101 protein-coding genes (1 of these 101 running past the window's edge) are annotated in these 115,343 nt (G+C 70.4%); 58 read left to right on the forward strand and 43 right to left on the reverse strand.

The window, feature by feature from the left end; genetic code table 11:
* Positions 1–36: 36 nt before the first annotated feature.
* Complete coding sequence (locus tag ACFQ7C_RS09515; protein WP_378899608.1) at positions 37–444, reverse strand: hypothetical protein; 408 nt, start codon at positions 442–444, stop codon at positions 37–39.
* Between the two features lie 200 nt (positions 445–644).
* On the opposite strand from ACFQ7C_RS09515, the gene ACFQ7C_RS09520 reads away from it, so the two are divergent.
* Positions 645–2,003, forward strand: coding sequence for a hypothetical protein (locus tag ACFQ7C_RS09520; protein WP_378899612.1), 1,359 nt, complete (start codon positions 645–647; stop codon positions 2,001–2,003).
* A 24-nt stretch (positions 2,004–2,027) separates the two neighbouring features.
* Here the strand turns inward: ACFQ7C_RS09520 and ACFQ7C_RS09525 are convergent, their stop codons facing one another.
* The 6 genes from ACFQ7C_RS09525 to mtrA form a co-directional block, all read right to left on the reverse strand.
* Positions 2,028–3,239 (reverse strand): amidohydrolase family protein, encoded by a 1,212-nt coding sequence (locus tag ACFQ7C_RS09525; protein ID WP_378899615.1) that lies wholly within the window; start codon positions 3,237–3,239, stop codon positions 2,028–2,030.
* A gap of 68 nt (positions 3,240–3,307) precedes the next feature.
* Positions 3,308–3,967: a ribosome hibernation-promoting factor, HPF/YfiA family gene (hpf, locus tag ACFQ7C_RS09530; protein ID WP_378899618.1), complete on the reverse strand. Its 660-nt coding sequence runs from the start codon at positions 3,965–3,967 to the stop codon at positions 3,308–3,310.
* Positions 3,968–4,055: 88 nt separating this feature from the next.
* Complete coding sequence (locus ACFQ7C_RS09535) at positions 4,056–4,751, reverse strand: ComF family protein (RefSeq protein WP_378899621.1); 696 nt, start codon at positions 4,749–4,751, stop codon at positions 4,056–4,058.
* Between the two features lie 105 nt (positions 4,752–4,856).
* Complete coding sequence (locus ACFQ7C_RS09540) at positions 4,857–6,566, reverse strand: GerMN domain-containing protein (protein ID WP_378899624.1); 1,710 nt, start codon at positions 6,564–6,566, stop codon at positions 4,857–4,859.
* The gene (gene mtrB / locus ACFQ7C_RS09545; RefSeq protein WP_378899627.1) at positions 6,563–8,257 is read right to left on the reverse strand and encodes an MtrAB system histidine kinase MtrB; all 1,695 of its coding nucleotides are present in this window, start codon (positions 8,255–8,257) and stop codon (positions 6,563–6,565) included. Before mtrB ends, ACFQ7C_RS09540 begins: the two co-directional genes overlap by 4 nt.
* Before the next feature lie 6 nt (positions 8,258–8,263).
* Positions 8,264–8,944: an MtrAB system response regulator MtrA gene (gene mtrA, locus ACFQ7C_RS09550; RefSeq protein ID WP_203580557.1), complete on the reverse strand. Its 681-nt coding sequence runs from the start codon at positions 8,942–8,944 to the stop codon at positions 8,264–8,266.
* A 242-nt stretch (positions 8,945–9,186) separates the two neighbouring features.
* On the opposite strand from mtrA, the gene ACFQ7C_RS09555 reads away from it, so the two are divergent.
* The 6 genes from ACFQ7C_RS09555 (at position 9,187) to aqpZ (ending at position 15,732) form a co-directional block, all read left to right on the forward strand.
* Entirely contained in the window at positions 9,187–10,599 is a 1,413-nt protein-coding gene (locus ACFQ7C_RS09555) for a glycerophosphoryl diester phosphodiesterase membrane domain-containing protein (RefSeq protein WP_378899632.1), read from the forward strand.
* Entirely contained in the window at positions 10,590–11,276 is a 687-nt protein-coding gene (locus ACFQ7C_RS09560) for a DUF4129 domain-containing protein (RefSeq protein ID WP_378899635.1), read from the forward strand. Before ACFQ7C_RS09555 ends, ACFQ7C_RS09560 begins: the two co-directional genes overlap by 10 nt.
* Complete coding sequence (locus ACFQ7C_RS09565; RefSeq protein ID WP_378899638.1) at positions 11,273–12,460, forward strand: DUF4350 domain-containing protein; 1,188 nt, start codon at positions 11,273–11,275, stop codon at positions 12,458–12,460. The genes ACFQ7C_RS09560 and ACFQ7C_RS09565 overlap by 4 nt, the downstream gene beginning before the upstream one ends.
* The gene (locus ACFQ7C_RS09570; RefSeq protein ID WP_378899641.1) at positions 12,457–13,473 is read left to right on the forward strand and encodes an AAA family ATPase; all 1,017 of its coding nucleotides are present in this window, start codon (positions 12,457–12,459) and stop codon (positions 13,471–13,473) included. The genes ACFQ7C_RS09565 and ACFQ7C_RS09570 overlap by 4 nt, the downstream gene beginning before the upstream one ends.
* A 5-nt stretch (positions 13,474–13,478) precedes the next feature.
* On the forward strand, positions 13,479–14,780 hold the full coding sequence (locus ACFQ7C_RS09575) for a DUF58 domain-containing protein (protein ID WP_378899644.1): 1,302 nt from the start codon (positions 13,479–13,481) through the stop codon (positions 14,778–14,780).
* A gap of 163 nt (positions 14,781–14,943) precedes the next feature.
* A complete protein-coding gene (gene aqpZ, locus ACFQ7C_RS09580) occupies positions 14,944–15,732 on the forward strand; it encodes an aquaporin Z (RefSeq protein WP_378899647.1) in 789 nt (262 codons plus the stop codon).
* A gap of 71 nt (positions 15,733–15,803) precedes the next feature.
* On the opposite strand, the gene katG is transcribed toward aqpZ, so the two are convergent.
* The 3 genes from katG to ACFQ7C_RS09595 form a co-directional block, all read right to left on the reverse strand.
* Positions 15,804–18,113, reverse strand: coding sequence for a catalase/peroxidase HPI (katG, locus tag ACFQ7C_RS09585; protein ID WP_378899650.1), 2,310 nt, complete (start codon positions 18,111–18,113; stop codon positions 15,804–15,806).
* Positions 18,114–18,153: 40 nt separating this feature from the next.
* Complete coding sequence (locus ACFQ7C_RS09590) at positions 18,154–18,639, reverse strand: Fur family transcriptional regulator (protein ID WP_378899653.1); 486 nt, start codon at positions 18,637–18,639, stop codon at positions 18,154–18,156.
* A gap of 63 nt (positions 18,640–18,702) precedes the next feature.
* Positions 18,703–19,698, reverse strand: coding sequence for a stage II sporulation protein M (locus ACFQ7C_RS09595; RefSeq protein WP_378899656.1), 996 nt, complete (start codon positions 19,696–19,698; stop codon positions 18,703–18,705).
* Between the two features lie 16 nt (positions 19,699–19,714).
* On the opposite strand from ACFQ7C_RS09595, the gene ACFQ7C_RS09600 reads away from it, so the two are divergent.
* Positions 19,715–20,560 carry an RDD family protein gene (locus ACFQ7C_RS09600; protein ID WP_378899659.1) on the forward strand — a complete coding sequence of 282 codons (846 nt, stop codon included), beginning with the start codon at positions 19,715–19,717 and terminating at the stop codon, positions 20,558–20,560.
* A 174-nt stretch (positions 20,561–20,734) separates the two neighbouring features.
* Here the strand turns inward: ACFQ7C_RS09600 and ahcY are convergent, their stop codons facing one another.
* Positions 20,735–22,234, reverse strand: a complete 1,500-nt coding sequence (ahcY, locus tag ACFQ7C_RS09605) for an adenosylhomocysteinase (RefSeq protein WP_378899662.1) — start codon at positions 22,232–22,234, stop codon at positions 20,735–20,737.
* A gap of 46 nt (positions 22,235–22,280) precedes the next feature.
* Positions 22,281–22,487, reverse strand: coding sequence for a DUF3499 family protein (locus ACFQ7C_RS09610; protein ID WP_045301176.1), 207 nt, complete (start codon positions 22,485–22,487; stop codon positions 22,281–22,283).
* Positions 22,488–22,640: 153 nt separating this feature from the next.
* On the opposite strand from ACFQ7C_RS09610, the gene ACFQ7C_RS09615 reads away from it, so the two are divergent.
* Complete coding sequence (locus ACFQ7C_RS09615; protein WP_378899665.1) at positions 22,641–23,081, forward strand: metallopeptidase family protein; 441 nt, start codon at positions 22,641–22,643, stop codon at positions 23,079–23,081.
* Positions 23,082–23,096: 15 nt separating this feature from the next.
* On the opposite strand, the gene ACFQ7C_RS09620 is transcribed toward ACFQ7C_RS09615, so the two are convergent.
* The 4 genes from ACFQ7C_RS09620 to manA all read right to left on the reverse strand — a co-directional run bounded on the left by ACFQ7C_RS09620 (position 23,097) and on the right by manA (position 29,123).
* A complete protein-coding gene (locus tag ACFQ7C_RS09620) occupies positions 23,097–24,503 on the reverse strand; it encodes a DUF5719 family protein (RefSeq protein ID WP_378899667.1) in 1,407 nt (468 codons plus the stop codon).
* Positions 24,500–27,376, reverse strand: a complete 2,877-nt coding sequence (locus ACFQ7C_RS09625) for a glycosyltransferase (RefSeq protein ID WP_378899670.1) — start codon at positions 27,374–27,376, stop codon at positions 24,500–24,502. The genes ACFQ7C_RS09620 and ACFQ7C_RS09625 overlap by 4 nt, the downstream gene beginning before the upstream one ends.
* 86 nt (positions 27,377–27,462) lie before the next feature.
* Positions 27,463–27,789: a WhiB family transcriptional regulator gene (locus ACFQ7C_RS09630; RefSeq protein WP_163616798.1), complete on the reverse strand. Its 327-nt coding sequence runs from the start codon at positions 27,787–27,789 to the stop codon at positions 27,463–27,465.
* A gap of 185 nt (positions 27,790–27,974) precedes the next feature.
* Positions 27,975–29,123 carry a mannose-6-phosphate isomerase, class I gene (gene manA / locus ACFQ7C_RS09635; RefSeq protein ID WP_378899674.1) on the reverse strand — a complete coding sequence of 383 codons (1,149 nt, stop codon included), beginning with the start codon at positions 29,121–29,123 and terminating at the stop codon, positions 27,975–27,977.
* 107 nt (positions 29,124–29,230) lie between these two features.
* Between manA and ACFQ7C_RS09640 the strand changes: the two genes are divergently transcribed.
* Together ACFQ7C_RS09640 and ACFQ7C_RS09645 are read left to right on the forward strand one after the other, a co-directional pair.
* On the forward strand, positions 29,231–30,727 hold the full coding sequence (locus ACFQ7C_RS09640) for an O-antigen ligase family protein (RefSeq protein ID WP_378899677.1): 1,497 nt from the start codon (positions 29,231–29,233) through the stop codon (positions 30,725–30,727).
* The gene (locus ACFQ7C_RS09645) at positions 30,724–32,067 is read left to right on the forward strand and encodes an O-antigen ligase family protein (protein WP_378899680.1); all 1,344 of its coding nucleotides are present in this window, start codon (positions 30,724–30,726) and stop codon (positions 32,065–32,067) included. The genes ACFQ7C_RS09640 and ACFQ7C_RS09645 overlap by 4 nt, the downstream gene beginning before the upstream one ends.
* Positions 32,068–32,136: 69 nt before the next feature.
* On the opposite strand, the gene ACFQ7C_RS09650 is transcribed toward ACFQ7C_RS09645, so the two are convergent.
* Both ACFQ7C_RS09650 and ACFQ7C_RS09655 read right to left on the reverse strand, forming a co-directional pair.
* Positions 32,137–32,883 carry an ABC transporter ATP-binding protein gene (locus ACFQ7C_RS09650; RefSeq protein WP_378899683.1) on the reverse strand — a complete coding sequence of 249 codons (747 nt, stop codon included), beginning with the start codon at positions 32,881–32,883 and terminating at the stop codon, positions 32,137–32,139.
* Complete coding sequence (locus ACFQ7C_RS09655) at positions 32,883–33,689, reverse strand: ABC transporter permease (RefSeq protein WP_378899686.1); 807 nt, start codon at positions 33,687–33,689, stop codon at positions 32,883–32,885. The genes ACFQ7C_RS09650 and ACFQ7C_RS09655 overlap by 1 nt, the downstream gene beginning before the upstream one ends.
* Positions 33,690–33,872: 183 nt before the next feature.
* Here ACFQ7C_RS09655 and ACFQ7C_RS09660 point away from each other — a divergent pair, with 183 nt between their 5' ends.
* The 4 genes from ACFQ7C_RS09660 (at position 33,873) to ACFQ7C_RS09675 (ending at position 40,676) form a co-directional block, all read left to right on the forward strand.
* A complete protein-coding gene (locus ACFQ7C_RS09660; RefSeq protein WP_378899689.1) occupies positions 33,873–34,853 on the forward strand; it encodes a glycosyltransferase in 981 nt (326 codons plus the stop codon).
* Position 34,854: 1 nt separating this feature from the next.
* The gene (locus tag ACFQ7C_RS09665) at positions 34,855–36,492 is read left to right on the forward strand and encodes an ArnT family glycosyltransferase (RefSeq protein WP_378899692.1); all 1,638 of its coding nucleotides are present in this window, start codon (positions 34,855–34,857) and stop codon (positions 36,490–36,492) included.
* 95 nt (positions 36,493–36,587) lie between these two features.
* A complete protein-coding gene (locus ACFQ7C_RS09670; RefSeq protein WP_378899694.1) occupies positions 36,588–38,468 on the forward strand; it encodes a hypothetical protein in 1,881 nt (626 codons plus the stop codon).
* A gap of 168 nt (positions 38,469–38,636) precedes the next feature.
* Entirely contained in the window at positions 38,637–40,676 is a 2,040-nt protein-coding gene (locus ACFQ7C_RS09675; protein ID WP_378899696.1) for an acyltransferase family protein, read from the forward strand.
* A 102-nt stretch (positions 40,677–40,778) separates the two neighbouring features.
* Here the strand turns inward: ACFQ7C_RS09675 and glf are convergent, their stop codons facing one another.
* Positions 40,779–41,930 (reverse strand): UDP-galactopyranose mutase, encoded by a 1,152-nt coding sequence (gene glf / locus ACFQ7C_RS09680; RefSeq protein ID WP_378899698.1) that lies wholly within the window; start codon positions 41,928–41,930, stop codon positions 40,779–40,781.
* Between the two features lie 60 nt (positions 41,931–41,990).
* The gene (locus tag ACFQ7C_RS09685) at positions 41,991–44,237 is read right to left on the reverse strand and encodes a hypothetical protein (RefSeq protein WP_378899700.1); all 2,247 of its coding nucleotides are present in this window, start codon (positions 44,235–44,237) and stop codon (positions 41,991–41,993) included.
* A gap of 108 nt (positions 44,238–44,345) precedes the next feature.
* Between ACFQ7C_RS09685 and ACFQ7C_RS09690 the strand changes: the two genes are divergently transcribed.
* The 10 genes from ACFQ7C_RS09690 to rfbB are packed head-to-tail and all read left to right on the forward strand — an operon-like array spanning position 44,346 to position 52,725.
* Positions 44,346–45,221: an NAD-dependent epimerase/dehydratase family protein gene (locus tag ACFQ7C_RS09690; protein WP_378899702.1), complete on the forward strand. Its 876-nt coding sequence runs from the start codon at positions 44,346–44,348 to the stop codon at positions 45,219–45,221.
* Positions 45,218–45,961 carry an NDP-hexose 2,3-dehydratase family protein gene (locus ACFQ7C_RS09695; RefSeq protein ID WP_378899704.1) on the forward strand — a complete coding sequence of 248 codons (744 nt, stop codon included), beginning with the start codon at positions 45,218–45,220 and terminating at the stop codon, positions 45,959–45,961. Before ACFQ7C_RS09690 ends, ACFQ7C_RS09695 begins: the two co-directional genes overlap by 4 nt.
* A gap of 53 nt (positions 45,962–46,014) precedes the next feature.
* Positions 46,015–46,968, forward strand: coding sequence for a Gfo/Idh/MocA family protein (locus ACFQ7C_RS09700; protein WP_378899706.1), 954 nt, complete (start codon positions 46,015–46,017; stop codon positions 46,966–46,968).
* Positions 46,965–47,411 carry a GtrA family protein gene (locus ACFQ7C_RS09705; RefSeq protein ID WP_378899708.1) on the forward strand — a complete coding sequence of 149 codons (447 nt, stop codon included), beginning with the start codon at positions 46,965–46,967 and terminating at the stop codon, positions 47,409–47,411. Before ACFQ7C_RS09700 ends, ACFQ7C_RS09705 begins: the two co-directional genes overlap by 4 nt.
* Positions 47,408–48,244 (forward strand): glycosyltransferase family 2 protein, encoded by an 837-nt coding sequence (locus ACFQ7C_RS09710; RefSeq protein ID WP_378899710.1) that lies wholly within the window; start codon positions 47,408–47,410, stop codon positions 48,242–48,244. The genes ACFQ7C_RS09705 and ACFQ7C_RS09710 overlap by 4 nt, the downstream gene beginning before the upstream one ends.
* Entirely contained in the window at positions 48,241–49,272 is a 1,032-nt protein-coding gene (locus ACFQ7C_RS09715; protein WP_378899713.1) for a glycosyltransferase, read from the forward strand. The genes ACFQ7C_RS09710 and ACFQ7C_RS09715 overlap by 4 nt, the downstream gene beginning before the upstream one ends.
* The gene (locus ACFQ7C_RS09720) at positions 49,262–50,185 is read left to right on the forward strand and encodes an NAD-dependent epimerase/dehydratase family protein (protein WP_378899716.1); all 924 of its coding nucleotides are present in this window, start codon (positions 49,262–49,264) and stop codon (positions 50,183–50,185) included. The genes ACFQ7C_RS09715 and ACFQ7C_RS09720 overlap by 11 nt, the downstream gene beginning before the upstream one ends.
* A 43-nt stretch (positions 50,186–50,228) precedes the next feature.
* Complete coding sequence (locus ACFQ7C_RS09725; RefSeq protein WP_378899719.1) at positions 50,229–50,816, forward strand: dTDP-4-dehydrorhamnose 3,5-epimerase family protein; 588 nt, start codon at positions 50,229–50,231, stop codon at positions 50,814–50,816.
* Between the two features lie 38 nt (positions 50,817–50,854).
* The gene (gene rfbA, locus ACFQ7C_RS09730) at positions 50,855–51,724 is read left to right on the forward strand and encodes a glucose-1-phosphate thymidylyltransferase RfbA (protein WP_378899722.1); all 870 of its coding nucleotides are present in this window, start codon (positions 50,855–50,857) and stop codon (positions 51,722–51,724) included.
* 2 nt (positions 51,725–51,726) lie between these two features.
* Complete coding sequence (gene rfbB, locus ACFQ7C_RS09735) at positions 51,727–52,725, forward strand: dTDP-glucose 4,6-dehydratase (RefSeq protein ID WP_378899725.1); 999 nt, start codon at positions 51,727–51,729, stop codon at positions 52,723–52,725.
* Between the two features lie 57 nt (positions 52,726–52,782).
* Here rfbB and ACFQ7C_RS09740 read toward each other — a convergent pair whose 3' ends face one another.
* Positions 52,783–53,682, reverse strand: a complete 900-nt coding sequence (locus ACFQ7C_RS09740; protein WP_378899728.1) for a glycosyltransferase family 2 protein — start codon at positions 53,680–53,682, stop codon at positions 52,783–52,785.
* Positions 53,676–55,238, reverse strand: coding sequence for a glycosyltransferase (locus ACFQ7C_RS09745; protein WP_378899731.1), 1,563 nt, complete (start codon positions 55,236–55,238; stop codon positions 53,676–53,678). The genes ACFQ7C_RS09740 and ACFQ7C_RS09745 overlap by 7 nt, the downstream gene beginning before the upstream one ends.
* A 300-nt stretch (positions 55,239–55,538) precedes the next feature.
* Here ACFQ7C_RS09745 and ACFQ7C_RS09750 point away from each other — a divergent pair, with 300 nt between their 5' ends.
* The 4 genes from ACFQ7C_RS09750 to ACFQ7C_RS09765 are packed head-to-tail and all read left to right on the forward strand — an operon-like array spanning position 55,539 to position 59,028.
* On the forward strand, positions 55,539–56,405 hold the full coding sequence (locus tag ACFQ7C_RS09750; RefSeq protein WP_378899734.1) for an ABC transporter permease: 867 nt from the start codon (positions 55,539–55,541) through the stop codon (positions 56,403–56,405).
* Positions 56,389–57,135, forward strand: a complete 747-nt coding sequence (locus tag ACFQ7C_RS09755; protein WP_378899737.1) for an ABC transporter ATP-binding protein — start codon at positions 56,389–56,391, stop codon at positions 57,133–57,135. Before ACFQ7C_RS09750 ends, ACFQ7C_RS09755 begins: the two co-directional genes overlap by 17 nt.
* A complete protein-coding gene (locus tag ACFQ7C_RS09760; protein ID WP_378899740.1) occupies positions 57,128–58,138 on the forward strand; it encodes a glycosyltransferase family 2 protein in 1,011 nt (336 codons plus the stop codon). Before ACFQ7C_RS09755 ends, ACFQ7C_RS09760 begins: the two co-directional genes overlap by 8 nt.
* A complete protein-coding gene (locus ACFQ7C_RS09765) occupies positions 58,084–59,028 on the forward strand; it encodes a hypothetical protein (protein ID WP_378899744.1) in 945 nt (314 codons plus the stop codon). Before ACFQ7C_RS09760 ends, ACFQ7C_RS09765 begins: the two co-directional genes overlap by 55 nt.
* A 37-nt stretch (positions 59,029–59,065) precedes the next feature.
* Here the strand turns inward: ACFQ7C_RS09765 and ACFQ7C_RS09770 are convergent, their stop codons facing one another.
* The 5 genes from ACFQ7C_RS09770 to ACFQ7C_RS09790 all read right to left on the reverse strand — a co-directional run bounded on the left by ACFQ7C_RS09770 (position 59,066) and on the right by ACFQ7C_RS09790 (position 65,520).
* A complete protein-coding gene (locus tag ACFQ7C_RS09770; protein WP_378899747.1) occupies positions 59,066–61,093 on the reverse strand; it encodes a cell wall-binding repeat-containing protein in 2,028 nt (675 codons plus the stop codon).
* A 108-nt stretch (positions 61,094–61,201) separates the two neighbouring features.
* Positions 61,202–62,329 carry a glycosyltransferase gene (locus tag ACFQ7C_RS09775; RefSeq protein WP_378899750.1) on the reverse strand — a complete coding sequence of 376 codons (1,128 nt, stop codon included), beginning with the start codon at positions 62,327–62,329 and terminating at the stop codon, positions 61,202–61,204.
* A 2-nt stretch (positions 62,330–62,331) separates the two neighbouring features.
* A complete protein-coding gene (locus tag ACFQ7C_RS09780) occupies positions 62,332–63,813 on the reverse strand; it encodes an LCP family protein (RefSeq protein ID WP_378899753.1) in 1,482 nt (493 codons plus the stop codon).
* Positions 63,810–64,277, reverse strand: a complete 468-nt coding sequence (gene purE / locus ACFQ7C_RS09785) for a 5-(carboxyamino)imidazole ribonucleotide mutase (RefSeq protein WP_378900222.1) — start codon at positions 64,275–64,277, stop codon at positions 63,810–63,812. The genes ACFQ7C_RS09780 and purE overlap by 4 nt, the downstream gene beginning before the upstream one ends.
* 106 nt (positions 64,278–64,383) lie before the next feature.
* Positions 64,384–65,520, reverse strand: a complete 1,137-nt coding sequence (locus ACFQ7C_RS09790; protein ID WP_378899756.1) for a 5-(carboxyamino)imidazole ribonucleotide synthase — start codon at positions 65,518–65,520, stop codon at positions 64,384–64,386.
* 232 nt (positions 65,521–65,752) lie between these two features.
* On the opposite strand from ACFQ7C_RS09790, the gene ACFQ7C_RS09795 reads away from it, so the two are divergent.
* Positions 65,753–66,286, forward strand: a complete 534-nt coding sequence (locus ACFQ7C_RS09795; RefSeq protein ID WP_378899759.1) for an RNA polymerase sigma factor — start codon at positions 65,753–65,755, stop codon at positions 66,284–66,286.
* A gap of 1 nt (position 66,287) precedes the next feature.
* Positions 66,288–67,361: a hypothetical protein gene (locus ACFQ7C_RS09800; protein WP_378899762.1), complete on the forward strand. Its 1,074-nt coding sequence runs from the start codon at positions 66,288–66,290 to the stop codon at positions 67,359–67,361.
* Positions 67,362–67,386: 25 nt separating this feature from the next.
* Here the strand turns inward: ACFQ7C_RS09800 and ACFQ7C_RS09805 are convergent, their stop codons facing one another.
* Both ACFQ7C_RS09805 and ACFQ7C_RS09810 read right to left on the reverse strand, forming a co-directional pair.
* A complete protein-coding gene (locus ACFQ7C_RS09805) occupies positions 67,387–67,971 on the reverse strand; it encodes a PH domain-containing protein (RefSeq protein ID WP_378899765.1) in 585 nt (194 codons plus the stop codon).
* A gap of 75 nt (positions 67,972–68,046) precedes the next feature.
* The gene (locus ACFQ7C_RS09810; RefSeq protein ID WP_378899768.1) at positions 68,047–68,856 is read right to left on the reverse strand and encodes a biotin--[acetyl-CoA-carboxylase] ligase; all 810 of its coding nucleotides are present in this window, start codon (positions 68,854–68,856) and stop codon (positions 68,047–68,049) included.
* A gap of 170 nt (positions 68,857–69,026) precedes the next feature.
* Between ACFQ7C_RS09810 and ACFQ7C_RS09815 the strand changes: the two genes are divergently transcribed.
* Both ACFQ7C_RS09815 and ACFQ7C_RS09820 read left to right on the forward strand, forming a co-directional pair.
* Complete coding sequence (locus tag ACFQ7C_RS09815; protein WP_378899771.1) at positions 69,027–70,634, forward strand: acyl-CoA carboxylase subunit beta; 1,608 nt, start codon at positions 69,027–69,029, stop codon at positions 70,632–70,634.
* Positions 70,631–70,879 (forward strand): acyl-CoA carboxylase subunit epsilon, encoded by a 249-nt coding sequence (locus ACFQ7C_RS09820; RefSeq protein WP_378899774.1) that lies wholly within the window; start codon positions 70,631–70,633, stop codon positions 70,877–70,879. The genes ACFQ7C_RS09815 and ACFQ7C_RS09820 overlap by 4 nt, the downstream gene beginning before the upstream one ends.
* Positions 70,880–71,232: 353 nt before the next feature.
* Here the strand turns inward: ACFQ7C_RS09820 and ACFQ7C_RS09825 are convergent, their stop codons facing one another.
* The 4 genes from ACFQ7C_RS09825 to ACFQ7C_RS09840 are packed head-to-tail and all read right to left on the reverse strand — an operon-like array spanning position 71,233 to position 75,625.
* Positions 71,233–72,345, reverse strand: coding sequence for a hypothetical protein (locus ACFQ7C_RS09825; protein WP_378899777.1), 1,113 nt, complete (start codon positions 72,343–72,345; stop codon positions 71,233–71,235).
* Positions 72,342–73,592, reverse strand: coding sequence for a sensor histidine kinase (locus ACFQ7C_RS09830; protein ID WP_378899780.1), 1,251 nt, complete (start codon positions 73,590–73,592; stop codon positions 72,342–72,344). The genes ACFQ7C_RS09825 and ACFQ7C_RS09830 overlap by 4 nt, the downstream gene beginning before the upstream one ends.
* Entirely contained in the window at positions 73,582–74,259 is a 678-nt protein-coding gene (locus tag ACFQ7C_RS09835; RefSeq protein ID WP_378899783.1) for a response regulator transcription factor, read from the reverse strand. Before ACFQ7C_RS09835 ends, ACFQ7C_RS09830 begins: the two co-directional genes overlap by 11 nt.
* A 22-nt stretch (positions 74,260–74,281) precedes the next feature.
* The gene (locus ACFQ7C_RS09840) at positions 74,282–75,625 is read right to left on the reverse strand and encodes a class I SAM-dependent RNA methyltransferase (protein ID WP_378899786.1); all 1,344 of its coding nucleotides are present in this window, start codon (positions 75,623–75,625) and stop codon (positions 74,282–74,284) included.
* Positions 75,626–75,660: 35 nt separating this feature from the next.
* On the opposite strand from ACFQ7C_RS09840, the gene ACFQ7C_RS09845 reads away from it, so the two are divergent.
* From ACFQ7C_RS09845 to ACFQ7C_RS09855, 3 genes are all read left to right on the forward strand, one after another.
* The gene (locus tag ACFQ7C_RS09845) at positions 75,661–76,344 is read left to right on the forward strand and encodes a Maf family protein (protein WP_378899789.1); all 684 of its coding nucleotides are present in this window, start codon (positions 75,661–75,663) and stop codon (positions 76,342–76,344) included.
* Positions 76,345–76,495: 151 nt separating this feature from the next.
* Positions 76,496–78,262: an acetyl/propionyl/methylcrotonyl-CoA carboxylase subunit alpha gene (locus tag ACFQ7C_RS09850; RefSeq protein ID WP_378899792.1), complete on the forward strand. Its 1,767-nt coding sequence runs from the start codon at positions 76,496–76,498 to the stop codon at positions 78,260–78,262.
* Positions 78,263–78,304: 42 nt separating this feature from the next.
* Complete coding sequence (locus ACFQ7C_RS09855; RefSeq protein ID WP_378899796.1) at positions 78,305–78,604, forward strand: hypothetical protein; 300 nt, start codon at positions 78,305–78,307, stop codon at positions 78,602–78,604.
* Between the two features lie 418 nt (positions 78,605–79,022).
* Here the strand turns inward: ACFQ7C_RS09855 and ACFQ7C_RS09860 are convergent, their stop codons facing one another.
* Positions 79,023–80,480: an NAD(P)H-quinone dehydrogenase gene (locus ACFQ7C_RS09860; protein WP_378899799.1), complete on the reverse strand. Its 1,458-nt coding sequence runs from the start codon at positions 80,478–80,480 to the stop codon at positions 79,023–79,025.
* A gap of 102 nt (positions 80,481–80,582) precedes the next feature.
* On the opposite strand from ACFQ7C_RS09860, the gene ACFQ7C_RS09865 reads away from it, so the two are divergent.
* The 4 genes from ACFQ7C_RS09865 (at position 80,583) to ACFQ7C_RS09880 (ending at position 85,538) form a co-directional block, all read left to right on the forward strand.
* On the forward strand, positions 80,583–81,416 hold the full coding sequence (locus ACFQ7C_RS09865; RefSeq protein WP_378899801.1) for a purine-nucleoside phosphorylase: 834 nt from the start codon (positions 80,583–80,585) through the stop codon (positions 81,414–81,416).
* Between the two features lie 257 nt (positions 81,417–81,673).
* Positions 81,674–83,563, forward strand: coding sequence for a phospho-sugar mutase (locus ACFQ7C_RS09870; RefSeq protein WP_378900225.1), 1,890 nt, complete (start codon positions 81,674–81,676; stop codon positions 83,561–83,563).
* A 62-nt stretch (positions 83,564–83,625) separates the two neighbouring features.
* The gene (locus tag ACFQ7C_RS09875) at positions 83,626–84,210 is read left to right on the forward strand and encodes a GNAT family N-acetyltransferase (protein ID WP_378899804.1); all 585 of its coding nucleotides are present in this window, start codon (positions 83,626–83,628) and stop codon (positions 84,208–84,210) included.
* Positions 84,211–84,587: 377 nt separating this feature from the next.
* Positions 84,588–85,538 carry a hypothetical protein gene (locus ACFQ7C_RS09880; protein WP_378899807.1) on the forward strand — a complete coding sequence of 317 codons (951 nt, stop codon included), beginning with the start codon at positions 84,588–84,590 and terminating at the stop codon, positions 85,536–85,538.
* A 123-nt stretch (positions 85,539–85,661) separates the two neighbouring features.
* On the opposite strand, the gene ACFQ7C_RS09885 is transcribed toward ACFQ7C_RS09880, so the two are convergent.
* Positions 85,662–87,602: a BglG family transcription antiterminator gene (locus ACFQ7C_RS09885; RefSeq protein WP_378899810.1), complete on the reverse strand. Its 1,941-nt coding sequence runs from the start codon at positions 87,600–87,602 to the stop codon at positions 85,662–85,664.
* 130 nt (positions 87,603–87,732) lie between these two features.
* Between ACFQ7C_RS09885 and ACFQ7C_RS09890 the strand changes: the two genes are divergently transcribed.
* The 11 genes from ACFQ7C_RS09890 (at position 87,733) to ACFQ7C_RS09940 (ending at position 98,525) form a co-directional block, all read left to right on the forward strand.
* The gene (locus ACFQ7C_RS09890; RefSeq protein ID WP_378899813.1) at positions 87,733–88,137 is read left to right on the forward strand and encodes a PTS sugar transporter subunit IIB; all 405 of its coding nucleotides are present in this window, start codon (positions 87,733–87,735) and stop codon (positions 88,135–88,137) included.
* Between the two features lie 51 nt (positions 88,138–88,188).
* Positions 88,189–88,467, forward strand: coding sequence for an HPr family phosphocarrier protein (locus ACFQ7C_RS09895; RefSeq protein ID WP_378899816.1), 279 nt, complete (start codon positions 88,189–88,191; stop codon positions 88,465–88,467).
* A 2-nt stretch (positions 88,468–88,469) separates the two neighbouring features.
* Positions 88,470–90,125 (forward strand): phosphoenolpyruvate--protein phosphotransferase, encoded by a 1,656-nt coding sequence (gene ptsP, locus ACFQ7C_RS09900; RefSeq protein WP_378899819.1) that lies wholly within the window; start codon positions 88,470–88,472, stop codon positions 90,123–90,125.
* A 43-nt stretch (positions 90,126–90,168) separates the two neighbouring features.
* Positions 90,169–91,755 carry a PTS mannitol transporter subunit IICB gene (locus ACFQ7C_RS09905; RefSeq protein ID WP_378899822.1) on the forward strand — a complete coding sequence of 529 codons (1,587 nt, stop codon included), beginning with the start codon at positions 90,169–90,171 and terminating at the stop codon, positions 91,753–91,755.
* Between the two features lie 166 nt (positions 91,756–91,921).
* The gene (locus ACFQ7C_RS09910; RefSeq protein WP_378899825.1) at positions 91,922–92,359 is read left to right on the forward strand and encodes a PTS sugar transporter subunit IIA; all 438 of its coding nucleotides are present in this window, start codon (positions 91,922–91,924) and stop codon (positions 92,357–92,359) included.
* Entirely contained in the window at positions 92,359–93,522 is a 1,164-nt protein-coding gene (locus ACFQ7C_RS09915) for a mannitol-1-phosphate 5-dehydrogenase (RefSeq protein WP_378899828.1), read from the forward strand. Before ACFQ7C_RS09910 ends, ACFQ7C_RS09915 begins: the two co-directional genes overlap by 1 nt.
* A 25-nt stretch (positions 93,523–93,547) precedes the next feature.
* Entirely contained in the window at positions 93,548–94,366 is an 819-nt protein-coding gene (locus tag ACFQ7C_RS09920) for an alpha/beta hydrolase (protein WP_378899831.1), read from the forward strand.
* Between the two features lie 4 nt (positions 94,367–94,370).
* Positions 94,371–95,099 (forward strand): TSUP family transporter, encoded by a 729-nt coding sequence (locus tag ACFQ7C_RS09925; protein ID WP_378899834.1) that lies wholly within the window; start codon positions 94,371–94,373, stop codon positions 95,097–95,099.
* Between the two features lie 113 nt (positions 95,100–95,212).
* A complete protein-coding gene (locus tag ACFQ7C_RS09930) occupies positions 95,213–96,568 on the forward strand; it encodes a flavin-containing monooxygenase (protein ID WP_378899837.1) in 1,356 nt (451 codons plus the stop codon).
* A complete protein-coding gene (locus ACFQ7C_RS09935; protein WP_378899840.1) occupies positions 96,565–97,572 on the forward strand; it encodes a bile acid:sodium symporter family protein in 1,008 nt (335 codons plus the stop codon). Before ACFQ7C_RS09930 ends, ACFQ7C_RS09935 begins: the two co-directional genes overlap by 4 nt.
* On the forward strand, positions 97,569–98,525 hold the full coding sequence (locus ACFQ7C_RS09940) for an SDR family oxidoreductase (protein ID WP_378899843.1): 957 nt from the start codon (positions 97,569–97,571) through the stop codon (positions 98,523–98,525). The genes ACFQ7C_RS09935 and ACFQ7C_RS09940 overlap by 4 nt, the downstream gene beginning before the upstream one ends.
* Positions 98,526–98,670: 145 nt before the next feature.
* Here the strand turns inward: ACFQ7C_RS09940 and ACFQ7C_RS09945 are convergent, their stop codons facing one another.
* From ACFQ7C_RS09945 to ACFQ7C_RS09980, 8 genes are all read right to left on the reverse strand, one after another.
* Positions 98,671–99,786, reverse strand: coding sequence for an adenosine deaminase (locus ACFQ7C_RS09945; RefSeq protein ID WP_378899846.1), 1,116 nt, complete (start codon positions 99,784–99,786; stop codon positions 98,671–98,673).
* Positions 99,787–99,880: 94 nt separating this feature from the next.
* A complete protein-coding gene (locus ACFQ7C_RS09950) occupies positions 99,881–101,191 on the reverse strand; it encodes a thymidine phosphorylase (RefSeq protein WP_378899849.1) in 1,311 nt (436 codons plus the stop codon).
* The gene (locus ACFQ7C_RS09955) at positions 101,188–101,589 is read right to left on the reverse strand and encodes a cytidine deaminase (protein WP_378899852.1); all 402 of its coding nucleotides are present in this window, start codon (positions 101,587–101,589) and stop codon (positions 101,188–101,190) included. Before ACFQ7C_RS09955 ends, ACFQ7C_RS09950 begins: the two co-directional genes overlap by 4 nt.
* Positions 101,590–101,699: 110 nt before the next feature.
* Positions 101,700–102,980: an ABC transporter permease gene (locus ACFQ7C_RS09960; RefSeq protein WP_378899855.1), complete on the reverse strand. Its 1,281-nt coding sequence runs from the start codon at positions 102,978–102,980 to the stop codon at positions 101,700–101,702.
* Positions 102,977–104,344 carry an ABC transporter permease gene (locus ACFQ7C_RS09965; RefSeq protein ID WP_378899858.1) on the reverse strand — a complete coding sequence of 456 codons (1,368 nt, stop codon included), beginning with the start codon at positions 104,342–104,344 and terminating at the stop codon, positions 102,977–102,979. The genes ACFQ7C_RS09960 and ACFQ7C_RS09965 overlap by 4 nt, the downstream gene beginning before the upstream one ends.
* Positions 104,341–105,855 (reverse strand): ABC transporter ATP-binding protein, encoded by a 1,515-nt coding sequence (locus tag ACFQ7C_RS09970; protein ID WP_378899861.1) that lies wholly within the window; start codon positions 105,853–105,855, stop codon positions 104,341–104,343. Before ACFQ7C_RS09970 ends, ACFQ7C_RS09965 begins: the two co-directional genes overlap by 4 nt.
* A gap of 112 nt (positions 105,856–105,967) precedes the next feature.
* Complete coding sequence (locus ACFQ7C_RS09975) at positions 105,968–107,113, reverse strand: BMP family protein (RefSeq protein WP_378899864.1); 1,146 nt, start codon at positions 107,111–107,113, stop codon at positions 105,968–105,970.
* Between the two features lie 195 nt (positions 107,114–107,308).
* The gene (locus tag ACFQ7C_RS09980) at positions 107,309–108,424 is read right to left on the reverse strand and encodes a mannose-1-phosphate guanylyltransferase (protein WP_378899866.1); all 1,116 of its coding nucleotides are present in this window, start codon (positions 108,422–108,424) and stop codon (positions 107,309–107,311) included.
* Between the two features lie 239 nt (positions 108,425–108,663).
* Here ACFQ7C_RS09980 and sdhC point away from each other — a divergent pair, with 239 nt between their 5' ends.
* The 7 genes from sdhC to trpS all read left to right on the forward strand — a co-directional run.
* Positions 108,664–109,095, forward strand: a complete 432-nt coding sequence (gene sdhC, locus ACFQ7C_RS09985) for a succinate dehydrogenase, cytochrome b556 subunit (RefSeq protein WP_378899869.1) — start codon at positions 108,664–108,666, stop codon at positions 109,093–109,095.
* The gene (locus ACFQ7C_RS09990; RefSeq protein WP_378899872.1) at positions 109,095–109,544 is read left to right on the forward strand and encodes a succinate dehydrogenase hydrophobic membrane anchor subunit; all 450 of its coding nucleotides are present in this window, start codon (positions 109,095–109,097) and stop codon (positions 109,542–109,544) included. Before sdhC ends, ACFQ7C_RS09990 begins: the two co-directional genes overlap by 1 nt.
* 43 nt (positions 109,545–109,587) lie before the next feature.
* Positions 109,588–111,411 (forward strand): succinate dehydrogenase flavoprotein subunit, encoded by a 1,824-nt coding sequence (gene sdhA / locus ACFQ7C_RS09995; RefSeq protein WP_378899875.1) that lies wholly within the window; start codon positions 109,588–109,590, stop codon positions 111,409–111,411.
* Positions 111,411–112,211, forward strand: a complete 801-nt coding sequence (locus tag ACFQ7C_RS10000) for a succinate dehydrogenase iron-sulfur subunit (RefSeq protein ID WP_378899878.1) — start codon at positions 111,411–111,413, stop codon at positions 112,209–112,211. Before sdhA ends, ACFQ7C_RS10000 begins: the two co-directional genes overlap by 1 nt.
* A gap of 139 nt (positions 112,212–112,350) precedes the next feature.
* Entirely contained in the window at positions 112,351–113,691 is a 1,341-nt protein-coding gene (locus ACFQ7C_RS10005) for a YihY/virulence factor BrkB family protein (RefSeq protein WP_378899881.1), read from the forward strand.
* Positions 113,692–113,732: 41 nt separating this feature from the next.
* Entirely contained in the window at positions 113,733–114,599 is an 867-nt protein-coding gene (locus tag ACFQ7C_RS10010) for an exodeoxyribonuclease III (protein ID WP_378899884.1), read from the forward strand.
* A 30-nt stretch (positions 114,600–114,629) separates the two neighbouring features.
* On the forward strand, positions 114,630–115,343 hold the 5' portion of the coding sequence (trpS, locus tag ACFQ7C_RS10015) for a tryptophan--tRNA ligase (protein WP_378899887.1). It continues 294 nt past the right edge of the window; the window shows 714 of its 1,008 coding nt (coding positions 1–714); its start codon is at positions 114,630–114,632; its stop codon lies off the right edge, out of view.

Raw genomic sequence — 115,343 nt, forward strand, 5'->3', positions numbered from 1 at the left:
GGGGCGATCGTCGCCCCGCCCCGCCGTCTGCAGGCGTCAGATGTCGCCGCGGACCGTCAAGAAGATGGTGATCAGGTCCTCCTCGAAGGTGTGGAAGTAGTGGTCGATGCCCTTCCCGTCCGACGAGTGCGACTCCGGCGCATTGCCCTTCGGCAAGGTGTCCCGGGCGAACGTCGTCAGCGTCGTCGGGATGCCCTGCGCCGCGGCCATGGCCACGGCCTCCTGGACCTGCGCCTCCGTGAGCGCTGCGCCGCCGAAGAACTCGTGCGCGCTGCGGAACAGGTCGGCGATCTCGAGCGTGACCCAGTTCTTCGAGTGCGACGCCCCTGCGTTGCCCTGCTCGGACCGGTTCGGCATGTAGCACTCATGCGCGGACGCGACGCCCGCTCCGGCCAGGACGAGAGTCACGCTCAGCGCCGAGGCCGCGACGATCTTTCGGATCATGGTGTTTCCGTTTCTTCCCCGGGGCGCACGGTCGCGCCCCACCCGATTGCGAGAGTAGGACCGGCGCCGTCGTGATACCACCCCCCGCGTGATCGCAGGAGCCGCGCCGCGGCCGACGGACGACCACGCTCTGCGCGAACAATGCCCGCTGACGGCCGCTCGCCTCAGCCCGCTCCCAGCGGCCCCCGTAGGATCGATCCATGGCCGGATTCTGGGGCAGACGCAAGCGCGAGCAGGAAGAACTGAACACGCAGGACGCCGATCTGGCGCGCCGCGCCCAGCAGGCGCTGGTCGCCGCCGACGAGCGGATCCGCCTCACCACCGACGAACTGGCGTTCGCCGACGCCGAGCTGGGCCCCGGACCCACGAAGGAGCTCCGCGAGGCGCTGGAGTCGGTCCGCACGCACCTGCAGGAGGCGTTCCACCTGCACCAGCTCAACCACGACGAGATCCCCGACACCCCCGAAGAGCTGCGCACGCGCAACGCGCGCATCGTGCAGCTGTGCGAGTGGGCCGAAGACCTCCTCGACGACCGCACCGAGGCGCTCGCGGCTCCGATCGAGCGCGCGCGTCGCGCTCCCGAGATCATCGCCCGGGTGCGGGCGGATGCGGCGCGCCTGCGCCTGCGGCTGCCCGACGCGCGTTCGACCGTCGACCGCCTGGCGGTCCGCTACTCGTCGCACGCCCTCGCGCAGATCGACGCGAACCCGGCCGAGGCGGAGCAGCTGCTCGGCTTCGCCGAGCACAGCGCAGGAGTCGCCGAGCGGCGCCGTGAGGCGGGCCAGCGCGAGCAGGCCAACATGGCGCTCGAAGCGTCCACCGAGTCCGTGCGCCGCGCCGAGACGCTGATCGACGCGGTCGAGACCTTCGAGGTCGAGGCGCTGCGCGCCGAGTCCACGCTGGCCGCGATCATCGAGGACTCCCGCGGCGACCTCGTCGTCGCGCTCAAGGAACCGCACTCCCCCGCGGTGCAGACCGCGATCGAGGAGCTGCAGGCGGCGCTGGCCGCGCTGCCCGCCGCCGGGGTGAACACCGACCCCTTCGAGCAGCTCTCGCGGCTGCGCGAGGCGAACGCGGGGCTGGACGCCGCGATCGCGGCGGCGCGCGAGCGGGCCGCCCGTCCGATCCCGCCCCTCGAGCACGTGCGCCACGCCATCGACGACGCCGACCGTCAGCTCGCCGTGTCGCGCGACGTCATCGCCGGGCACCGCGGCTGGATCGGCGCCGATGCCCGCACGCGGTTCGCCGAGGCCGAACGCGTGCGCCTCGACCTCGACCGCTACCTCGGGTCGTCGGCCGCCGCAGTGACAGCGATCGACGAGGACCACCGCGAGCAGGCGTTCGCGATGGCCCGCCGCGCCGCGTTCCTCGCGAGCGAGGCTCTGCAGCTCGCGCAGCGCGACATCGACGCCGCGCGTCCGCAGCCCGACCAGTGGGGCGGGCCCGGATACGGTCAGCAGGGCTGGGGCGGCGGTCGCCGCGGCGGCGGGTCGGACCTCATGGGCGGCATCCTCGGCGGCCTCGTCATCGGCAGCATCCTCGACGGCTTCATCGACTGACGTTCGCCGCCCCGGGAACGGGGCTCAGAGGGCGAGAACCTGCAGGCCGTCGGCGACGACACGGCCGTCGTGGAGCACGGTGCGGTCGACGCCCCGGTCCATGACGGCGCTCGTCGGCGTCTCCCCGTCGACGAGCACGAGGTCGGCGCGATCTCCCACGGCGATGCCCGGCCGGTCGCCCACCCCCGCGACGCGCCGAGACGTGTGGCTCATGATCGACGCGCCGCCCATGGTGGCGACGGCGAGGGCGAGCTCGATGTGGTCATCGCGGCGGAAGCCGTTGACGAACGCGAGCTGCCACGTGCGATCGAGCATGTCGCAGTTGCCGTACGGGCTCCAGTAGTCGCGCTGGCCGTCTTCGCCGAGGCCCACGCGCACGCCCGCCTCGACGAGGTCCACGAGCCTCAGGTGCCCGGTGGTCGAAGGCGCGACCGTCGCCATCGCGATGTCCAGCTCGGCGAACTCGTCGATGAGGCGACGGCTCACGGCCTCCGACACCGAGCCGAGGTCGTACGCGTGCGACATCGTGACCTTGCCCTGCATGCCCAGCGCGCGGGTGCGCTCCAGCACGAGCTCGGTGCTGAACACACCGAGGGCGCCGGGCTCGTGCAGGTGGATGTCGATCTCGACCTGGTACTTCTCCGCGAGCGCGAACACGATGTCGAGGTGCTTGACCGGGTCCCGGTCGAGCTGGCTCGGGTCGATGCCGCCCATGACGTCGGCCCCCTGCTTCAGCGACTCCTCGAGGAACTCGACGGTGCCCGGCTCGCGCAGGATGCCGGCCTGCGGGAACGTCATGATCTGCACGTCGGCGTGCCCCCGGAACCTCTCCTTCGCCGCGAGCACCGAGTCGAACTTCTCGAGCTTGCAGTCGACGTCGACCTGCGCATAGGTGCGGACGCGCGTCGTGCCCTTCGCGATCATCTGCTCGAGGGTGCCGGCGACGATCTCGGCGTGCGGCACGTCGGTGTCGCGCCAGTTGTCCCGGTCGTTGAGCATCATGCCCCAGACGCCCGGCGCGCCTGTGTGCGGCCGGAACGCCAGCCCGATCCGCGAGGAGTCGAGGTGGACGTGCACATCGCTGAACGACGGCAGCAGGAGTCGGCCACGGCCGTCGACGTCATCCGCGGCCGCCGGTGCGGAGGCGTCGTGGGGCCGGATCGCTGCGATGCGGTCGCCCTCGACGACGATGTCGGCGGCGTCGGCGCCCCACGGGCGCGCGTTGCGGATGATCACGTGAGGAGGCCTCTCGACGGACGAAGGGTGCGGCCGGTCGGCCGCACCCTCCATTGTCCGTCAGCTCGTCAGGACGCGAGCTCCTCCGGCTGCGCCTGCGTGGTCAGCGAGATCACACCGTAGTCCCAGCCCTTGCGGCGGTAGACGACACTCGGGTGATCGGTGCGCGCGTCGATGAAGAGGAAGAAGTCGTGGCCGACCAGCTCCATGCGGTCGACGGCCTCCTCCACCGACATCCATTCGGGGTGGAACTCCTTCGTGCGGATGACGACGGGCGTGTAGCCCTCTTCCTCCTCGTTGCCCGTGATGATCGGGATCTCACCGGTCGCGACGGCGCGGAGCACGTCGACAGACGCCGGCTGCAGATCGATCCCCTGGAGTGCGCCGCTGCCCTTCTCGAACTTGGCGCCACGGGGGTGGTTGCGCGCGTCGACGCGCTTGTCCTTCGCACGGCGCAGCTGTTCGCACAGCTTGTCGACCGCGAGGTCCAGTGCGGTGAACTTGTCGCCGTCGGTCGCTTCGGCCCGGATGACGGGGCCCTTGCCGTTGACGGTGAGTTCGACGGTCTCGTCCTCCACGCGACCGTTGTGATATGCGCGGTGTGTGACCTTGACCTCCACGCGTTGAGCACGCGGAGCGAGGTTCTCGATGCGGGCGGCCTTCTCCTCGACGACACCGCGGAAGCGATCTGTGATCCCCACTCCCACGCCGACGATGCTGGTTTCCATCCCTGACCTCCTTGTTCCGGTCCACCCGGCCAAGGGCGGACCTTCAGTCGCCTTGTCACACCCACGCTAGCCGGGCGTCCGGACTCTGTCACCTGTGAGTTTCGAATGCATCGAGCAGCCGTTCACCGGCCGTGGAACGCCTGCGCGGGGTGGCTGCGGCCGTCACCGCGGCCACCACATCGGCACCTGCGGCGCGCAGCGCGCGGACCGCCTCGGCGATGCTGGCGCCGGTCGTCACGACGTCGTCCACGACCACGACGCGCCGCCCCACAGCATCCGCAGCCACCAGGCTGTGTGCGACGTTCCGCGCCCGCGCGTCCCGGTCGAGACCCCGCTGGTCGGACGTGCGGCGGGCGTAGCGCAGCAGCCGCACCGGGCGTCCGCCGCTGCGGCGCACGAGGAGCTCCGGCACGCGGTAGCCGCGCCGGCGATGCGCCTGGCGCGACGTGGGCATCGGCACCAGCACGGCATCCGCGGCGCCGGCGCGCGCGAGCGCCTCCGCGATCGCCGGGCCGAGCGCGACGGCGAGCGACGTGCGCCCCTCCTCCTTGATCACCCGCAGCACCCGTGCGGCGACCCCGTCGAACGCGAGGCCGCTCCACACCGCGACGGCGCCACCCGGCGCCTCGACGAGCTGCCGCGTGGGGTCGGGCGTCAGCGCCAGCGCGCATCGCTCGCACAGCGCCACGTCGGGCTCGTCGCATCCGGCGCAGGAGACAGGCAGGATCAGCGCCAGCGCGTCCGCGCAGGCCTCCCGCACCACGCGGGCGAAATCCGGCATCATCGCGCCAGCATCACGGGAATGCGGGGCATGCGGGCGCCGGCCATGGTGATCGGTGCAAGATCCGCGGTGCTGCGCCGGTGGGGAGGAGCCGCAGCCGGAGCAGCCCTACTGCGGCGCGCCCTGCTGGGTCGCGAGGACGCCGATGCCGGTGGCCGTCGGCTGCCACCCCGTCCCCCGCTTGACGTAGAGCGTGCCGTCCGCGGCCCGGAGGCGAAGGCTCGACACCCCCGACCCGCCCGCGATGGACGCCATCCCCGCGGCCGCGGTCGACGTGCTCGTCAAGCCGCCCACCACCTGCTCGATGACGTTGGAGTCGGCATCGCCGCTGGTGAGCACGCCGATGCTCAGATCGTCGATCCACGTCACGCCGATGCGTGTGACGCCGACGACCGCGCCGGGAACGACTGCCAGCTGGAAGGGTGTTCCGAGCCGCACCGGCGCATCGGTGTCAGGGTCGCGCACGACCCCCGCCACCGACACCACGGTCCGCCCGCCGGCGCTGTAGACGGCGGCGATGCGCGTGCCGTCGCGCGAGAGGGCCATGCCGGCGATCGCGGTGGCCTCGCTCCACGCGTCGGCGACCGCGACGACGTCGCCGTTCGGCAGGAACGCCTGGAGGGCCGTCGGCTCCCCGCGCGGAACGCTCCAGACGATGCCGAAGTCGTCGATCGTGGGGTCGACCAGCCCCTCGCGCAGATCGAGCGGCTCGGTTGCCGCGTCCGCGGCGCTCAACCGCACCACCTCGCCCGAGGCGAGTCTCGCCGCTGCGGAATCGCGCTCCGCCCCCACCTGGACGCTGACGGGCGACGCCGCCTCGACCGCGGGCGAGAGGCCCGGGATCTTGTCGATCTCATCGCCCGTGAGGAAGCCGAAGCCGTCCTCGGTGAGCACGAGCGGCGTGGGGGGGACGCGCGTGGAGCGCACCGCGACCGGCTCCGCGTCGAGCGGCGTGGAGTCCACGGTCATCACGACCTCGGAGACTCCTGCCGTCCGGAGGCTCTCCTCGAGCTGCGTGAGCATGCGGTCGTGCGCGTCGCTGCTCGCAGCGAGCATTCCCTCCGACAGGGCGACCTCGGCCACCCCGTCCTCGTCCATCGGGACGGACGGCACCGCGGTGACGCCGTCGGGGAACGCCGACTCCACGGAGTCCGCGAGCCATTCGCTCACCGGGAGGTTCACGAGGGCCGTCGTGATGCTGACGCGCGCCGTCGCGACGGCGAACCACCGCACATCGGGCACGAGGAACCGGCCCGACGGATCGAAGTACATCAGCGGGTAGCGGTGGAACACGGTCGGGAACTGGGCGTCGTCGAGCCAGATGCCGTCGGGGGCCGCCGTGATGCGCCACTCGCCGTCGGCCTGCATCTCGAGCGTGAAGGACTGCTGCCCGGGGGCGAGCTCCGCCTTCTGGTACGCGCCCTTGTCGTCGACGGTCGCGACCACGTCGAAGGCGAAGTCCACGACGCCCTCGTCCACCTCGACGTAGTCCCGCTCCGCACGCTCGTCGACGGTGACCCCCGTCTCCGGCTTCCAGACCGCCCGGAACTCCGGTGCGAGGAACTCCCGGGCCACGTCCCAGCGCCCGGCGACACCCGGACCGGACCCGGCGTCGATGAAGCCCTCGACGATCTGCTGGGGCGTCGCACCCGGCTGCGGCCGGTTCGGGATGAAGGCCACGTTCTGCGAGCCGTTGCCGGTGTTGCCGTTCTCGAGCCCGTACTCGGGCGGCCCGCTCGTGGGGAAGCCCGCGCAGCCGGTCACGACGACCGCGCACAGCGCGAGGAGAAGGGCCAGGATGCTGCGTGCCCGCCTCATGCGGATCCTCCCCGGGTCCCGTCGGTGCGCGGCAGGTCGATCGGCGCGGTCAGGCCGAGATCGTCGAGCGACGCGACCGCGTCGTCGCCCGGGTCCACCGGGACCGGCGACACTCCCGCGAGCAGTGCGTCCTGGCGCGGAAGCGTGAGCACGAAGTTCGTGCCGCGCCCGGGTTCGGACCACACCGCGAGCTCGCCGCCGTGGAGCTTCGCGTCCCCCAGTGCGATCGACAGGCCGAGGCCGGTGCCGCCGATGGTGCGCTTGCGGGAGGGGTCCGCACGCCAGAAGCGGTCGAAGACGTGCTGTACGTCCTCCGGGTGCATGCCCATGCCGAAGTCGCGCACGCCGATGGCGACCGCCTGCTGGTTGCTGTCGACCGTGACCACGATCGGGCGCCCCTCGCCGTGCTCGATGGCGTTCCCGAGCAGATTGCGCACGACCCGGCGCACGCGCCGCGGGTCCATGTCGACCGGGGAATATCCTCCCGGCGCCACGAGCCGCACATCGGTGCCGTGCTGCTCGGCGAGCTGCTGCATCGACCCGATGACGTCTTCGGCGAGGTGCGCCAGGCTCGTCGGCTCGAGCTCGAGCTGAACGGAGCCCGCGTCGTAGCGGCTGATCTCGAGCAGGTCCGTGAGCAGCGTCTCGAACCGCTGCACCTGCGCGTTCAGCAGTTCGGCCGCCCGCGCGGTCGCCGGATCGAACTCCTCCCGCTGATCGTTGATCATGTCGGCGGCCAGGCGGATCGTCGTCATCGGCGTGCGCAGCTCGTGCGACACGTCCGACACGAACCGCTGCTGCACGAGCGAGAGGTCCGCGAGCTCCTTGATCTGCGACTCCATGCTGTCGGCCATCGCGTTGAACGAGCGACCCAGGGTCGCCAGCTCGTCCTCGCCGCGCACCTCGAGGCGCACGTCGAGGCGTCCCGCCGCGAGCTTCGCGCTGGTGTCTGCGGCCTCGCTGATCGGGGTGGTCACGGATCGCAGGACGAACCACGCGATGCCGCTGATGAGCAGGACCAGTCCGATCCCGACCACCCACAGCGTGCGCTGGACGAAGGTCAGCGTCTCGGGCGCGTTCGCGAGGTCGTAGGCGAGATACAGCTCGTACGAGGCGACGCCCTCGATGGCGAGCTGCTGCCCGACGATGATGCCCGGGACCGTCGTGTCGGTGCCCTCGGGGAGCGCGACGGGCTGCCAGATCTGCTGATCGGGGTTGGTCCGCACGAGCGCCTGCATCGGCGGTGTCACCAGCTCGTCGATCACGCCCTCGGCCGTGCTGAAGTCCTGCGGCGCGTTGGGCACCAGCGGGCCGATGCGGTACGCCGCGACCATGACCGACGACGACTGGTCGCGCAGCGCGGTGAAGGCGAGCGTCATGACATTCTGCATCTGGAAGGAGTCGCTCTGCACGGCGGCATCGAGCGTCCGCTGCGCCGCCGCACGCGCCTGCTCGGCGTCGAGGAGCACCTGGTCCTTGCGCGAGGCGAACAGGTCGTTCTGGATCGCGAGCGCCATCCAGACGCACGCCACGACGACGGCGAGCGCGGTGAGGCCGATCGTGACGAGGATCGTGCGGAAGCGCAGCGAGCGTCGCCACAGCCCCGCGATGTTGCCCGGCCAGGCCCGCCAGAGGCGCCACCAGGGAATGCGGGCACGCGCCGGCGTCACGGCCGTGATCGGCGCGGTCATGGCTGCCTAGACGACGGCGCCGGCGCGGTAACCGACGCCGCGCACCGTGGTCACGATCTTCGGGTTGTCGGGATCCTTCTCGACCTTCGCCCGCAGCCGCTGCACGTGCACGTTCACCAGGCGCGTGTCGGCCTTGTAGTGGTAGCCCCACACCTGCTCGAGCAGCATCTCGCGCGAGAACACCTGCTGCGGCTTGGATGCCAGGGCGACGAGCAGCTCGAATTCGAGGGGCGTCAGCGCGATCGGTCCGTCGCCGCGACGGACCTCGTGCGCGGCGACGTCGACGGTGAGGTCGCCGATGCGCAGCGAGTCGTTCGCGGGCTGGCTGGCCGGACGCAGCCGCGTGCGGATGCGGGCGACGAGCTCCTTGGGGTTGAAGGGCTTCACGATGTAGTCGTCGGCGCCCGACTCGAGGCCCTTCACCACATCGGCCGTGTCGGTGCGGGCCGTGAGCATGATGATCGGGATGCCGGACTCGGCGCGGATGCGGGTGCAGATCTCGATGCCGTCCATGCCGGGCAGCATGAGGTCGAGGAGGATCAGATCGGGCCGCTCGGTGCGCCAGGCGTCGACGGCCTGGGCGCCGTCGGCGCAGAAGACCGTCTCGAATCCCTCCGTGCGCAGCACGATGCCGATCATCTCGGCAAGGGCGGTGTCATCATCGACCACCAGGATGCGTGAAGTCATCGGGCGCGTTCGTTCCTTCTGTCCGAGCGCAGAGGACGACGTGCGCGTTCCCCATGCGCTTCCCACAGAGTAGTCGACCAGGGCTGTGCACCGGCCGAAGCTCGCCCGAACGGACACCGAGAACCGGGTCGGACCCACGGCTGCAGCATCCGACTGATGTGGAACGATAGGGGCGAGCGCCGTCCGAGTGCGCGGCCGATGCGTCGGCCGCCTGCGGCGCGCCGCCGACCGAGAGGGGAATCGTGTCCGCTTACCCGGCATGGACGCCGGCATCACGCCCCGGGATCATCCCGCTGCACCCGCTGTCGTTCGGCACGATCCTGGGCCGCTCCTTCGCGGCCCTGCGCCAGAACCCGCGTGTCCTGCTGGGCTTCGCCCTGGTCGTGCAGACGCTCGCGTACATCGTGGTGCTGGCGGGCATCCTCGCCATCGGCTGGGCCTCCTTCTCGCGACTGGACACGCTGCGACCGGGGACGGAGGAGTACGACACGGTCATGGCGGGCTCGATCGCGCTCACCGCCGTCGCCGGCATCGTGCTGTCCCTCGCCGCAGGCGCCCTCAGCGTGATCGTGCAGGGCATCGTCGTCGTCGAGGTCACGCACGCCGCCGTGGCCGAGAAGCTGACGCTCGGCGCCCTGTGGCGTCAGGTCAAGCCGATCGCGTGGCGCCTCATCGGCTACTCCTTCCTGGTGATCCTCGCCGTGGTCGCGCTCGTCGCCGTCGTGACGCTGGCGATCGTCGGCATCGCGATGGCGGCCCCGGCGGCGGCCATCGCGCTGACGATCGTGGTCATCCTCGCGTCGATCCCGCTGTACTGGTGGCTGATGATCAAGCTGCTGCTGGTGCCGGCGGCCATCATCGTCGAGCAGGCGACGATCCTCGAGGCGCTGTCGCGCTCGTGGACCCTGACGCGGCGGCGCTTCTGGCCGGCCCTCGGCATCATCATCGTGATCAGCGTGATCTTCGCCGCCGTCGCGCAGGTCGTGAGCCTTCCCATGAGCTTCCTGTCGATGGGCCTGACGACGATCATCGCGCCGACCGGCGACCCCGAGCCGACGGCCATCATCGGCTTCATCGCGGCGACTCTGCTCACCCAGGTGCTCACGCTCCTGCTGCAGTCGGTCGCCGTCGTCGTCCAGTCCACCGCGACCGCGCTGATCTACATCGACTGCCGCATGCGTCGCGAAGGGCTCGACCTCGACCTGCTCGCGTACGTAGAGCGACGCGACGCCGGCGCCACCGGCCTCGCCGACCCCTACCGCGAGCACATCGGGCGCGAGATCGCGCCGCGGGGGGTTCCCGGCGCGTACCCCGTCCCGGGTCCCGCGCCGTACCCGCCCGGATACGGGGTGCCCGGGTATCCGCCGGCGCCCGCGGGCGCGGTGTTCTCCACGACGCCGCCGCGGCCGGGGTACGGATCGCCGACAGGCTATGCGCCGCAGCCGGGGTACGCATCGCCACCCGCGTCCGGTGTCGCCGCCCCGCACGGATACGCCGTGCCGCCTGCCTCCGCACCGCCCGCGCAGCCCGCGACGCCGACCCCTCCGGCGGCTGCTCGCGCCGCGGCGCCGTCCACCGAGGAGCCGTCGCCCACGACCTGGGCCGCCCCCGGTGCCGCGCCCGACGGCACCGACCGCGAGTCGCCGTGGGTCTGACCCCCCCTGCGCTCAGCGCGCTCGCGCGTGCCACCGACGCCGTCCCGCCGCTGACGCCGGACGGCGACGAAGCGCGCAGATGGGCCGAGCAGGAACTCTCCGACCCCGCCTACGACATCGCCGAGCCCACCCCGTTCGACCGCATCGCGCGCGCGATCGGCGACTTCATCGCCTCGCTGCTCGACCCGGAACTCTCCGGCGGCTGGGGCTCGACGTTCGCGCTCGTCGCCGCGATCGTGGTCGCGGTCGTCATCGTCGCCGCGTTCCTCCTGTGGGGCGTGCCCCGGGTGACCCGCCGCGCCGCGCCGCGGACGCCGCTGCTGTTCGGCGAGGCCGAGCACCGCTCCGCCGCACAACTGCGCGCGGCCGCGGCGGAACGCGCCCGCGCATCGGACTGGGACGCCGCCATCGTGCTGCGCTTCCGCGCCCTCGCCCGCGGGTGCCTCGAACGAGGCGTCGTCGATCCGCCGCCCGGCGCGACGGTGCACGCCTTCGCGCGCGCCGCGGGCGCCGCCTTCCCCTCGCTCGGAGGCCGGCTCGGAGCCGCCGCCACTGCGTTCGACGACGTGCGCTATCTGCGTCGGCCGGGCACGGTCGAGCTGTACCGGCTCGTCGAGTCGGCCGACGACGCCGTCGCCGCGGCCCGCCCGGTCGTCCGCGAGGAGGTCCCCGCGTGAGCACGGCGACAGACGCCCCGCCCGAGAGGTCGATGACGGATGCTGCGCCCCGGCGCGGCCGTCGGATCGCGGCGTGGGTCTCGATCGGCCTCGCCCTCCTCGTGATCGGCGGGATCGGCGGCGCGATGTCGGCCGCATACCAGTGGGCGCAGCGCGACGCGCTCGACCCCGACTCGGCCGGCCCCGCCGGAACCCGCGCCATCGCCGAGATCCTGCGCGACCACGGCGTCGAGGTGCGGGTCGAGCGCGACCGCGCGTCGGCGGCCGAGGCTCTCGGCACCGGACGCGCGACCCTCGTGCTGCCCGATGCGCCGGCGCTGTCGGACGACGCCCTCGCGGAGCTCGCCGACGCGGCGACGGACGTCGTGCTCGTCGAACCGCGCGCCCGCACGCTCGATCTCCTGCTGCCGGGCTCCGCACCCGCCGGCGTCGCACCCGACGAGGCGATCGATCCCGGCTGCGAGGTCGAGGACGCACTCCGCGCCGGCGCCGTCGCTCCGGGCGCCGTCTACGCCGGCGACGACGGCTGCTATCCGGCCTCGGACGGGTTCGGGCTGGTCGTCGGGTCCGTCGACGGCGGCCGCGTCGCCGCGATCGACGCCCGCCCCCTCTTCACCAACGAGCACCTCGCCGAGAACGGCAACGCCGCGCTCGCGGTGAACCTCATGGGGCGGCATCCGCTCGTCGTCTGGTACGTGCCGAGCCCCGCAGACACCGACCTCGCCGACACGAACCCTTCGCTCGGCGACCTCACACCGCCCTGGGTGAGCGCCGTCATCGTGCTCCTGCTGATCGCCGGCATCGCGGCGGGCGTGTGGCGCGGCCGCCGTTTCGGCCCCCTCGTCGCGGAGCGCCTGCCGGTGACGGTGCGCGCGTCCGAGACGACCGAGGGTCGCGCGCGCCTCTACGCCCGCGCCGGCGATCCGCTCCACGCCGCGGATCGGCTCCGCATCGGGGCCCTGCGCCGCATCGCCGCGCTGCTCGGACTCGCTCCGAACGACGCCGCCCCCGAGGTCGCCGACGCCGCCGCCGGCCGCACCGGCCTCGACCGCCGCGCCGTCCGCGGCATCCTCATCGACGACATCCCCCGCAGCGACGCCGACCTCGTCGCGCTGACCACCCGCTTGAGAGACCTCGAGGACGCCGTCCGCACGGCCGTCCGACCCGAAAGGAGCCCCCGATGACGGACACGCCCGCTCCCGCGAGCACCGCGGCGCCCGCTGCGGCGGACCGCCCGCCACTCGACGACGCCGCACTGCGCGAGGCGATGAACCGCGTGCGCCTCGAAGTGGGCAAGGCGGTCGTCGGTCAGGACGGCACCGTGACGGGCCTGCTCATCGCCCTGCTGTCACGCGGCCACGTGCTGCTCGAGGGCGTTCCCGGCGTCGCGAAGACCCTCCTCGTCCGGGCGTTCTCGACGGCGCTCGGCCTGGACACCAAGCGCATCCAGTTCACCCCGGACCTCATGCCCGGCGACGTCTCGGGCTCCCTCGTCTACGACGCGAAGACGGGCGAGTTCGAGTTCCGCGAGGGCCCCGTCTTCACGAACGTCGTGCTCGCCGACGAGATCAACCGCACGCCGCCCAAGACGCAGGCGGCGCTGCTCGAGGCGATGGAGGAGCGCCAGGTATCGACCGACGGCGTGACCCGGCCGCTCCCCGATCCCTTCCTCGTGGCGGCGACGCAGAACCCCGTCGAGCACGAGGGCACGTACACGCTCCCCGAGGCGCAGCTGGACCGGTTCCTCCTCAAGCTCATCGTCGAGGTGCCGGCACGCGATGCCGAGCTGGCGGTGCTCCGCCGCCACGCGAGCGGCTTCGACCCGCGCGACCTCGAGGGCGCGGGGCTGCGCCGGGCCGCCAGTGCCGATGAGATCCGCGCGGCGCAGCGGGCGGCAGCATCCGTCACCGTCTCCGACGACGTGCTCGGCTATGTCGTGGATCTGGCGCAGGCCACGCGCCGGAGCCCGTCGGTGCAGCTCGGGGTGAGCCCGCGTGCGGCGACCGCGCTGCTTGCGGCGTCGAAGGCGTGGGCGTGGCTCGGCGGCTACCCCGCGATCACACCCGACCATGTGCAGACCATGCTGCTGCCGACGTGGCGTCACCGCATCCGGCTGCGTCCCGATGCCGAGCTCGAGGGCGTGTCGGTCGACGCCGTGCTCGGGTCGGTGCTGCAGCAGACGCGCGTTCCCATCTGACGCCGATGTACGTCACCGGTCGCCTGCCGCTGCTCCTCGCCGTCGGAGCGCTGCCCGTCGTGCTGCTGTCGACGGCGGGTGTCGACGCGTGGCTCACGGCCGCGGGGTGGGTGCTGCTGTGCCTGATCGCGACGCTCGGCGACGCGGCAGCGGCTCCCGACCCACGGCGGATCACGGTGACGCGGCGCCTTCCGTCACGCGTGCTGCTCGGGCAGCCCGTCGTCGCCGAGGTCCTGCTGCGCAACGGCGGCGAGCGCACGCTGCGCGGCCGTGTCCGCGACGCGTGGCAGCCGACGGCGGGGGCTCCCGCCGAGCGCCCGGCGATCGTCATCCCGCCCGGCGAGGCGCGGACGATCGGCGTCCCGCTCCTCCCCCGCCGTCGCGGCGAGCTGCGCTCGAGGTTCGTCGTGGTGCGCTCGGACGGACCGCTGCGCCTGGCCGGACGCCAGGCGCGCATCGACGCGCCGGGCGCGCTGCGCGTGCTGCCGCCCTTCACCGCCCGGCGCCACCTGCCCTCGCGGCTCGCCCGGCTGCGCGAGCTCGATGGCAACACGAGCGTGCAGGTGCGCGGACAGGGCACCGAGTTCGACTCGCTGCGCGAGTACGTGCGCGGTGACGACGTGCGCTCGATCGACTGGCGCGCGACGGCGCGGTCGAGCACGACGATGCTGCGCACGTGGCGTCCCGAGCGCGACCGCCACGTCGTGATCGTGATCGACACCGGCCGTACGGCCGCCGCGCGCGTCGGCGACGGCGTGCGGCTGGATGCCGCGATGGAGGCGGCGCTGCTGCTCGCGGCGCTCGCGACCCGGGCGGGCGACCACGTGCACCTGCTGATGTTCGATCGCACCATCCGGGCCCGCGTCACCCGCGTGGACGGACCGGGCCTGCTGTCCGCACTCGTCGACGCGATGGCGCCCGTCGAGCCGCAGCTGATCGACACCGACTGGGACGGCGCCTTCGCGCAGGTGCGCGCGCTCACGTCCCGCCCCTCGCTCGTGGTGCTGCTGACGGCGCAGGACGCCGCCGAGGCGGCGCGCGGCTTCCTCGGGTCGCTCCCGGCCCTCGCCCGCGGCGCCCACGTTCTGGTCGGCGCCGTCACGGACGAACAGGACCCGCTGCCCGAGCGCCCCGACGCCGCGGACGCGTACCGCGCCGCCGCCATCGCGCAGAGCGCACACGACGCCGCGGTCGTCGCGGCGGCCATCGGCCGCGCCGGCGGAGAGGCGATCGCCGCGACGCCGGAGGATCTGCCGCCCCGGATCGCCGACCGCTACCTGGCGCTGAAGGCCGCGGGCCGTCTCTGAGACGCCGGGGCGCAGCATCCGGAACCGCGAACGGCCGGGGACGAATGCCTGAACGTCCGGGGAAACTTGACGAGATCAGGCGTTATGGAGGGACACTCCGCGCGCGGTTCCTGGGAAACCGCTGAACATGCCGCTAGCCTCGCGACGAGGAAAGGAGTCCGCCATGTCGGATACCACCATCCCGCCCACCACGGTGAACAGGCTCGTCGCGGAGGCACTGGGAACGTTTCTGCTCGTCTTCGGCGGTGTCGGCGCAGCCCTGTTCGCGGCCAATTTCCCCGCCGACTCCGACAGCAACCCGCTGGGCATCGCGTTCGTCGGCGTCTCGCTGGCATTCGGTCTGACCGTCGTCGCCGGCGCGTACGCCTGGGGTCCGATCTCGGGCGGCCACTTCAATCCCGCGATCACACTCGGTCTCGCGGCAGCCGGCCGGTTCGAGTGGAAGAACACGATCGGCTACATCATCGCGCAGGTCATCGGCGGCGCGCTCGGCACGACGCTCATCGTGCTGATCGGCATCTTCAACCCCGACAACTGGCTCGCCAACGCCCAGGACGGCGGCTTCGCCTCGAACGGCTACGACGACCTCTCCCCGGGCGGCTTCGGCCTCGGCGCCGCCATCATCGCCGAGGTGCTGCTCACGGCGATCTTCGTGCTCATCATTCTCGGCGTCACGCACTCGACGCGCGGCACGGCGGCGCTCGCCCCGCTCGCGATCGGCCTCACGCTGACACTCATCCACCTGATCTCGATCCCGATCGACAACACGTCGGTGAACCCCGCACGCTCCATCGCCGCGGCGATCTACGGCGGCCCCGGCCCGCTGTCGCAGCTGTGGGTGTTCATCGTGTTCCCGATCGTCGGCGGCCTCCTCGCCGGCGTCCTGCATCGCGCGCTCTTCGAGCCCAAGGGCACGCTGCCCCCCGTGCAGGCCGAGGCGCGGGTCAAGTAGCCACCGCACGCATCACGAGGAGCGGCCCGCCCCCACTCGGGGACGGGCCGCTCCGCTGCGTGTCGCAGGTGTCAGACGAGGTCGAAGCGGTCGAGCTCGGTGACCTTGCCCCACGCCTTCACGAAGTCGCGCACGAACTTCTCGTTCGCGTCGTCCGAGGCGTACACCTCGGCCACGGCGCGCAGCTCGGAGTTCGACGAGAACAGCAGATCGACGCGCGTGCCGATGCCGACGGGCTCGCCGGAGCCGTCCTTGGCGCCCGAGAACGCGTGCGCGCCCGGGTCGAGCGGCTTCCAGGTGGTGCCGAGGTCGAGCAGGTTCACGAAGAAGTCGTTCGTGAGCACGCCCTTGCGGTCGGTGAACACGCCGTAGTCCGAACCGTCCCAGTTCGCACCGAGCACGCGCAGGCCGCCGACCAGCACCGTCAGCTCCGGCGCGCTCAGTGTGAGCAGGTTCGCACGGTCGATCAGGTGGTGCTCCTCGGGCATGAACGCCTGCGGGCCGTAGTAGTTGCGGAATCCGTCCGTGGTCGGCTCGAGGAACGCGAACGACGTGACGTCGGTCTGCTCCTGCGTCGCGTCGGTGCGGCCCGGGTGGAACACCACCTCGGCCTCGACGCCGGCGTCCTTCGCCGCCTTCTCGACCGCGGCGTTGCCCGCGAGCACGATGAGATCGGCCAGCGACACCTTCTTGCCGGAGGTTTGGCCGTGGTTGAACGAGGCCTGGATCTCCTCGAGCTTCGCGAGCACCGTGGCGAGCTGGGCGGGCTTGTTGACCTCCCAGTCCTTCTGCGGGGCGAGGCGGATGCGGGCGCCGTTGACGCCGCCGCGCTTGTCGCTGCCGCGGAACGAGGATGCCGCCGCCCATGTGGTCTCGACGAGCTCCGACACGCTCAGGCCGCTGTCGAGGATCTGCGCCTTCAGCGCCGCGGCATCGGCGGCGTCGATGAGGTCGTGGTCGACGGCGGGCACACGGTCCTGCCAGAGCAGCTCCTCGGCCGGCACCTCGGCGCCCAGGTAGCGCTCGATCGGGCCCATGTCGCGGTGCGTCAGCTTGAACCACGCGCGCGCGAACGCGTCGGCGAAGGCCTCGGGGTCGTCCTTGAACTTCCGCGAGATCGCGTCGTACGCCGGGTCGGTCCGCAGAGCGAGGTCGCTCGTGAGCATGCGCGGCTCGCGACGGCCGTTCGAGTGGGCCAGCGGCACCATGTCGGCGCCGCCGCCGTTGATCGGACGCCACTGGTGTCCGCCGCCCGGGCTGCGCATGAGCTCCCACTCGTAGGCGTAGAGGATGTGGAAGAACTCGTTGTCCCAGCGGGTCGGGTGGTAGGTCCAGGTCACCTCGAGGCCCGACGTGATCGTGTCGTCGCCGTGGCCCGTCCCGTGGTTGTTCTTCCAGCCCAGGCCCTGCTGCTCGAGGCCGGCGGCCTCCGGGTTGTGCTCGATGTTGGTGTCGGGTGCGGCGCCGTGGGTCTTGCCGAACGTGTGGCCACCGGCGATCAGCGCGACGGTCTCCTCGTCGTCCATCGCCATGCGACCGAACGTCTCGCGGATGTCGCGCGCGGACTTCAGCGGGTCGGGCTCGCCGTTGGGGCCTTCGGGGTTGACGTAGATGAGGCCCATCTGCACGGCCGCGAGCGGCTTCTCGAGCTCACGATCGCCCGAATAGCGCTCGTCGTCCAGCCACGTGGTCTCGGGACCCCAGTACACGTCGGCGTCCGGCTCCCACACGTCCGCGCGACCGCCGGCGTAGCCGAACGTCTGGAAGCCCATCGACTCCAGCGCCACGTTTCCGGCGAGGATCATGAGGTCGGCCCACGACAGCGACTGGCCGTACTTCTTCTTGACCGGCCACAGCAGGCGACGGGCCTTGTCGAGGTTGACGTTGTCGGGCCAGCTGTTCAGCGGCGCGAAGCGCTGCTGGCCGGCGCCGCCGCCGCCGCGGCCGTCGGTCACGCGGTACGTGCCCGCGCTGTGCCACGCCATGCGGATCATGAGCGGGCCGTAGTTGCCGAAGTCGGCGGGCCACCAGTCCTGCGACGTGGTGAGCGTCTCGGCGATGTCGGCCTTGACCGCGGCGAGGTCGAGCGACTCGAAGGCCGCCTTGTAGTCGAAGTCCTCACCCAGCGGGTTGGCGATCGCAGGGTTCTTGGCGAGGATCTTGAGGTTCAGCTGGTTCGGCCACCACACGCTGTTGGCGTTTCCGGTGGTCGGGTGAGGCTGACCGCCGTGGATGACCGGGCAGCCCTCGGATTCGTTCGGGCGCGGGCGGGTCTCGCCGTCCTCGCGCTCGTCGACCGGCGTGTCGATCGGGGTGACCGCCTGATCGGCGTCGGTCGGGTTCTCACCGATCTCCGGGATCGTGTCGTTGGTGTCGGTCATGGCTTCCTTCCAATCGGATGGGCTGGGGAATCGGACAGGATCAGGATGCGGCGGCCTCGGCCCGCACGCCGTGCCCGGCGTCGGCGGCCGTCGCGCACGCGGGGCAGATGCCCCAGAAGGTCACCTCGGCCACCTGCACGGTGTAGCCGTGCGGGTCGGACGGCGTCAGGCAGGGTGCCGCGCCGACGACGCAGTCGACGTCTTCGACGGCGCCGCATTGCGAGCAGATGAGGTGGTGGTGGTTGTCGTCGACGCGGAGTTCGAACAGGCCGGGGCGGCCCGCGGGCTCGATGCGGCGGGCGAGTCCTGCGTCGACGAAGTCGCCGAGCGCGTTGTACACGGATTGCAGGCTCGTGGCGGGGAGGGTCTGAGCCACGACCCCGAACAGCTCCTCGGCGCTCGCGTGCGGGCGCTCGACGAGCGCCTCGACGACGGCCCGCCGCGAATCCGTGACCCGCAGACCCGCGGCACGCAGTCGCGCGGCGGTGTCGACGGCGCGCGCGTCGACGGTGGGGTGCGGGGTCACACCCCGAGCCTAGCGTTGTTTTGAGTTACTCAAAACAGTGGTATGCAGCATCCGTCCCGCGGATCAGCCTGCGACGAGCGTGGGCGTGCCCGCTTCGTACTCGGTGAGATCGCCGCTCTCCCCCAGCCGATGGGCGCGGCGCCCCACCACGAGCATGTAGACGAGGAACAGCGCGAGCGCCGCCGCGCCGATGCCGATCTTGACCGGCCACGGCCACGGCTGCGCTGTCACGAAGCCCTCGATCACCCCCGAGACGCCGAGCGCGATCACGAGGCCGATCGCGATCGTCGCGAGGGAGCGGCCCGCCGCCGCGAGCGCCTCGCCGCGCGAGCGGGGTCCGGGGGCGACCCACGCCCAGAAGATCTGCAGGCCCGCAGCGCCCGCCACGAAGATGCAGGTGAGCTCGAGCAGGCCGTGCGGAAGGATGTACAGCACGAAGACGTCGCCGCGGTCGAACGCCGCCATCACCGCCGCCGCGGTGCCCACGCCGACGGCGTTCTGCACGAGGACCATGATCGGCCAGACGCCCGTGATGCCGAACAGCACGCACTGCGCCGCGATCCAGGCGTTGTTCGTCCAGACCGTGCCCGCGAACACGGCCGCCGGGTTCTCGCTGTAGTAGTCGGTGAACTCGTTCTCGGCGTACTGCTCGAGCTGCGCGCGGCTCCCGAGGCTCGCGATCAGCGCGGGGTCGCCCGACACCCACAGCGCGACGACGACCAGCACGATGACGAAGCCGATCGCGATCGCGAGCGTCGTCCACCGCACGCGGTAGAGCGCGGCCGGCAGCTGCAGCGCGAAGAAGCGCGGGATCTGGCGCATCACGTTCTCGGGCGCCCCGGTGAGCCGGAGCCGTGCGCGGCCCAGCATGGTCGAGATGTGGTCCCCCTGGATGCTGCGACCCGCGGACGTCTTCGCGTCGGCGAGGTCCGCGGAGGCCGCGCGGTACCGGGTGACGAGCTCGTCGACCTCGGCGCCGGAGAGCCGCCGCGTGCGGCTGAGCTGGTCGAGCCGCGCCCATTCCTCGCGCCGAGCGGCGGTCAGCGCGTCGAGGTCCATGCGCTTTACTGTAGCCATGCCCGCCGACCAGCCCGCGATCGTCGACATCCACCAGGACGAGGTGCTCACGGGCGAGGCCGTCGCGCTGGACGTGCAGCCGCTCGGCTACTTCCTCCGCGCGCTCGGCGTGCTCATCGACATGCTGCTCGGCGTCATCGTGTTCCTGCTGCTGGTGTGGGGCATCAGCTGGCTCGTGGGGATCGGCGCCGTGGACGAGGCGATCATGCCGATCCTGACGATCGTGCTGCTCGTGCTCGTCATGGTCGTGATCCCGACCGTCGTCGAGACCACCACGCACGGGCGCAGCCTCGGCAAGCTCGCCGTGGGCGGGCGCATCGTGCGCACCGACGGCGGCGCGGCGGGTTTCCGCCACGCGTTCATCCGCGCCCTCGTCGGCGTCTTCGAACTGTGGTTCACGGTGGGCGCCGTCGCCGCGCTCGTCGGCGCGTTCACGCCGCGGTCGCAGCGTCTCGGCGACCTGCTCGCCGGCACCTACTCCGAGCGCACGCGCACCCCGCGCCTGCCCGACCCGCAGCTGGGGATCCCCCCGGTGCTCGCGGAGTGGGCCGCTGTCGCGGACGTCGCCCGACTGCCTGAGCGCCTCTCGCGGCGCCTGGCCCAGTTCGCCCGATCGGCGGCGAGCATGGAGCCCACCGCACGGGCACGGGTCGCAGCATCCCTCGCCCGCGAAGCCGCCGAGCACGTCTCTCCCGTGCCGTCCGTCGACCCCGAGACGTTCCTCATCGGGGTCGTCGCCGTGCGCCGCGAGCGCGAGCTGCGCGCTCTGCGGCTCGAGACCGCGCGCGCCGACGCGCTGGCGGGACCGGTGTCCGCCCCGCCGCGCGGCTTCCCCGAGCGCTGAACCCGAGCCAACGGCGTCACCAAGCCCGCACCCCTGGCGGCGAGAGTACACCTGGTGGCCGAAAGGTAGGGAAGTTCCCTATCTCTCGGCCACCAGTTGTACTCTCGCCGTTGAAGCGCAGGCCCCAGGCCACGGACCACGGGCCACGGGCCACGGGCCACGGGCCACGGCGCCTCAGTAGCGGTAGTGGTCCAGCTTGTACGGGCCCTCGACCGGCACGCCGATGTATGCCGCCTGCTCGGGGGTCAGCTCGGTGAGCTGCACGCCGAGCGCGTCGAGGTGCAGGCGCGCGACCTTCTCGTCGAGGTGCTTCGGGAGCACGTAGACCGCTGTCGGGTACTCGTCGCGCTTCGTGAAGAGCTCGAGCTGCGCGAGCACCTGATTCGTGAACGACGCGCTCATGACGAACGACGGATGCCCCGTCGCATTGCCGAGATTCAGCAGCCGGCCCTCGCTCAGCACGAGCACGCTGCGCCCGTTCGGCAGGCGCCACTCGTGCACCTGGGGCTTGATCTCGATCTTCTCGACGCCCCCGAGCGACTCGAGTCCGGCCATGTCGATCTCGTTGTCGAAGTGGCCGACGTTGCCGACGATCGCGAGGTGCTTGAGCTTCAGCAGATCGTCGACGGTGACGACGTCCTTGTTGCCGGTGCCCGTGATGACGATGTCGACCTCGTCGGCGACATCGTCCAGGCGCGCGACCTGGTAGCCGTCCATCGCGGCCTGCAGCGCGCAGATGGGGTCGACCTCGCTCACGATGACGCGCGCGCCCTGGCCGCGCAGGGCCTCGGCGGCGCCCTTGCCGACGTCGCCGTAGCCGCACACGAACGCGACCTTGCCGCCCATCAGCACGTCGGTGGCGCGGTTGATGCCGTCGGGCAGCGAGTGGCGGATGCCGTACTTGTTGTCGAACTTCGACTTCGTCACCGAGTCGTTCACGTTGATCGCGGGGAACAGCAGATCGCCGGATGCTGCGAGCTCGTAGAGGCGGTGAACGCCCGTGGTGGTCTCCTCCGTGACACCGAGGAGGTCCCCCGCCATGCGCGTGAAGCGCTGCGGGTCGCGCGCGAGGCTGGCGCGGAGCGTGTCGAGGACGATGCGGTACTCGGCGGAGTCGTCGGCCGCGGCATCCGGAACCGTCCCGGCCTTCTCGAACTCGACGCCCTTGTGCACGAGGAGGGTGGCGTCGCCACCGTCGTCGAGGATCATGTTCGGGCCGTCGAAGCCCTCCGCGGTCCAGTCGAAGATGCGGTCGGCCAGGCGCCAGTACTCCTCGAGGGTCTCGCCCTTCCACGCGAAGACCGGGACGCCTGCCGGCGCGTCGACGGTGCCCGTCGGACCCACGACGACGGCCGCGGCCGCCTCGTCCTGCGTCGAGAAGATGTTGCAGCTCGCCCAGCGCACCTGCGCGCCGAGCGCGACGAGGGTCTCGATGAGCACCGCGGTCTGCACCGTCATGTGGAGCGACCCCGCGATGCGGGCCCCCTTGAGCGGCTGCGAGGCGCCGAACTCGTCGCGCAGCGCCATGAGTCCCGGCATCTCGTTCTCGGCGAGGCGCAGCTGATGGCGTCCGGCTTCCGCCAGCGAGAGGTCGGCGACCTCGTACTCGAGGCCCTCGGTGGGCTCGGTGACCGCGGGGGTGGCAGGCGTGGCGACGGGCGTGTGGGTCGGCATCCGCCCATTCTCCCACGCCCGCCGCGGGCCCCGGAAAGGCGCCGTGTCAGGCGCGGAGGGTCTCGTGCCTGACGACGACCCAGCCCTTGGGCACCGACAGCCGGTCGGTGTGGATCGCGCAGAGGTCGTGGGCGTGCGGGTCGCCCGCGGCGCCGAGCGGACCGAGGGCCGCCATCTGGTCGCCGTAGTCGTAGGTGAGCGTCGACACCGCCTCACGGGCGCATCCGACCTTGGAGCAGACTCTCTCGCGCATCGGGTCGACGCTATCGCGCGCAGGCGACACCGGGACGCATGCCGCGCCGCACTTCCACCCGAAGCCGGCGGGTCTTCGCCTGTCACGAGGTGCTGCCCGCAGCGGCGCTTCGTGGCAGGCGAACGGGATCGGAACGAGACCTAGGATGGGGGCATGGCGTGGCGTCGGAGCAGGACCAGCGAGCGCGCGCCGCGGCGCACGTCCCGTCACGGACGCCACGGCCGTGAGGGGCGCAGCTCCGTCGTGCGCCCGCCGCTCCCCCCGCTCGACACGCGGGTCGACCGCTTCGACCTGTCGGTGGGGACCGCCGCCGAGTTCCTGCGGTCGGCGTGGCCGGAGCTGCGCGACGTGCGCTTCGAGGTCGCCGACATGCCCGCCGCGACCGACGACGACGGCATCCCCCGCTGGACCGTCCTGCCCGACGCGGGCCGCATCATCCTGTACCGCCTGCCGATCGAGCGCCTCAGCCACCTGCACCGCGACGACGAGCTGCACCGGCGCATGCTCGTCGAGGGCGCCGTCTTCCGCGCGGCCGCGGAGTATCTCGACCGCGACCCGTGGGACCTCGGCCCTGAGCGCTTCCGGTACTTCTGACCAGGCTCGGCCCCGTCAGGGGTAGACGACGATCTCCGGGGTCGCCACGTCTGCCGGCCACACCGGCACGCCGGCGAGCGCCCCGTCGCCCGCGAACGAGAGCCCGGCGCGCACCGGCGCCTCCGGATCGAGCATGTAGAGCGATCGCGCGGCCAGGCGCACCGCGATCGATCCGTTCGCAGGGACAGTGAGGTCGAACGGCGAGCCGCCGTCGACCGGAGTGACGGCGACGACCGCCGGCTGGTCCGACGGGTTCACGATCGACAGCGACGGCGTCGGCCCGCCCGGTGTCGCGAACAGCGACGGCACCGTCACCTCGGGCGCCGGCGTGTACCACGCGAAGTCGTCGCCCGCGCCGACTCCCGTCGTCTGCCACACCGCCGCGACCACCGGCGCCTCCGCATCGAGGCTGACCGTGTAGGCGCCGGGAGCCAGCCCGTTGAGCGCGAGCTCGAGCGGCTTTCCGGCTTCGAGCGACACCTCCTGCGGGTCGCCGACGGGCTCGCTCCGGCCGGCCGCGGTCACGGTGACCCGGGCTGCGGCGGGGAGCACGGGTGACAGCATCCGCAGCACGGTCGTCTCCTCCGATGCCCCATCGTCGCCGGACGGACGCGCGACGGTGATGCCCGTGATCACCTGCTTGTTCTCCGTGTGGGCGATCGGGCCGACCTGATCGACCCCGGCCGGGGTCAGGGTTCGGGTCATGCTCGCCTGCAGCGACGCGTGGATCGGCGCGCCGACGGCCGACACCCGCACGACAGGGGTCTCCTCGCCGAGCGCGAGGCCGGCGAGCGGCACCACGCGCTGCGTGCCGGGCGCGATCACGAGGTCGACGCCGCCGGGGGGCGCCTGAGGCCCGTCCACCCCGTAGACCGTGAGCTGCACGGTCGCCGGAACCGAACCCGGGTTCGCGAGCAGCACCAGATCTGCGGCGCCCGTCGCCGCGGACCCGCCGACCAGCCAGGACTCGAGCAGCGGCTGACGGCACGCGGAGGCCGCGAATCCGGCGAGGTCGTCGGCGTTCGCGACCGCCGCGCCGGCGGCGGCGATGTCGACCGCCTGGCCGTCGCGGGGAGGGGCCGTGTACGCGAGGGGTCCCGGTCCGACGTCCGTGGTCTGCAGCTGCTGCTCCGCGGCGCCCCCGCCGTCGGCCGTGCCGCCGATGACCGACTGCGGTGCGGCGAGGGTCACGGTGGACGCCGCGGTGGGATTGCGCCCGATCGACAGCAGTCCGCCGTCGCAGGCGATGACGGATGCTGCCGGCGCCGGCGTCGCGAGCACGCTCAGCGGCTCTCGCACGAGGGTCGGCCAGGGCACCGAGACGGCCGTGACGACCGCGACGACCGCCAGCACCGACACGGCCGTGCCGATCAGCAGACGGGCGCTCGTCGTCGCCCAGCGGAACACGCGTCGATCGCTCATCGGCCCTCCTGCCAGTGCGGTCCCACGACACGCGGCGTGCGCCGCGCCTCCCGGATCGAGGTGGCCGTCGGCACGGCGAGCAGCAGCGCGATCCCGAAGATCGCGATCTGCCCGAAGGCGACCCACCGGCCGAGGACGGAGACGGATGCCGCCTCCTCCGGTCGCGGCGCGATGTCGTCGACGACGCGCCACAGTTCGCCCTTGGCGGTGTCGCCCACCACGACGAGCGTGTCGCGCTGGCCGAGCGCGGTCATCGCCGACAGACGTGTCGTGCGCGCAGCATCCGTCTCGGGCGGAGTGGCCGGTGCCAGCAGGATGAATCCGATCCCGCGGGCCGCGAGCTGCGCCACGACGTCCTCCGACGACGGAGTGACGAGGTCGGCGGCGAACACGGCGAGCTCTTCGTCCTGCGCCGTCGGCACGGTGCGCGTCGACAGCAGCGTGCTCTGGCCGCCGATCGTCTCGCTCGCGCCCCACACGACCTGCGCCGCCACCCCGCCATCGGCCTGCGGCGTGAGCACGATCGTCCCGACGTCCGGGTCCTCCCGCCCCTCGGCCGCGACGAAGGCGGGAAGCGTGCTCGCGGGTCCGTTCGCGATGGTGGCGGCGCCGCGCGTGAAGGCGGTCAGCGAGGGCACGGCGAGCACGACGGCGGCCGCGAACACGAGGATCGCCGCGACCCCGCGCACGAGGGCGACGCGTGGTGCGAGACCGGCGTCGAGGGCGACGAGGGCGCCTCCGATGCCGCCGAGCCATGCGAGGCTCAGCCCGGCGCCCGGCCACAGCGGCACGGTGGCCGACTGGGCGAAGGCGACCGAGATCCCGACGACGGCGAACGCCGTCCCGAGGCCGAGCGCGGTGATCGCGAGCAGCGCGATGCCCGCCGCCCAGCGCTGGGTGAGGGGCGCGGCGAGGGCGAGGAGCGCGAGCGGCACGCTGAGCAGCGGCACCCACCACGTCGGCCCATCGGGAAGGATCGTCGTCCACCCGGCGAGATCGGGCGTCGGAATGCCGGCGGTCAGGAGCGCACGGCCGGCCGCATCGGGCGCGACCTGGGGGCCTGCCCACGGCACGCCCGGATCGGCGAGGAGGCCCCACACCTGCGCGTTCGCCACCGCGTTCCAGACGAGCGGGAGCGCGAGGGCGACGGACGGGATGAGCGTCCAGATCAGGCGGGCGATGCCGCGACCGGCGCGCAGGATCACCGCGAGCAGCACGGCGCCCGCCCACACGACCGCCATCGCAGGAGCGAGGGAGGGTGCACTCGCCACCACGACGGCGAGCAGGATCGAGGCAGCGCCGGCGCCCGCCCACGAGCGGTGGGCGACGGACCCGGCGTAGAACAGCCACGGCAGCACCAGGTGCACGATCACGCCCGTGGGTCGCCCCTGGGTGAGGGCGACGAGGAGCGTGGGCGACAGCGCCCAGACCGCCCCGCCGAGCAGTCGCAGGCTCGCGCGCTCGGTCACCCGCGTCGCGGCGAACCAGCCTCCGAGCGCCGCGAACGGAAGCGCCAGCACCCAGAGCAGGACCAGGCCGCGGGACGGCGCCCAGGCCCAGAGGGAGCCGAGCACGGCCACGACGGCCGCGAACGGATCGGCGGGGCCGATCGTGTCGAGCCCGAGGGCGCGCTGACCGTACGCGGCGTCGTCCCACAGCTGTCCGACGGTGGTCGCCAGCGGCTGAAGCGCTCCCCCGCCGAGCACGGGCCAGGCCAGCAGCGCCGGGAACGCGGCGACCGAGACGACGAGCGCGGCGAGCACGAGCCACGCGCCGCCGCCGGCGAAGAACCTCAGATCGCTGCGCCGGTGGCCGCCGATCGTCACCTCGGGGTCGTCGTCGAGCCGCTCCCGCAGTTCGCTCCGGCTCGTGCGCAACGGCGCCACCTGCGCCCACGACGCCGTCCGTGCGCGGGCGAGCCGGCGACGGGCCCGCAGGACGGGCATGATGCGCACGAGCGCGACGGCGGCCGCCGCCCACTCCGCGGAGATGCGTCCGGGCTGCTTGCGGGCCAGGTCCACGATCGAACGCCACAGCGCGAGCGGGAGGATGGTGAGCCAGTGCAGCGGCGCCACGACCACCGGGGCGTAGACGAGGCGGCGATGCAGCTGCGCCACCCGTTCCGCGTAGACGGCGCGACGCCGTCGCTGCGGAGTGAGCGGCGTGGGCAGTCCGGCGACGCCGTCCCCTGCCGTCGCGACCAGCGCGGCGGGAACCAGCGAGATGCGGCCGCCCGCCAGCCGGGCACGCACACCGAGATCGAGGCCCTCGTCGGCACCGGACAGTGCGCGATCGAGGCCGCCGAGTCGCTCCCAGGCATCGGCACGGACGAGGATGCCGCGGACGTCGGCGCCGAGCACGTCCTCGCGGGCGTCGTGCTGGCCCTGATCGAGCTCGTCGTCGGCGAGGCCGACGGTGCGGCCGAACCGCGTCATCCCGACGCCGAGCGACACGATCTCGGAGCGGTCGTCCCAGCGCACGAGCTTGGGTGCGACGAAGGCCACGGACGGCGAGAGCTCGAGCGCGCCGGCGAGGCGCGCCAGGGCGTCGGGCTCGGGCGCGGTGTCCTGCGCGAGCAGCCACACCGCGTCGCCGTCGATGCGCGGCGTGACGAGGTCCGTCGCCGCCGCGAAGCCGGTGGACGCCGGCGCCTTCACGACGGACTCGGCGGCCGCGGCATCCGCGACCTCGAACAGGTGATCGTCACCCCCGCACACCACGATGGTGAGCACGTCGACGGGTCGGGACTGCTCGGCGAGTGCCGCGAGCGTGCGTCGCAGATGGAACGCCGCCGGGGTACGACCATCGGGGCGAACCACCACGATGGCATGGACGCGGTTCGAGCTGACGGTGTTCGACGTGTCGCTGCGCATGTCCTGGTCAGCCTAGGTCGCGCTCGCGGGTCGCTCCCGGCGCACGCGCCGGGTCGGCCGGATCGAGCCGGCCGACCGGCGTGCGTTCAGCCTGCTCGACGCTTCAGCTTGCGACGCTCGCGCTCGCTGAGACCGCCCCAGATCCCGAACCGCTCGTCGTTCTGCAGCGCATACTCGAGGCATTCGCCTCGCACGTCGCACGACGTGCAGATGCGCTTCGCATCACGCGTGGAGCCGCCCTTCTCAGGGAAGAACGCCTCCGGATCGGTCTGCGCACACAGTGCGTCGGTCTGCCATGCGAGCGGATTGTCTTCTTCCGCATCGATGTTGCGGCGTACCCCCGGAACCCCCAGTTGAACCGGATCGACGAACCAGTCGTCGGGAACGCCGGAACGGTATTGAGAAACCGTCATGTCGTTCTCACCCCCCGTGATCCTGCTCCACGCTGGTGCGTGTTGTACGGCTAATTACACCCGTGTAGTTCGACGAGGTCAAGTCGCAGATAGTAAATGCTCAACCGCCTCTTGAACCTTCACGACGCGCCGTCGGCGTGTCGCTCTGTGATAACGGTCCGATGAGAAAGCGATGAGGCGATGCGTCAGCGTCCCGGGAGGGCGATGAACAGCTCCCCCGAGCCCGTCACCCGGAGTCCGCCCTCGTCGGGGGTGACCAGCACGGCCCCGCCTGGCTGGAGCGCCGCGCGCTCGCCGGTGGCGCGCCCCGACAGCTCCGGCGACCCCGCGGTGGCGACGGCGATCGCCGGGCCCTCCAGCGCCACCTCGACCCCCTCCGCAGTGGGCTCGACGGCGAGCAGGGCGAAGTCGGCGACGGGGACGTCGTAGTGGCGGATGCTGCCGCCCACGGTCCGCGCACGGATCACGGGCGGCATGCCCGGCGCGGGGTCGAGCACGCTCACGAGCTCCGCCGCATCGACGTGCTTGGGCGTCAGACCCCCGCGCAGCACGTTGTCGCTCGCGGCCATCAGCTCGACGCCGAGGCCTTCGAGGTAGGCGTGCAGCACTCCGGCGGGCACGAAGAGCCCCTCGCCGCGGCGCAGCGTCACGAGGTTCATGAGCAGCGCCACGACGATTCCGGGATCGCCCGGGAACGCGGCATCCAGCGTGCGCGCCAGCGCGAGCTCGGCGGCGAACTCGTCGGACTCGGCCGAGACGGCGGCGGCGATCACGTCGCGAGCGGCGTCGGCGCCGTCGGACAGCAGCCAGCCGATGACGGCCGAGAGCGCAGCATCCGGTCCCGCGAGGCGCTCGGCGAGCGCCGCCGCACCCGGTCCGAGCGCCGCCACCAGGCGACGCGTCGTCTCGAGGTCGCGCAGGCCCGCGACCGCGCGGAACGTGTCGCTCAGCGCCACGATGAGCTCGGGCTTGTGGTTCGCATCGCGGTAGGTGCGGTCGGCGGCGTCACGCGGGATCCCCGCGGCCTCCTCGCGCGCGAACCCCGCCTCGGCCTGCGCCTTCGACGGGTGCGCCTGGATGGAGAGAGCGGATGCCGCGGCCAGCAGCTTGAGCAGGTAGGGCAGCGGCTCGTCGATGCCCGCGGCCGGCCCCTCTTCGGCGATCCATCGGTCCAGCGTTCGGCCGTCGGCCGTCTCGGCCGGGTCGCCGGGATGGTCGCCGAACCAGACCTCCGCTTCGGGACGGCCCGACGCGGGGCGGCCCTCGAGATCGGCGAGCAGGGAGGTCGAGCCCCAGGCGTAGTCGCGGGGCTGGTTCGAGAGCGGGATCAGCACGCGAACAGCCTACGACGGGGTCCGGTGCGCCCCGCTCCGCCGACGCGCTTCCCACCGGTCGTCGCGGGATCGAAGCGCGTCGAAACGGCCGGGGTACCCTGAGTGCGATGGCCGTCCACTCGAAGCACCCGGCGTCGGCGCCGCCGGAACCGCCGGTCCGCGAGAAGACCGGCCACCTCATGCTGCGCGGCTGGTGCATCTTCGTCATCTTCATGTCGCTGTCGGGCACCGCGTGGGTGAACGCCTTCGGCGAGCCGACGACGGCCGTCATCACCATAGCGGGCGGCGTGCTGTCCGCGGTGCTGTGGATCGTGCTGCGTCCGCCGGTGCAGTGGCGACGCCTGCCCTGGTTCGTCGTCGCCTACGTCGCCTGGGCGACGGTGTCGCTCGCGTGGTCGGCGTGGCCCGCGACGACCGCCCTCACCCTGCTGCTGCTGTGGATCACCACGCTGCAGGCGCTCTTCATCGGGAGCGTGCTCACGTGGCGCGAGCTCGTGCGCGCGGCGGCGTCGGCGCTCAAGTGGGTCATGGCGCTCTCGTTCCTCTTCGAGCTGTGGGTGTGGGTGTTCGTCCGCGCGCCGCTCATGCCGGGGTTCGTCGTGGAGAAGGCCGAAGACCCGATCCAGTACTGGTCGCGCAACAACCTCTTCGAGTGGGACAAGCGCATCCAGGGGATCATGGGCAACGCCAATCTCCTCGCACCCGTGGCGCTGCTGGCGATCATCGTGTTCAGCATCCGGCTCGCCTCCGGCGCTCCCCGGCGGACGTTCCTGTGGATCTGGATCGGACTGTCGGCCTTCCTGTTCGTGCGCGCCGGATCGGCCACCGCCTACCTCACCGCCGCCGCCGTGGTCGTCGTGCTCGTCACGGTGCTGCTCATGCGCACCGCCACCAAGCCCGGCGAGCGCAGCAAGTACTACGTGGGATACGTCGTCGTCGGCGTGGGCGGGCTGCTGGCCCTGTGGCTGCTGCGCGACACGATCTTCACCGCGCTCGGACGCAACTCCGACCTCACGGGGCGCGAGGGGATCTGGGAGCAGGTGCTCGCGCGCGCCGCGGAGCGCCGCTGGACCGGCTGGGGCTTCGCGACGCCATGGGTGACGGGCGACGATGCATTCGACATCCGGATCATCGATCACGGACAGCTCGTCATGCAGGCCCACAACATGTGGGTGGACGTCGCCATGCAGCTCGGCATCATCGGCGTCGTCCTCCTCGCCCTCCTCTATCTCGCCTTCGTGTGGCGCGCGTGGTTCTTCGCGATCGACCGGCCGCGGTGGGACCTCCGCGCCGACCGGCCGTACTCGCCGCTGACCCTCCTGCCCACACTCGTGGGCGCGATCCTGCTGGTGCAGGGGCTCGCCGAGTCGAGTCCCCTCCTCCTGTGGGGCTGGCTCTTCCTCGTGATGCTCGGGGCCAAGATCAAGCAGTCGCCGCACGTCGGCGTCGGTCCGGCCGAGCAGACCGTCGCGATCGAGCGGGGCGAGGCCGTCGCGCGCGACCATCCCGCCGGGCGGGAGCCGGGTGGCGGCGGGACGACCGCGAGCGGCGCGGTCACCGGCGGCTCCACCGCACCGAATCGGCCGGCAGGGCACGGCGCGTGACCGACACGCCGCGTGCCGCGTCCTCCGGGTGGCTGGGCACGCTGCTGGCCTCGGCATCATTCGCCCGCGCCTTCACGCTCGTCGTCTTCGCCACCGTCTTCTCGGCCCACGCGATCGAGCGGACCGCCGGCCGCGTCACCTACGTCACGATCGTCGCGGGGCTCTGCGTTCTGGGTGTCGCGGTGATGGTCGCCCGCCGGCGCGAGCTCTCACTGCTGCGGCTCGTGCCGACGACCGTCGTCGTGTTCGTCGCGTGGGCGCTCGCCAGCATCTTCTGGAGCGAGGACCCCGCGACGTCCTTCTGGAGCTGGGTGTCGATGGCGGCGCTCGCGTTCCTCGCGGTGGTCATCGGGCATGTCCGCGACACCCTGCAGACGGTGCGTGCACTCGGCGACGTGCTGCGCGTGCTCCTCGCCGTGTCGCTCGCACTGGAGGTCCTCTCGGGCATCCTGCTCGACATCCCCTTCACGTTCCTCGGCATCCAGGGCAGGATCGCCGAGCTCGGCCCGGTGCAGGGCATCTTCGGCACGCGCAACCTGCTCGGCTTCGTCGCGGTGATGGCGCTCATCACCTTCCTCATCGAGTACCGCACGCAGTCGGTGCGCCCGGGAGTCTCGGTGGTGTCCGTCGTGCTGGCGGGCGGCCTGGCCGCTCTGAGCGACTCCCCCACCGTGGTCGTCCTCGCCCTCGGCGTCGGGCTCGCCGTCGGGGCGCTCGCCCTGGTGCGCCACGCCCGCCCCGAGCGCCGCGCGGGCCTGCAGCTCGCGCTCGGCGCGCTCGTCGTCATCGGCGTGTTCGTGGGCTACACGGCGCGGCATCCGATCATCGCGCTGCTCGGCGCCGGCACCGACTTCTCGATGCGCGTCGAGCTGTGGAACTACATGGTCGACCTCCTCCGCCAGAACCCGGTGCAGGGCTTCGGGTGGTTCGGCGTCTGGGATCAGGGGCAGTACCCGTTCAACGCCATCAACTACTGGCTCCGCACGGACCACGCCACCGGCCTCAACGCGTACTTCGACGTCGCCCTGCAGCTCGGCTGGGTCGGGTTGGTGCTGTTCCTCGCGCTGGGCGCGCTGGCGCTGGGGCGGTCCTGGCTGGTGGCCGGCGAGCGCCGCTCGGTCGTCTACGCGTGGACTCCGCTCATCCTGGTGACGCTGCTGATCGACTCGATGTTCGAGAGCTTCACCCTGACGGGCCTCGGCTGGCTCATGCTCGTCCTGTGCGCGGTGCGCGCGGGCCAGTCGCGCTCCTGGCGCGAGAAGCTCGACAGCGGGACGGATGCTGCGGGCCCGGGCGCCGCGGGCGACTCGGGGCTTCCGCACGCCCAGGGCGACGGCTGAGCGCCTCCGCGCATCCGCCGTCCACGACGCTCGGAGCGCCGCACTCGCCGCCCACCCGCGGCTGCCGCCTCACCCGACGGGGTAATCCGCGTTGTAACGGTCGAGCACCTCGCCGATCGGAGCGTCCAAGGCCAGACGATGCCTGTCGAGGTAGAGCCCGCGCGAGCAGAAGCGGCGCAGATCACGCTCGCTGTGCGACACGAAGAAGAGCGTGCGGCCGTCGGCGAGGAGCTCATCGATGCGCGTGTAGCACTTCTCGCGGAAGGCCTTGTCGCCGACGGCGAGCACCTCGTCGACCAGCAGGATCGGCTCTTCGAGCTGTGACACGACCGAGAACGCCAGGCGCACCTTCATTCCGTTGCTGAGGTGCTTGTAGGGGGTGTCGATGAAGTCCTCGAGTTCCGCGAAGTCGATGATCCCGTCGAATCGGCGCGCCACCTCGGCCTTCGACATGCCGTGCAGTCCCGCGGTGAGGCGCACGTTCTCCCGAACGGTCAGGTCGCCGACGAACCCGCCCGTGATCTCGATGAGCGGCGCCACTCCGCCGTTGACCGCCACGGACCCTTCGTCTGCGAGAAGCACCCCTGCGACGAGTTTCAGCAGGGTCGACTTGCCCTGACCGTTGCGGCCGACGACGCCGATCGACTCACCCGGCTTCACGTCGAAGCTGACGTCGCGCAGCGCCCAGAATTCACCGGGCTTCGACCGCCGGGTGGAGTCCGAGAACAGGTCCTTGATGCTGCGACGGCCCCGTCTGTTGCGCCGGAAGCGCACGCCGAGGTCCTGGACCTCGATGGCGAGATCGGATGCCGTCATCACAGCTCCTTCAGCACGGGGCGCTCGAGCCGCCGGAACACGGATATCCCGAGGGCGAGGAAGAGGAAGGACATCACCGCGCCCGTTCCGATGACCCACGGGTCCCATTCCTCCGCGAAGAAGCCGACGCGGTACAGCGCGAAGATCCCCGACAGCGGGTTGAAGGCGGCGAGCGTCTCGAATGCGCCGGGGAGATCCTCGACGCCGTAGATCACCGGCGATGCGTAGAACAGCGCCCGCAGGATGAGTTTCGTCGTGCGCTCCAGGTCGGTCCAGAGCACGCAGAGCGGGGCGACGAGAAGCCCCAGCCCGACCAGCAGCACCGTCTGCAGCGCGATCGCCACCGGGACCCACAGGAGACCCCACCCGAGTTCGGCAGGGTGCTCCGAGTACTGCGAGATCACGACGAACAGCGCAAGGACGGGGAGCGAACACAGGAACTCGACGCCCTTGCTGAGAACGATCCGGTTGACCCAGATGGATCTCGGGATCGCAGTGGAGCGCACCAGGCGGGCGTCCTTGCTGAACGCGCGGGTGAAGTCGGACACGGACGAGTTGAACCACACCCAGGGCAGAAGTGCGGTGATCAGAAACACGATGTACGGCTCGTGACCCACTGTGCGTTGGAACACCTGCGTGAAGACGAACCAATAGATGGCGCTCATGACGAGCGGGTCGAGGATCGACCACAGGTAGCCGAGCGCGCTCGTGGCGTAGCGCACTTTGAGGTCGCGCGCCGACAGCAGCCACAGCGAGTGGAGATAGCGCCGAGGCGATCCGGGGGCGCCGACGGCGGCTGTGGTCACATGCTCAAGTCTATGGCCGACCGCTTGCGGACCGCGGACCCGCGGAGGTGCGATCCCACGGTGGGGGTGGAGCGGACCCCAGGCTCCCATTCGGCTGAAGGGCGTCGACACTCTGACCAGGTAGAATCTGCACTCGGCCGACGCTTTCTCGGCCCGTTGCTTCGCGCTCGGAGAACCTCCCCTGTGACTTCTGTGCCCACCCCCTCGTTCGACCCGGCCTCGGCGACCATCGCCGTCGTGACATTCAACCGGTCGGGTCTGCTTTCGCGGCTGCTGACGAGCCTGTCGGCGATGGACCCCAAGCCCGGCCACGTCGTGGTGATCGACAACGCCTCGACCGACGACACCACGGACGTGGTCGAGTCGTTCCGCGAGGGGCTCGAGCCCGCCACCCTCGTCTACCACCGCATGGAGACGAACACGGGCGGCTCGGGCGGGTTCAGCGAAGGCATGCGTGTCGCGTACGAGCTCGGCTCGGAGTGGATCTGGCTCATGGACGACGACGTCGAGGTTCTCCCCGACGGCCTCGCGAAGATGGGCAAGTGGGCTCCGCGCTTCAAGAGCATCCAGGGGCGCCGGTACGACTACGACGGCAGCGCCTTCTACTGGCAGTACCGCATCGCGGAGCCCCTCGGCATCCCCATCCCCTTCGCTCCCGCCGAGTTCGACGAGTCCGGCTACAAGCCGATGAACTCGGGATGCTTCGAGGGCATGTTCATCCACCGCGACATCGTCCAGCAGATCGGTCTTCCTGACCCGCGCTTCTTCATCTACTGGGACGACCAGATGTACGGCTGGCTCGCGTCGCGCAAGACCCGGTCGGTGATCGTCGACGAGTTCGTTCTGCGGCGCACCCGCGAGATCAAGCAGTGGGACATGGGCATCCGTCACATGAACGCGTCGAGCAACGCGTACCGCTACTACATCATGCGCAACCGCGCATACATCAAGAAGTACTACCGCTCGCTCGACGTCTACAATCCCTTCCTGTTCGGTCTGGGCACGAGCTTGACGTTCGGCAAGGAGCTCATTCGCCTCGTGTTCGTGGAACGCACCTTCCGCGGGACGTCGAATCTCTTCCGCGGCCTGCGCGACGGACGCAAGATCGACAAGGATGCCTCGTGGCAGCCGATGCCGCCGCTTCAGAGCTCGAGGGTCGCCTGAGGTGACCCTCGAGCGCACCGACTCTGCGAGCACCCTTGCGGAGGGACCGGCGCGTCGTCGGCCTGACAGGCTGATCATCCCCCTCCTCGTCGCCATCGTCGTCGTGGGCGGAACGGTGCGCTTCGCAGGCGTGACCTGGGGTCTGCCGCTGCTGCTGCATCCCGACGAGTGGGTGGTCGTCGGCGGCGCGATCGACCTCGCTGAGCGCAACTCGTTCGCGCCCGCCTACTTCTTCCGGCCCGACCATCTCGAGATCCAGCTGAGCTATCTCGCGTTCCAGGCATGGTCGCACCTGGTCATGGGCATGCCGGCCGAGGCCGCGTACGCCATCTCGCCGGCACCCTTCTACGCGATCTCGCGGGCCCTGACGGCAGCCTTCGGAACCGCGATGATCCCGCTCGCATACCTGATCGGGAGGGATCACTCGAGGTGGGCCGGCCTGTTCGCGGCGTTCGGAATCGCGTTCTTCCCGCCCTTCGTCGAGCATTCGCGCTACGCGACTCCGGACATTCCGCTCGCATTCACCGTTCTCGTCGTCCTCTACGCCTGCATCGCGTACACGCGGACGAGCAGCTGGTGGTGGCTCGCGCTGGCCTGCCTCGGCGTCGCGGCGGGCATCACCGTGAAGTATCCCGCCATCGTCGGCACGGCCGCAATCGCAGCCGTCGTGATCGTCGATGCGCTGCGGCACCGGGCGCCACTGCGCATCGTCAGCCGTGGAGGCGCCGCGATCGGAATGGTCGTCGGCATGACCTTCCTCCTCTCGCCCACGCTGTTCACCAACGCCTCCGAAGTCGCCCGGCAGTTCTCCGTCCAGAACGCCGGGACGCACCTGGGCGCAGGCGGTCTCGGCTTCTTCGGCAATGCGGCGTTCTATGTGACGACCTTCGTCGAGTCCGGAGGCGTGCTGGTGGCCGTGTTCGCCGGCGTCGGAGTCGTGGCGCTCCTTCTGCGCGATTGGGGGACCCTCGTCCCGTACATGATCGGACTCGTGTACTGGATCGCGCTGTCGAGCCTCAGCCTGCATTGGGATCGGTGGGGGCTTCCCGTCTACGCCGTGACCATCGTCCTCGGCGGCATCGGCGTGCACACGCTCTGGAGCATGTGCGCCGGTCTGCGCCGTCAGCGGGTGCCGGCACGGGCGGCGGTGGCCGTCATCGCATCCCTCTCGGGAGTCACGCTCTTGGCGGGCACGGCGGCGCAGGTGGCATACGCTGCCGCGCCCGACACGCGCTCCACCGCGGCCGGCGAGCTCCAGGCGCTCGGCGCGACGCCCGCCAACACCGCCTTCGACGGCTACACACCGTTCCATCCGCAGGGGCCGGGCTCCATCGCATCCGGCCTCACCCTCACGGAGGGGCAGCCCGCTGCCTCGGACGGATCCGGCGACGTCCGCTACGTTCTCACGTCGTCGCTGATGTCCGACCGGTACCTCGCCGAACCGGAGCGGCAGCCGCAGTTCGACCTCTACAGCGCAGTCGCCGAGCTGCCCGTCGTCGAGGTGTGGGGCTCCCTCGGCCTGCCCCCGCGCTCCCCCGTCGAGCTGACGCAGATCGTCGCCGCCGGCGACTACGTGCACCGACTCCTCCGGGGGGCGACCGTCGGGCCGGAACTCACGCTGTACCGCCTGCCGAACTGAGGGAGCCGCACCGGACGACAGAGCGAGTCCGGGCGGCGACCGCAACCGGCTCCGACGCGGCGGGAGGCGACGACCCCGCCGATTATCATTGTGCGATGCCTCCCCACCATCCCGCCGACGGCGACACGGCGGCCAAGCCCCCACGCATTCCCGTTTCGAGATACGTGCTCGTCGCGGCCATCGCCGCCGTGGTCTTCGTCGTCACGCAGCTGGCCGGCCAGCTGATCGCGGTGCACAATCCGCTGACGCGTATGCGGACGTTCCTGTGGCACGACCAGCTCGGCTACCTGGCGATCGCGGCGAACGTCCGCGATGGCGACCTCAGCAGCCCCGAGCCGCTGACCGAGACAGGCATCAGCCACTATCCGAGGTTGTATTACTCGCTCGTGGGGGCGGTGTCGCGGCTCACCGGGCTCGACGTCTACATGACGTGGAACATCATGGGCATCCTCTTCCAGGTCACCGCCGTCATCGTCCTCGCGTGCGTGATGATCACCCTCAGCCGTCGGTGGTGGCTCGGGCTGCTGTCGCCGCTGCTTTTCCTCACGGGCGTCTTCGCGTACCTCCAGACGGGCGGCTGGTACATCGTCCTCCAGGCCCATGCCGTGCTGTGGGGCCCCTACGGGGCGCTGTTCTCGAAGAACGGTGAGAGCGCCGGGTTGTCCGTCGGCATCATCGCCGTGTCGCTGCTCATGTGGACGTGGTGCCGGCCGCGGACGCGCGTCGTGCGATGGAGCGTCACCATCATCGTGGGCGCCGCCATCGGCATGCTCTCGGCATTCCAGACGTATTCGTTCCTCATCACCGCGTTCGTCGTGGTGTTCGGGACGTCCGCGACCGCGATCGCGCGATCCCGCAGGGTGTACGTCCACCTCGCGGTCAGCGGAGCGCTCCTGGTGGCCACGGCGCTTGCCGGCCCTTTCGTCGCCGCACAGGCCGGCCAGCTGCCCACGCTGGTGTTCGGTCTCCTTCCCGCGGTCCCGGGCTTGGTGCTCGCCGCGATCCAGACACGCGGCCTCGTCGTCGCAGCCGGTGTCGCGGCACTGGCGACGGCCCTGCCGCAGGTGCTCTTCACCGTCACGGGTGTTCTCGACGGCGATCCGTTCCTGTTGTACCGAGTCGCATCCAACCACGCGCTCGGCGTCGTCTCCTGGCAGGCGCTCGTCGGTGCACTGCCGGTGCTCGTGCCACTCCTGGGAGTGGGCGCGATCGGCGTGATGCGTCGTGAAGCGGCGCTGATCGGACCGGCGCTCGGCAGCGCCGTGGCGTTCGTGTTCCTCGCCGTCAACGACCTGTGGGGCGCCAACGCCGAGCCGTACCGATTCTGGATCAACGGTCTGACGCTCGGCGGCGTGATAGCCGCCCTGTGCTGGTCGTGGGCGGTACGTCGAGAGGACACCCCGTCGCCGGACGCTCCCCCCGCCGAGAAACGCTACGTCGGCGGCTCCCGCGCCACGCACCGGGTGGCTCTCGCCGTGCTGAGCGCGACCACGGTCCTGTACCTCCTCGCGTTTCCCGACTGGATCAGCTACATCACCGACGACACCGCGCAGGCAAGCTGGAGCTCGCGGACCGAGCGCGAGCAGGCGACCTCGGCGCTCGCCTCGCAGGCCGCCTCGACCGAAGATTCGCTGATCCTCCCCGATCTGTGCGTGGACCCGCGGACCACGAAGGTGAGCAGCGGTGCGCCCATGGCGTATTACCACCTCGGTATGGCATGGCCGGCCGAGAAGCAGGCGATCGATGCTTCCCACGAGGGCCGGGCCACCGGATCCCTGGACTTCGATGCGATGGCGGACGCGGACATCGGCTGGATCATGACGGACTCGACGTGCTCGTACGACTGGGGCGCGGAGTACAGCGACCAGCTGGATCTCGTCGCGGAGCGCGAGTACACGCTCACCCCCGAGGAAGCCCGACTTCTCGGCCGCCCGGCGAGCGGCGCGATCCGTCTGTGGCGTGTTCTCGACGACTGACCGGCGTGTCGCCGGGCTGGCCCGTTTCAGGGTGGCGCCGGGCATTCACGCAGGTCGGCGTCGGTACGCTAGCAGCGCGTCACTTCGTCAGGACGCCCCCGCCCTTCCTGGAACACGATGACAGCATCTCTTGTAACGGCCGCCGCCGAGCGCCGAGCAACCCCTGCGGTGACGGCCGTCCGACCCGAGATCCAGGCGTTGCGTGCGCTCGCGGTGCTGGGGGTCCTCGTCTTCCACCTCTGGCCTCTTCGCCTTCCCGGCGGCTACGTCGGCGTCGACGTCTTCTTCGTCGTGTCCGGCTTCCTCATCACCGACCACCTTCTTCGCGAACAGGCGCGCACAGGCAGGATCTCGCTGCCGAAATTCTGGGCGCGACGCGCGAGGCGGCTCCTTCCGGCTTCGCTTCTCGTTCTCGTCGTCACGACGCTCGCCGTGTGGCTCTGGGTGCCCGACACCCGCTGGTCGCAGTTCGGCGCCGAGATCATCGCATCCGCGTTCTATGTCGAGAACTGGGCGCTCGCCGCACAGTCCGTGGACTACATGGCGCTGTCGAACGTCAAGTCACCCGTCCAGCACTTCTGGAGCCTCGGCGTCGAGGAGCAGTTCTACCTCGTGTGGCCGTTCCTCGTCCTCGCCGGCGTGGCGATCGCCGCCCTGCGGCGGGCGCGCGCGGAGGTCCTGATCGCCGGGGTGATCGGCCTCGCGACGGTCGCGAGCCTCGTGTTCTCCATCTCGTCGACGGCCGTCGAGCCGTCGATCGCCTACTTCTCGACCTTCACCCGGGCATGGGAGTTCGGTCTCGGGGCCCTGCTCGCTCTCCTCCTGCGTCGTGTCGCGGTCCCTCTCCGCACCCTCCCGGCGGCCCTCGCGTCCTGGGTGGGGTTCGCGATGATCGCCGTGTCGATGCTCCTGTACACGGCCTCCACTCCGTTTCCCTCCTTCACCGCTCTCCTCCCCGCGGTCGGCACCGCCCTGGTGATCGCGGCCGGATCGCCGAAGTCCGTGATCGCGCCGACGGGACTGTTCTCGATCCGCCCGGTGCAGTTCGTGGGCGACGTCTCGTATGGCGCCTACCTGTGGCACTGGCCGCTCGTGGTGCTCCTCCCCTATGCCCTCGGCGCGCCCATCGGCACGTTCGCCGCGGCCGCCATCCTCATCGCGTCGATCGTGCTCGGGTGGCTCTCGAAGAGGTTCATCGAAGACCCGGTCCGCGCACACGCGCTCGTCGCGCACACCAGGGCCCGGTGGACATTCCTCGCCACACTGATCGCGATGCTGATGGTCGCTGCGTGCGCCCTGCCGCTGGCGCTCCACCGGATCACGCCGCCCACGCCGACATCGACCCAGGAGTCGGTGTGCTACGGCGCCGAGGCGATGCCGGACTCCTCCTGCGGCCCGGTCGAAGACGTTCCTCTCGTCGCGTCCCTCTCCTCCTTCGCCATCGACCTGCCTCCCGACGACATCCGGGCATGCGAGCGGTCCACCGCCTCCGACGACTTCGCGCGGTGCGATTTCGGAGACCGCGCCGCGGCGGGTCCCCATGTCGCGCTGATCGGGGACTCCCACGCCACACGCTTCGTCGAGCCGCTTCGCTCGGCGGTCGCCGCGGCGGACGGCGTGCTGAGCACCTACCTCGTCTCGGGATGCGCCGTGATGTCGCGCGAACTGACCGGGAGCGCCTGGGGATTCGACCCCGCTTACGCGGAGCAGTGCCTCGACAAATCGGTGCGCATGCACGATGCCGTCGCTGCCGACCCCGACATCGACGTGGTCGTGCTCATGAACCGCACGAGGCTCTACGTCAGTGACGACCCGTCCGTCCACCCGCTCACCCAAGCCCAGGTGGAGGAGAGCATCCGGCGACTGCAGGACGCGGGAAAGCTCGTCGTGGTGCTCAAAGACCCTCCCGAGATGAGCGCGGTACCGCCGCAGCAGGGCGAGAGCGCCGTGGACTGCCTCACGCGTTCAGCGACTCCTTCGCAGTGCAGCCTTCCGCGCACAGCGGCCGTCTTCGACGACCCGATGGCAGCGGCGGCGCTCGCGACCGGAGCGACGCTGATCGATCTCGACGACGCCTTCTGCGACGCCGAGCGCTGCATGTCGCGGATCGGCGGCGTGGTCGTGTACACCGACGACAACCACGTGACGCGCTCGTTCGCGCGGAGCCTCACCGAGCTGCTGGACAGCAGGCTCGCGCCGGTCCTCTGACGGCAGTGACCCGCGGCTCGACGCCGCGTTTCCGCGGGCGTCAGAGGACGCAGCCGGCAACGAGGGCCGGCGGGGCGGCGCCCCGCGCTCGCGCCGGAGGATTCACGCCGTGGCAGCGGCCGCGAACTGGTTGCTCCACATCGAGAGTGCCGACCCGATGGCCATGTGCATGTCGAGGTACTGATAGGTGCCGAGTCGTCCGCCGAAGTACACGTCCTTCTCGCCCTTCGCCAGCTCGCGGTAGGCGACCAGGCCCGCGCGGTCCTCTGGCGTGTTGACCGGGTAGTACGGCTCGTCGTCGCGTGTCGCGAAACGCGAGAACTCGCGCATGACGACGGTCTTGTCGTCGGGGTAGCGATCCGCGCGCTCCGGGTGGAAGTGCTTGAACTCGTGGATGCGGGTGTAGGGCACATCCGCATCCGCGTAGTTCATGACCGAGGTCCCCTGGAAGTCACCGACCTCCAGCACTTCTTCTTCGAAGTCGAGCGTCCGCCACGAGAGCGCGCCTTCGGTGTAGTCGAAGTACCGATCCACCGGTCCGGTGTAGACGACCGGCAGCTGGCCGACGGTCGCCGCCTTGTTCAGCGGCTGAGACTCGTCGAAGAAGTCCGTGTCGAGCTTCACATCGATGTTGGCGTGATCGGCCATGCGCTCGAGCCACGCGGTGTAACCGTCGGTGGGCAGACCCTCCCACGTGTCGTTGAAGTAGCGGTTGTCGTAGTTGTACCGGACCGGCAGCCGGCTGATAACCTCCGCCGGGAGATCCTTCGGGTCGGTCTGCCACTGCTTCGCGGTGTAGTCCCGGATGAATGCCTCGTACAGGGGCCGCCCGATGAGTGCGATGCCCCTCTCTTCGAGGTTCGCGGCATCCTTCGCATCGAACTCGCCTGCGAGCTCATGCACGAGGGCGCGAGCCTCGCCCGGCGTGTAGGCGGCCGAGAAGAACTGGTTGATGGTGCCGAGGTTGATCGGCAGCGGGAAGACGACGCCCTTGTGGTTCGTGTACACGCGGTGCACGTAGTCGGTGAAGGTCGTGAACCGGTTCACGTACTCCCACACGCCCGGGTTGGAGGTGTGGAAGAGGTGAGCGCCATAGCGGTGCACCTCGATCCCCGTCGTCGGCTCGTCCTCGCTGTACGCATTCCCGCCGATGTGGTGCCGGCGATCGATGACGGTGACTTTGCGACCGGATGCCGCTGCCCGCTCGGCGATCGTGAGACCGAAGAAGCCGGAGCCGACGATGAGGAGATCCATGGATGAGCGGTGCTTTCTGGGGTTCGGGACGGCGCGAGGGCGCGCTGCATCCCGTCGATTCTAGTCGCGCGCGCCGGTCGGCTCCGTGCCCGTCACCGGCACCGCCTCAGCGTCCGGCCGGCGGCGGGCGCTGAGGAAGGACGCTGCGCACAGCACCACCGCGAGCACCGCGGCCAGCAGCGCACTGGCCAGCTCGATCCCCCACCCCGGCGGCCGGAAGGTGACCGTGATTTCGTGACCCCGGTCCTCAGCGCTGACGTCGAGCGTGAGGAGGAAGCCACGCTCGGGATCCGCGATGACACCCGACGAGGCGCTGTAGCCGGGCCACGCCATGCGGCTGAAGACCACACTGCCACCCGTCGAGGTCACGTCCTCAACCCGCAGCCGCAGCTCGGTGTCGGTCTCCGAGACGATCTCGGCGCGAACTCCCGCCGAGACTCGCGCGATCCCGCCGGCGGGCTCGACCGGCTCGTCCCGGACGACCCGCCACGTGTGCTCACCGGTCTGCAGCGTCCAGCCTTCCGGCACGAACGGAGCTGTCTCCAGGTCGACACCGGGGATGCCGATGACGGTGTTCAGGCGCAGATCGTCGGCGAGCGCGACCGGCTGCGCCGGGGTCGTCTCGAAGAGCCGTTCGTATGCCTGCGGGCAGGTGCTGCCCCTGATGTCGATGCACAGCTCTTCGGCGAAGGCGCGGAATGGAAGAACCGTGTAGACACCCACGACGTCCTTCTCGGTCAGGTACCACAGATTCGCGAGCAGCGACTCGTCGTACGCCTCGGGGTCCTGCTGCAGCGAGTAGACATCGCCCACCGTCATGACCCCCGGCGTGAGGTCCGTGCCGACGGCCTGCATCTGGCTGACGGATGAGGGCACGCGGAACTCCCCCAGCGGGCTGTTGCCGTACTTGACCAGCTGCGGGACCATGAGCGCCACCGACGCGGTGAGTGCGATGAGCGGAACGCCCCATCCCGTCCGGGGGTCCGCACCGCGCCGCACGGCCGCGTCCATGATCGCGAACGCCCCGATCTGCAGCACGGCGGCGCCAACCACCCACGCCCACGCGGCGGGCTGCGCCGCCCACGCAAACCATGCACAGCCGGCGATGACGAGGACGACCCCGACGCGCTGCGCGCGTGAGGCCCGCCGGGGCCAGCCCTTCGTCGCGGCGACCGCGATGAGCAGGACCACGGCGAGAACGAGATAAGGCATCATGCGCGCCGGGTAGCGGAGCGGCCCGAGGACGCTCGGTCCGATCACCAACGCGCCGGTGGCGATGAGGACGCCGAAGACCGGGAGAAGGGTGCGCCAGTTCCGCCACAGCGCCGCAGCCGCGATGAGCGCGATCGGAACCAGCCAGCTCGTGTACTGCAGAGGCACCGGTGCCATGTCGCCCCAGTACCCGCGGACGGTGCTCACAGCGGTCACGATCGGCGAGGTGGCGAGGTCGCTCAGGTCCATGTTGAGGAACTGGTCGTTCTCGATGCCCGATGCGGACCGCACCGTGACAGGCGCCGTCAGTATCCCCGGCAGATAGACGAACACCGTCAGCAGTCCTGCGTAGACGCCCAGCCAGACGGGCCGGAGGATCGCGCGCGCTCCGCCCGAGACCGCAGACTCGATGATGACGAAGACGAACAGGATCACCAGCTCGATCACGCCGAACACGTAGCCCACCGTGATGAGCAGGTAGGCGCTGATCACGAATGCGAGAGGGTTGCGCCCTCCGATCACCGAGCGCCTCAGCGTCCACCATGTGACGGCGAACAGCGCGACGCTCTGCAGCCCCGTCACCCACGAAGGCGCATCGAGGTACATCGTCTGTCCGCCGGCCGTCGCGCCGAAGGCGGCGACCGCCGCCCAGCCGGGCGATGCTCCGTAGTCACGGGCGAGCAGGAAGACACCCACGCACAGGAGCACGAGGAACCCCACCTTGACGAGCGTCGCGTAGACCGTCGCGCCGCCGAATGCGTGGGCTCCGATCGCGACGACCCACGCGAGCGGGCTCCACACGCCCCACTGGCCCTCGGCCAACAGATTGCCGCCCTGCCACGCTCCGGGGTCGAGGATCGTCCACGTGCCCGACAGAAGCCTCGTGCCCAGCTCGTACCACTGACCGTACGCGCCGAGCTGCGTGTCGTCCCAGAAGAAGTAGCGGGGTGTGCGAAGGATGCGAAGCGCGGCGTGCAGCAGCGTCGCAAGGATCGCGAGCCCCAGCCACACCCACGGCCGGGTCAGCCAGGCCCGCACTCCTCCGGGGGTCACCGACTCGGGCTGAGGGAGGACATCGCCTGGCTCTCGCGTCATCAGGTGTGGCACCCATCGAGCGTACTCGTACGCCCCTGCGGCGCCGACCTGACATCCAGCATCTCCCGAGTAGGCTGTTGCGGGCGCATCGGCGCCGAGGAGGACGGCATGAGTGCCAAAGTCGTGGTCACGGGCGCAGGCGGATACATCGGCCGGCACGTCGTGCAGGAGTTGCTCGAGCGGGGCGACGAGGTCGTCGCGATCGCCCGGTCCGGTGATGAGTGGCTGCGCACCGTGCTTCCCGCCGATCAGATCATCGAGCGGTCCGCGTTCGATCTCACCGAGGACGATTGGGCCCGGATCGAGGGCGCCGACGCCCTGATCCACCTCGCCTGGCGCGACGGCTTCGTGCTGCGGTCGCGCGCGCACGGCCAGGACCTCTCGGCGCATTACGACTTCCTCATGACGGCCGCCGACCGAGGAGTGCGCCGGATCGCCCCCCTCGGGACCATGCACGAGATCGGGTACTGGGAAGGTCCGGTGGACGCCGAGACCCCCTCGCGCGCCACCACGCCCTACGGAATCGCCAAGACCGCGCTGCGGCAGCTCCTCGGCGCCTCGCTCTCGGACGGCGCGACCGACCTCGTCTGGCTCCGCTGCTACTACATCGTCGGCGACGATGTCCGCAGCAACTCGATCTTCAACAAGATCCTCGCCGCAGACGCGCGCGGCGATGCCGAGTTCCCCTTCACCACCGGGAAGAACCTGTACGACTTCATCGATGTGGACGAGCTCGCGGTGCAGATCCGGGCCGCGGCACTGGACCAGCAGGTGACGGGGACGGTCGAATGCTGCAGTGGCACGCCGCAGTCGCTCGCCGACGCGGTCGAGGCGTTCATCGCCCGGCACGGCCTGTCGATCACGCTCGCGTACGGCGCCTTCCCGGATCGGCCCTTCGACTCGCCCGGAGTCTGGGGCGACGCCGGCCGCATCACCGAAGTCCTCCACAGGCAATCACACATGGCACGAGAGAACAGCGAATGAATCCTGCAGATGACCTGAAGGCCGCGGCGGCCTCCATCGACGACGAAGCGGCGCGAGCGAAGCTCGAGGAGTACATCGATCTCGTCCTCTCCGACGTCAACTCGTTCCATACGCTCGACGATCTGAGGACGTGGATCGACGACATCCGTGCCCGCTCCCCGATCCGGCTGGATCGCAAGAACATCCCCGACCTGCGCGACTGGCGCGTCGATCCGGAGAGCGGCGAGATCTACCACGTCTCAGGCGAGTTCTTCCGGATCGTCGGCGTCAGCATCACGAATTCCGCGCGCGAGGTCAGCGGATGGGACCAGCCGTTCATCTACCAGCGGGAGGCAGGAATCCTCGGGATCGTGCGCACGCGGTTCGACGGCGTCTGGCACTACCTCCTCCACGCGAAGGCGGAGCCCGGGAACACCCTCTTGTATCAGATCTCCCCCACGCTCCAGGCGACGTACTCGAACCTGAAGACGGCGCACGGCGGGCGCGTTCCGCGCTTCAGCGAGTTCTTCCTCGAAGAGGGCGCCGCGCCGCGCACCGTCGTCTATCGTCAGTGGCTCGCCGAGGACGGCGGACGCTTCTACCTCAAATCCAACCTCAACATGCTCGTCGAGGTCCGGGCCGAAGACCTTCCGGAATTCCCGGATGAGTACCGCTGGTTCACGCTGTCGCAGATCAAGGCGCTCCTCAAGGAGGACAATTACATCAACCCGCACGTCCGGGGGATCCTGTGCCACCTCTGAGGATCGGCGTTCTCGGCGCGTCCAAGATCGCCGATCGCTCGACGGTCCCGGCGATGCTCGGCACCCCCGGTGTCGAGGTGGCGGGAGTCGCCGCCCGCGCGCGAGACCGCGCCGTGGAGTTCGCGGCACGCCACGACATCCCGGTGTTCGACGGCTATCGCGCGATCATCGACGACCCATCGATCGACGCGGTCTACATCCCCCTGCCGGTGGGTCTTCACGCCCAGTGGGCGCTCGCGGCGCTCGAGGCCGGGAAGCACGTGCTGTGCGAGAAGTCGCTGGCCGCAAGCTACGGCGAGTGCGCTGCGATCCTCGACGCCGCAGCGGCATCGGACCTCGTCGTGGTCGAGAACTTCATGTGCGAGCGCCACCCGCAGAACGAGTTCGTACGCGACGGCATCGCGGACGGGTTGATCGGGACGGTGCACCACATCAGCCTGTCGTTCGGGTTCCCTCCCTTCCCCCCCGATGATCTCCGCAACTCGGTCGAGCTCGGCGGCGGAGCGCTCAATGACGCGGGCGCGTACTGTCTCGACATGGCGAGCTTCTACCTGGGCGCCGCTCCTGAGGCGGTCACCGCCACGCTGCGCGGCGAGCCGGGCGGCGTGGATCTCGTGGGTGCCGTCCTGCTCGAATTCGCGAACGGCACGACGGCCGCGGCCTCGTTCGGCTTCGAATACGACTACCGGAACGAAGCTCGATTCTGGGGCTCGAGCGGCCAGCTCGACATCGACCGCAGCTTCTCCATCCCCGCCGACAGGACCCCGGCGGTGACGCTGACTCGGAACACCGTGCGTGAGCGGCTCGACATCCCGGCAGCCGACCAGTTCGCCCTCCAGGTCGCGTACTTCCGCGATCTGGTGGCTCGCGGCGACGGCTCGACGGAGCTCGCGTCGCGTCGCCGTCACGCCGCTGTCATGGAGGCCGTCCGCACCAGCGCGGTTGAGAACCGACGCGTGCGTCTCGACGACGACGCCCTGTTGCGCGCGGGCGGTGCGCCGGCATGAGCGGCATGCCTCCTGCGGACTCGCCGCCGGGTCCGCTCATGAAGATCGTCAAGGACAAGCGGGTGCTGTTCCTTGCGGTCGGCGCCGCGAACACGCTGATCGGCTTCCTCTGGTACACCCTGTTCCTCTGGCTCTTCCACTCACTGCCGGGCGGCTACATGATCGCGCTCGTCGTGGCGCAGATCGTGAGCGTCCTGTGCGCCTTCGTGCTGTACCGGCACATCGTCTTCCGGGTGAAGGGCCACGTCTGGCGTGACCTGCTCCGCTTCTCGTCCGTGTACGCGGTTTCGTTCGCGATCAACCTCGTGATGCTGCCGGTCCTCGTCGAGGTGCTGCACATCCACCCCCTCGTCGCGCAGATCGCGATCGTCACCGTCACGACGATCGTCAGCTACGTGGGGCACAATTACTTCTCGTTTCACAGGAAGCGCGGTGCGTCATGAGCCACCCCCGTGTATCGGTGGTCGTTCCGGCCTACAACAACGAGCCGTTCATCCGGCAGACCATGTCCTCCGTGCTGGAGCAGGACGGGGTCGACCTGGAGCTGATCGTCGCCGACCACAGTTCGAAGGACGCCACGTGGGACGCGATGGGAGAGTTCGCGGATGACCCACGGGTCCGGCTCCTGGTCACGCCTGCCGGCGGTGGCGCGGAGGCGAACTTCAACCGCGTCTCCGCCGAGGCGCGCGGCGATCTCATCAAGCTGCTGCCCGGAGACGACTACCTTCTCCCGGGCTCGCTTCGCCGCCAGGTCGCGATCCTCGACGAGAACCCCGCCGCGGTGCTCACGGCCGCTCGCCGGCGGCTGGTCGATGCCCGCGGTGACGTGGTCGTGAACGCCTACGGGCTGAAGGGCGTCCGGGGGCCCATGCGCGGCGCCGAGGCGATCCGTCACACCGTGCGGGCGGGCTCGAACGTGTTCGGCGAGCCCGGCTCGGTGCTGATGCGACGCCAGGCCCTGGATGCCGCGGGGCTGTGGGACTTCCGGTTCCCGTACCTCGTGGATCAGGCGACCTACATCAATCTGCTGCTGCAGGGCGATTTCATACCGGACGCAGAGCCCGGCGCGGTCTTCCGCCTCAACAACGGCCAGTGGAGCGTCGCGCTGACGGACTACCAGTACCAGCAGGTGTCGTCCTATCACCGCGACCTCCGGCAGCGTCGGCCCGACATCCTGACGGAGGGCGACGTCCGTGTGGGTAACCGCAACGCCTGGCTGATGGCACAGCGCCGGCGCGTCACGTACCGGATCCTGAAGAAGAGGATGTCGTCATGAGCGAACGACACGAACACACCATCTCCGTCGTCATCCCGGTGTATCGCGGGGAGCGCACACTTCCTGCCGTCATCGACGAGCTCGTCCCGTACACCCAGGGATTCCAGACGCCCGACGGGTCGTCGGCCCGGATCACCGAGGTCATCCTCGCGTACGATCGCGGTCCGGATCGATCCGACCTGGTGCTGCGCCGGCTCGCGCAGCAGCACACCTTCATCAAGGTCGTGTGGCTCAGTCGCAACTTCGGCCAGCATGCGGCCACCCTCGCAGGCATCGCCTCTTCCGGCGGCGACTGGATCGTCACGGTCGACGAGGACGGTCAGCAGGACCCGGCGTTCATCTCGGCGATGCTCGACACCGCCATCCGCGATGCCGCTGAGGTCGTGTACGCGAAGCCGACGAACAAGCCGCCCCATGGTGTGGTGCGCAACGCGGCCTCCCGGGCGGCCAAGCGGATCCTGCAGAGCATCTTCGGCAGCGGCAACGCGTCGGAGTTCAACAGCTTCCGGCTGATCCTCGGCGAGATCGGCCGGAGCGTCGCCGCCTACACCGGCACCGGCGTATACCTGGACGTTGCGCTCACGTGGGTCGCGAACCGTCAGGTGACGTGCGATGTCACGCTGCGGGAAGAGGGCGACCGCCCCTCGGGATACTCCTACACGCGGCTGCTGGGCCATTTCCTGCGCATGGTGCTCTCGACGGGCACGAAGGGGCTCCGCCTCGTGACGATCCTCGGCGCCATCTTCGCGATCGCCGGCGTGCTCTTCGCGGTGTACCTGATCATCGCCCGGATCGTCTCGGGAGACGTGCCCGAGGGCTGGACCTCGCAGATGGTGGTGACGGCGCTCGGAGTCGGGGCGATCCTCGTCTCGCTCGGGATCGTGGCGGAGTACCTTGGCGTCGCGGTGAACATGGCGATGGGCAAGCCCCCGTACCTGATCGTGCGCGACCCCGCCGATTCGCCCCTCGCTCACCGGCCCGACGTACCCGCTCGCCGACCCGACGTACCGCAGCACGATGACGCGTGACTGGGTGATCGGCCGAGGCCTGCTCGGCAGCGCCGTGGCACGGCGGACGGCGAGCGAGCCGATCGTCCAGCACGTGAGGTGGTCCGAGCGCGCCCACGCGGAGGCCGATCTGCGCGAGGGTCTGCGCAGGCTCTACGAGGACGACGCAGAGGCTTACACGTTGTACTGGTGCGCAGGGAGCGGAGTGACCTCCACCCCCGCCGAGGTGCTGCGGGAGGAGGCTGAGGTGTTCGGCGCGTTCCTCGCGGGGTTCGCCGAGGTGCCCGACGGGCTGCGCTCCCGCACGACGGTGTTCCTGGCCTCGTCCGTCGGCGGCGCATATGCGGGCGTCGACGACCCTCCCTACTCGGAGTCGTCGCCGGTCGCCCCCGCGTCCCCGTACGGCGAGACCAAACTGTCGATGGAGGACTCGCTTCGCACGGCGGTCGCCGAGCACGGGCTCCACGGGTTCGTCGGGCGCATCACCAACCTGTACGGACCGGGTCAGAAGCTGGGCAAGCGACAAGGGCTCATCTCCGTGCTCTGCGAGACGTACGTGCGTCGCGAGCCCGTCACCGTCTACGTCTCCCTCGACACTCTGCGCGACTACATCTACGAGGACGACTGCGCCGCCGTGGTCGTCGCAGGCACGGATCGGGCCCGCGACATCGAGCGCGGTGCGACCGTCACCAAGATCATCGGCGCAGGCACGGCGGTGTCGATCGGCGAGCTCATCGGGACGATCACCCGGGTGCGCCGTCACCGCCCCCTCGTCGCCTTCGGCGGGGGCGACGCGCGGGGGCAGGCATCCGACCTGCGAGTACGCAGCGAGGTGTGGACGGATCTGCAGGGGCTCGTCCAGACCTCTCTGCCGGCCGGGATCGCCGCCGTGCTGCGGTCGCTGGGCAGCGCCGCGGCGTCGGGGAACGCCTGAGCGCGCGCGGGAGGCCCCGGGCGCCGCTGATAGACTGGCCCCCATGCATGTGAGACCGCTGGCCATTCCGGGAAGCTTCGAGTTCACCCCCCGTCAGTTCGATGACAACCGTGGCTCGTTCGCCGAATGGTACCGGTTCGAACCGCTTGAAGAGGCGGTCGGTCACCGCCTGGACCTTCGTCAGGCCAACATCTCACGCTCCGCCAAGGGCGTGCTGCGAGGCATCCACTACGTCGACCTGCCGGGCCAGGGCAAGTACGTGACGTGCGCCTACGGCGCCGTGCTGGACTTCGTCGTCGACATCCGTGTCGGGTCGCCGACCTTCGGTCAGTGGGACGTCGTCCGACTGGACGACAAGGACCGTCGCGCCATCTACATCTCTGAAGGCCTCGGACACGCCTATGTCGCGCTCGAAGAGGACTCGATCGTCACCTACCTCTGCTCGAACGTCTACAACGCGCAGACCGAGGGGGCCATCCAGCCGCAGGACCCGACCATCGGCCTGACCATTCCAGAGGAGTTCGGCGAGCCGATCCTGTCCGAGAAGGACATCGTCGCTCCCACACTGCAGGAGCTCCTCGACGCGGGGACGCTTCCGACCTGGGAGAACGCGCGCGGCTTCTTCCGCTGATTCGCCGACGAGTCCGCGTTCCCACGAAAGGTTCTGCCATGAAGGGCATCATCCTGGCCGGAGGATCCGGCACGCGCCTGCACCCCATCACTCTCGGGGTGTCCAAGCAGCTTGTCCCCGTGTACGACAAGCCGATGATCTACTACCCCCTCTCCACGCTCATCAATGCCGGGATCAACGAGATCCTGATCATCACGACACCGCGTGATTCCGATCAGTTCCGGGGGCTCCTGGGAGACGGGTCGCAGTTCGGCGTCAGCATCGAGTACACGACGCAGCCAGCACCGGATGGCCTGGCACAGGCCTTCGTGCTGGGTGCCGACTTCATCGGCGACGACACGGTCGCGCTCGCTCTGGGCGACAACATCCTGTACGGCCCCGGTCTCGGTCAGCAGCTCCGTCGTTTCCGCGACATCCAGGGCGGGGCGATCTTCGCCTACTGGGTCGCCGACCCCACGGCCTACGGCGTCGTGGAGTTCGACGAGAACGGCATGGCGATATCGATGGAGGAGAAGCCCTCGGTGCCGCGGAGCAACTACGCAGTGCCGGGTCTGTACTTCTACGACAACGAGGTCATCGAGATCGCCAGGTCCCTGAAGCCGTCCCCGCGAGGTGAGCTCGAGATCACTGACGTCAACCTGGAGTACCTCCGACGCGGCGCTCTCCAGGTCGAGGTTCTGCCCCGGGGCACCGCGTGGCTCGACACCGGAACCTTCGACTCGATGACCGACGCCGCGGAATTCGTGCGCACCATCGAGCGTCGGACCGGGCAGAAGATCGGCTCTCCCGAAGAGGTCGCGTGGCGTCGTGGCTTCCTGACGGACGAGCAGCTGCGTGCGCACGCCTCGACGCTGCAGAAGTCGGGGTACGGCCAGTACTTCATGACACTCCTCGAGCAAGGACGCTGACAATGGCACGGATTCTGGTGACGGGCGGCGCGGGCTTCATCGGCTCGAACTTCGTGCACCACCTCGTCGACACGACCGACCACGATGTCGTAGTGCTCGACAAACTCACCTACGCGGGCAATCGCGCCTCGCTCGACGGTCTTCCGGCAGGCCGCGTGGAGTTCGTCCGCGGCGACATCGCCGACGCCGGGCTGGTCGACGAGCTCTTCGGCCGAGTGGACTCCGTCGTGCACTACGCCGCCGAATCGCACAACGACAACTCGCTCCACGACCCGCGGCCGTTCCTCGACACGAACATCATCGGCACCTACACCCTGCTCGAGGCCGCGCGTCGGCACGATCGCCGATTCCACCACATCTCCACCGACGAGGTGTACGGCGACCTCGAACTCGACGATCCCGCGCGCTTCACCGAGACGACGCCCTACAACCCGTCCTCTCCGTACTCCTCGACGAAGGCCGGCAGCGATCTCCTCGTGCGCGCCTGGGTGCGTTCGTTCGGCGTCCGTGCCACGATTTCGAACTGCTCGAACAACTACGGCCCGTACCAGCATGTCGAGAAGTTCATCCCGAGGCAGATCACGAACGTCCTGCGAGGCATCCGCCCCAAGCTCTACGGCGCCGGCGAGAACGTCCGGGACTGGATCCACGCCGACGACCACTCCTCCGCCGTATTGACGATCCTCGATCGCGGGACCATCGGCGAGACCTACCTCATCGGCGCTGACGGCGAGGAGAACAACAAGGACGTCGTCGAGCTGATCCTCGAGCTCATGGGCCTGCCCCGCGACGCCTACGATCACGTGACCGACCGGGCCGGCCATGACCTGCGGTACGCCATCGACTCCACGAAGCTGCGCACTGAGCTCGGCTGGCTCCCGCGCTACGGCGACTTCCGCGCCGGCCTCGAGTCGACCATCGCCTGGTATCGCGACAACGAGTCGTGGTGGGCGCCGAGCAAAGACGCCACCGAGGCGTTCTACGCGACCAAGGGGCAGTAAACGGTCGGTTGACGCAGAACCGCCTGCAGCGCAGTCGCACCGCAGGCGGTTCTCCGGTCATGTGCGTGTCTCGGGGTACTCGACGCCGGGGTTGAAGAACGCCCCCGTCACCCACCTGCCCAGCAGGCTTCCCCGCAATGCCAGCGGCACGCGGCCGCGCTGAAGGCTCACGAACAGGCGGGCACCGAACTCGAGGTAATACAGCAGGCCGCGGTGGTGAAGCTGGTAGGACGCTTCGTTTCGCACGCCGTAGCGGAACTTCCACAGCGACTTGCTGTCCACCATCGCGAAGTTGACGCCGCGGTTGTCGCCCATGTCATGGATGACCACGCTGTCGAGGACCTGGACACCGGGACACACACGCGTCAGGCGAAGCGTGTACTCACGGTCGTCGAACCAGATGAAGTAATCGCGGTAGGGCAGCCCGTATCGTGCGATGGCCCAGCGTGGGATGAGCACCGACACGAACGAGCACGCCGTCACCATCACGTTCTGCTGGCCCTTGACGAGAAGCCGTCCCCAGTCCCACGTCGGCACGGGATTGTTCATCTCGCAGATGTTGCCGTCGGTGAAGTTCACGACCGAGCAGGCGAACGGCACATCGGGCCCGAGTTCGTCCACTGCGGCATCGAAGCCGCGGACGAGCGCCTCGAGAGCATCGGGTTTCGGATAGCAGTCGTCGTCCATGATCCAGACATGGTCGGCGCCGGACGCGTACCCGCGCAGCATCCCCTCGGCGAACCCGCCTGCTCCTCCGGAGTTGGTCGACATCGTGACCACTTCGAGAGGGACACTCGACTCGAGACCCGCGAGGTAGTCGGCGGTGCCGTCCGTCGATGCGTTGTCGATCACGAGCAGTCGCGCCACCGGCAGAGTCTGCGCCTGCACAGACGCAATCACGGTCTTGAGCTTCTCGAGGCGGTTGAACGTCACAACCACCGCGGCCACGGTCACCACGTACCGACCTCCTGTGCAAACCATTCCGTCGCCGATTGCTGCGACAGCAGCTTCTTCTCCGACTTCCGTTCCCTGGTCCACAGCTCTCGACGAGCAGCCTCGTCCGATTCGAGCGCCAGCACGCGTCGTGCCGCCTCGGAAACGGACCGGTGGACGCGTCGCGAGATCAGTCCCTGACGCGGAACGATGTCGGCTTGGGCGCCGACATCCGTCGAGACGACGGGCACACCGTGAGCGATCGCCTCGAGGGTGGTCAATGTGAGACCTTCGTTGTGAGAGGTCACGACGAGCAGATCGGCTTCGGCGAGGGTCTCGTCGACCGGGACGGCCGAGCTGCGGCGTTCGATCACGTCACCGAGACCCTTGAGGGCGATGAACTCGTCGGCCCAGCCCGCGAGCTCGCCGTCGCCGTGCATGATGAAACGCACAGTGCGCCCCGCCGCCCTGACGCGGCCGGCCATGGCGATGAAGACCTCGGGCGCCTTCTGCCGCGCGAATCGACCGACGAACGCCACGGTGAACGGCGCATCGGGGTTGCGCTCGCGGAACTTCGCGTCCTTCAGCTCGACGGTGAGGCCGCCCAGGGGTGCCATGAAGACCTTCGCGGCGGGGATCCCCTGCGTTTCGGTCATCCAGCGGGCGAGCGTCGGCGAGATGACGTGGTGCGCAGTGATGCTCGGCGCCGCGACGACACTGCTGCGGGGATAACCTCCCCCGCGGTATTCGACGATGTGCGTGGAGTCGACGATCGGTATGCCCGGTCGCGACGCCGCGATCCACGGAAGCCGGTCGTACAGCCACTGATTGTGGTGGACCACGACGCCGCGGATGTCGAAAGCGCCGAGGATTCCCCTCAGCAGCTCCTCGACGCCCGGCGTCTGCGAAGCGACAGTCGGCTCTGAGAAGGGGATGATCAGGGCACCGTCCAGCTCCGGGCGGCCGATCCACGGCTGGTGGGATTCACGATTCGTGAGCACGATCGGAAGCAGGCCGGCCTCTCTCACCAGCTTCACCGTCTCGAACGCCCAGCGCTCTGCGCCGCCGAGCTCGAACCAGTGGAGTCCGATGATGACGGCACGCTCGGCGCCCTCCGGTGCAGCGGGCGCGATCACGACGCGACTGTCATCGTGCGCACCACCGGGAACGAACTCGCCGTCGTAGTCACGGGGCGCGGCACGCGTGGTCAGCGACCGACGGTGGCGGAGGAGCTCGAGGTCGCGCAGCTCGTCGTACAGCAGGGGCGAGCGATTCCTGATGGACCGCAAGACCCGACGGAGGCCCCGCGGCGACGGGTCGCGCGGCGGATCGTAGGTGAGGACGTCGTCTCGCGAGATGCGGATGTGCCGCGCGTCACCTTTGACCAGCTCCTGGGAGCGGCTCTCGGCCGGGATGTTCTCGCGATCCTCGGCCGCCACGAGGCTGGTCATGCGGAGCGTGAGCAGGCGTCGGCCGAAGTCGCGCGAGCGTCCGGTGAACGACGCATCGTCCGTCAGGTGCGGCAGGTTCGCCCACCCGCCGTCGTACTCGTGGACCGTGAGCGATCGGGCGGGAGACATCAGGGCGTGAAAGTTCAGCGCGCCGACCAGCAACCGGCGTTCGCGCGTCGAGAGCCCGCGCACTTCGGCCTCGTCGTCCAGTCGGAACAAGGCCCGTTCGCCGAGCACGTGTCCAGGTATCACAGTCGAAATTCGCCTCTCGGTTCTGAACGCGGAAACCCCGCGAGTCTACCAACCACGCCTCACCCCTCCTGACGCCGGGCGCCGCCGGATAGGGAGAACCGGCCGCAACGCCTAAGATCGAAGATGCTCTGTTCACCCTCTTCGCCCCAGGGTGCGGTACGACCCCCGAAGGACACCATGACTACACCCGCGCCCGCGGGCACCCCGCTGCAATCACCAGGGCGGGGCCTGGGACTGATCGGCGTGTTCCGGCATCGCTACCTGCTGTCGCTCCTCGTGCGCAAGGAGGTCCAGATCCGCTATCGCGGATCGCTGCTCGGCTGGTTGTGGTCGTACGTCAAGCCACTCGTCCAGTTCGTGGTCTTCTTCGTCGCCGTGGGTGTCTTCCTCGGCATGAACGGACGCGTCGAGTTCTTCCCCCTGTACCTGCTCGCGGGCATCACCGTGGTGACCTTCTTCAACGAGGCGTTCTCGAACGGCACCCGGTCGCTCGTCGACAATGCCGCGCTCATCAAGAAGATCTATCTCCCCCGCGAGATGTTCCCGATAGCGAGCGTGCTGATCGCCGGGGTGAACACGATCCCGCAGATCCTCGTCATCATCGCGATCGCGCTGTTCTTCGGCTGGGCACCGTCCCTCGTGCACATCGCGGCCCTCGTCCTCGGCATCGTCATCGTCGCGCTGCTCGCAACCGGACTGGGGATGCTCTTCGGCGCGATCAATGTGACATTCCGCGATGCGCAGAGCTTCGTCGAGATCATCGTGATGTGCGCCGTCTGGGCGTCGCCCGTCATGTACCAGTGGCAGATGGTCGCGTCCGCGGTACCCGAGTGGCTGTTCGTGCTCTACCGCCTCAACCCGCTGACGCCCGCGGTGGAGCTGTTCCACTTCGGCCTGTGGTTCCCGCTGGACCCCGTCGACGGTCAGGTGCTTCCCGGGCTCGGCCTGTACAGCGCCATCGCGACAGTGACCGCGGCAGTCCTGCTCATCTTCGGCCAGCTCGTCTTCCGCCGATTGGAGGGGCGTTTTGCCCAGGACCTCTGACGCATCCGCAGCGCCACGCATCGTCGTCGACGACGTCCACAAGGACTTCACGCTCCGCCACACGCACTCCTTCAAAGAGACGTTCGTAGCCGCGATGCGGCGCAAGCCGGTCACGACGCAGTTCCATGCTCTCGACGGCATCTCCTTCTCGATCGGCGAGGGCGAGTCGGTCGCGCTCCTCGGTTTCAACGGCTCGGGCAAGTCGACGACGCTCAAGCTGATCTCGGGCGTTCTGCGCCCCGACAGCGGCCGTGTCCTCACTCGCGGCCGCGTCGCCGGCCTCATCGAGGTCGGCGCGGGGTTCCATCCGGATCTCTCGGGGCGCGAGAACATCTTCCTCAACGCGGCCATCCTGGGCATGAGCAAGAAGGAGACCGAAGCGCGCTACGACGAGATCGTGGCGTTCTCCGAGATCGAGCAGTTCATCGACACCGAGGTCAAGCACTACTCCTCGGGGATGTTCCTGCGCCTGGCCTTCTCGGTCGCGATCCACACCGAGGTCGACATCCTCCTCATCGATGAGATCCTCTCGGTCGGCGACGAGCCGTTCCAGAAGAAATGCCTGGCTCGCATCCGCGAGCTCCACTCATCGGGCAAGACCCTCGTCGTCGTCAGCCACGATCTCGACATGGTGGCGGATCTCTGCGAACGCGCGATCGTGATCAGGAACGGCAAGGCCGTGTTCGATGGAGCAAGTCACGAAGGGGTGGCGGTGTTGCGCAATGCATGAGGGAGCGGATCGGCCGACAGTGGCCGTCGTCGTGCGTACGAAGGATCGGCCCAGGATGCTGCGGCGCGCGCTGGCGAGTATCACGGCCCAGACCTTCCCTTCGTGGGAGGCGGTGATCGTGAACGACGGCGGCGACCCGGCGACCGTCGACGAGGTCGTGTCCGAGCTGCCCGCTGAGCACCGCGACCGCATCAGCGTCCTCCACAACCCCTCGGCGACCGGTCGATGGCCCGCAGCCAACGCAGGGATGCAGGCGACCTCGGCTCCCTACCTGGTCCTCCACGACGACGACGACTCGTGGCATCCGGACTTCCTGGCCCGCACGGTCGCCTACCTCGAGGCGAACCCCGACGAAGTCGGCGTGATCGCTCGCACCGAAGTGATCCTGGAGCAGTTCGACGACAGCGGTGAGATCGTCGAGACCGGCCGGTACGTGCTGGAGGATCACAACCCGGAGGTGCTCGCCACCGATCTCCTGCAGTTCAACCGCTTCGTTCCGATCGGCTTCCTCTATCGGCGAAGCCTTCATGACAGGATCGGGCTGTACGACGCCTCGCTCCCGGCTGCGGCCGACTGGGCGTTCAACATGCGGGCGATGCTCATCCACCAGATCCGCTACGTCGATGACCAGGTCCTCGCGTACTGGCATCAGCGGCCGGGTGTCAACGGTGTGGCAGGCAACAGCGTCTTCGCCGCCCCGGAAGATCACGACTTCGCCAACCGCGCTCATCGCGATCGCGCGCTCCGCGAGTTCATGGCCGCGCACGGCACCGGCTTGCCGCTCTACCTCGACGCGGTGTTCGAAGCGCAACGGAACGCTGCGGAGCAGTCCGAGCAGCGCGTGATCGCGGCGGTCCGCGAGTCGAACGCCCGCTTCGACGAGTTGAAGTCGGCTCTCGACGCACTCCAGCGCCATCTCGATCGCACAGTCGACGCCCGTGTCCGGGGATGGGTCTGGCGACGCAAGAGCCAATTGCGCGGCCTGGGACGCGGTCGGAGCTGATGAGGCCGTTCCGCACCCTCGTGTCCGATGTCAGGGCGCGACTTCGCACAGACGTCGAGACGCCGGGCTTCCGGCGGTTGCGTGCCGGCAACCTGCTGGGCGCCGGGCGGCTGTCCGGTGGCTCCGGTCCGGTCGTCTCGCTGACGACGTTCGGCGACCGTACGCGGTGGAGCTACCTCGCCATCCAGTCGATCGCGCGCGGAAGCCTCACGCCTGCGCGGACCATACTCTGGCTCGACGAGCCCGACGCGTTCCGCACGTTGCCGCGCAGCCTGCGGCGTCTGCGCCGGCGTGGTCTGGAGGTCCGGCTGGCTGAGAACTTCGGCCCGCACACCAAGTATTTCCCGTTCGTCGAGGAGACCGCCGAGTTCACCGGACCACTCGTCACCGCGGATGACGACACGATCTACCCCCGTTCCTGGCTCGCGCGACTCGTCGACGAGCATCACCTGACGCCCGACCTGATCGTGTGCTACCGCGCCCGGCGCGTCACGTTCGACGGCGCGGACCTGGCTCCGTACGCGGTCTGGGACTTCAGCACCGGCAGCGAACCGTCCTGGGCGCATTTCATGACCGCCGTGTCGGGCGTGATCCACCCGGTGGAGATGCTGCGGTCATTGAAAGCACGTGGGCGAGAGTTTCGCGAGTTGTGCCCGGACGCGGACGACGTCTGGATGCACAACACCTCGATCAAGGCCGGCATCCGCATCCGGCTGATCGACGGGTTCAGCCGGACGTTTCCGCTGGTCGAGGAGACCCAGGAACAGGCCCTGTGGTACTCGAACCTCACCGGTGGGGCGAACGACCGCCAGATCGCTGCGACCTACGACGACTCCGAGATCGCCCTCCTGAGGCGCGAGACTTCCGCCATCGACAGCGCCGACGGGTAGACCACCGTCGGTGACGAGCGTGCGGCGCCCACGCCGCTCAGCATCGCACCGAGCGGGCGACGGCATCGTCGAGGCTCGGCGTGCCGCCGATCAGGGTCATCTCCCTGACACCGCTGATGAGCATCCACACCTTCGTCGCACCGACGAGGCAGGTCGCCGGGGTCGTGAACAGCGGCGCTTTGTACTTCGCTGCCAGGATCGAGCCCGTCAACGCGTCGGCGAATCCGCCCCCGGTCGCCACGAGCGCAGATGCCGCTCCCTGCGGGTATGCCGCGGCGCCGAGCAGACGGCTGGTCTGGAATCGATCCGCGCCGCCGTAGCGTTGGACTCCGATACCCGCGGCGACCATGTCCGCCTCGATGCCGGCGCTCACGGCGAGCGTGTTGCCTGCGATGATGCCGGTCGAGGTTCCCAGCCGGGCGAGGGTCTCCCGTGTCGCCTCATCGAGCCTCGGCGCCGTGCCGTCGACGAGGATGACGGGCGCTCCCTGCGCCCCGCCGAGCGCGGCCGCCACCACGGCGTCCGCGTAGGTCCGGCCCGTCACCACGTATGCGGATGCGGCGCCGCCGAAATAGCGTTCCGCGACGAGCCTGCTCGTCTCATAGCGGTCAGCGCCGGCGATGCGTTCGAGCGTCGCCGCGGTGGCCACGGACCTGACCGCGGCCTCCACCGAGGGGGTGACACGCGTCTCACCGCCGATGATCACGACGCGGGACGGAGCGAGCCGGGTGATCTCGGCGGCTGCCGCCGCGGGCAGCGCGTTGGGGTCTGTCAGCAGCAGCGCACCGCCGCTCCGCCCCGCGGCCGCGCCGGCGGCCAAGGCATCGGGGAAGTCCGTGCCCGAGGTCAGGAAGACTGTCGACGCGCCGTTCGGATAGGACTTCTTCGACACCTCCACCGCGGTCTCATAGCGGGTGGGACCTGCGAGGCGCGAGGTCGTGTAGGTGACGGGCGGCGTCGGTGTCAGGTAGGCGCCGTGGACCCAGAAGTACGCGCCGTTGATGCGGATCTGCCACCACTCGCCGAGCACGCCCGTGCGCGTGACGACCGTCCCCTGGCTCAGGGACCGGGCCACCGGCTCGCACGATGTCGACGGGGCGTGTCGGGCATTCAGCGAAGCGACCGAGACCTGGAACTCACCGTCTGCCGGGGTCACCGCAGAGGAGGCCGGTTGCGCGCAGGCGTTCACAGGCACCTGCGTCGAACCGAACCAATCGGTGAAGTAGTTGTAGAAGTTGCGGTTGCCGTAGCTCGAGCACCCATCGCCCTCGGCGTATCCGGCGCGGAGGGCGGCGGCATTCGGCTGGTAGGGGGTGTAGTAGTAGAGGTTCGCTGTGGCCTGGTTCTGGACGTACACCGGCGACGATCCGCACCCGCGGTTCGGGTTGAACAGGATGTTCCATGTCTTGCCGGGCGCATACCAGGTGAAGTACTGGCTCGTACCCGGCGGATTGGCGTAGCGCTTGAGCTGCCACGCCGCACCGAACACCTGATTGAAGAAGCCGTAGTACCGCGTATCGCACGCCGCCGTGTCGGGACACCCCTGTCCCATGGCGATCGTGTACCGCCAGTCCGAGGGCCACACGTGCGTCACGAGGCCCTGCTCCTTCTGCAGCGTGACCAGGATGACCTGCGGGTTGATCCCGCAGGCCTGAGCGACCTTGTAGATGATGCGCGAGGCGCGCTCGCGCACCCCGCCCGCATAGGCCCCGCACATCGCGTCGGCGGTCGTTGTGCGCGACACGTCGTACCAGTCCTTGAGGCACGTGTACCCGGCTTCGCACCGCGGGACCCTCTGCTCGAGGAACGCCTGGATCTGCGCCTCGCTCATGGAGTCCTTGTAGAAGAACACCGCGTCGCTGACGATGTTGCCGGGCTGGAATCTGCTGAGGTCTGCCGTGGGACGGATCGATGAGATCACCCCATCGGTGACGGACGGCGACAGGGCGGACGCCGCGGGAGCCACCGGCACGAGGAGACCGATGATCAGCGCGACCACGACCCCGAAAAGCCTGATCTTCGACGTCTTCGGCGCGATCGCGCCCGTTCTCACAGCCCCCGCCATGTGAACAGTGTGGCGGATGTGACGGTTGGGTACAACATGGGTTGCCGGCGCCATGCCGCGCACGGCGGTCGACGGGAGGGTTGCCGCGGTGGGTCTTCGCGCCCACGGCTACAGCTCGGCGTGCAGCATCCACACCTTGTCGGCGGCCTCGCGCCACGAGAAGGCGCGGCCCCGATCCCCCGCGAGCACACCCAGGCGCTCGGCCGCGGCGGTCGACCCCACCCCTGAGGCCAGCGCGGCGCCAAGGCCCTCCGACAGCTCGGCGGCGCCTGAGGCCGGGACCAGCACTCCCCCGTCGAACACGACCTCGTCGTGCACCGCGGAGGACGCCGCGACCACCGGCACGCCGAGAGTCAGGGCGTCCACGACGCGCCACGGGAAGGCCGCGCGCCGCGACGGGGCCACGAATGCGACCGCTGCCCCGAACACCGCGGCCCGATCGGCCGCCTCCAGAACCCCTCGCACGTGCAGCGCCCGCTCCGGCAGTCCCGCCGCGGACGCGAGATCCGCGACAGCCGGCTCGTGCCCCTCCTCGACGTCGATCACGACGACAGGGAGCTCGACACCGGATGCTGCGACCGCCGCGAGTCCGGCGTCCAGCCCCTCCGAACCCAGCGGGCCTCCGGCGAGCAGCACGTAGCCCTCCGGCACGCCCAGCTCGCGTCGACGCCCGACCTCGTCCGTCGGCACGGAGAAGCCGAGGGGAGAAGCACCGGCGATCACCCGTATGCGGTCCCCCAGCGGAGCGATCTCGACGAGCCGCGCAGCAAGAGAATGCGTCGGCACGACCACGGCGTCCGCGTGCTTGACGGCGCGCTTCAGCATCGCCTTCTGCCACGCGACGACGGCCCGCGGCAGCTCGGCGGGCGATTCCCAGGGCCGCAGGTCCCAGACGGTGATGACGGTCTGGTCGTGGTCGTGCACCCGGTCGTGGCGCACGAGCGGTGCGAAGAGCGACGGCGAATGGATCATGCCGCCGCCGATGCCGGTGCCGACGCCCAGCTGGAGGGCGGCCGAGAGCTCGCGGCGGGGCAGCGCCGTGCGCCGCACCCCCGCCAGTCCCGGCACACCGGCCAACGCGTCCTCAGGCCCGCCCGCCGGCGCGATGGCCTCGACCTCGCATCCCGGCGGCGCACCCAGAACCAGCGCACGTGCGAGCTCGCGCGACGCCTCGGCCAGCTCCGGCTCGGAAGGCGCAACCAGCTGATCCAGCACGACGCGAAGAGTTGCGACCACGCTCACTCTCCCGACGGCGTGGGGGTCGGCGGGTGGAGCGTGGTCTGCACGAGCTCGGCGATGTACGCGTAGTCGGGGTCGAACTCGTCGATCCCGCCTGCGGGTGTCAGCTCGAGCGTCTGCACCTGCTGCTCCTTGGCCTTGACGGCGAGGTCGACGAGTGCCGGGATGAGCGACTGGGGCAGATCCGTCTCGACGATGTCGGCGCCCGCGGCCGCCACATCCTGGAAGCGGGTCAGCACCACCTGAGGCGTGAACTGGGACAGGATCGCCTCCTGCAGCTCGCGCTGGCGCCTCATGCGGTCGAAGTCGCTCGTCGTGTAGCGCGAACGGGCGTACCACTGGGCAGTGTCGCCGTCCATGTGCTGCGGGCCTGCCTCGATCCAGCCCGACGCCCAGTCCTCGGCAGGCTCGCCGGGGTACGACGGGCCGCCGCCCTTGGGCAGTCGTTCGACGACATTGATGTCGACGCCGCCCAGAGCGTCGACGAGCGAGGCGAACCCGTGCATGTCGACGAAGACGAAGTACGGGATCTCGATGCCCAGGATGCCGGACGCCGCGTCCTTCGTCGCCTCGATCGCCGGTGTCGAACCGATGCCTTCGGCATCGGGATAGAGCCCCGTCCCACGATCCTCCCGACACTGCTCGACGGCGTTGGTCAGCTGGTTGATCCCGCTCCCCCACCCGCAGTTCGAGTCGCCGTGCCCCTCGAAGCCGTTCGGGTACTGGTCCTGCATCGGACCCTCCGCGAACGGGAAGTTCGGCATGTCGCGAGGGATGCCGGTGATCGTGGTGGCGCCTGTCTCGGCGTTGACCGAGACCACCGAGATGCTGTCGAATCTCATCGAGTCGCGGCCCTCGCCGCTGTCGGCGCCGAGCAGCAGGATGTTGTAGTACCCGTCGTCCGGCGGCACGGTCGGCCCGCTCGCCCCGAAGATGGTGCTGATCGTGCTGCGCACGGTCCCCACGGCATTCGACGCATATACAGCCGTCCCACTCGCGACGACCAGGAGCCCCACAGCCGCCAGCGCGATCGCGAACCGCGCCACGCCGCCGGTCTTGACCAGGCGCACGAGCCTCAGCGTGTCGATCGTCAGCACGATCCACAGCAGGGCGTAGCTGATCAAAAGCCCCTGGGCGATGAGCAGCGGCAGCGGGCGCAGCAGTCCGAGCCAGTCCGGGAGCCAGGCGCTCGTCACGATGCTCAGCCCGGCGGTCGGCGACAGCAGCGCGAACAGGACGGCGATGACGAGGAGCACCCACATGACCAGCGTCGCGGCGATCCCGAAGCGACCCAGCCTGCGGTTGCCCGCGAGCACCTGGGCCGAGCCGGGGATCAGGAAGTTCAGCCCGACCAGCCACCACCCCCGGCGCGTCATGACGGCGCGGGACGAGGCATCCGGATTCCGCATCGGGCGCTCCTCGACGACGCCCGGACGTGACGGGCGGGCGGGCGTGGTGCGAGGCGCGCTCACGACGCTCACAGCGACTCCTTGAGCCGCCGGTTCTTCTGCTCGACCTGCGCTTCGAGATCGCGGGCGTACGCCTCGACGCGATCGGCGACCTCGGGATCGGACGCCCCGAGGATGCGCGCGGCGAGGAGTCCGGCGTTCTTCGCGCCGTTGATGGAGACGGTGGCGACCGGGATGCCGGCGGGCATCTGCACGATGCTCAGGAGCGAGTCCATGCCGTCGAGGGTCGCGAGCTGCACCGGCACCCCGATGACCGGGAGCGCGGTGACGGATGCCAGCATGCCCGGCAGGTGCGCCGCGCCGCCGGCGCCGGCGACGATGACGCGGAGGCCGCGTGCGCGCGCCTCGCGCCCGTAGCGGATGAGCTTGTCGACCGTGCGATGCGCCGAGACGACCTCGACCTCATGCGGGATGCCGAAGTCGGTGAGCGCCTGGGAGGCGTCGCTCATGACCCGCCAGTCGGAGTCGGAGCCCATGACGACGCCGACGAGCGGCGCCTCGGAGGAATGAAGGGGCGCAGTCACTCGTCAAGGCTAGGGGGCGAGGCTGGAAACTCCCCGCAACGGCGCGCTTCCGCGCCGTTCAGTCGAGGAAGAAGGATGCTGCGGCCCGCGCCTGGTACGCCACGTCGTCGAGTTCGTCGCCGACGACGTTGACGTGCCCGACCTTGCGACCGGGACGCGGTGCCTTGCCGTAGGTGTGGACCTTCGCCTGCGGGTGCTCGTCCATGGCGGCGGCGAAGCGGGCGTCCAGGGACTCGTCCGCCGGGCCGCCCAGGATGTTGACCATCACGGCCCAGGCCGCGACCGGGTCGGTGTCGCCGAGCGGCAGGTCGAGGACGGCGCGCAGGTGCTGCTCGAACTGGCTCGTCACGGCGCCGTCCTGGCTCCAGTGCCCGCTGTTGTGCGGACGCATGGCCAGCTCGTTGACAAGGAGCCGCTCGTCGGTCGTCTCGAAGAGCTCGACCGCCAGCATCCCGGTCACGCCGAGTCCCTCGGCGATCGAGACGCCGATGTGGGCCGCCACCTGCTGCAGGCGATCGCTCGAGTGGGGAGCGGGCGCGATCACCTCGGCGCACACGCCGTCGCGCTGGACGGTCTCGACGACCGGGTAGGCGCGGACCGCGCCCGAGGGGCGCCGGGCGACCTGCTGCGCGAGTTCGCGCGTGAAGTCGACCAGCTCCTCGACGAGGAGGGCGCCGCCGCGCGCGTCCTCGGCCAGGGTGGCGAACCAGTCGTCGGCCTCGGTGCCCGCAGACACGACGCGTACGCCCTTGCCGTCGTAGCCGCCGCGCGGCGTCTTCACGACCGCCCGGCCGCCATGGTCGTCGATGAAGGCCTGCAGCTCGTCGGCGTTCGTGACGGCCGCCCAGTCGGGCTGCGGCATCCCGAGCTCCTGCAGCCGGGCGCGCATGACCAGCTTGTCCTGCGCGAACTTCAGCGCACCGGGACCGGGGTGCACAGCGACGCCCTCGCCGACGAGGGTCGCGAGGACGTCCTGCGGCACATGCTCGTGGTCGAACGTGACGACGTCGACGTCGCGCGCGAAGGCGAGCACCGTTGCCGCGTCGCGGTAGTCCCCGACGGCGGTGGCGGCGAGGGATGCCGACATCCCCTCGTCTTCGGCGAGCACGCGGATCTCCACTCCGAGCTCGACCGCCGGCGCGATCATCATGCGGGCCAGCTGCCCACCCCCCACGACTCCGACTCGCAGCGCCATGCCACTCCCTCTCTGCAGACTCCCTCCATCATCCCGCACCGCGGAACGGCGAACGCGCGGGGTGAGGGCTGCGGGCGAACGCGCGCGGCCAGGCCTGCGGCAGACGCGGCTCATCGCTGCTGACCGTCGGATACAGCCCTGCGCGAGCGCGGAGAGATCGCAATTCGGTAACGAACGTGGAGACGGACCACGGGGGAGCGAACCTTTCGCCCGTTGGCGGACACTTAAGGATGTGAACGAACTCGACGGCGACGACTGGCAGAGGGTGCTCGGCGGCGACGCCTCCGCACTCGACCCGCTGTTCGCCAGACACGCCCAACGGCTCTTCCGCCAGGCCTCGCGGCATGTCAGCGTGCGGGAAGACGCGAAGGACGCCGTGGTCATCGCGTTCTACGAGCTGTGGCGACGTCGCAGTCAGGTCCGACTCGTGGATGGGTCCCCGCTCCCCTGGCTGCTCAACGCCGTCACCAACTCCGCTCGGAACCTCGAGCGATCCGCTCGGCGATACCGAAATCTGCTCGAGTCCGCGGGGAGGGATCTGGATCGAGGTGTCAGCGATCCTCCGGAATCCGAACCGGCCGTCATGGCCGCCCTCGATCGGCTCACCGCCCGCGAACGGAGCGTCGTCGTCCTGACGCTCATCGAGGGCTACTCGGAGAGGGACACCGCCAACGCGCTCGGGATTCCGGTCGGAACGGTCAAGTCCCGGCTTGCCCGAGCGAAGGGCCGCCTGCGCGGCGAGCTCGCACACCTTGTGGAGGCCTGAAGTGGACAACCCGACCGAACTGCGCGCCGACGAGGTTCACGCGCTCGGAGAAGCCATCGTCCGGGGAGCGACCCGGCTCGAGGCCAAGCGCCTGCGTCGTCGCAACATCGCGGCAGGCAGCATCGCCGTCGCCATGATCGTGGGTGTCGCGGGAGCAGCGTTCGCGGCGCCTTACCTGCTGCCGGCTCCCATTGCCGGGCCCACGCCCACGACGACCGAGTCGACCTCACCGACTCCAGCGCCCACGCCGACCCCGACCGTCGCCACCGAACCTCTGCAGTTGAGCGTCGCGCAGACCGAGGCCGATCTCGTCCCCGACGACGTCACGGGCGCTTTCGACCGCAGCACGACGCGACTCGTGGGTATCGATGAGGGAACCGTGCACTTCGTCGCTCGAGGGACCGCCGCCGACGCGCCGTACTGCCTCGTTCTCGTACCCGAAACGGGATCGGCGGGCTGGGCAGCCGCATGCGGCACACTCGCCGGCACTCGGGTACAGGGGCCCGCCGTGGGTGAGTCGCAACTCTCGCTACCGGGGACGAGCCCCGAGGGCTGGCGGGCTCTCGACGGCTTCGTGAGCGTCAATCCGAACGCGTCCAAGACACCGGTCGACTCCCCGCAGACGGAGGCTCCACCACCGCCGGACGAATACGGCGTCGCCCAGCTGCAGACAGAGCTGGACGGGATCGGCGCAGACGTCGCCGCGGCTTACGACACGACACAGCCCGGCTACGACCCCACGCAGTTCCAGCAGAACCAGTCGCGTCAGGCCCAGACGGAGGCGCTTGCCGCCCAAGCGTCGCAGCGACTCGGCGGTCCTGTGGCACTGATCCGGCCGACCTATGTGGGGTTCCCCGACGAAGCGACCGGTGCACCCAACAGCGTCATGTGGTGGGTGGTGACGAGCCAGCCGACGGAGTTCGCCTTCTCGTACGTACACCGTGTGAACGGGACGGACTGGACCGGTTGGGGACAGGGCGACAGGAACGCGGAGATGCTCGCCCAGCGCCTCACGACGTGGCTCGCACAGAACCAGCCGGGCGTGAACTGGACGATCGTCATCCAATCGCACTGAGGCTCCCGTCGCCGCTGACTCCGGGTCAGGCCTGCGGCAGGGGAGGCTTCGGCGGAGCCGCGGGAGGCGGGCCGGGCGGAAGCGGCTGCGCGTCGCGGTGCGCGAGGATCTGGTTCACCTCGACCTGATCGACGAGCGCCTCGTGCACGAGCTCGACGCTGGGGATGTTCGCGAGCCGCAGCGGCTCGTCGACGCCGTTGGTGAGGGTGATGGTGCCGGAGCCCCACATCCGCTGCAGGAGGCCGCGGTGCACCTTGAGGGCGTAGCCGCGCACGTGCGCGAGCTCGCGGCGCTTGACAGAGAGCACCCCCCGGCGCTCCATCACGCGCCGCGTCGTGATCGTGTAGACGTGACCGGCCCACGCGAGATAGGGCAGCACGACGAGCAGCAGCACCACGACCGCGGCGGCGGCCAGCAGCATCCAGTTCTCGAACGGCGCGGGGAGGTTGCCGTAGAGGTAGCCGCATGCGGCCGCGACAGCGATGAGCACGAGCGCCGACCAGGCGAGCCGCCGGGCATGCGCGCGGAAGCGCGCGACGAGCAGCTCCGGTGTGGGGGCGCCGGGGGCCGGCGTCAGCGGCCTGCCGCCGTAGCTCGTCGGCTGCGTCATATCCCCATTGTGCGGTGCGCGGCCGACAGTGCGGTGCGCACCCGCCGTTTCGCGTCATGCGCACCGCCTCCGCGGTCAGCCCGCCGGGCGGCTCCGCACGTGCACGACGTCTCCGGCGGAGACCGCGCTCTCGAACTCGGCGTCCTGCACGACCACGAGCCGGCCGTCGGCGTCGATGCGCTGCGCGCGACCCCACAGGGTGTCGCCGTTCGGCAGTGACACGGCGACATCGCTGCCGAGGGTGCTGCACAGCGACTCGACCTCCGCGAGCACCCCCGAGGCGGCGGCGTCGCCTCCCGCGAGGCCCAGCGCCGTCAGCTGCTCATCGAGAGCGCGCAGGTAGTCGGCGAGCAGGCGGTCGTCGTCGCACGTCAGCCCCGCCGCGGCGAAGGACGTCGCCGTCGCGACGGGGAGGTCGGCAGGCGGCATCCGTGTGTTCACTCCCGAACCGATCACGACGACGTCGGGATTCCCCGGCACGACCTCCGCCAGGATGCCGCAGACCTTGGCGCCGTCCATGAGCACGTCGTTCGGCCACTTGAGCGTGGCGGTGTGCACCGTGCCGACGAGCTGCGCGGCGATCGCGCGGGTCATCGCGGCCCCCGCGACGAGCGGGATCCACCCGCGCGCGACGACCGGCAGCGCCGACGCGTCGACCGCGACCGACACGGCGAGCGCCGACCCGGGCGGAGTGACCCACGTGCGGTCGAGACGCCCGCGGCCGGCGCGCTGGTCGGTCGTCAGCAGCAGCGACAGATGCGGCCACTCGTGCGGCGCGTCCATCACGTGCCGGACGACGTCGGCGTTGGTGGAGTCCGTGGTCTCGACGACCTGGACGCGCGGACTCACGGCGGCGGCGAGCGGAAACCCCTCGGAGATCGACATGCGCCTCACGCTACGCCCCTCGCCGGGCGCGGAACTCCACCCATTCGCGATTCCCGTGCCGAGGACCCGCGAGAGGGTGGACTGCGCAAGTGGGGGCTCCGAGGATGGACAGCGGATGCCGCAACCCCTTGTGCGAACCCTCCAACGGATCGACCGAGGCCGCCGATAGGGTGGAATCCGTGACTCAAGCGCCAGAGCAGCCCGACCTGTCGACGACCGCCGGCAAGATCGCCGACCTCCGCGCCCGCTTCCAGGAGGCCGTCCTCGATCCCGAGGAGGTCGCCAGGGAGAAGCAGCACGCGAAGGGCAAGGGCACGGCGCGGGAGCGCATCGATCAGCTCCTCGACACCGGCAGCTTCGTCGAGCTCGACGAGTACGTGCGCCACCGCACCACCGCGTTCGGCATGGACCGCTCGCGTCCGTACGGCGACTCCGTCGTCACCGGCGTCGGCACGATCCACGGCCGTACCGTCGCGGTGTACTCGCAGGACTTCTCGACCTTCGGCGGATCGCTGGGCGAGGTCGCCGGCGAGAAGATCATCAAGGTCATGGAGTTCGCGCTGCGCAGCGGCATCCCCATCGTGGGCATCCTCGACTCCGGCGGCGCGCGCATCCAGGAGGGCGTCGTCGCCCTCGGCAAGTACGGCGAGATCTTCCGCCTGAACACCCGCGCATCGGGCGTCATCCCGCAGATCTCGATCATCATGGGTCCCGCCGCGGGTGGGGCGGTGTACTCCCCCGCCCTCACCGACTTCGTAGTGATGGTCGACAAGACCAGCCAGATGTTCGTGACCGGCCCCGACGTCATCAAGACCGTGACCGGCGAGGACGTCGGCATGGAGGAGCTCGGCGGCGCGCACACGCACAACACGCGCTCGGGCGTCGCGCACTACCTCGCCGAGGACGAGGACGACGCGATCGACTACGTGCGCACGATGCTCGGGTTCCTGCCCGACAACAACATGGCGGAGCTGCCCGTCTACGAGACGGGCTTCGAGTTCGAGACGACGGATGCCGACCGCGCATTGAACGCGATCATCCCCGACTCGCCCAACCAGCCGTACGACATCCACCAGGTGATCCGCGGCATCGTCGACGCCGAGGAGTTCCTCGAGGTGCAGCCGCTGTTCGCGCCGAACATCGTCATCGGCTTCGGCCGCGTCGAGGGGCGCTCGGTGGGCATCATCGCGAACCAGCCTTCGCAGATGGCCGGCACCCTGAACATCGAGGCCGGCGAGAAAGCCAGCCGCTTCGTCCGTTTCTGCGACGCGTTCTCGATTCCCATCGTGACCCTCGTCGACGTGCCCGGCTACCTCCCCGGCACCGACCAGGAGTGGACCGGCGTCATCCGCCGCGGCGCGAAGCTGCTGTACGCCTACGCCGAGGCGACCGTGCCCCTGGTCACCGTCATCCTGCGCAAGGCGTACGGCGGCGCCTACATCGTGATGGGGTCGAAGCAGCTCGGCGCCGACGTCAACCTCGCGTGGCCGACGGCGGAGATCGCGGTGATGGGCGGCCAGGGCGCCGTCAACATCCTCTACCGGGGCGAGATCAAGCGCGCGGAGGAGGCCGGCGAAGACGTGGCGGCCGTCCGCACGCGCCTGGCGAACGAGTACACGTACAACGTCGCGTCGCCGTTCCTCGCGGCCGAGCGCGGCGAGCTCGACGGCATCATCGAGCCGGCGGCCACCCGCGTGTCGATCGCCAAGGCCCTGCGGGCCCTCCGCGGCAAGCGCGCCAGCCTGCCGCCCAAGAAGCACGGGAACATCCCGCTGTGAGCATCGCCGGCGATTCGACGACGGATGCTGCGGCCCCGGCCGACAGCGTCACGATCGAGGTGCGTCGCGGCGCACCGACCGAGGACGAGCTCGCCGCGCTCATCGCCGTCGTGAGCGAGGCATACACCGGCGAGGCGGCGGAGGCCGTGGCGGACGATCGCGACCGCCGCAGCGGGTGGGAGCTCTCGCAGCGCTCCCTCCGCCGGCCGCTCGACCGCGATCTCGGCTGGGGACGATTCGGCTGAGCCCGCGCGCAGAGCACGTGTCAGCCGAATTCGCGGTTTGTCCCCCGAAATACCTACAGACACACCCCCTGCGACCCCGAGATACTTGATCCGCTGGAACGCTTCTGCGTTCGGTCGATCCGACACCGCTCTGCGGTGGCCCCGGATCCGGCCAGGCGGACGGTTTTCGGGTAACCGTCCGCGCAGGCGAGGGGCGGGCGGCTTCGCCGCCCCTCGCCTCCTTCGGCTCCCGCTCTCCGCCAGGAATCCCCTCCCCCTTTCCGGCGGGGAGCGAGTCTGCCCTCGAACGGGCGCGACTCCGTCGTTCCGTGAAGCGACAGGACGCGGCATCCGTCTCGATTCAGACGTGGGCGTCAGACGCGACCCGGGTGCGGGATCTCGCGCCAGAGGTCGACGGAGTCCTCGTCGCTGGGGCCGCCCATCGAGGGCGAGCGCCCGACGACGGTGACCGCCACGCGCTCGTCGGGCGACGTGCGGATGTAGAGGCGGTCCGAGCTCGCCGAGCGCAGCGCCTCGGCCAGCTGGGCGCGGATGATGCCGAGGGTCTCGTCGTCGACGTCGTCGAGCCCGCCCTCGTCGAGGACGGTGACGTTCGCGCCGCGGCGCCGCGCCCGCTCGAGCTCGGCGCGCACCTCGTCGTCGAGCAGTCGGGGGCCCCGCATCTCGTCGCGCAGCCGGCCCTCCGCGATGCGCGCCTCGAGCCGATCGGCGTCGGTGAGCACGCCCGCGTGAGCGACCGTGCGTGTGAGCACCGGCCCCGCCACGGCGAGCGCCCGCTGCACCTGCACGCGCCGCTCGCGCTGACGGACGACCTGCGACGTCTGCCAGCCGGTGGCGGCGCGCTGCAGACGCGTGAGGCGCGATGTGTCGCGCGCGGCACGGTCCATGGAGAACACGAGCAGCTGGGCGCACGTCACCCACACGATGGAGCCGACGAGCCCGAGGGCGAGGGCGTTGACCGGGCCCATCCAGAGGAACGAGGCGATCGTGAGCAGGACGATCCCCGCCCAGGCCGTCCAGGGTCGGCGCCGGACCATCACGATGGTCATGAGTGCGCCGATGCCGCCCAGGTACCAGGTGGCGAACGGAGCCTGCCGCGAGGTCTCGCCCACCGCGATCGAGATCGCGCTGGGCACGATGGCGGCGCACGCGAGCGCGAGGATCTGGGCGACGACGGGCAGCGGGAGCGGACCGCGGATGCCGTCGGTCTGGGCCTCGCCGGCGTCGTGCGGCGCCGCCTGGGCGGGCAGTGTCGTCGGGAACGGGGCGGCCGCGGGGTGCGCGGGCGAGCGCACGGACGCCGGCTCCCAGAAGATGCAGAGCCACGTCGTCGCGAGGTAGAACGCGAGCGTGACCACCACGACGAGCGGCTGGGGCACGGAGGCCGTCCACCACAGTCCGCGCGCGGCGAGGTACGCGGTGAAGGCCACCGCCAGCACGACCAGCACGTTCTTGACGCTGATCATGCGGGACTCTCCTGCCAGGTGAGGCGCACGACGGTGCCGTGCGGGCCGGTCTCGAGGTCGGAATGGCCGCCGACCGCGGCGACGCGCGCCACGATCGAGGCGCGGATCCCGAGGCGGTCGTCGGGCACGGCGTCCAGGTCGAACCCCTCGCCCGCGTCGTGCACCTCGACCCGCACGCGGCCTCCCGCCGCCATGACGGCGACGCCGAGCCCCGCGCCGCCCGCGTGCTGCAGGGCGTTCGCCACGGCCTGCGTCGCGGCGAGCGTGAGAGCGCGCGCGACGCGTCCGGGGATCGTCGGCGCGGACGCCTCGATTTCGCGCTGCACGTCGACGTCGACGCCCAGCTCGCTCGCGGCGGCGCCGATCTCGGCGGCGAGCGCCGCGGCATCCCACGGCTCGTCGGTGCCCTCGTGCGCGTCCTGCTCGGTGTTGGCGAGGCGGGTGAGCGCCTCTCGCGCCATCGTCGCGGCCAGCGTGCGCTCGCGCGGCGTGCTCGCGCGCTCGGCCGCGATGAGGGCGGCCAGCACGCTGTCGTGCATGAGCGCCGCGACGGCGACGCGCTCCTGCTCCGCAGCATCCGCCGCCGCCGCCTGGGCGTACGACGACACGGCACGTGCGCGCGTCTCGTCGACGTTCACGGCGACCGAGCGGAAGAGCCAGCCGAGGGTGAGGATGACGCCGCCGAGGATGAGCGCGAACGACACGTCGAGCCCGACGGCGGGGAGGAAGTCCGGGTTGAATCCGACCTGGATCATGCGCACGACGCCGAACAGGAGGGGCGCGAGGATCGTCCAGCCGATCTGGAGCGGGAACGGGAAGGCGAGGACCGCGGCGAGCGTGGCGAGGTTCACCAGGTACCAGATCCACGGCTCGTCGAGGGTCGTCGGGACGATGCCGGCGGTCGCGATCGGCCATGCGACGAGCGCGAGCACGTACACGAGCGCGAACGCGCCGGCGGCGACCCGCACGGCGCGTCCGATCACGCAGGCGAGGATCATGACGGCGAGCGAGCCGAAGACGGAGATCATCAGGACCTCGTGCCAGACCGGCCGCTCGTCGGTCGATCCCAGCGCCGTGAGGAACGCCTGCACGCCGAGGATGAGCGAGCCGAAGCCGCCGGCCACGAGCGAGATGATCCTCTCGACGCGGGACCGCGTGAACGACCCGATCCCCGCCGTCGTCTGCGGCGAGTGCGGGATCTGCCCCCACGCCGTGTCGAGCACGCCGGTCTGCGTGTCAGCGGCCACGCGTCATGTCCCCCGGATCTGCAGAGGGCTCGACGAGGATCCCGTCCTCGACGGCCCGGTGCAGCAGATCGATCTTCGTCGGCGCGGGTCGCCCGACCTCGACGTACTTGACGCGGATGCGGGTGATGTTCTCCTTCGCCGTGGAGTACGCGACTCCGAGGCGATCGGCGACCACCTTGAGGGGCAGCCCTGCGGCGTACAGGCGCAGCACGTCGCGCTCCCGCGCCGACAGCTGCGCGTCGGCGAAGGCGCGGTCGCCTTCGACGGCGCTGGCCCACTCGACGTTGTTGAGCGGCTCGCCCCGTGCGACCGTGCGCACGGCGGCGATCACGTCGCCGATGGGCGAGGACTTGCTGACGACCCCGGCGGCACCCGCGGCGAGGGCCTCGCGCACGGCGGCAGGCCGGTCGGCGACGCTGTGGATGATGACGCTGGACCCGTCGAGCACGAGGCGCCGCACGTTCTCGGTGACGGTGGTGCCGTCGCCGAGGGTCAGGTCGAGCACGACCACGTCGGCGGGCGCCTGACGCGAGAAGGCGCGCCAGTCGACGTACTCGGTGACGGTGCTGCCCGAGAACGCGACGCTCATCGCGTCGGCGCGGGCGCACGCGGCCTCGAGGCCGAGCCGGACCGACTCGTGATCGTCGATGAGGGCCACCCGCGTCATTCCGCCAGCCTAGCGACGAGTGTCACCCGCGGGTGAGAACCGCCACGGCTTCGACGTGATGCGAATTCGGAAAAAGGTCCAGGCCATCGACACTTGCGAGCTCGTACCCGCCCGCGCGGAAGGTCGCGACGTCGCGCGCCAGTGCGACGGGGTCGCAGGCCACGTAGACGACGGTCGAGGGCGCGAGCGAGGTGAGGTGGTCCACCACCTCGCGGCCGGCTCCCGAGCGCGGCGGGTCGAGCAGCACCACTCCCCGCGACAGCCGCTCGCGTTCGGGGACGGATGCCTCGGCCGCGAGCCGCGCGAGCCATCGGTCGACCCGCGCGGTCTCGGCGCGCGCGCCGACCCAGTCGGCGAGGTTCTCGCCGGCGTGCTCGGTGGCGCGCGCATCGGACTCGACGCTCGTCACGCGCGTCGAGGCGCCGCCGAGGTCGCCGAGCGTCGCGGCGAAGAGCCCGACGCCGCCGTAGAGGTCGAGGTGCCACGCGTCGGGGTCCACCGCGGGGGCGTCGCCGGGAAGCGCGCCCAGGGCGGCGGCGACAGTCGTCGTGAGGGTGTGCGCCGCCAGACGGTGGACCTGCCAGAACCCGCCGGCGTCGACGCGGAAGTCGCGGCCGCCGACGCGCTCGAGGACGACCTCGGGAGCCGGCGCTCGGCGGGACTTGGCGGAGGCCGGCCGTGCGCCGCGGCGTCGGGACGCAGCATCCCGTTTCGCGTCCGGACGCGGCAGCACGCGCACGCGGCCGTCGGCGGGCTGCACCAGGTCGACGCGGCCGGGCTCGCCGCCGTGCAGAGCGAGCGCCGCGCGCTCGACCGCGGGGGTGGCGAGCGGCAGATCCTCGAGCGGCACCACACGGTGGCTGCGCGCGGCGTACTGGCCGACGTTGCCGTCCGCGTCGACGTGCAGGCTCACGCGGGTGCGCCATCCGGTTCCGTCGACGGACTCGCCGTCGGGTTCGTCGCCCTCCGCTGCGGGCAGCGGCGCAACGCCGCTCATCGTCGCGGCGGGCTCGGCGATGCCGCCGAACCGCTGCAAGGCGTCGAGCAGCACCTCCCGCTTGAGCGCGCGCTGGTGATCGAGCGCGATGTGGCCGAAGTCGGCGCCTCCGGGGCGCTGCTCGGGCGGCACATCGACGTCGGCCTGCCGCCACACGTGCAGCTGCCGGTGCGGCGAGGCATCGAGCACCTCGAGGGTCTCGCCCCGCCAGAACGACTTCTTCGCGGTGTCGGTGAGCCGCACGCGCACGCGCTCCCCGGGGATCGCGTCGGGCACGAACACGACGCGCCCCTCGTGCCGGGCGACGAACACGCCGCCGTGGGCGACGCCCGTGATGTCGAGGTCGAGGAGGTCGCCGGTTTCGCTCACCCGACGAGCCTACGTCCGCCGCGTACTGTGAGGGGATGCGCGTCTGCCTCGCCTCGACCTCGCCCGCCCGGCTCATGCTGCTCGGGCAGTTCGGCATCCGTCCGCTCACCGTCGCCCCCGACGTGGACGAGGAGGCCGTCATCGCCGCGGTGGAGGCCGCGGAGGACCGCACGCTCGCGCCGGACGAGCACGTCCTCCTGCTGGCACGACGCAAGGCGGCTGACGTGGCCGCACGACTGCGCGACGACATCCCCGACTTCGACGGCATCGTCATCGGCGGCGACTCGATGTTCGAGCTCGACGGCGAGGTGCTCGGCAAGCCCTACACGCCCGAGAACGCCGCCGCCCGCTGGCGCGAGATGCGCGGGCGCACCGGAGTCCTGCACTCCGGCCACGCTGTGGTGCGCATCGAGCCGGGCGAACCCCCGCGCGAGGTGCACGCGACGGCTGCGGCATCCGTCTCCTTCGTCGCGGACGTGACGGATGCCGAGATCGACGCCTACGTCGCGACCGGCGAACCCCTGCACGTGGCGGGCGCGTTCACGGTCGACAGCCTCGGCGGCGCGTTCATCGAGCGCGTGGACGGCGATCCCTCGACGGTGGTCGGCATGTCGGTGTCGGCGCTGCGCCGGCTCGTGCGCGAGGTCGGGGTCGAGTGGACGTCGCTGTGGAACACGTCCGACCCGTCCCTGGGTGCCATGGACATCGACGTGCCGTGAGCGGGAAGCGGTGCACATTCGGCGCGCTGTCGTTCGCGGAAAACCGGGCGCAATGAGGGCGTTCCCTTTGTAGTAGGAAGCCCACGTTTCTCGCCGGTTCTTGTACGAACCGCTCAAAAGCCCTCGGGATGCCGTCGGTAGGCTGGCATCCATGCCTCAGATCGCCAAGGTTCTCGTTGCCAACCGCGGCGAGATCGCCGTTCGCGTCATCCGCGCCGCCCGCGACGCCGGGAAGGGGTCGGTCGCCGTCTACGCCGACCAGGACCGCGACGCCATGCACGCCCGCCTCGCCGACGAGGCGTACGCGCTCGAGGGCGCGACGAGCGCCGAGACGTATCTGTCGATCGACAAGATCCTCTCCGTCGCGCGCCGCTCCGGCGCCGACGCGGTGCACCCCGGCTACGGCTTCCTCGCCGAGAACGCCGACTTCGCCCGCGCCGTGATCGCCGCGGGCCTGGTCTGGATCGGCCCGTCACCTGAGGCGATCGAGGCTCTCGGCGACAAGGTGACCGCCCGCGCCGTGGCGGAGAAGGTGGGCGCACCGCTCGCCCCCGGCACCCCCGGCCCCGTGGCCGGCGCCGAGGAGGTCGTCGCGTTCGCCGAAGAGGTCGGCCTGCCGATCGCGATCAAGGCCGCGTACGGCGGCGGCGGCCGCGGCCTCAAGGTCGCGCGCACCCTCGATGAGGTGCCCGAGCTGTTCGAGTCGGCGACCCGCGAGGCGATCACCGCCTTCGGGCGCGGTGAGTGCTTCGTCGAGAAGTACCTCGACAAGCCGCGTCACGTCGAGACGCAGTGCCTCGCGGATGCCGCGGGCAACGTCGTCGTCGTCTCGACGCGCGACTGCTCGCTGCAGCGCCGCCACCAGAAGCTCGTGGAAGAGGCTCCGGCACCGTTCCTCAGCGACGAGCAGAACAAGATCCTCTACGACGCCTCGAAGGCCATCCTCAAGGAGGTCGGCTACGTCGGCGCGGGCACGTGCGAGTTCCTGATCGGGGCCGACGGCACGATCTCGTTCCTCGAGGTGAACACGCGCCTCCAGGTCGAGCACCCGGTCTCGGAGGAGGTCACCGGCATCGACCTCGTGCGCGAGCAGTTCCGCCTCGCCGAGGGCGAAGAGCTGGGCTACGCCGACCCGAAGCCCGAGGGCCACTCGATCGAGTTCCGCATCAACGGCGAGGACCCGGGTCGCGGATTCCTCCCCCAGCCGGGCCCCATCCACGTGTTCAAGACGTTCGGCGGCCCCGGCATCCGTCTCGACTCCGGCGTCACCGCCGGCGACAGCGTGTCGGGCGCGTTCGACTCGTTGCTCGCGAAGATCATCGTCACGGGGCGCGACCGCGCCGAGGCGCTCGAGCGCTCGCGCCGTGCGCTCGACGAGTTCGAGGTGTCGGGCCTGCCCACGGTGCTGCCCTTCCACCGCGCCGTCGTGCGCGACCCCGCGTTCACCGCCGAGGACGGCCGCTTCGGCGTCTACACGCGGTGGATCGAGACCGAGTTCGTGAACGACATCGCTCCGTGGGACGGCGAGCTCAGCGAGCCGACCCCGTCCGAGGCGCGCCACACGGTCGTCGTCGAGGTCGCCGGCCGCCGCCTCGAGGTGAGCCTTCCCGACCGCGTCGTGGCGCCGGTCGGCGTGGCCGGACGTCCGGCGGCCGTGCCGCCGTCGCGGCGCTCGCACTCCCCCTCGGTCGTCGCGGGCGCCTCGGGCGACGCGGTGAAGTCGCCGATGCAGGCCACCGTCGTGAAGGTCGCCGTCGAGGAGGGCCAGCAGGTCGTCAAGGGCGACCTCGTGATCGTCCTCGAGGCGATGAAGATGGAGCAGCCCATCCAGGCCCACAAGGACGGCGTCATCGGCGCGATCAACGCCGACCCCGGCGCGACGGTGTCGGCCGGGCACCAGCTGCTCACCATCTCCTGACGGGTCCTCGACGCGGCGCCGCACGCGCGGCAGGATAGCCGGATGGATGCCACTTCCGCCGGTCCGCCGGAGGTCTCGGCGCTCGCGATCAACGTCGTGATCCCACCGGAGCTCCGCTGGACCGACGTGCGCCGCGGCGAGGAGTTCGAGCTGCAGAGCCTCACCGTGCGCCTGCTGCCCGACCACTCGGTCGCGGTCAAGGCCTATGGTCGCCCGGTCGCCGGGGGCCGCGGGGCGTACGTCTCGTTCGCGATGCCCGACCGGCCCGAGCTGCGGGCTCTGGTGGACGCCGCGGCGAACCGCGCCGCCGACCTCTGGGCCACCAACACCGGCCTCGGCTGAGTCGCGGCCTGGCCGATCACAGGCGCCGCAGCACCCCGTTGGCACTCGTTCAACAGGTCAACCGGGCTTCGGCATGAGCCGTCTCGCATCCCGGATCCTGCGCAACGCCGGTTGACCTGTTGAAGGACAGAGCGACGGATGCCGCGTTCCCCAGAGCGCTGCTCGACCGAAGGTGGCGATCGTGGTCGCTGCCCACAGCGTGAGACGGCCACGACCGCCACATCTGCGCCGGAGGCCGGACGCAAGGTGGCGGCTGTGGTCGCGACACCCCGGCGAGGCGGCATCTCCTGCCACCTCCGGCAGCAGGGCAAGGCGAAGGCAAGATCGCCGGCAGAGCAGGCAATGCCGGAACCGCGCCGATGTGAACGGATGCTGCGGGCCGCAGCATCCGTTCACGTCACGTGATCTGAACGCGGGGTCAGCCGCCGTAGACGTTGTGGTCCACGACGTGCATGGCGCGGGCGGCATCCGTGATGCTGCCCGACAGCGACGGGTACACAGCGAAGACGCGCGAGACCTGGTCGACCGTGAGACGGCGTTCGACCGCGATCGCGATCGGGTAGATGAGCTCGGAGGCGCGGGGGCCGACGATGACGCCGCCGATGACGGTGCCGCTGCCCTCGCGGGCGATGATCTTGACGAAGCCGTCCTTGATGCCCATCATCTTCGCGCGCGGGTTGGCCGCGAGCGGCAGCTTGTGCACGACGCCGTTGATGTGGCCGTCCTCGATGTCGTTCTCCTGCCAGCCGACGGTGGCGATCTCGGGCGCGGTGAAGATGTTCGAGGTGATGCGGCGGCGCTCCAGGGGGATCACGACGTCGCCGAGCGCGTGGAAGACGGCGGTGCGGCCCTGCATCGAGGCGACCGAGGCGAGGGGCACGAACGTCGTGCAGTCGCCCGCGGCGTAGATGTTGGGCACGGATGTGCGCGCGACGCGGTTGACCTGGATGTGGCCCGACTCGGTCATCTGGACGCCGGCCTCTTCCAGGCCGATGCCCTTCGTGTTCGGGATCGAGCCCACCGCCATGAGGCAGTGGCTCCCCTCGACGGTGCGGCCGTCCGACAGGGTCACGACGACGCCGTCGCCGGTGTTCTCGACCTTGTCTGCCCGCGACTTCGACAGCAGCTTCATCCCGCCGCGCTTGAAGACGCGCTCGAGGACGGCCGCGGCGTCCTTGTCCTCGCCGGGGAGCACCTGGTCGCGGCTCGACACGAGCGTGACCTTCGCTCCGAGGTTCATGTACGCACCGGCGAACTCCGCACCGGTGACGCCCGAGCCGACCACGATCAGGTGCTCGGGGAGCGCCGACATGCTGTACAGCTGCGTCCAGGTGAGGATCCGCTCCCCGTCGGGCTTGGCGCTGGCGAGCTCGCGCGGCGATGCGCCGACCGAGACGACGAGCGTGTCCGCCTCGATGCGGTCGAAGTCGGTGCCGCCGGGGCCGGTCGACACCACGACGGCGTTGTCGCTCTCGAGGCGCCCGTGCCCGGAGATGATGCGCACGCCCGCCTCGGCGAGCGCCGCGCGCATGTCGTCGGACTGCTGACGGGCGAGGGTCAGCAGGCGCTTGTTGACCGCTGTGAGGTTGATGGCGATCTCGGGCTTGAGCGGCTTGCCGTCCTTGCCCTTGGCGAACAGCTGCACGCCGAGGTCGCCGGCGCCGGCGATCGCGACGGCGGCGTCGGCCGTCGCGATGAGCGACTTCGATGGGACGACGTCGGTGATGACGGCCGAGCCGCCGATGCCGGCCCGCTCGACCACCGTCACCTCGGCTCCGAGCTGGGCGGCGGCCAGCGCCGCTTCGTAGCCTCCGGGTCCGCCGCCGAGGATGGCGACGCTCTGGGTGGTCTCGAAGCTGATCGACATGAATTCCATTCTCCCCTGCCGGGCGACCCGGGCACGACACCGCGACACTCCCGGATGCGCGCGGACGCGGCTTCGCTGGCTCTCGTGGCCGACGGTTCCTAAAGTGGTCACATGTCAGACACCACCGGCAATCCTCTCGACGACCCCACGGCCGACCCGTTCGCGGTGGCCGCCGCCGCCGCGGAGGACATCGCCCGCATCACCGGCGTGGAGCGTCACGACATCGCGCTCACGCTGGGCAGCGGCTGGGGCAAGGCGGCGGAACTCCTCGGAGAGACGACCTCGACGTTTCCCGCGACCCAGGTGACCGGCTTCAGCGCCCCGGCCCTCACCGGCCATGTGGGAACGCTCCGAAGTGTCGTCACGCCGAAGGGCCGCCGCGTGCTGGTGATCGGCGCGCGCACCCACTACTACGAGGGCTACGGCGTGCGCCGGGTCGTCCACAGCGTCCGCACCGCGGCTGCCGCGGGCGTGCGCACGATGGTGCTCACGAACGGCGCCGGTGGCATCAAGCACACCTGGAGCCCCGGCCGCCCGGTGCTGATCAGCGACCACATCAACCTCACCGGCGACACGCCGCTCGAGGGCGCGACCTTCATCGATCTCACCGATCTCTACTCGCTGCGGCTCAGGGACCTCGCCCGCTCGATCGAACCGAGCCTCGACGAGGGCGTGTACACCCAGTTCCGCGGGCCGCAGTACGAGACCCCGGCAGAGGTCCAGATGGTCAAGGCCTTCGGCGGCCACATCGTGGGCATGTCCACGGCGCTCGAGGCGATCGCCGCGCGCCAGGCCGGCATGGAGATCCTCGGCTTCTCGCTCATCACCAACATGGCCGCGGGCATCCAGAAGCACCCGCTCAGCCACCAGGAGGTGCTCGACGCCGGCCGCGAGGCCGAGCCGGTCATCTCGTCGCTTCTGGCCCGTGTGATCGGGGCGCTGTGAACGGCGGGGAGGTGCAGGAGCCCGCGCCCGACGCGGTGCCGACGGGCACGGATGCTGCCGCCGACGTCCTCGCGCGCGCACACTCGTGGCTCGCACAGGACCCGGACGGTGAGACCCGCGCGGAGCTTCGGGCGCTGATCGGGGCCGCGGAGTCAGGGAACCCCGCGGCGCTCGAAGACCTCCGGGACCGCTTCTCGGCACGCCTGGCGTTCGGAACCGCCGGACTGCGCGGCGCCCTCGGCGCGGGCAGCAACCGCATGAACCGGGTGCTGGTCGCGCAGGCCGCCGCGGGACTCGCGGCGTACGTGCGCGAGCAGGCCGGCCTCCCGCCGGTCGGCGTCGAGGCCGTGTCGGACGCGCACGAGCAGGACACGGATCCTGCCACCGCCGCCCGCGAGAGCTCTGCGGACGATGAGGTCGTGGTCGCGCCTGCGGAATCCAGTGACCAGACCGCGGACGAGGCGGCGACGGATGAGGCGACCGCGGGCGGGGAGCCCGAGGATGCCGATGCGGGTGCCGCCGCCGATGCGGGTGCCGCCGCCGATGCGGCTGCTGCCGCCGATGCGGGTGCTGCCGCCGACGCGGACGCCGGCGAACCCGCGGACACCGCGCAGGACGATGGCGGCGCAGCATCCGTTCCGGAAGGGCTCGTGGAGCCGTCGGCGCCGGAGCTGACCGAGGCGCCCTCGCCCGACGCGCTCGAGGCCGAGGGGCCGGAGGTCCCCGGCATCCTCGACGACGCGCCGATCGTGGTGATCGGCTACGACGGACGCCGCAACTCCGACGTGTTCGCGCGCGACTCCGCCGAGATCTTCGCGGGCGCGGGGCTGCGCGCGATCCTGATGCCGCGGCTGCTGCCGACCCCGGTGCTCGCCTTCGCGGTGCGCCACTTCGGCGCCGCCGCCGGCGTCATGGTCACGGCGAGCCACAACCCGCCCGACGACAACGGCTACAAGGTGTACCTCGGAGGGGCCGACGACGGCTCGCAGATCGTGTCGCCCGCCGACGCCGAGATCGCGGCCCACATCGAGCGCGTGGCCGAGGCCGGCGACATCAGCACGGTTCCCCGCTCGCTCGGGTTCGAGCTCGCGACCGAGAGCGTCGTCGACGAGTACGTCGCTGCGACCGCGGCGGTCGCCCCCGCGCCCCCGGGGGCCGAGGGCCTGACGTGGGTGTACACCGCCATGCACGGCGTCGGCTGGGAGACGCTGTCGCGCATCCTCGAGACGGCCGGCTACCCCGCGCCCGTCCCGGTGTCGGCGCAGCTCGAGCCCGACGGCGCCTTCCCGACGGTGGCCTTCCCGAATCCCGAGGAGCCGGGCGCGATGGACCTCGCGTTCGAGGCCGCGCGCGAGGCCGGTGCCGAGCTCGTCATCGCGAACGACCCCGACGCCGACCGCCTCGCCGTCGCGCTTCCGGACGATTCGGCCGAGGGCGGCTGGCGGCGCCTCACCGGGAACGAGATCGGCCTGCTGCTCGGGTGGCGCGCCGGGCGCCTCGCGATCGCCGACGGCCCTGCCGAGGGGGCCTCGCTCGCGTGCTCGCTGGTGTCGTCGCCCGGGCTGCAGACAGTCGCCGAGCACTACGGTCTCGACTTCCACGCGACGCTCACGGGTTTCAAGTGGATCTCGCGAGCGCCGGGCATCGTCTTCGGCTTCGAGGAGGCCCTGGGCTATCTGGTGAACCCCGGCACGGTGCGCGACAAGGACGGCGTCTCGGCCGCCATCGCGATCCTCGGCATGGTGACCGAGGCCCGCGGCCGCGGCGCGAGCCTCGCCGATCTGCTGACGGAGTTCGACGAGCAGTTCGGCGCGTTCGCGAGCGACCAGGTGTCGATCCGCGTCGAGGACGTGTCGCAGATCGCGCGGATCATGGCGGCGCTCCGGGAGCGGCATCCGTCGTCCATCGGAGATGTCGCGGTCGAGCGCATCGACGACCTGCTCGAGGGCGTCGACGACCTGCCGCCCGGTGACGTCCTGCGCCTGTGGCTCGCCGACGGCTCGCGCGTCATCGTGCGCCCGAGCGGCACCGAACCGAAGCTCAAGCTGTACCTCGACGTGCGCGGCGAGTCGCGCGACGACGCCTCGGCGCGCATCGCGGCCCTCGCCGACGGGGCCCGGGCGCTGCTCGCCGAGTACGGCGGCTGACCCCCGTCGCTGTGCGGCCGGCGCGCGTCGAGGGGATGCGCGTCCCGCCGTAGGCTCGGACCATGCTGCTCACCTCGCCTGTCACCCTCGAGAACGCGTATGTGCGCCTCGAACCCCTCACGGTCGAGCACGAGGCGGATCTCGCGGCCGCGGCGGCGGGCCTCGAGCACACCTGGTACACGTCGGTGCCGCGCCCCGAGGGCATCGCGGCCGACATCGCACAGCGGCTGAAGTGGCGCGACGAGGGGCACATGAACCCGTGGGCGGTGCGCCGGCTCGACACCGGCAGGGTCGTGGGCGAGACGACGTTCTGCAACATCGACCAGCCCAACCGTCACGTCGAGATCGGGCACACCTGGATCGCGCTCGAGGCGCAGCGCACCGCCGTGAACACCGCGTCGAAGCTGCTGCTGCTCGCCCACGCGTTCGAGTCGTGCGACGCCATCGCGGTCGAGTTCCGCACGCACTGGCACAACCGCCAGTCCCGCGCCGCGATCGCCCGCCTCGGCGCCAAGCAGGACGGCGTGCTGCGCAACCACCGCCTCGGGCCCGACGGGACCCTCCGCGACACCGTGGTCTTCTCGATCCTCCCAGCCGAATGGCCCGCCGTGCGCCTCGACCTGACAGAGCGTCTCGCCCGCGGCTGACGCGGGTGCGCAGCATCCGTCTCCCGCCCGGCGTCGTTTGGGGCGCGCCGCGTGCAGCTGGGGCGCAGCGTGTTCGCCCCAATCGTTCCTCATGCGCCCCAAACCCGTGATGCGCGGGACGGAGTCTGCCACCCCGAGGCCCCGTCACAGCGACCAGGGTTTCGGTGTCCGATCCCGGCCCTCGGGGTTTGGGGCGCGGCCCGTGCAACTGGGGCGCACCGCGAACGCCCCGAACGGTCGCTGCGCGCCCCGAACCCGACAGAGCGCGGGAGACGGATGCTGCGAGCACAGGCGGCCCCTCCTCCACAGGGTGGTCTTGTCCACACCTTCCGGTTCGAGCGCCACGCCCACGGTCGAATCGTCGGAGACTCGCCGCCATGGCCACCCTCACACTTCTCAGGCGGGACGAGCTTCTCGACGGAACGACACCCCGCCGGCTCACCGCAGCGGTCACCGCCGGTGAACTCATGCGACTGCGCGTCGGCGTCTACGTGGAAACGGCGGCGTGGAACGCCGCCAAGCCGGAGGCTCGCGTCATCGCCCGTGCCCACGCCCTCGCGCTCAGCTCCCCCACGCAGCCCGTGGTCTCCCACGAAACGGCGGCCGCTGCGCACGGGCTTCCGCTCTATCGCGCGGATCGAAACCGGGTGCACATCATCGCGCCAGAAGCTCGGCCCGGTGCTGCCGCCGGTGTGATCCGCCACCGTGGTGACCTCACGGACGGCGAGGTCGTCGAGATCGACGGACTGCAGGTCACCTCGCTCACGCGCACTGTCGCAGACGTCGCCCGAACCGCCTCCTTCGAGCAGGCTGTCACTGTCGCCGACGCCGCGCTCCGCCAGCAGTTCGTCACCGCCCCGGACGAGTACGACTTCGACGGTGCGGCGCGGTTCCGGCAGGAGGTGCTCGTGATCGCGAGCCGATCAGCTCATGGCCTCACGCGCGCTCGTCGCGTCGTCGAATTCGCCGACGGGCGCGCACAACTGCCGGGCGAGAGCATCAGCCGCATCCGGCTCCGCGGGATCGGCTTCCGTGTCATCGAGCTGCAGGTTGCGGTGCCCGGGCGAGGCATCCATCCGTACTACGTCGACTTCGGTCTGGACGAGGCCAACGCCTTCGGCGAGTTCGACGGAGCGATCAAGTACGTCGACGGGAAGATTCTCGACGGCCGCACGTCGTCGCAGGTCTTCGACGAGGAGAAGCAGCGGGAGGACTGGATCCGCGGGACCACTCAGCGCCACTACGCGCGGTGGGGGTGGCCGCACATCGCGACGGCCGCCGACCTGCGAACGCGGCTCGAAGCCTTCAGTATCCGTCCGCCGCGCTGACGTTGTCCCCCAGGTTTGGGGCACGTGCCGTACGGTTGGGGCGCGCGGCGGGCGCCCCAACCGTTCGTCACGCGCCCCAGACCCGGCAGAGAAGCTGGAGACGAGCCGACGGATGCTGCGGGCTCAGCCGTCGATCACGGCGACGAGCTCGTCGAGGAAGGCGTTGAAGTCGATGCCGCGGCGGACGATGCGCTGCACGCTGTCGCGCTCGCTGAACACCTCGACGAACTGCTCGAACACGGTCTGGAAGGCCTCGCGGTCGCTCTCGGAGAACGCGACCAGCGCCACGACCTGCACGCGGCCGTCGCCCCAGGGGATCGACGGCTCGGCGATCCCGATCGCGATCGCGGTGCGGGATGCCGTCATCTCGAGCGCGTGCGGCACCGCCAGCGCGTCGGTGAACGCCGTCGACGACAGGCGCTCGCGCTCGATCGTGCGCTCGACGTACTCGGCGTCGATGACGCCGCGGGCCTGCAGCAGGGCGCCCAGCGCGCGGATCACGCCCTCTTCGCCGGCAGCCTCGTCGAGGCCGCGGAGGAAGGCGGACGGCTCGAAGTAGCGCTCGAGCTCGGCGCGCAGCCGCGCGAGGCGGCGCGAGCGCCGGATGCGGCCCGCCGCGGCCTGCACGCGCTCGACATCGGAGTCGGTGAGGAACGGCTGGATGCGCACGATCCGGTCGTTCGTGGTGGGCGGGTCGATCGTCGTGAGGACGAGGTCCGTGTCGATCGCACCCCAGTCAGGATCGACGCGGGTCTCGACGCCCACGACCTCGATCGCCTGGCCGAGCGAGCGGTCGACGCTGGATCGCAGCAGCTCGTGCAGGTCGTAGTAGCCGGGGCACACGATGGTCGCCGTGAGGAGCTGGTCGGCGCGCCGGCTGCGTTCGAGCCGGCCGCCGACGTGCATCGCGATGTAGGCGATCTCATCGTCGGGCAGCGGGATGCCGAGCCGCTGCTGCAGACGGCTCGCGATGAACACCGCCACCTCGAAGATCATCGGGTACGTCGACTTGAGCGAGCGCGTGAGCGGGTTGCGCGACCACGCCTGCTCGCGAGCCCGGTGCAGCAGGTTCTGCACGTGAAGGGCGAGGCGCGACACGAAGTCGTCGTGCGCGATGTCGACGAGGAACTCGTCGGCGGCGGCGGTCACGACCTCGCGGACGGCGGCCTCGACCTCGGGGTCCAGCGTCGAGGGGGCGGTTCCGGATGCCGCGTCCTCGTGCCCGTCGGGGGCGACGACGCGCGTGAGCACGAGGGTCGCGAGGTGCTGCAGATCGGCGCTGCCCAGCTGCACGCCCAGATGCCGCGCGGAGAGCTCCGCGATGATCTCGGCCACCTGGGTCTGCGTGGGCCGCTCCCGCACGGCGGAGCCGCCGCCGACGGCGTCCAGCGGACGGTCGCGCGAGGTGCGGTCGGCGGCGATCGCGATGTGCATCACGACGTCGGCGATGCCGATCTCGTTGACGAACCAGCCCAATTGGCCCAGCCGCACCACGAGCTCGGTCTTGAACGGGCCGAACGCCTGGGCGCCGACCGACCCCTCGCCGAGCGTCCGCCGGAGGGCGGCGAGATCGAAGGATCCGGCATCCATCTCGTCGTGGGCGAGCTTGCTGAGGAGACGCCGCTGCGCGCCCTCGGTGCCGCGCAGCCGCGCCCGCGACGCCGACCGCTCGAGGGTGAGCTCGGTGCCGCCCAGCAGCCCGCGGACACGGGCGAGGTCGGCGTCGAGGGTGGCGGGCGAGACATGCAGCGCATCGGCGGTCTCGAACACGTCGATCCCGTCAGGGGCGTCGAGCAGCGCGCGCACCAGCGTGTGCAGCCGATCGCGGGGAGTGCCGGCGTCGCCGCCCGCCCGCAGCGCGGCCGCGGCATCCGGCCCGGCGCGGTAGCCCTGCGGGCCCGACTCGACCGCGATGCCCGGCGCCACCCGCGCATTGGCGGCGGTGACGTAGGAGCGGATGCTGCGCGGGGTCACCCCCAGCGCGTCGGCGAGAGCGGATGCCGTGACCCAGTCGCCGTCGCGCAGGAGCAGTCCGAGCACACGATCTTGCCGGGCCCGGGTCACACGCCCAGTCAACCACGCGTGCCGGTGCTCGAGGCCACGGGTCGCTTCCGCGTTTCCGCCCCTGCGGAAGAAGGAGTGGTTGTCCCCTCCCAGCGTTCTCACAAGAATGGCCGGAAGAGGAGGCGGATCGATGAGGATCCTGGTGGTCTGCGGAGCGGGTGCCTCGAGCACCTTCGTCGCTCAGCGCGTGCGTCACGCGGCCCACGCGCAGGGACTCGACTATTCCGCCTTCGCCGGCACCGAGCAGTCGCTGCCCATCGATCTCGATGCCGCCGACGTCGTGCTCGTGGGTCCGCACTTGCTCCATGCGCTGGATCGCATCGAACGGGATGCGGCCGCGCGAGGCACGACCGTGGTGCTGCTGCCGCCCGACATCTTCGGAGACCGGGACGGGACACGCACGCTCGAACTGGTCCGCGCCGCGATCGGGAGCCCCGGGGGGCCGCTCCCGGCCGCGGACGCGGCGCCTCCGCAGGACCCCGCACCGACTTCTCCTCCCCTGTCACGATCCGCCTCCGAGAGCGGCGATTCGTGACAGTCGAGCAGCCCTGAACACCGAACCAAGACCAGACAGAGAGGTCACGACATGCCACCCATCTCCCGCACCGTCCGGATCGGATCGGCGCACGGCCTGCACGCGCGTCCGGCGAAGCTGTTCGCGCAGGCCGCGAAGGATGCCGGCATCCCGATCACGATCGCGAAGGACGCGGGCGGTCCCGTCAACGCGGCCAGCATCCTCGGCGTGATCGCGCTCGGCGTCGAGCAGGGCGACTACGTGACCCTCACGGCGGACGGCGACAACGCCGAGTCGACCCTCGACACGCTCGCGGAGCTGCTCACCACCGACCACGACGCGGAGGCCTGAACATGACCGAGCTGCGAGGAGTGGGAATCGGCCTGGGTGTCGCCCAGGGACCCGTCGCGCGCATGGCCGAGCCCGCGCCGGCTCCGTCCGACGCGCCGAGCACGATCAGCGCCGACGAGGAGAAGGCGCGCGTGACGGATGCCGTCGCCGCCGTCGCCCGCGAGCTCGAGGCCCGCGGGGCGCAGGCCGGCGGCGCGGCGCAGGAGGTGCTCGAGGCGCAGGCCATGATGGCCGAGGACCCGACCCTCGCGGACGAGATCGGCGCGCGGCTCGCGCAGGGCAAGACCGGTGAGTTCGCGGTGTTCGACGCGTTCGCGTCGTTCCGCGACCAGCTCACGGCGATGGGCGGCTACCTCGGCGAGCGCGCCGCCGACCTCGACGACGTGGCACAGCGGGTGATCGCGCGCCTGCGCGGCGTGCCTGCTCCGGGCGTCCCGGACCCCGGGCATCCGTTCGTGCTCGTCGCGAAGGATCTCGCGCCGGCCGACACGGCGCTCCTCGACCTCGACAAGGTGCTCGCGCTCGTCACCACCGAGGGCGGCCCCACCTCGCACACCGCGATCCTCGCGCGGGAGAAGTCGATCGTCGCGATCGTGGGTGCGACCTCAGCCACGGGACTGCGCGACGGCGAGACGGTGATCGTGGATGCCGCCGCCGGCGTCGTGACGACGGACCCCACCGCCGACGAGCTCGAGCGGGCGCAGAACCGCGCCGACGCGCGCGCCGCTCAGGCGTCGGCGCCGATCACCGACGGAGCCCTCGCAGACGGCACCAAGGTGCCGCTGCTGGCGAACCTCGGCAACCCGGAGGGCGCCACCGACGCGGTCGCGCTGGGTGCCGAGGGCGTGGGCCTGTTCCGGACGGAGTTCCTGTTCCTGAGCTCCAACCAGGCGCCCACCGTCGAACAGCAGCGCGAGGCGTACACCAAGCTCCTCGCCGCCTTCCCGGGCAAGAAGGTCGTCGTGCGCGTCCTGGACGCCGGCGCCGACAAGCCGCTCGCGTTCCTGAACGACGCACACGAGGAGAACCCCGCGCTCGGGCTCCGGGGCATCCGCGCGCTGCGGGCGAGCGAAGACATCCTTCGCGAGCAGCTCACGGCACTCGCCGAAGCGGATGCCGCCACCAGCGCCGACCTGTGGGTCATGGCGCCGATGATCGCCACGGTCGAGGAGACGGACTACTTCACCGCCCTCGCGCGCGATTACGGCATCAAGACCGCCGGTGTCATGGTGGAGGTGCCGTCGTCGGCGCTGCTCGCCGACCGCATCCTGGTCGACGCGGACTTCGCGTCCATCGGAACCAACGACCTCACGCAGTACACGCTCGCCGCAGACCGCCTCCTCGGGTCGGTCGCGTCGTTCCAGGACCCGTGGCACCCTGCGGTGCTGCGCCTGATCCGCGAGGTCGGCGACGCCGGCGCCGCGAACGGCAAGCCGGTCGGCATCTGCGGCGAGGCGGCGGCAGATCCCCTGCTCGCCGTCGTGCTCGTGGGCCTCGGCGCCACGAGCCTGTCCATGGCGCCCACGGCCCTCGCCGACGTGCGCGCCACCCTTCTCCAGCACACCATCGCCCAGGCGCGCGACATCGCCTCGGCCGCCCTCGCCGCGAACGACGCGGCATCCGCCCGGTCCGCTGCCCAGCGAGCGGCCACCCGATAGGCCGCCCCGCGGCCCGGAACCCACACACAAGGGAGACAGTGAAATGACAACGGCGTCAGTGCCCGCATCGGGCACCAGCAGGGCACGGGTCGGAGTCCAGCGCTTCGGCACGTTCCTGTCCGGCATGATCATGCCGAACATCCCCGCGCTGATCGCGTGGGGCATCGTCACGGCGTTCTTCATCGACGTGGGGTGGACACCCAACGCCGACCTCGCGACGATCGTCTTCCCGTTCATCCACTACCTGCTGCCGATTCTGATCGCCTACACGGGCGGCAGCATCGTGTACGGCATCCGCGGTGGCGTCGTCGCATCGATCGGCGTGATGGGCGCGATCGTCGGGTCGGACCTGATCGTCGACAACTTCAACGCCGCGCTTCTCGCCGCCGACCCCGACGCCAAGACCCTCGGCTACGTGCACATGTTCATCGGCGCGATGATCATGGCGCCGCTCGCGGCCTACACGATGAAGTGGCTCGACAGCCTCTGGGAGGGCAAGATCAGGGCAGGCTTCGAGATGCTCGTCAACATGTTCTCGGCGGGCATCTGGGGCTTCGTGATGGCGGTCGTCGGGTTCTACCCGATCGCATGGCTCGTGAACGGTCTCATGGAGATCCTCGGCAACGCTGTGAACTGGCTCGTCCAGGCCAATCTCCTGCCGTTGACGAGCATCCTGATCGAGCCGGCGAAGGTGTTCTTCCTGAACAACGCGATCAACCACGGCGTCCTCACACCGCTGGGTCTGCAGGAGGTCGCCGAGGATGGCCGATCGATCCTGTTCCTGCTCGAGGCGAACCCCGGCCCCGGTGTGGGGCTGCTCCTCGCGTTCACCTTCTTCGGCATCGGCGCTGCGCGCGCGTCGGCGCCGGGCGCCGCGGTGATCCAGTTCGTCGGCGGCATCCACGAGGTGTACTTCCCGTACGCGCTCATGAAGCCGATCCTCATCCTCGCGCTCATCGCGGGCGGCATGACGGGTGTCACCACGAACATGCTTCTCAGTGGCGCGCTCGCGGGCCCTGCTGCTCCGGGAAGCATCATCGCGGTCACGGCACAGGCGGTGAATCCCTCCGCAGGTGGCGTCCCGAACCTGATGGTCGTCTACCTGTCGGTCCTGCTGTCGGCCACGGTGACGTTCCTCATCTCGTGGGTCATCCTTCGCGCGTCCCGCAAGCGGGACCTCGAGGCGATGGCGGCGACCGACGACGCTTTCGGTGCGGCCATCACGCAGACCGAGGCGGCCAAGGGCAAGTCCTCGGCGCACCTCGACGGTCTGCGCGGCGGCGCCGCCACTCAGGCGGACGGCGGCATCGCACCGGCGACCGTGACCGAGCGGGAGATCAAGAACATCGTCTTCGCGTGCGACGCGGGCATGGGTTCGTCGGCCATGGGCGCGAGCGTGCTGCGCAACAAGATCAAGAAGGCGGGCATCGAGGACGTCACGGTGACCAACAAGGCGATCGCTGCGCTCGACCCCTCCGCCGACCTGGTCATCACGCAGAACCAGCTCACCGACCGGGCGCGGGACAAGACGCCGAACTCGGTCCACGTGTCGGTCGACAACTTCATGAACTCGCCCCGCTACGACGAGGTCGTGGACCTCGTCCGCGCACAGCACGAGGATGGTGCGTAGCTGAGACCGCGGCGGGGCCGGGCGGGCGACAAGCCCCCGGTCCCACCGCTCTCGGCACGGCCGCGCCCCGCTGCTCGGAACGGGCGGCGGGCCGCGGCATCCGTATCTCCTCCGACGACAGCCGCGACGACGACACCCCCAGACGAATGACGAGAAAGGCGAGAACATGGCACGCGAGGTTCTGAGCATCGGACAGGTGCGCATCCACTCCGGCAGCGCGACACGCGACGAAGCGATGCGGGAGGCGGCCGACATCCTCCAGTCGGCGGGCGCGGTCACCGGCGCCTACTACGACGCGATGCTCCAGCGCGAGCAGACGGTGTCGACGTACATGGGCAACGAGCTGGCGATCCCCCACGGCACCAACGAGACCAAGGGCGAGATCCTCGAGTCGGCGCTGTCGGTGGTCCGCTACGACGGCGGCGTCGACTGGGACGGCAATCCGGTGAGCTTCGTCATCGGCATCGCCGGCAAGGGCGACGAGCACCTCGAGATCCTGTCGCAGATCGCGATCCTGTTCTCCGACGAGGACGACGTGGCCCGACTCAAGGAGGCCCAGACTCCGGAGGAGCTGTTCGGCCTGGTGTCGGCGGCGGGCGTGTGATGAAGGCCGTCCACTTCGGGGCCGGGAACATCGGGCGGGGGTTCGTCGGGCTGCTCCTGCACGAGGGCGGCTACCAGGTCGTCTTCTCGGACGTCGCCGCCCCGCTGGTCGACGCGATCAACCACGTCTCGCGGTACACGGTGCACGAGGTGGGCGAGGGCGGTCGCGACACCGTGGTGACCGGCTTCACGGCCATCAACAGCGCCGAGCACCCCGACAGGGTCATCGATGAGATCGCGGGTGCGAACGTCGTCACCACGGCGGTGGGTCCGACGATCCTGAAGTTCGTCGCGCCTCACATCGTGGCCGGCCTCGCGCTGCGCGACCCGTCGAGCCCGCCGCTGCAGATCATGGCGTGCGAGAACGCGATCAACGCCACCGACCTGCTCCGCGACGAGATCAAGGCGCTCGCCGGCGACGCGTGGGACGCGCTCTCGTCCCGCGCAGTTTTCGCGAACACCGCCGTCGACCGCATCGTGCCCGCGCAGCCCGAGGGGGCCGGCGTCGACGTCACGGTCGAGCCGTTCTTCGAGTGGGCGATCGAACGCACGCCGTTCGGAGACGACCCGCCCAACATCCCGGGCGCCCACTTCGTGGACGACCTGGCGCCGTACATCGAGCGCAAGCTCTTCACGGTGAACACCGGCCACGCCGCCACGGCGTACTTCGGTGCGCAGGCCGGGGTGGAGGCGATCGCCGGGGCTCTCGCAGACCCCGACATCGCCGCCCGCGTGGAGGCCGCCCTCGAGGAGACCTCGGCGCTGCTGGAGGCCAAGCACGGGCTCGACGCGGACTCGCTCGCGGCCTACCGCGCGACGATCCTGGGGCGCTTCCGCAACCGGGCCCTGCCCGACACGGTGTGGCGCGTCGGCAGGCAGCCGCTGCGCAAGCTCTCGCGCCACGAGCGGTTCGTGGGGCCGGCCGCCGAGGCGGCCGAGCGCGGGCTCGGCGTCGACGCCCTGGTCGCCGCGATGGGCGCGGCGCTCGCGTTCGACGACACCGAGGACGCCCAGTCCGTGGACCTGCAGCGGATGCTGCGGGAACAGGATGCCGCCTCGTTCACCGCGTCGGTCACGGGCCTCGAGCCGCAGCATCCGCTCTTCGCGAAGGTCGAGGCCGTCGTCGCCGCCCGTCAGGCGGAACTCGGCGGCGCGAAAGGGTAGATTCCCGCCGGGCTACGCTCGTGAGGTGACCGCACGCGACGCCGAACCCGGACCCGACGCCGACACCGCGACGGAGGCTCCGGCCGAACCGGCGGCGAAGCCTCGCCGCCGCGGGCTGCGGGTCCTGTGGTGGATCCTGGGATCGATCGGGGCGCTCATCGTGCTCGCCGTCGCCGGCATCCTCGTCTGGAGCCAGGTCGGCGTGATGGCCGCCGAGCCCGAGCCGCTCGCGGAGGTGCGGGCGAACGCCGCGATCGAGATCACCGACACCGACGCGGGCATCGTCCTGTCCCCCGCCGGCGAGTCCGCCGACGTGGGACTGGTGTACATCCCGGGAGCCAAGGTCGACCCGTGGGCGTACGCGTACAAGGCGTCGGGCCTCGTGGCCGAGGACGGCGTCACCGTCGTCATCACCAAACCGTGGCTCAACCTCGCGTTCTTCGACGTGCGGCCGCTTTCGGCCTTCACGGGTCTCGCACCCGAGGTCGACACGTGGCTGGTCGGCGGGCACTCGCTCGGCGGTGTGCGGGCCTGCCAGCTGGCGACGGATGCCGACGGCCTGGCGCTGTTCGGCTCGTACTGCTCGAACGACCTCTCCGAGTCGGGCCTGCCGGTGATCAGCGTCGCGGGCAGCGAGGACGGACTCTCGACGCCGCAGAAGATCGCGGACGCACGGCACCTCCTCCCCGAGGATGCCGAGATGCATGAGATCGACGGCGCGAGCCACTCCTCGTTCGGCGATTACGGCCTCCAGGCGGGCGACAACACGCCCACGATCTCCGACGAGGACATGCGAGACCGGCTCACCGACCTCGTCGGGGCCTTCGCCCTGGCGCAGGGCTGAGCGCGTGGCGCTCACGCTCGTCCTCGCGGCGATCGCCGCCTTCGTCGCGGCGGTGATCCAGCGCATCACCGGGCTCGGGTTCGTGCTGGTGCTCGTGGGGCCGATCGTCGTGCTGTACGGCCCGGTCGAAGGGGTCACGATCGCCGTGCTGCTGGCGCTCGTGGCTGCGTGCACCGCGGTCCCGTTCGTCTGGAAGGACGTCGAGTGGCGGCGCACCTGGTGGCTGATCTGGCCGGGGCTCATCGCGTCGCCGTTCGGCGTGCTGCTGGTGCACCTGCTCCCCGAGGCGGCACTGCTGCTGCTGATCGCGGCCATGGCGTACTTCGCGCTCGTCGCGAGCCACATCCCCGTGCTCTCGGCGTCGCTGTCCGGTCGGGCCGGTGCGATCGTCGCCGGGTCGGCAGCCGGCTTCATGAACGCCGCGAGCGGCCTGTCCGGACCCGCACTGGCGGCCTACGCGGTGGGCGACAAGTGGCCGCAGCGTCGCTTCGCGGCCAGCGTGCAGGTGATCTTCCTCGCGTTCGGCATCGCCTCGGTGGCCCTGCGCGGACTGCCGGTCTCTCCGATCGAAGACGTGGGGACGCTCGTGGTCGCCACGATCGCCGGCATCGCGGTCGGCACCGTCCTGTCGCGCAACGTGTCGCCGCGGATCGCCCGCGCGGCGATGCTCGCCATCGCGTGGGCGGGAGCGACGGTGGTGCTGGTGCGGGGCGTCCTGGCAGTCTTCGTGTGAGCGACGCTGGGATTTCGGTTAATTCCGACTAACGCTTAGGGTTGCTCTCGAACCTGGGGTCGGCACCGTCGCGCCGACGACACGACGACGTGTGGAGACGGAATGAAGGACGCATGAGCGTGCACCGCTATGCCATCATCGGCGCCGGCCCATCCGGGCTCGCCGCAGCGCGGGCACTCCAGAAGGCGGGGATCGAGTTCGACGGCTACGAGGCGTCGCGCGGGGTCGGCGGGCTGTGGGACATCGAGAACCCCCGTTCGACGATTTACGAGTCGGCGCATCTCATCTCGTCGCGCACGACGACCGAGTTCGCCGAGTTCCCGATGCGCACGACAGCCGACTACCCGAGCCACCGCGAGCTGATCACGTACTTCCGGGACTTCGCGGACCACTTCGGACTCGCCGAGCGGTTCCGCTTCGACACGAAGGTCACGTCCCTCGAGCCCACGGACGACGGCGGATGGATGCTGCGCGCCGACGCCGTGGACGGCACGCTCGAGCAGCGCTACGCCGGCGTGATCCTCGCGAACGGCACCCTCGCCGAGCCGAACATCCCGTCATTCCGCGGCGAGTTCACGGGCGAGCTCCTCCACACCAGCGCCTACAAGGCGGCCACGCAGCTCACCGGCAAGCGGGTGCTCATCATCGGCGCCGGCAACTCCGGCTGCGACATCGCCGTCGACGCCGTGCACCACGCGGCCTCCGTCGACATGAGCGTGCGCCGCGGCTACTACTTCGTGCCGCGGTACCTGTTCGGCAAGCCCTCCGACACGCTCAACCAGGGCAGGCCCCTGCCTGCCCGGTTCAAGCAGTTCGTCGACACGCGTGTGCTCCGCGCGTTCACGGGCGACCCGGTGCGGTTCGGGTTCCCCAAGCCCGACTACAAGATCTACGAGTCGCACCCGATCGTCAACACGCTCATCCTCAACCACCTCGGTCAGGGCGATCTGCGGATCATGGCCGACGTCGACCGCTTCGACGGCGGCACGGTGCACTTCCGCGACGGGTCGTCGGGTGAGTACGACACCGTCGTGCTCGCGACGGGCTACAAGCTCGACTACCCGTTCGTCGACCGCGCCGCCCTCGAGTGGTCGGGCATGGCTCCGCGCCTGTTCCTCAACACCTTCACCCCGGCGTTCAACGGGCTCTACGTGATGGGCATGATCGAGGCATCCGGAATCGGCTGGCAGGGCCGGTACGAGCAGGCCGAGCTCATCGCCGCCTACCTCGCGGCGCTCGAGCGCCACCCCGATCGCGCCGCCGCTTTCCGCGCGCGCGTCGCCGGCGAGCCCTGGCCGGACCTGACCGGCGGCTACAAGTACCTCGGCCTCGAGCGCATGTCGTACTACGTCAACAAGGACGCGTACCGCGGCGCGGTCCGCACCGCCACGCAGGCGCTGAAGACGGATGCTGCGCCCCGAGGTCCGCGACACGCGCGCAGCGCCGCGCGCAAGAAGGTGACGGCATGAACCCCGACGACGTCCTGCTCAACTTCAATCCGGGCACGCTCGTGATCCTCAATGTCGTGCTCGGGCTGATCATGTTCGGCATCGCGCTCGACACGACGCTGGACGACTTCAGGGTCGTCGCGCGCAAGCCGAAGCCGTTCGTCATCGCGATCCTCGCGCAGCTCATCGTGCTGCCCGCCGTGACGTTCGCGCTGACGCTGATCCTGCCGGTGACGCCGTCGATGGCGCTGGGCATGATCCTGGTCGCCTGCTGCCCGCCCGGAAACATCTCGCAGGTGCTCACGCATCGCTCGGGCGGGAACGTGGCGCTCTCGGTGTCGATGACGGCGGTCTCGAACGTCATCTACATCTTCGTGCTGCCGCTCTCGGTCGCGTTCTGGGGCTCTCTGCATCCGACCGCGCGCGATCTCCTCGTCGCCGTCGAGCTCAACCCGTGGACGATGTTCGCGGACATCCTGCTCATCATCGGCGTGCCGTTCGCCCTGGGCCTGTTCATCCGCCACCGCTTCCCCGCGTTCGCGAAGCGCGTGCAGCCGTTCGTGAAGTGGTTCTCTCTGCTCGCCCTGGTCGGCTTCATCGTCGCCGCGCTCGCGGGCAACTGGGCGTACTTCGTCGCCTTCCTCGGCATCATCGTGCTCGTCGTCACGATCCACGACGCCGTCGCGCTCGCGATCGGCTACAGCACCGCGGTCGTCGGCGGCCTGGGCACCCGTGAGCGCAAGGCGATGACGTTCGAGGTCGGCATCCGCAACGCCGGACTCGGTCTCGGTCTCGTCTTCGCGTTCTTCGGAGGCCTCGGCGGCATGGCGATCGTCGCCGGGTGGTGGGGCATCTGGGACATCATCGCCGGGCTCATCGTCGCCGCGCTCTGGGCCCGGCACACGAAGAAGCGCACGGGCTCGGCCAAGGGCGACGCGTCGCGCCACGCCCTGCGCGGCGCCTCGGCCGAGGGCACGGCAGGCCCGGCGACCGACCCGGCGGGTCCCGCGGAGCCGGTCGCATGAGCCGCCGCGTCCTCGTCACCGGCGGATCCGGCTTCCTCGGTTCCCACGTCGCTGCGGCGCTCGCGGCCCGCCCGGATGTCGAACTGGTCGTGGCCGGCGACGTGCGGCGGCCGCAGCATCCCATTGACGGAATCGTCTACGACGACTGCGATGTGACCCGCCCCGACGGCCTCGTGCCGCTGCTGCGCCGCCACCGGATCGACGTCGTCGTGCATCTCGCCGCGATCGTCAACCCCGGGCGCGACCACGGTCTCGAGTACCGCGTGGATGTCGACGGCTCGCGCCACGTGCTCGAGGCGTGCGTCGAAGCCGGTGTGAAGCGGATCGTCGTCTCGTCGTCGGGTGCCGCCTACGGATACCACGCCGACAATCCCGAGTGGCTGCGCGAGACGGATCCGGTGCGCGGCAACGAGGAGTTCGCCTACTCGAAGCACAAGCGCCTCGTGGAGCAGCTGCTCGCCGGATACCGCGAGGCGCACCCCGAGCTCGAGCAGGTCGTGTTCCGCATCGGCACGATCCTCGGGCCGACCGTGCAGAACCAGATCACGGCGCTGTGGGACGGCCGGGCGCTGCTGCGCGTGCGCGGCTCGGAGTCGCCGTTCGTCTTCGTGTGGGTCGACGACGTCGCCGCGGCGATGGCGCGCGCCGCCACGGACGGCCCCGCCGGCATCTACAACGTCGCGGGCGACGGCCGTGTGACGGTCCCCGAGATCGCCCGGCGCCTCGGCAAGCCGGTGGTGACCGTACCCGCCGGCGTGCTCGGCTTCGGCCTCCGGATCGGACGGATGCTGCGCCTCACCGTCCACGGACCGGAACAGGTCGGCTTCCTCCGCTACCGCCCGGTGCTCGCGAACTCACGCCTGAAGGACGACTTCGGCTTCACGCCGTCGAAGACGTCGTCCGAGGCGTTCGAGGCGTACCTGGCCACGCACCCCGGCGTCGCCCGCCGCTGATCCGTCAAGACCTGACCGTCCGGCACATCAACGGCCCGCAGCATCCGTCTCCCGGATCGGGAGGTCTGGCGAGCACAGGACGATCCGCGGTGAATCGCCCTGCCCGCGCCAGATCTCCTGATCTCGGCGCCAGGCAAGAGACCGGCTACGCGTCGAAGCCGTCGGCGATGAGGTCGATGAGCTCCTCGCGCTCCTCGACCGGGAGGAATGCGCCCGCGGCGGCGTTGAGCTGGAAGGCCTCGAGGTCGTCGAGGCCGTACTCGAAGGTCTCGGCGAGCAGCGCCAGCTCACGCGTGAGCGACGTGCGGCTCATCGTGCGGTTGTCGACGTTCACGGTCACCGAGAAGCCGAGCTGGTAGAGCAGGTCGAAGGGGTGGTCCTCGAGGGTGGTCCCCCAGCGCTCGATCGCGCCGGTCTGCAGATTCGAAGAGGGCGACAGCTCGAGCGGGATCTCGCGGTCGCGCACCCAGCGCGCGAGGTCGCCGAACTGCACGAGCACCTCTTCGCCGGCACGCGACACGACCTCGAGGTCTTCGGCGAGGCGCACGCCATGACCCAGGCGCAGCGCGCGTCCGTCGATGAGGGCCGAGCGGATCGAGTCGAGCCCCGCTGCCTCCCCGGCGTGCACCGTGACCGGGAAGAACTCGGACGCCAGATAGTCGAAGGCCTCGCGGTGGTTCGATGCCGGGAAGCCGTCCTCGGCGCCGGCGATGTCGAAGCCCACCGCGCCCCGGTTGCGCCAGTCCACGGCGAGACGTGCGATCTCGAGCGATCGGTCGGCATGGCGCATCGCCGTGATGAGCTGCCCGACACGGATGTCGTGGCCACGGCTCTCGGCCGCGTCCTCGCCCTCCTCGATGCCCTCCTGCACGGCCGCGACGACCTCATCGAGCGAAAGCCCGCGACCGAGGTGCTGCTCCGGCGCCCAGCGCACCTCGCCGTAGATCACGCCGTCGGCCGCGAGGTCCTCGACGAACTCGCGCGCGACGCGCGTGAGCCCCTCGCGGGTCTGCATGACCGCCGTGGTGAGGTCGAAGGTCTTCAGGTACTCGACGAGCGAGCCCGAGTCGCTCTTCTCCGCGAACCAGTCCGCGAGGTCGTCCGGATCGGTCTCGGGAACCTCGAGCCCGATCGCGTCGGCCAGCTCGATGATCGTCGCGGGGCGCACGCCGCCGTCGAGGTGATCGTGCAGCGACACCTTCGGGAGGCTCCGGAGCGAGACTCCGTCGAGGATGGCGTCGCCGTGCTGGTCGATGGGCATGGGGTTCTCCTCGATTGCGATCGCGAGTTGGGGATGGTGTGGACGGATGCTGCGGCCCGCCGCCGCGTCGGGTGGGGCGCGGGACTGCCCCAGCCTAGGCGGTGATGCGTTCCAGGACGAGAGGAGCGCGCTCCGGTGCCTCGGGGCCGATCTGCCACGCTCCGTCGAGTGCTTCGAGGGCGCGGTCGAACCGCGTGGCATCCTCGCCGAGCAGGGTGAACAGCGGCTGACCGGCGGTCACCTGATCGCCGGGCTTCACGTGAAGGTCGATGCCCGCGGCGTGCAGCACGGGGTCCTGGGCGCGGGCGCGTCCGGCACCCAGGCGCCAGGCGGCGATGCCGAACGGGAGCGCCTCCATGCCCGTGACGTAGCCGCTCTCGGTCGCGCTGACCGTGTGCGTCTCGTTCGGGGTCGGGAGCGCAGCATCCGGATCCCCGTCCTGGGCGAGGATCATCGCGCGCCAGGCGTCCATCGCGCGACCGTCGTTCAGCGCCGCCTCGACGTCGGCGTCGGGCTGACCCGCGAGCGCGAGCATCTCCCGTGCGAGCGCGACCGTGAGCTCGACGACGTCGGCGGGGCCGCCGCCGGCGAGCACCTCGACGGACTCGCGCACCTCGTTGGCGTTGCCGATGGCGAGGCCGAGCGGGGTGTTCATGTCGGTGAGCAGGGCCGTCGTCGAGACACCGGAGTCAGTGCCGAGCGCGACCATCGTGCGCGCGAGCTCGCGCGCCCGGTCGACGTCGCGCATGAACGCACCGGAGCCGAACTTGACGTCGAGCACGAGCGCGTCGGTGCCCTCGGCGATCTTCTTCGACATGATGCTCGACGCGATCAGCGGGATCGCCTCGACCGTGCCGGTGACGTCGCGCAGGGCGTAGAGCTTCTTGTCGGCCGGGGCGAGCCCCGAGCCGGCCGCGCAGATGACCGCGCCGACATCGCGCAGCTGCGCGAACATCTCGTCGTTGGACAGCGCGGCGCGCCACCCCGGGATCGACTCGAGCTTGTCGAGGGTGCCGCCGGTGTGCCCGAGTCCGCGGCCCGACAGCTGCGGCACCGCGACACCGAAGCTCGCCACGAGCGGGGCGAGGGGCAGCGTGATCTTGTCGCCGACGCCGCCCGTCGAGTGCTTGTCGACCGTGGGCCTGCCGAGGCCGGCGAAGCTCATGCGCTCCCCCGACGCGATCATGGCGTCGGTCATGACGCGGATCTCGTCGCGGGCCATGCCGTTGAGGAGCACCGCCATCGCGAAGGCGGCCATCTGCGAGTCGGCGACGTAGCCGCGCGTGTAGGCGTCGACCATCCAGCGCAGTGCGGGCTCGGGCACCGCACCGCCGTCGCGCTTGGCGCGGATCACGTCGACCGCGTCGAACGGTTCGACAGACTCACCGACCGTGGGGACGCTCATCGCGCCGCCTCCTCGAGGTCGCGCGGCCCGAACGCGTCCGGCAGCACCTCGTCGATGGTCCGGATGCCCGAGACGGTCTCGAGCAGCATGCCGGGGATCGCGAACTCGTACAGCAGCTGGCGGCAGCGGCCGCACGGCATGATCGTGTCGCCGTGGCCGTTGACGCACACGAACGCCACGAGGCCGCCGCCGCCCGACATCTGCAGCTCGCTCACGAGCCCGCACTCGGCGCACAGGCTGATCCCGTACGACGCGTTCTCCACGTTGCAGCCGGTCACGATGCGCCCGTCGGTCACGAGGGCCGCGGCGCCGACCTTGTAGCGCGAGTACGGGGCGTACGCCCGCTGCATCGCGTCCGTCGCGGCGGCGCGCAGCTCATCCCAGTCGATATCGGTCACCACAGGACTCCGTTCACGGTGATTTCGGGCTTCACAGGGGTCCGCGGCGTCCGGTCGACCGTGCCCGTATCCGGAGGGTCGGCGGCTTTCACGTGCGAGGCGGACACGCGTCACCCCTTGATGTACGGTTTGCCGGCGGCGGCGGGGCCGCGTATCTGACCCGCGAATCCGGCGACGGCGATGATCGTCACGACGTACGGCAGCATCAGCATGAACTCGCTGGGGATGGGCGTCCGCAGCACGGTCAGCAGGTTCTGCAGGTTGGTCGCGAAACCGAACAGCAGCGCCGCAAGCGTCGCGCGGATCGGATCCCAGCGGCCGAAGATCACGGCCGCGAGGGCGATGAAGCCGAGGCCCGCGGTCATCTCCTTGGTGAACTGCCCCACCGACACCAGAGTGAAGTACGCACCGCCGATGCCGGCGATCGCGCCGGCGAGCGAGACGTTCCAGAACCGGCTGGTGTTGACCTTGATGCCCACCGTGTCGGCCGCCTGCGGGTGCTCGCCGACGGCGCGCAGACGCAGCCCCCAGCGAGTGCGGTAGAGGCCCCACGCGACAAGCGCGATCGTGGCGTACATGAGGTAGACGATGAACGTCTGGTTGAACAGCACCGGGCCGATGATGGGGATCTCGCTGAGGAGCGGGATCTCGATGCGGGTGAAGCGCACCGGGCGGTTCAGCTCGGCTTCGTTCGGCACGAGCAGCGCGCCGTACAGGAAGCCCGTGAGGCCGGTCACGAGAACGTTGAGCACGACACCGACGATCACCTGGTCGACGAGGTACTTGATCGAGAACGCCGCCAGCACGAACGCGACGAGCACGCCGCCGATCATCGCCCCGACGAGCCCGACGAACGGGTTGTGCGTGATGCTCGCGAGGAGCGCCGCGCTGAACGCGCCGAAGAGGAACTGGCCTTCGATCGCGACGTTGACGACGCCGACCCGCTCGCCGATCACGCCACCGAGTGCACCGAAGATGAGCGGCACCGACAGCGACAGCGCCCCGAACAGCAGTCCGGTGACGGGCACGAGTCCGCCGGCCGCCGCCCATACCAGGAACGCGAACACGGCCAGCAGGCCGAACACGATCGGAAGCCAGATCCCCGTGGAACGGTAGTTCGCGGAGTCCCAGAACGCCCACAGCGTGAGCAGTACCAGGACGCCGACGAGGATCCAGCAGGTGATGGCTGTCGGGACGCTCAGGTTCGGCAGCGCGATCGACGACGACGGGTCGCTGAGCCGGAACGTGCTGATGCCGTTGCGCGGCACGAACAGGAAGAGCAGCGCGAGCAGCGCCGTGGCGATGGCGAGGGTGATCGGCAGCTTGAGATGGCGCACCTTCACGGTGGCGAGCTGGATCGTGCCGTCGGGCGCAGGAGCCAAAGCGGTCATGCGGACACCGCCTTCTTCGCGGCCTTGGCTCTCGCCTTGGCGGCCTTCTCGGCATCGGTCTTCGGCAGGAAGAAGATCGTGCGGATGAGCGGCGGCGCCGCGATGAACAGGACGATCAGCGACTGGACGACGAGGACGATGTCGACGGGGATGCCCTGCGACGCCTGCATCGTGAACGAGCCCGCCTTCAGCGCACCGAACAGGATGCCGGCCGCGAACACGCCCCACGCGCGGCTGCGGCCGAGCAGTGCGACCGTGATCGCGTCGAAGCCGATGCCCGCGTCGATGAGCCCGTCGAACCCGGTGGTCACCGAGCCCTGGATCTGGTTCATGCCCGCGAGGCCCGCGAGACCACCGGCGAAGAGCATCGCGTAGATGTACATGCGCTGCACCGAGATGCCGGACGCCCGCGCGGCGTGCGGGTTCTCGCCGACGGCACGCAGACGGAAGCCGAGGCTGGAGCGCTCGACGAGCCACCACACGAACACCGTCGCGGCGATCACGATGATGAAGCCCCAATCCAGCAGCGGGAAGCGGGGCCCGAGCAGATCGGGGAACTGCGCGTTCGCCGGCGTCGCCGCCGAGATCGGCTGGTCGCCCGCGGGGCGCTGCAGGATGCCGGGCGTGCGCACCATCCACGTCACGAGGTAGAACGCGACGTAGTTGAGCATGATCGTGAGGATGACCTCGTGGGCGCCGGTGCGCGCCTTCAGCACACCGACGATGCCACCCCAGATCGCACCGCCGGCGATGCCGGCCGCGAGGGTCAGGGGCAGCTGCAGGAACATCGGCAGGTTCAGGTTGAACGTGAACAGGGCCGCCGTCGCGCACGCGATGAGGATCTGGCCGCGGCCACCGATGTTGAACAGGCCCACGCGGAAGGCGAGCGCCACACCGAGGCCTGCGGCGATGAGCGGCGCGGCGAAGCCGAGGGTGTTGGTGAGCGGACGGATCTGCGTCGCGAAGTCGTTCGCGCGCGGATTGAACACGGCCCCGCGGAAGAGGGCCTCGTACCCGCCGTACACCGCGTTCCACACCGCGGCGAGGGTGTCGCCCGGCCGGGCGAAGAAGTAGCCCGCCGCCTCCTGGACGTCCTCGTCGGTGAGGGCCATGAGGATGCCGCCGACGATCATCGCGACGACGATCGCGAGCACGGTGGTCACCCAGTTGCTGCGGAGCAGGTCCTTGATGAAGACGTTCTGCCGGGGCGGCGGGGGCACCTCGCCGTCCACCGCGCCGGGCGCCTCCGGGGTGGGTGCCGGAAGATCGGGCGAACCCGTGAGCGGACCCGAGACGGGCGGGAGCTGTTCGGCGGGCAGACCCTTGAGCGGGTCCGCGCCCGCGGCGGGGTTCTGGTCGTTCACGCGACGGCCTCCTCTGGCTTCTCGCCGGCCATCATGAGGCCGAGAACGTCACGGGGGGTGTCGCCGGGGACGATGCCGACGATCGCGCCGCGGTACATCACGGCGATGCGATCGGCGAGTGCGGCGACCTCGTCGAGCTCGGTGGAGACGACGACGACCGGGATGCCGGCATCCCGCGTCTCGACGATGCGCTTGTGGATGAACTCGATCGAGCCGACGTCGACGCCGCGCGTCGGCTGTGCCGCGACGAGCAGCCGCAGTTCACGGCTCATCTCGCGGGCGATGACCACCTTCTGCTGGTTGCCGCCCGAGAGGGTTCCGGCAGGCACATCCGGCCCCTGCGTGCGGATGTCGTACTCGGTGATCCGGGCCTTGGCGAAGTCGTGGAGCACGCCGCGGCGGATCGTGCCTCCCGACACGAACGCCTTGTCGCCCGACCGGTCGAGGATGAGGTTCTCGGCGACCGTGAAGGTGCCGACGAGGCCGTCCTCGGTGCGGTCCTCGGGGACGAAGCCGACACCTTCGTCGAGGATGCCGCGCACGCTCCTGCCCACGAGCTCGACGCCGCCGAGCTCGATCGAGCCGGTCACGCGATCGGCGAGGCCGACCATCGCCTCGATGAGCTCGGTCTGGCCATTGCCCTGCACGCCGGCGACGGCGACGATCTCGCCCGGGCGCACGTCGAAGCTCACGTCATCCACGACGACGGTGCCGCTCGCGGTGACGACGCGGAGGTCGCGCACTTCGAGCCCGCCCTCGGCGACCTTCGGCGGGTCCTTGTGGACGGTCAGCTCGACCGCGCGACCGACCATCAGCGACGCCAGCTCGGCGTTGGACGCCGTCGGCGACGCCTCGCCGACGACCTTGCCGAGCCGGATGACGGTGATGCGGTCGGCGACGGCGCGGACCTCGCGCAGCTTGTGGGTGATGAACACGATCGACGTGCCCTCGTCCCGCAGCTGCTTCATGATCGTCATCAGCTCGTCGGTCTCCTGCGGCGTGAGCACCGCGGTGGGCTCGTCGAACACGAGCACCTTCGCGTCGCGGGAGAGGGCCTTGATGATCTCGACGCGCTGCTGCACGCCCACCGGGAGGTCGCCGACCACGGCGTCGGGGTCGACCTCGAACCCGAACCGGTCGGCGACGGCGCGCACGTGCTGGCGGGCCTTGGCGAGGTCGAGGGCGCCGAGCGCCTTGGTGTCCTCGTGGCCGAGCATGACGTTCTCTGCGACGGTGAAGACCGGGATCAGCATGAAGTGCTGGTGCACCATGCCGATGCCCGCGTTCATCGCGTCTCCGGGCCCCCGGAAGTGCTGGACGACGTCGTCCAGCAGGATCTCGCCCTCGTCGGCCTGGTACAGGCCGTAGAGCACGTTCATGAGTGTGGACTTGCCGGCGCCGTTCTCGCCGAGAAGGGCATGGATCTCACCCGGCTGGACCACGAGATCGATGTGGTCGTTCGCGACGAGGGACCCGAAACGCTTCGTGATCCCACGGAGCTCGAGCTTCATATGTGCACCCTATATATGCTGTCGGCCGCGGCGCCATCCATGTGGTGGCGGCGGGGAAGAACGCGGCCGGGTGGAGTCGTCCACCCGGCCGCGTCCCGCTGTTCCTGCTGCCTTACGGCGAGCTGGGCGAGGTGACCTCGAGGTCGCCCGAGATGATCTGCTCGCGCAGCGCGTCGAGCTCGTCGGTCAGGCCCTCGGGCAGCTGCGACTCGAACGAGCCGAAGCCCGACAGGCCGACGCCCTCGTTCTCGAGCGTGCCGACGTACGGCGTGACGTCGAAGTCGCCGGTCGACGCCTCGATGGTCGCCTGGTAGACGGCCTCGTCGATGCGCTTCATGATCGAGACCAGCACCATGTCGGCGACCGACGGGTCGACGACGGCCAGGTCGGAGTCGACGCCGAGCATGACGGTGCCGCTGCCCGCGTCGGTGATCGCGTCGCGCGCGCTCTGGTAGATCGGGCCGCCCACCGGGAGGATCACGTCGACGCCCTGGTCGAGGATGCCCTGCGCGGTCTGCTTGGCGGTGTCGTTCGCAGCGAAGCCGCCGGTGAACGAGCCGTCCTGCGCGGCGACGTCCCAGCCGTAGGTCTCGACCGCGGCGCCCTTGTCTTCGTTGTACTTCTCGACGCCGTCGACGAAGCCGTCCATGAAGATCGTCACGGGCGGGATCGGGATGCCGCCGAAGGTGCCGACCTTGTTGACGCCGGCCTGCGCCGACCACGCGGCCGCGGCGTAGCCGCCGAGGTACGCGGCCTGGACCGTGTCGAACATGAGCGGCTTGATGTTCGGCGCATCGGTGACCTGGTCGCCGATGTCGTTGCCGTCATCGTCCTTGGCGCCGGTGTTGTCGGCCCAGTCGTCGATGATCGCGTAGTCGACGTCGGGGTTCGCGGTCGCCGAGGTGATCGTGTCGGCGGACAGCTTGAAGCCGACCGAGACGATGAACGTGCAGCCCTCCGCGATGAGGTTCTCGAGGTTCGGGGCGTAGTCGTTGGCCGAGCTCGACTCGACCTCGATGGCCTCGACGCCGAGCTCGTCGGCGGCGCGCTCCATGCCCTCGAGCGCGGACTGGTTGAACGACTTGTCGTTGAAGCCGCCGTCGTCCGACACGAGGCAGGGGGTGAAGCCCTCGACGACGTCTCCGGCGTCTCCGGTGGGGTCCGTCTCCTCAGGGGCGGAGCCGCAGCCTGCGAGGGCGATCAGCATGCCCGCGGCGACCGTGACGCCGACGAGCTTCTTGGTGCGTGAGATGGTCAACTCAGCCTCCACTACGTTCCCCCGCGTCCTTCACGGGGACTGCACAAAGTTACCCACTGTGACGGCGCGGTTGCATGCTCGGCGAGGCCCCGTTCGCGAAAGGTTACAAAGACGCAATATCCCGCTCAGATGAGCAGAGGATCAGGGAAAACGGATGCCGAGGGCCGCAGCATCCGTTCCCCCGAATCCGTGCCATCAGAGGACCTCGCCGCGTCCGCTGAGCTTCAGCGCGTCGACGACGCCCTTCACGCGCTGAGCGTGCTCGCTCGTGGTGACCAGCAGCGCATCCTCGGTGTCGACCACCACGATGTCGCGGACGCCGATGAGGCTGATGACCCGACGGGTCTGGCTCACGACGATGCCGCTGGCGGCGTCGGAGAGGATGCGGGCGTTCTCGCCGAGGATCGCCAGGTCGTTCTTGCGGCCGTGCGAGTTGAGCTTGGCGAGGCTTGCGAAGTCCCCGACGTCGTCCCAGTCGAAGTGCCCGGGGATCACCGCCAGGCGCCCCTTCGCCGCCGCCGGCTCGGCGACCGTGTAGTCGATCGCGATCTTCTTGAGCGTCGGCCACACGCGGTCCACGACCGGTCCGCGCTCCTCGCGGTCGTCCCACGCCTCGGCGAGGTCCATGAGTCCCGCATACAGGTGCGGCTCGTTCTCGGCGATCTCGCCGAGCAGCACGTCGGCGCGGGAGATGAACATGCCGGCGTTCCACAGATAGTTGCGGTCGGCGAAGTACTCCTTGGCCGTCTCGAGGTCGGGCTTCTCCACGAAGCTCTCGACCAGCGCCGCCTCGGGAGCGCCGTCCACCTTGAGCGCGTCGCTCTTCTTGATGTAGCCGAAGCCGACGGACGGCTCGGAGGGCTGGATGCCGATCGTGCAGATGTAGCCCTCACGGGCGGTCGCGACCGCCTGGTTCACGGCCCACTCGAACAGCTGCGGCACGCGGATGACGTGGTCGGCGGCGAACGAGCCGATGATCACGTCGGGCTCGCGGCGCGAGAGGATCGCGGCGGCCAGCCCGATGGCAGCCGTCGAGTCGCGGGGCTCGGACTCGAGGATCACGTTCTTGTCGGCGATGCCGGGCAGCTCCTTCTCGACGGCCGCGCGGTGCGCGCGACCCGTCACGACCGCGATGCGATCGGGTCCGGCGAGCGGCTCGAGGCGCTCCCACGTGTCGTGGAGGAGCGTGTGCCCGGAACCGGTGAGATCGTGGAGGAACTTGGGGGCGTCTGCGCGCGACAGAGGCCAGAGCCGGCTCCCGATGCCGCCGGCGGGGATGACGGCGTAGAAGTCGTCGATGGGTCCTGACATGCCCCTCAGGTTAGTCCGATCGCCGAAACAAACGACGTTCTTGCCGTCCGGGAAGATCCCTCCGGATGGAGGGGTCGTAAGGGTGCCCTTCGTCGCCTGTCCGCGAAATGCGGGAATAGGATGGTCGCAGCGCCCGTGTGACGCCGACGGCCCGAAGCCCACGGTTCCGGGCCCTCTTCGGGGGACGCCCTCGCTGTCCGAGGCCAGCCCCATCGTGTTTCGATCCAAGGAGGACGGACGTGTCTGCACCAGCACGCGTCACACCGTCGGTATCCGAGACCACCTCCCGAGTTCCCCGCGGCACGCTGTACCGCGGGAACGAGGGCATGTGGTCGTGGGTGCTGCACCGCATCACCGGCGTCGCCATCTTCTTCTTCCTGCTCGTGCACATCCTCGACACGGCGCTCATCCGGGTGTCGCCCGAGGCGTACGACGCGGTGATCGGCACGTACAAGAACCCGATCATGGCCCTGGGCGAGGTCGCCCTGGTGGGCGCGATCGCGTACCACGCGTACAACGGCCTGCGCATCATCCTGGTCGACATGTGGTCGTGGGCGACGCGCCATCAGCGTCAGCTGTGGTGGGGCGTGCTCGGGCTCTGGGTCGTGACGATGCTCGGCTTCGTCCCGCGCCACCTCATGCTCGCCTTCGCTCCGGGAGGGGGCCACTGATGACCGCCATCGCCGACCCGCGCGCTCCGCGCGCCGCCGTCCGCCGCCGGGGCGCCAACCTCGAGAAGTGGGGCTGGGTCTACATGCGCGCCTCGGGCGTGCTGCTCGTCGTGCTCATCTTCGGCCACCTCTTCGTGAACCTGATGGTCGGCGAGGGCATCCACGGCATCGATTTCGCCTTCGTCGCCGGCAAGTACGCCACGCCGTTCTGGCAGTGGTGGGACGTCCTGATGCTGTGGCTCGCGCTCATCCACGGCGCGAACGGCATGCGCACGATCGTCAACGACTACGTGACCCATTCGGGCACCCGTCGCGTGCTGGTCTGGGCCCTCGGCCTCGCGGCCGCGTTCCTCATCGTGCTCGGCACGCTGGTCGTCTTCACGTTCGACCCGTGCATCGGCTTCGACGCCGAGACCGCGTCCGACACCATCATCAGCATCTGCGGCTAGCGTTCGGGCCTCCCCCGAGCATCGACCACCGAAAGCACACAGCGTGAGCACTGAGACCACCGACAGCTACGTCAAGGACGGCGTCCACTACCACCAGTTCGACATCGTCATCGTGGGCGCCGGCGGCGCCGGCATGCGCGCCGCCATCGAGGCGGGCCCCGGGGCGAAGACGGCCGTCATCTCGAAGCTGTACCCCACCCGCTCGCACACCGGCGCGGCGCAGGGCGGCATGGCGGCGGCTCTGGCCAACGTCGAAGAGGACTCATGGGAGTGGCACACCTTCGACACCGTCAAGGGCGGCGACTACCTCGTCGACCAGGACGCGGCCGAGATCCTCGCGAAGGAGGCCATCGACGCGGTCATCGACCTCGAGAACATGGGCCTGCCGTTCAACCGCACGCCCGAGGGCAAGATCGACCAGCGCCGTTTCGGCGGCCACACGGCCGACCACGGCAAGACCCCGGTGCGCCGCGCGTGCTACGCAGCCGACCGCACCGGCCACATGATCCTGCAGACGCTGTTCCAGAACTGCGTCAAGCTCGGCATCAACTTCTTCAACGAGTTCTACGTGCTCGACCTGATCACCGTCGGCGAGGGCAAGGACAAGCAGATCGCGGGCGTCGTCGCGTACGAGCTCGCCACCGGCGACCTGCACGTCTTCCAGTCGAAGGCCGTCATCTTCGCGACGGGCGGCTTCGGCAAGATCTTCAAGACGACCTCGAATGCGCACACCCTCACCGGCGACGGCGTCGGCATCATCTGGCGCAAGGGCCTGCCGCTGGAGGATATGGAGTTCTTCCAGTTCCACCCGACCGGCCTCGCCGGGCTCGGCATCCTCCTCACCGAGGGCGCCCGCGGTGAGGGCGCGATCCTGCGCAACGTGAGCGGCGAGCGGTTCATGGAGCGCTATGCGCCGACCATCAAGGACCTCGCCCCCCGCGACATCGTCAGCCGCTGCATGGTGCAGGAAGTGGCCGAGGGCCGCGGCGCCGGGCCCCACCGCGACTACGTGCTGCTGGACTGCACGCACCTGGGCGCCGAGGTGCTCGAGACCAAGCTCCCCGACATCACCGAGTTCGCCCGCACGTACCTGGGCGTCGACCCGGTCGTCGAGCCGGTTCCCGTCATGCCGACCGCGCATTACGCGATGGGCGGCATCCCGACGAACAACGACGCGCAGGTGCTCTCGGACAACACGACGGTCGTCCCCGGCCTGTACGCCGCCGGTGAGTGCGCGTGCGTCTCGGTGCACGGCTCGAACCGCCTCGGCACCAACTCACTGCTCGACATCAACGTGTTCGGCAAGCGCGCCGGCCGCAACGCCGTCGAGTACGTCAAGACCGCCGACTTCGTGCCGCTCCCCGAGGACCCCGCCGCCGAGGTGCGCAGCCTCATCGAGGGCCTGCGCAACAACCAGGGCACCGAGCGCATCGCGGTCCTCCGCAAGACGCTGCAGGACGAGATGGACCGCAAGGCCCAGGTGTTCCGCACCGACGAGTCGCTGAGCGAGGTGCTCCTCACGATCGAGGAGCTGCGCGAGCGGTACAAGAACGTGCACGTCGACGACAAGGGCAAGCGGTTCAACACCGACCTGCTCGAGGCCGTCGAGCTCGGCTTCCTCCTCGACATCGCCGAGGTCGTCGTCGTCACCGCGAAGAACCGCCAGGAGAGCCGCGGCGGCCACATGCGCGACGACTTCCCGAAGCGCGACGACGAGAACTACATGCAGCACACCATGGCGTACCTGTCGGGCGACCCCCACTCGTCGAACGCCGAGGACCACATCCGCCTGGGCTGGAAGCCGGTCGTCTTCACGAAGAACGAAAAGGGCGAATTGAACTACCCGCCGATGGAGAGGAAGTACTGATGGCGACCTCGGTCACCGACGTCATCGAGCGGACGGACGCCGACGCACCTGTCCGCGCGGAGGAGTCCGCGAACGACACCGGCATCCAGTCGTTCCTCGTCACCTTCATCATCCGGCGCTTCGACCCCGAGGTCGACGAGGAGCCGCGCTGGGTCGACTACGACGTCGAGCTGTACTCGACCGACCGCGTGCTCGACGCCCTCCACAAGATCAAGTGGGAGGTCGACGGCTCGCTGACGTTCCGCCGCTCGTGCGCCCACGGCATCTGCGGCTCCGACGCGATGCGCATCAACGGGCGCAACCGGCTCGCGTGCAAGACGCTCATCAAGGACCTCGACATCTCGCAGCCGATCTACGTCGAGGCGATCAAGGGTCTGCCGCTCGAGAAGGACCTCGTCGTCGACATGGAGCCGTTCTTCGCGTCGTACCGCGAGGTGCAGCCGTTCCTCATCGCGAACTCGAAGCCTGAGGCCGGCAAGGAGCGCATCCAGTCGATCGTCGACCGCGAGGTCTTCGACGACACGACGAAGTGCATCCTCTGCGCCGCGTGCACCTCGTCGTGCCCGGTCTTCTGGACCGACGGCCAGTACTTCGGTCCGGCCGCGATCGTCAACGCGCACCGCTTCATCTTCGACTCGCGCGACGACGCGGGCGACGTGCGCCTCGACATCCTCAACGACAAAGAGGGCGTGTGGCGCTGCCGCACGACCTTCAACTGCACCGAGGCGTGCCCGCGCGGCATCGAGGTCACCAAGGCCATCGCCGAGGTCAAGCAGGCGGTCCTCCGCGGGCGTCCGTGACCTTCGGCTCTTGACCGAACGGATGCCGCATCGCCGGGCGATGCGGCATCCTCTTTGTCGCAGCATCCGTGTCCCGTCGCCCGGTGACGGCCCGTAGGGAGTGTCCCGCACGCCTGCCGGGACTCGCTAATCTGACACCGTGACGCACACTCCACCGCCCGACGCCCGCGCGGCGGCGGACGCCGCGCAGCGCGAGGAGGAGTCGCTCCGCGAACGCTGGGAGGCCACGGAGCAGAGCCTGCGCCAGCGCTTCGACGCGCCGATCAGCCGCGCGACTCGTCTCACCGAGGCGACGCTGGCGTGGTTCCCGGTGCGGGTGTGGCGGCACTTCCTGATCGAGAACGGGTTCCTCCTCGCGGCAGGCGTGAGCTACGTCGCGCTGTTCGCGTGCTTCGCGGCGATCTACGTCGTCTTCGCGATCGTGGGGATCTGGCTGGGCGGCAGCCCGGAAGCCGTCGAGGCGCTCATCAACCTCATCAACGTCTACATCCCCGGTCTGATCGCGGACTCCGGCGGCATCGCCACCCCCGAAGAGGTGCAGGAGATCGCGTCCTCCAACTCGGGGGTGCTGGGCTGGACGGGTGTGATCGCCCTCGGCGCCCTCATCTGGACCGCCATCGACTGGGTCACGTACTCGCGCCGCGCCGTGCGAGAGCTCTTCGCCATCCCGCCTGACCGCCGCAGCTACTTCCTGCTCAAGGCCCGGGACTTCCTGGCTGCGATCATCTTCGGCGCGGCCCTCATCCTCGGCGCGGCGCTCAGCACGGTCGGCACCTACGCGGTCAAGTGGATCTTCTCGCTGATCGGCTGGACGGACGCGAGCGCCCTCACCGAGATCACGGTGAGCATCGGGTCGCTCGTCATCGGCTTCGTGGTGACGTCCTCCGCACTCGCGGGGCTCTTCCGCTTCCTCACGGGGACGAAGCTCCCCTGGCGCCTGATCTGGCCGGGGGCGATGCTCGGCGGGCTCGGGATCTCGGTGCTGCAGCTCGGCGCCGGGCTGCTGCTCAGCTACACGCCGTCCAACCCCCTGCTCGCGACGTTCGCCATCTTCATCGGGATGCTGCTGTGGTTCCGGCTGCTGGGACTCGTCATGCTCGTCGCCGCCGCCTGGATCGCCGTCGCGGCGAAGGACCGCGACGTCGTGATGCTGCCCCAGACCGACGCCGAGCGCGTCGCGGCCGAGCACGCGGCGCTGCTGGTCGCCGCACGTGTGCGGCTGCGCACCGCGCAGGACGCCCGCGACCAGGCGCCCTGGTACCGCCTGTGGATCGCCGACCGGACGGTGCGTGACGCGGAGGAGGAGTTGCGCCAGGTGGAGGCCGCGACCCCCGCCGCATCAGGACGCCCCTCGGCCCTGGCGCCCGCCACCGCCCGGACCCCCACGCCGAACGGTGCCGCGCCCAAGGCCGCGGTGCCGAAGGCGAAGCGCACGCGCACCCCGAAGGGCACGCCCCGCGACGACGCCGACCGCAGCTGAGGCGTCTTCGGGTGTCGGCGGCCCCGGATAGTCTTGCGGTCGTGTCTCGCCGTGTTCGCATCGCCTCTGTCAACGTCAACGGAATCCGCGCGGCGACGCGCAAGGGCATGCGCGAGTGGCTCGATGCCGCCGACATCGACGTGATGGCCCTCCAGGAGGTGCGCGCGACGGAGGAGGAGCTCCGCTCCGCCCTGCCCGGCTGGGAGATCGTCAACGATGAGGCGCTGGCGAAGGGCCGCGCCGGAGTGGCCGTGGCCAGCCGCATCCCCTCGGTCGAGGTGCGTCGCGTGCTGGGTCCCGCCGCAGAAGACGCGGCCGAGGTGCTCGATAGCGCCGGCCGCTGGATCGAAGCCGACTTCGACATCGACGGCGAACGACTCATCGTCGTGAGCGCCTACGTGCACACCGGCGAGGCCGACACCCCCAAGCAGGACGCGAAGTGGGCCTTCCTCGACGCGATGGAGACACGGATGCCGCAGCTCAAGGCCGCGTCGCCGCTCGCGCTGGTGATGGGCGACCTCAACGTCGGCCACCGGGAGTTCGACATCCGCAACTGGAAGGGCAACGTCAAGAAGGCCGGGTTCCTCCCCCGCGAGCGCGCGTACTTCGACCGCTTCTTCGGCCAGGAGGGCGCAGAGGTCACCGGCGCCGACGGCTCCACCGGCCCCGGCCTCGGCTGGGTCGACATCGGCCGCCGCTTCCACGGCGACGTCGACGGCCCGTACACCTGGTGGTCGATGCGCGGGCGCGCGTTCGACAACGACACCGGGTGGCGCATCGACTACCACCTCGCGACGCCCGAGCTCGGTGCGCGGGTGGCCGACTACCGTGTCGTGCGCGCACCGTCGTGGGACACGCGCTGGAGCGACCACTCCCCCGTCGTCGCCGACTACACGATCGGGCGCTGAGCCGCAGCATCCGCTTTATAGACTTGTCGGATGAGTAGATCGCGCCTGTACTCCGGCATGCAGCCCTCCGCCGACTCCCTTCAGATCGGCAACTACATCGGGGCTCTCATGCAGTGGCGCGACCTGCAGGAGTCGTACGACGCGTTCTTCTCGGTGGTCGACCTGCACGCGATCACCGTCGCTCAGGACCCCGAGCACCTGCGTGAGAAGACGCGCCGCACCGCCGCGCAGTACATCGCCGCCGGCATCGAGCCCTCGAAGTCGACGCTGTACGTGCAGTCGCACGTGCCCGCGCACCCCGAGCTGGCGTGGATCCTGTCGACGATCACCGGCTTCGGCGAGGCCGGGCGCATGACGCAGTTCAAAGACAAGTCCTCGCGCTACGGCTCGGACGCGACCTCGGTCGGGCTGTTCACCTACCCGGTGCTGATGGCCGCCGACATCCTGCTGTACCAGACCGACATCGTGCCGGTGGGCGACGACCAGAAGCAGCACGTCGAGCTCACGCGTGACCTCGCGGAGCGGTTCAACAGCCGCTTCGGCGAGACGTTCAAGGTGCCGATGCCGGTCATCCAGCAGGAGACCGCCCGCATCTACGACCTGCAGAACCCCACCGCGAAGATGTCGAAATCGGCGGAGACCGACGCCGGCGTGCTGTGGCTGCTCGACGACCCCGCGGTGTCGGCGAAGAAGATCATGCGCGCGGTGACCGACTCCGAGGGGTCGGTGCGGTACGACCGCGAG

Source organism: Microbacterium sp. NPDC056569 (assembly GCF_042793475.1).
GTDB lineage: Bacteria > Actinomycetota > Actinomycetes > Actinomycetales > Microbacteriaceae > Microbacterium.

Bases quoted from the DNA above. Each gene is read 5' to 3' on its own strand.
- ACFQ7C_RS09515 (WP_378899608.1), bottom strand. From the start codon at position 444: ATGATCCGAAAGATCGTCGCGGCCTCGGCGCTGAGCGTGACTCTCGTC.
- ACFQ7C_RS09520 (WP_378899612.1), top strand. From the start codon at position 645: ATGGCCGGATTCTGGGGCAGACGCAAGCGCGAGCAGGAAGAACTGAAC.
- hpf (WP_378899618.1), bottom strand. From the start codon at position 3,967: ATGGAAACCAGCATCGTCGGCGTGGGAGTGGGGATCACAGATCGCTTC.
- ACFQ7C_RS09535 (WP_378899621.1), bottom strand. From the start codon at position 4,751: ATGATGCCGGATTTCGCCCGCGTGGTGCGGGAGGCCTGCGCGGACGCG.
- ACFQ7C_RS09540 (WP_378899624.1), bottom strand. From the start codon at position 6,566: ATGAGGCGGGCACGCAGCATCCTGGCCCTTCTCCTCGCGCTGTGCGCG.
- mtrB (WP_378899627.1), bottom strand. From the start codon at position 8,257: ATGACCGCGCCGATCACGGCCGTGACGCCGGCGCGTGCCCGCATTCCC.
- mtrA (WP_203580557.1), bottom strand. From the start codon at position 8,944: ATGACTTCACGCATCCTGGTGGTCGATGATGACACCGCCCTTGCCGAG.
- ACFQ7C_RS09570 (WP_378899641.1), top strand. From the start codon at position 12,457: ATGACGGACACGCCCGCTCCCGCGAGCACCGCGGCGCCCGCTGCGGCG.
- ACFQ7C_RS09575 (WP_378899644.1), top strand. From the start codon at position 13,479: ATGTACGTCACCGGTCGCCTGCCGCTGCTCCTCGCCGTCGGAGCGCTG.
- aqpZ (WP_378899647.1), top strand. From the start codon at position 14,944: ATGTCGGATACCACCATCCCGCCCACCACGGTGAACAGGCTCGTCGCG.
- katG (WP_378899650.1), bottom strand. From the start codon at position 18,113: ATGACCGACACCAACGACACGATCCCGGAGATCGGTGAGAACCCGACC.
- ACFQ7C_RS09595 (WP_378899656.1), bottom strand. From the start codon at position 19,698: ATGGACCTCGACGCGCTGACCGCCGCTCGGCGCGAGGAATGGGCGCGG.
- ACFQ7C_RS09600 (WP_378899659.1), top strand. From the start codon at position 19,715: ATGCCCGCCGACCAGCCCGCGATCGTCGACATCCACCAGGACGAGGTG.
- ahcY (WP_378899662.1), bottom strand. From the start codon at position 22,234: ATGCCGACCCACACGCCCGTCGCCACGCCTGCCACCCCCGCGGTCACC.
- ACFQ7C_RS09610 (WP_045301176.1), bottom strand. From the start codon at position 22,487: ATGCGCGAGAGAGTCTGCTCCAAGGTCGGATGCGCCCGTGAGGCGGTG.
- ACFQ7C_RS09615 (WP_378899665.1), top strand. From the start codon at position 22,641: ATGGCGTGGCGTCGGAGCAGGACCAGCGAGCGCGCGCCGCGGCGCACG.
- ACFQ7C_RS09620 (WP_378899667.1), bottom strand. From the start codon at position 24,503: ATGAGCGATCGACGCGTGTTCCGCTGGGCGACGACGAGCGCCCGTCTG.
- ACFQ7C_RS09625 (WP_378899670.1), bottom strand. From the start codon at position 27,376: ATGCGCAGCGACACGTCGAACACCGTCAGCTCGAACCGCGTCCATGCC.
- ACFQ7C_RS09630 (WP_163616798.1), bottom strand. From the start codon at position 27,789: ATGACGGTTTCTCAATACCGTTCCGGCGTTCCCGACGACTGGTTCGTC.
- ACFQ7C_RS09640 (WP_378899677.1), top strand. From the start codon at position 29,231: ATGGCCGTCCACTCGAAGCACCCGGCGTCGGCGCCGCCGGAACCGCCG.
- ACFQ7C_RS09650 (WP_378899683.1), bottom strand. From the start codon at position 32,883: ATGACGGCATCCGATCTCGCCATCGAGGTCCAGGACCTCGGCGTGCGC.
- ACFQ7C_RS09670 (WP_378899694.1), top strand. From the start codon at position 36,588: ATGCCTCCCCACCATCCCGCCGACGGCGACACGGCGGCCAAGCCCCCA.
- glf (WP_378899698.1), bottom strand. From the start codon at position 41,930: ATGGATCTCCTCATCGTCGGCTCCGGCTTCTTCGGTCTCACGATCGCC.
- ACFQ7C_RS09685 (WP_378899700.1), bottom strand. From the start codon at position 44,237: ATGACGCGAGAGCCAGGCGATGTCCTCCCTCAGCCCGAGTCGGTGACC.
- ACFQ7C_RS09690 (WP_378899702.1), top strand. From the start codon at position 44,346: ATGAGTGCCAAAGTCGTGGTCACGGGCGCAGGCGGATACATCGGCCGG.
- ACFQ7C_RS09695 (WP_378899704.1), top strand. From the start codon at position 45,218: ATGAATCCTGCAGATGACCTGAAGGCCGCGGCGGCCTCCATCGACGAC.
- ACFQ7C_RS09700 (WP_378899706.1), top strand. From the start codon at position 46,015: ATGCTCGGCACCCCCGGTGTCGAGGTGGCGGGAGTCGCCGCCCGCGCG.
- ACFQ7C_RS09705 (WP_378899708.1), top strand. From the start codon at position 46,965: ATGAGCGGCATGCCTCCTGCGGACTCGCCGCCGGGTCCGCTCATGAAG.
- ACFQ7C_RS09710 (WP_378899710.1), top strand. From the start codon at position 47,408: ATGAGCCACCCCCGTGTATCGGTGGTCGTTCCGGCCTACAACAACGAG.
- ACFQ7C_RS09715 (WP_378899713.1), top strand. From the start codon at position 48,241: ATGAGCGAACGACACGAACACACCATCTCCGTCGTCATCCCGGTGTAT.
- ACFQ7C_RS09720 (WP_378899716.1), top strand. From the start codon at position 49,262: ATGACGCGTGACTGGGTGATCGGCCGAGGCCTGCTCGGCAGCGCCGTG.
- ACFQ7C_RS09725 (WP_378899719.1), top strand. From the start codon at position 50,229: ATGCATGTGAGACCGCTGGCCATTCCGGGAAGCTTCGAGTTCACCCCC.
- rfbA (WP_378899722.1), top strand. From the start codon at position 50,855: ATGAAGGGCATCATCCTGGCCGGAGGATCCGGCACGCGCCTGCACCCC.
- rfbB (WP_378899725.1), top strand. From the start codon at position 51,727: ATGGCACGGATTCTGGTGACGGGCGGCGCGGGCTTCATCGGCTCGAAC.
- ACFQ7C_RS09745 (WP_378899731.1), bottom strand. From the start codon at position 55,238: ATGTCTCCCGCCCGATCGCTCACGGTCCACGAGTACGACGGCGGGTGG.
- ACFQ7C_RS09750 (WP_378899734.1), top strand. From the start codon at position 55,539: ATGACTACACCCGCGCCCGCGGGCACCCCGCTGCAATCACCAGGGCGG.
- ACFQ7C_RS09760 (WP_378899740.1), top strand. From the start codon at position 57,128: ATGCATGAGGGAGCGGATCGGCCGACAGTGGCCGTCGTCGTGCGTACG.
- ACFQ7C_RS09765 (WP_378899744.1), top strand. From the start codon at position 58,084: ATGGGTCTGGCGACGCAAGAGCCAATTGCGCGGCCTGGGACGCGGTCG.
- ACFQ7C_RS09770 (WP_378899747.1), bottom strand. From the start codon at position 61,093: ATGGCGGGGGCTGTGAGAACGGGCGCGATCGCGCCGAAGACGTCGAAG.
- purE (WP_378900222.1), bottom strand. From the start codon at position 64,277: ATGGGCTCCGACTCCGACTGGCGGGTCATGAGCGACGCCTCCCAGGCG.
- ACFQ7C_RS09790 (WP_378899756.1), bottom strand. From the start codon at position 65,520: ATGGCGCTGCGAGTCGGAGTCGTGGGGGGTGGGCAGCTGGCCCGCATG.
- ACFQ7C_RS09805 (WP_378899765.1), bottom strand. From the start codon at position 67,971: ATGACGCAGCCGACGAGCTACGGCGGCAGGCCGCTGACGCCGGCCCCC.
- ACFQ7C_RS09810 (WP_378899768.1), bottom strand. From the start codon at position 68,856: ATGTCGATCTCCGAGGGGTTTCCGCTCGCCGCCGCCGTGAGTCCGCGC.
- ACFQ7C_RS09825 (WP_378899777.1), bottom strand. From the start codon at position 72,345: ATGATCAGCGTCAAGAACGTGCTGGTCGTGCTGGCGGTGGCCTTCACC.
- ACFQ7C_RS09835 (WP_378899783.1), bottom strand. From the start codon at position 74,259: ATGACGCGGGTGGCCCTCATCGACGATCACGAGTCGGTCCGGCTCGGC.
- ACFQ7C_RS09845 (WP_378899789.1), top strand. From the start codon at position 75,661: ATGCGCGTCTGCCTCGCCTCGACCTCGCCCGCCCGGCTCATGCTGCTC.
- ACFQ7C_RS09850 (WP_378899792.1), top strand. From the start codon at position 76,496: ATGCCTCAGATCGCCAAGGTTCTCGTTGCCAACCGCGGCGAGATCGCC.
- ACFQ7C_RS09855 (WP_378899796.1), top strand. From the start codon at position 78,305: ATGGATGCCACTTCCGCCGGTCCGCCGGAGGTCTCGGCGCTCGCGATC.
- ACFQ7C_RS09860 (WP_378899799.1), bottom strand. From the start codon at position 80,480: ATGGAATTCATGTCGATCAGCTTCGAGACCACCCAGAGCGTCGCCATC.
- ACFQ7C_RS09865 (WP_378899801.1), top strand. From the start codon at position 80,583: ATGTCAGACACCACCGGCAATCCTCTCGACGACCCCACGGCCGACCCG.
- ACFQ7C_RS09870 (WP_378900225.1), top strand. From the start codon at position 81,674: ATGAACCGGGTGCTGGTCGCGCAGGCCGCCGCGGGACTCGCGGCGTAC.
- ACFQ7C_RS09875 (WP_378899804.1), top strand. From the start codon at position 83,626: ATGCTGCTCACCTCGCCTGTCACCCTCGAGAACGCGTATGTGCGCCTC.
- ACFQ7C_RS09880 (WP_378899807.1), top strand. From the start codon at position 84,588: ATGGCCACCCTCACACTTCTCAGGCGGGACGAGCTTCTCGACGGAACG.
- ACFQ7C_RS09890 (WP_378899813.1), top strand. From the start codon at position 87,733: ATGAGGATCCTGGTGGTCTGCGGAGCGGGTGCCTCGAGCACCTTCGTC.
- ACFQ7C_RS09895 (WP_378899816.1), top strand. From the start codon at position 88,189: ATGCCACCCATCTCCCGCACCGTCCGGATCGGATCGGCGCACGGCCTG.
- ptsP (WP_378899819.1), top strand. From the start codon at position 88,470: ATGACCGAGCTGCGAGGAGTGGGAATCGGCCTGGGTGTCGCCCAGGGA.
- ACFQ7C_RS09905 (WP_378899822.1), top strand. From the start codon at position 90,169: ATGACAACGGCGTCAGTGCCCGCATCGGGCACCAGCAGGGCACGGGTC.
- ACFQ7C_RS09910 (WP_378899825.1), top strand. From the start codon at position 91,922: ATGGCACGCGAGGTTCTGAGCATCGGACAGGTGCGCATCCACTCCGGC.
- ACFQ7C_RS09915 (WP_378899828.1), top strand. From the start codon at position 92,359: ATGAAGGCCGTCCACTTCGGGGCCGGGAACATCGGGCGGGGGTTCGTC.
- ACFQ7C_RS09930 (WP_378899837.1), top strand. From the start codon at position 95,213: ATGAGCGTGCACCGCTATGCCATCATCGGCGCCGGCCCATCCGGGCTC.
- ACFQ7C_RS09935 (WP_378899840.1), top strand. From the start codon at position 96,565: ATGAACCCCGACGACGTCCTGCTCAACTTCAATCCGGGCACGCTCGTG.
- ACFQ7C_RS09940 (WP_378899843.1), top strand. From the start codon at position 97,569: ATGAGCCGCCGCGTCCTCGTCACCGGCGGATCCGGCTTCCTCGGTTCC.
- ACFQ7C_RS09945 (WP_378899846.1), bottom strand. From the start codon at position 99,786: ATGCCCATCGACCAGCACGGCGACGCCATCCTCGACGGAGTCTCGCTC.
- ACFQ7C_RS09950 (WP_378899849.1), bottom strand. From the start codon at position 101,191: ATGAGCGTCCCCACGGTCGGTGAGTCTGTCGAACCGTTCGACGCGGTC.
- ACFQ7C_RS09960 (WP_378899855.1), bottom strand. From the start codon at position 102,980: ATGACCGCTTTGGCTCCTGCGCCCGACGGCACGATCCAGCTCGCCACC.
- ACFQ7C_RS09970 (WP_378899861.1), bottom strand. From the start codon at position 105,855: ATGAAGCTCGAGCTCCGTGGGATCACGAAGCGTTTCGGGTCCCTCGTC.
- ACFQ7C_RS09980 (WP_378899866.1), bottom strand. From the start codon at position 108,424: ATGTCAGGACCCATCGACGACTTCTACGCCGTCATCCCCGCCGGCGGC.
- ACFQ7C_RS09990 (WP_378899872.1), top strand. From the start codon at position 109,095: ATGACCGCCATCGCCGACCCGCGCGCTCCGCGCGCCGCCGTCCGCCGC.
- ACFQ7C_RS10000 (WP_378899878.1), top strand. From the start codon at position 111,411: ATGGCGACCTCGGTCACCGACGTCATCGAGCGGACGGACGCCGACGCA.